At 55.8% G+C, this 115,343-nt stretch carries 109 protein-coding genes and 1 pseudogene (1 of these 110 cut by a window edge); 52 read left to right on the forward strand and 58 right to left on the reverse strand.

The annotated features are described in order from the left end of the window. Window positions 1–39: 39 nt before the first annotated feature. Window positions 40–975 (forward strand): zinc-binding alcohol dehydrogenase family protein, encoded by a 936-nt coding sequence (locus NP77_RS11960; protein ID WP_039660271.1) that lies wholly within the window; start codon window positions 40–42, stop codon window positions 973–975. Window positions 976–1,023: 48 nt separating this feature from the next. Here NP77_RS11960 and NP77_RS11965 read toward each other — a convergent pair whose 3' ends face one another. The 16 genes from NP77_RS11965 to NP77_RS12035 all read right to left on the reverse strand — a co-directional run bounded on the left by NP77_RS11965 (window position 1,024) and on the right by NP77_RS12035 (window position 14,151). Continuing rightward, on the reverse strand, window positions 1,024–1,464 hold the full coding sequence (locus NP77_RS11965) for a thiol-disulfide oxidoreductase DCC family protein (RefSeq protein ID WP_039660273.1): 441 nt from the start codon (window positions 1,462–1,464) through the stop codon (window positions 1,024–1,026). Beyond that, window positions 1,433–2,056: an AAA family ATPase gene (locus tag NP77_RS11970; protein ID WP_003853517.1), complete on the reverse strand. Its 624-nt coding sequence runs from the start codon at window positions 2,054–2,056 to the stop codon at window positions 1,433–1,435. Before NP77_RS11970 ends, NP77_RS11965 begins: the two co-directional genes overlap by 32 nt. Then, the gene (locus tag NP77_RS11975; RefSeq protein ID WP_003853514.1) at window positions 2,053–2,490 is read right to left on the reverse strand and encodes a PTS sugar transporter subunit IIA; all 438 of its coding nucleotides are present in this window, start codon (window positions 2,488–2,490) and stop codon (window positions 2,053–2,055) included. Before NP77_RS11975 ends, NP77_RS11970 begins: the two co-directional genes overlap by 4 nt. Window positions 2,491–2,499: 9 nt before the next feature. Continuing rightward, complete coding sequence (locus NP77_RS11980; RefSeq protein WP_003853512.1) at window positions 2,500–2,769, reverse strand: hypothetical protein; 270 nt, start codon at window positions 2,767–2,769, stop codon at window positions 2,500–2,502. A gap of 94 nt (window positions 2,770–2,863) precedes the next feature. Next, window positions 2,864–3,706: a class II fructose-bisphosphate aldolase gene (locus NP77_RS11985; RefSeq protein WP_003853511.1), complete on the reverse strand. Its 843-nt coding sequence runs from the start codon at window positions 3,704–3,706 to the stop codon at window positions 2,864–2,866. Further along, window positions 3,693–5,060 carry a PTS sugar transporter subunit IIC gene (locus tag NP77_RS11990; RefSeq protein ID WP_008925155.1) on the reverse strand — a complete coding sequence of 456 codons (1,368 nt, stop codon included), beginning with the start codon at window positions 5,058–5,060 and terminating at the stop codon, window positions 3,693–3,695. Before NP77_RS11990 ends, NP77_RS11985 begins: the two co-directional genes overlap by 14 nt. After that, window positions 5,053–5,367, reverse strand: a complete 315-nt coding sequence (locus tag NP77_RS11995) for a PTS sugar transporter subunit IIB (RefSeq protein WP_003853506.1) — start codon at window positions 5,365–5,367, stop codon at window positions 5,053–5,055. Before NP77_RS11995 ends, NP77_RS11990 begins: the two co-directional genes overlap by 8 nt. Before the next feature lie 9 nt (window positions 5,368–5,376). After that, a complete protein-coding gene (locus tag NP77_RS12000; RefSeq protein ID WP_039660274.1) occupies window positions 5,377–6,357 on the reverse strand; it encodes a 6-phosphofructokinase in 981 nt (326 codons plus the stop codon). A 444-nt stretch (window positions 6,358–6,801) separates the two neighbouring features. Next, window positions 6,802–7,386 (reverse strand): YceI family protein, encoded by a 585-nt coding sequence (locus NP77_RS12005; protein WP_003853502.1) that lies wholly within the window; start codon window positions 7,384–7,386, stop codon window positions 6,802–6,804. Window positions 7,387–7,501: 115 nt separating this feature from the next. Continuing rightward, window positions 7,502–9,778 (reverse strand): pyrroloquinoline quinone biosynthesis protein PqqF, encoded by a 2,277-nt coding sequence (pqqF, locus tag NP77_RS12010; RefSeq protein ID WP_039660275.1) that lies wholly within the window; start codon window positions 9,776–9,778, stop codon window positions 7,502–7,504. Further along, window positions 9,778–10,944 carry a pyrroloquinoline quinone biosynthesis protein PqqE gene (pqqE, locus tag NP77_RS12015; RefSeq protein ID WP_369700122.1) on the reverse strand — a complete coding sequence of 389 codons (1,167 nt, stop codon included), beginning with the start codon at window positions 10,942–10,944 and terminating at the stop codon, window positions 9,778–9,780. Before pqqE ends, pqqF begins: the two co-directional genes overlap by 1 nt. Then, window positions 10,907–11,185 carry a pyrroloquinoline quinone biosynthesis peptide chaperone PqqD gene (gene pqqD, locus NP77_RS12020; protein WP_003853497.1) on the reverse strand — a complete coding sequence of 93 codons (279 nt, stop codon included), beginning with the start codon at window positions 11,183–11,185 and terminating at the stop codon, window positions 10,907–10,909. The genes pqqE and pqqD overlap by 38 nt, the downstream gene beginning before the upstream one ends. 3 nt (window positions 11,186–11,188) lie before the next feature. Further along, a complete protein-coding gene (gene pqqC, locus NP77_RS12025; RefSeq protein WP_003853494.1) occupies window positions 11,189–11,944 on the reverse strand; it encodes a pyrroloquinoline-quinone synthase PqqC in 756 nt (251 codons plus the stop codon). A gap of 3 nt (window positions 11,945–11,947) precedes the next feature. Continuing rightward, complete coding sequence (gene pqqB / locus NP77_RS12030; protein ID WP_039660279.1) at window positions 11,948–12,865, reverse strand: pyrroloquinoline quinone biosynthesis protein PqqB; 918 nt, start codon at window positions 12,863–12,865, stop codon at window positions 11,948–11,950. A gap of 54 nt (window positions 12,866–12,919) precedes the next feature. Then, window positions 12,920–12,991 carry a pyrroloquinoline quinone precursor peptide PqqA gene (gene pqqA, locus NP77_RS22975; RefSeq protein ID WP_072040364.1) on the reverse strand — a complete coding sequence of 24 codons (72 nt, stop codon included), beginning with the start codon at window positions 12,989–12,991 and terminating at the stop codon, window positions 12,920–12,922. Window positions 12,992–13,134: 143 nt separating this feature from the next. Beyond that, entirely contained in the window at window positions 13,135–14,151 is a 1,017-nt protein-coding gene (locus NP77_RS12035; protein ID WP_039660494.1) for a dipeptidase, read from the reverse strand. A 166-nt stretch (window positions 14,152–14,317) separates the two neighbouring features. On the opposite strand from NP77_RS12035, the gene leuA reads away from it, so the two are divergent. Beyond that, window positions 14,318–16,033: a 2-isopropylmalate synthase gene (gene leuA / locus NP77_RS12040; protein WP_039660281.1), complete on the forward strand. Its 1,716-nt coding sequence runs from the start codon at window positions 14,318–14,320 to the stop codon at window positions 16,031–16,033. Here the strand turns inward: leuA and NP77_RS12045 are convergent. Continuing rightward, window positions 15,954–16,733, reverse strand: coding sequence for a helix-turn-helix transcriptional regulator (locus NP77_RS12045; protein WP_008925148.1), 780 nt, complete (start codon window positions 16,731–16,733; stop codon window positions 15,954–15,956). The two genes, leuA and NP77_RS12045, sit on opposite strands and share 80 nt — an antisense overlap. After that, window positions 16,730–17,590 carry an NAD(P)-dependent oxidoreductase gene (locus NP77_RS12050; protein WP_008925147.1) on the reverse strand — a complete coding sequence of 287 codons (861 nt, stop codon included), beginning with the start codon at window positions 17,588–17,590 and terminating at the stop codon, window positions 16,730–16,732. The genes NP77_RS12045 and NP77_RS12050 overlap by 4 nt, the downstream gene beginning before the upstream one ends. A 193-nt stretch (window positions 17,591–17,783) precedes the next feature. Here NP77_RS12050 and pqqU point away from each other — a divergent pair, with 193 nt between their 5' ends. Beyond that, window positions 17,784–19,904, forward strand: coding sequence for a TonB-dependent receptor PqqU (gene pqqU / locus NP77_RS12055; protein ID WP_197066367.1), 2,121 nt, complete (start codon window positions 17,784–17,786; stop codon window positions 19,902–19,904). 44 nt (window positions 19,905–19,948) lie between these two features. Here pqqU and NP77_RS12060 read toward each other — a convergent pair whose 3' ends face one another. The 3 genes from NP77_RS12060 to NP77_RS12070 all read right to left on the reverse strand — a co-directional run bounded on the left by NP77_RS12060 (window position 19,949) and on the right by NP77_RS12070 (window position 21,574). After that, window positions 19,949–20,509, reverse strand: a complete 561-nt coding sequence (locus NP77_RS12060; protein ID WP_039660283.1) for an isochorismatase family protein — start codon at window positions 20,507–20,509, stop codon at window positions 19,949–19,951. 15 nt (window positions 20,510–20,524) lie between these two features. Continuing rightward, window positions 20,525–20,950, reverse strand: a complete 426-nt coding sequence (locus NP77_RS12065; RefSeq protein ID WP_003853479.1) for a MarR family winged helix-turn-helix transcriptional regulator — start codon at window positions 20,948–20,950, stop codon at window positions 20,525–20,527. 66 nt (window positions 20,951–21,016) lie between these two features. Then, window positions 21,017–21,574: a helix-turn-helix domain-containing protein gene (locus NP77_RS12070; RefSeq protein ID WP_039660285.1), complete on the reverse strand. Its 558-nt coding sequence runs from the start codon at window positions 21,572–21,574 to the stop codon at window positions 21,017–21,019. A gap of 121 nt (window positions 21,575–21,695) precedes the next feature. On the opposite strand from NP77_RS12070, the gene NP77_RS12075 reads away from it, so the two are divergent. From NP77_RS12075 to NP77_RS12090, 4 genes are all read left to right on the forward strand, one after another. Further along, window positions 21,696–22,868 (forward strand): benzoate/H(+) symporter BenE family transporter, encoded by a 1,173-nt coding sequence (locus tag NP77_RS12075; RefSeq protein ID WP_039660287.1) that lies wholly within the window; start codon window positions 21,696–21,698, stop codon window positions 22,866–22,868. Window positions 22,869–23,039: 171 nt separating this feature from the next. Further along, window positions 23,040–24,425, forward strand: a complete 1,386-nt coding sequence (locus NP77_RS12080; RefSeq protein WP_039660288.1) for an SrfA family protein — start codon at window positions 23,040–23,042, stop codon at window positions 24,423–24,425. 2 nt (window positions 24,426–24,427) lie between these two features. Beyond that, entirely contained in the window at window positions 24,428–27,391 is a 2,964-nt protein-coding gene (locus NP77_RS12085) for a virulence factor SrfB (RefSeq protein WP_039660289.1), read from the forward strand. Further along, the gene (locus NP77_RS12090; protein ID WP_039660291.1) at window positions 27,388–29,754 is read left to right on the forward strand and encodes a virulence factor SrfC family protein; all 2,367 of its coding nucleotides are present in this window, start codon (window positions 27,388–27,390) and stop codon (window positions 29,752–29,754) included. Before NP77_RS12085 ends, NP77_RS12090 begins: the two co-directional genes overlap by 4 nt. On the opposite strand, the gene NP77_RS12095 is transcribed toward NP77_RS12090, so the two are convergent. From NP77_RS12095 to NP77_RS12105, 3 genes are all read right to left on the reverse strand, one after another. Beyond that, complete coding sequence (locus tag NP77_RS12095) at window positions 29,751–30,014, reverse strand: barstar family protein (protein ID WP_008926242.1); 264 nt, start codon at window positions 30,012–30,014, stop codon at window positions 29,751–29,753. The genes NP77_RS12090 and NP77_RS12095 overlap by 4 nt on opposite strands. A 2-nt stretch (window positions 30,015–30,016) precedes the next feature. Next, complete coding sequence (locus NP77_RS12100; protein ID WP_039660292.1) at window positions 30,017–30,451, reverse strand: ribonuclease domain-containing protein; 435 nt, start codon at window positions 30,449–30,451, stop codon at window positions 30,017–30,019. A gap of 86 nt (window positions 30,452–30,537) precedes the next feature. After that, window positions 30,538–30,879 (reverse strand): helix-turn-helix domain-containing protein, encoded by a 342-nt coding sequence (locus NP77_RS12105; RefSeq protein WP_003853463.1) that lies wholly within the window; start codon window positions 30,877–30,879, stop codon window positions 30,538–30,540. Window positions 30,880–31,181: 302 nt separating this feature from the next. On the opposite strand from NP77_RS12105, the gene NP77_RS12110 reads away from it, so the two are divergent. Then, on the forward strand, window positions 31,182–32,336 hold the full coding sequence (locus NP77_RS12110; RefSeq protein ID WP_003853461.1) for an efflux RND transporter periplasmic adaptor subunit: 1,155 nt from the start codon (window positions 31,182–31,184) through the stop codon (window positions 32,334–32,336). A 12-nt stretch (window positions 32,337–32,348) separates the two neighbouring features. Next, complete coding sequence (oqxB, locus tag NP77_RS12115; RefSeq protein ID WP_003853459.1) at window positions 32,349–35,501, forward strand: multidrug efflux RND transporter permease subunit OqxB; 3,153 nt, start codon at window positions 32,349–32,351, stop codon at window positions 35,499–35,501. A gap of 85 nt (window positions 35,502–35,586) precedes the next feature. On the opposite strand, the gene NP77_RS12120 is transcribed toward oqxB, so the two are convergent. From NP77_RS12120 to NP77_RS12130, 4 genes are all read right to left on the reverse strand, one after another. Beyond that, window positions 35,587–35,940: a type II toxin-antitoxin system HicB family antitoxin gene (locus NP77_RS12120; RefSeq protein ID WP_039660293.1), complete on the reverse strand. Its 354-nt coding sequence runs from the start codon at window positions 35,938–35,940 to the stop codon at window positions 35,587–35,589. Between the two features lie 217 nt (window positions 35,941–36,157). Further along, complete coding sequence (locus NP77_RS23695; protein ID WP_072040365.1) at window positions 36,158–36,448, reverse strand: contact-dependent growth inhibition system immunity protein; 291 nt, start codon at window positions 36,446–36,448, stop codon at window positions 36,158–36,160. Between the two features lie 290 nt (window positions 36,449–36,738). After that, window positions 36,739–37,233 carry an Rrf2 family transcriptional regulator gene (locus NP77_RS12125; protein ID WP_003853455.1) on the reverse strand — a complete coding sequence of 165 codons (495 nt, stop codon included), beginning with the start codon at window positions 37,231–37,233 and terminating at the stop codon, window positions 36,739–36,741. A 204-nt stretch (window positions 37,234–37,437) separates the two neighbouring features. After that, window positions 37,438–38,640, reverse strand: coding sequence for an MFS transporter (locus NP77_RS12130; protein ID WP_225613735.1), 1,203 nt, complete (start codon window positions 38,638–38,640; stop codon window positions 37,438–37,440). 186 nt (window positions 38,641–38,826) lie between these two features. Here NP77_RS12130 and tus point away from each other — a divergent pair, with 186 nt between their 5' ends. After that, window positions 38,827–39,756, forward strand: coding sequence for a DNA replication terminus site-binding protein (gene tus / locus NP77_RS12135; RefSeq protein WP_003853450.1), 930 nt, complete (start codon window positions 38,827–38,829; stop codon window positions 39,754–39,756). Window positions 39,757–39,800: 44 nt separating this feature from the next. Here the strand turns inward: tus and fumC are convergent, their stop codons facing one another. Then, window positions 39,801–41,198, reverse strand: a complete 1,398-nt coding sequence (gene fumC, locus NP77_RS12140) for a class II fumarate hydratase (RefSeq protein ID WP_003853448.1) — start codon at window positions 41,196–41,198, stop codon at window positions 39,801–39,803. 197 nt (window positions 41,199–41,395) lie between these two features. Between fumC and manA the strand changes: the two genes are divergently transcribed. Beyond that, window positions 41,396–42,571 (forward strand): mannose-6-phosphate isomerase, encoded by a 1,176-nt coding sequence (manA, locus tag NP77_RS12145; RefSeq protein WP_003853447.1) that lies wholly within the window; start codon window positions 41,396–41,398, stop codon window positions 42,569–42,571. 132 nt (window positions 42,572–42,703) lie between these two features. Beyond that, window positions 42,704–44,203 (forward strand): YdgA family protein, encoded by a 1,500-nt coding sequence (locus tag NP77_RS12150; RefSeq protein WP_039660294.1) that lies wholly within the window; start codon window positions 42,704–42,706, stop codon window positions 44,201–44,203. Between the two features lie 42 nt (window positions 44,204–44,245). Here NP77_RS12150 and malI read toward each other — a convergent pair whose 3' ends face one another. Then, window positions 44,246–45,271 (reverse strand): Mal regulon transcriptional regulator MalI, encoded by a 1,026-nt coding sequence (gene malI / locus NP77_RS12155; protein WP_039660295.1) that lies wholly within the window; start codon window positions 45,269–45,271, stop codon window positions 44,246–44,248. Window positions 45,272–45,445: 174 nt separating this feature from the next. Between malI and malX the strand changes: the two genes are divergently transcribed. From malX to add, 3 genes are all read left to right on the forward strand, one after another. Continuing rightward, entirely contained in the window at window positions 45,446–47,035 is a 1,590-nt protein-coding gene (malX, locus tag NP77_RS12160) for a maltose/glucose-specific PTS transporter subunit IIBC (protein WP_003853444.1), read from the forward strand. A gap of 16 nt (window positions 47,036–47,051) precedes the next feature. Further along, window positions 47,052–48,224: a MalY/PatB family protein gene (locus tag NP77_RS12165; RefSeq protein WP_039660296.1), complete on the forward strand. Its 1,173-nt coding sequence runs from the start codon at window positions 47,052–47,054 to the stop codon at window positions 48,222–48,224. Between the two features lie 143 nt (window positions 48,225–48,367). Further along, entirely contained in the window at window positions 48,368–49,363 is a 996-nt protein-coding gene (gene add, locus NP77_RS12170) for an adenosine deaminase (protein ID WP_003853442.1), read from the forward strand. A 295-nt stretch (window positions 49,364–49,658) separates the two neighbouring features. Here the strand turns inward: add and NP77_RS12175 are convergent, their stop codons facing one another. From NP77_RS12175 to NP77_RS12195, 5 genes are all read right to left on the reverse strand, one after another. Beyond that, window positions 49,659–50,705, reverse strand: a complete 1,047-nt coding sequence (locus NP77_RS12175; RefSeq protein ID WP_003853441.1) for an oxidoreductase — start codon at window positions 50,703–50,705, stop codon at window positions 49,659–49,661. 79 nt (window positions 50,706–50,784) lie between these two features. Continuing rightward, entirely contained in the window at window positions 50,785–51,702 is a 918-nt protein-coding gene (araC, locus tag NP77_RS12180; protein ID WP_003853440.1) for an arabinose operon transcriptional regulator AraC, read from the reverse strand. 76 nt (window positions 51,703–51,778) lie between these two features. Beyond that, a complete protein-coding gene (gene araH, locus NP77_RS12185; RefSeq protein ID WP_003853439.1) occupies window positions 51,779–52,762 on the reverse strand; it encodes an L-arabinose ABC transporter permease AraH in 984 nt (327 codons plus the stop codon). Between the two features lie 12 nt (window positions 52,763–52,774). Next, window positions 52,775–54,295 carry an L-arabinose ABC transporter ATP-binding protein AraG gene (araG, locus tag NP77_RS12190; protein WP_003853438.1) on the reverse strand — a complete coding sequence of 507 codons (1,521 nt, stop codon included), beginning with the start codon at window positions 54,293–54,295 and terminating at the stop codon, window positions 52,775–52,777. Between the two features lie 99 nt (window positions 54,296–54,394). Further along, window positions 54,395–55,378: an arabinose ABC transporter substrate-binding protein gene (locus NP77_RS12195; RefSeq protein WP_003853437.1), complete on the reverse strand. Its 984-nt coding sequence runs from the start codon at window positions 55,376–55,378 to the stop codon at window positions 54,395–54,397. Between the two features lie 365 nt (window positions 55,379–55,743). Here NP77_RS12195 and NP77_RS12200 point away from each other — a divergent pair, with 365 nt between their 5' ends. From NP77_RS12200 to NP77_RS12210, 3 genes are all read left to right on the forward strand, one after another. Continuing rightward, on the forward strand, window positions 55,744–57,447 hold the full coding sequence (locus NP77_RS12200; RefSeq protein WP_039660297.1) for a ribulokinase: 1,704 nt from the start codon (window positions 55,744–55,746) through the stop codon (window positions 57,445–57,447). 203 nt (window positions 57,448–57,650) lie between these two features. Then, window positions 57,651–59,150 carry an L-arabinose isomerase gene (gene araA, locus NP77_RS12205; protein WP_039660298.1) on the forward strand — a complete coding sequence of 500 codons (1,500 nt, stop codon included), beginning with the start codon at window positions 57,651–57,653 and terminating at the stop codon, window positions 59,148–59,150. A 588-nt stretch (window positions 59,151–59,738) separates the two neighbouring features. After that, a complete protein-coding gene (locus NP77_RS12210) occupies window positions 59,739–60,206 on the forward strand; it encodes a GNAT family N-acetyltransferase (protein ID WP_039660300.1) in 468 nt (155 codons plus the stop codon). Window positions 60,207–60,249: 43 nt separating this feature from the next. Here the strand turns inward: NP77_RS12210 and yjfF are convergent, their stop codons facing one another. From yjfF to ytfQ, 4 genes are all read right to left on the reverse strand, one after another. Further along, on the reverse strand, window positions 60,250–61,236 hold the full coding sequence (gene yjfF / locus NP77_RS12215) for a galactofuranose ABC transporter, permease protein YjfF (protein WP_003853433.1): 987 nt from the start codon (window positions 61,234–61,236) through the stop codon (window positions 60,250–60,252). After that, complete coding sequence (gene ytfT / locus NP77_RS12220; RefSeq protein WP_008926230.1) at window positions 61,233–62,249, reverse strand: galactofuranose ABC transporter, ATP-binding protein YtfT; 1,017 nt, start codon at window positions 62,247–62,249, stop codon at window positions 61,233–61,235. Before ytfT ends, yjfF begins: the two co-directional genes overlap by 4 nt. Then, window positions 62,242–63,762, reverse strand: coding sequence for a sugar ABC transporter ATP-binding protein (locus NP77_RS12225; protein WP_008926229.1), 1,521 nt, complete (start codon window positions 63,760–63,762; stop codon window positions 62,242–62,244). Before NP77_RS12225 ends, ytfT begins: the two co-directional genes overlap by 8 nt. Before the next feature lie 76 nt (window positions 63,763–63,838). Continuing rightward, a complete protein-coding gene (gene ytfQ, locus NP77_RS12230; protein ID WP_008926228.1) occupies window positions 63,839–64,795 on the reverse strand; it encodes a galactofuranose ABC transporter, galactofuranose-binding protein YtfQ in 957 nt (318 codons plus the stop codon). A 216-nt stretch (window positions 64,796–65,011) separates the two neighbouring features. Here ytfQ and NP77_RS12235 point away from each other — a divergent pair, with 216 nt between their 5' ends. From NP77_RS12235 to NP77_RS12295, 13 genes are all read left to right on the forward strand, one after another. Beyond that, window positions 65,012–65,191, forward strand: coding sequence for a hypothetical protein (locus NP77_RS12235; protein WP_039660303.1), 180 nt, complete (start codon window positions 65,012–65,014; stop codon window positions 65,189–65,191). 291 nt (window positions 65,192–65,482) lie between these two features. Then, window positions 65,483–65,698 carry a transcription modulator YdgT gene (gene ydgT / locus NP77_RS12240; RefSeq protein WP_003853427.1) on the forward strand — a complete coding sequence of 72 codons (216 nt, stop codon included), beginning with the start codon at window positions 65,483–65,485 and terminating at the stop codon, window positions 65,696–65,698. A gap of 110 nt (window positions 65,699–65,808) precedes the next feature. After that, window positions 65,809–66,252 carry a DUF2569 domain-containing protein gene (locus NP77_RS12245; RefSeq protein WP_003853425.1) on the forward strand — a complete coding sequence of 148 codons (444 nt, stop codon included), beginning with the start codon at window positions 65,809–65,811 and terminating at the stop codon, window positions 66,250–66,252. A 123-nt stretch (window positions 66,253–66,375) separates the two neighbouring features. Continuing rightward, on the forward strand, window positions 66,376–66,957 hold the full coding sequence (gene rsxA, locus NP77_RS12250) for an electron transport complex subunit RsxA (protein ID WP_003853423.1): 582 nt from the start codon (window positions 66,376–66,378) through the stop codon (window positions 66,955–66,957). Next, on the forward strand, window positions 66,957–67,535 hold the full coding sequence (gene rsxB, locus NP77_RS12255; protein ID WP_008926226.1) for an electron transport complex subunit RsxB: 579 nt from the start codon (window positions 66,957–66,959) through the stop codon (window positions 67,533–67,535). The genes rsxA and rsxB overlap by 1 nt, the downstream gene beginning before the upstream one ends. Next, window positions 67,528–69,957, forward strand: coding sequence for an electron transport complex subunit RsxC (gene rsxC / locus NP77_RS12260; protein ID WP_039660305.1), 2,430 nt, complete (start codon window positions 67,528–67,530; stop codon window positions 69,955–69,957). The genes rsxB and rsxC overlap by 8 nt, the downstream gene beginning before the upstream one ends. Beyond that, entirely contained in the window at window positions 69,958–71,016 is a 1,059-nt protein-coding gene (gene rsxD, locus NP77_RS12265) for an electron transport complex subunit RsxD (protein ID WP_039660307.1), read from the forward strand. It abuts the gene before it with no gap. 3 nt (window positions 71,017–71,019) lie between these two features. Continuing rightward, window positions 71,020–71,652, forward strand: coding sequence for an electron transport complex subunit RsxG (gene rsxG, locus NP77_RS12270; RefSeq protein ID WP_003849005.1), 633 nt, complete (start codon window positions 71,020–71,022; stop codon window positions 71,650–71,652). Then, window positions 71,645–72,349 (forward strand): electron transport complex subunit E, encoded by a 705-nt coding sequence (locus NP77_RS12275; protein WP_003849003.1) that lies wholly within the window; start codon window positions 71,645–71,647, stop codon window positions 72,347–72,349. Before rsxG ends, NP77_RS12275 begins: the two co-directional genes overlap by 8 nt. Beyond that, window positions 72,346–72,978, forward strand: a complete 633-nt coding sequence (nth, locus tag NP77_RS12280) for an endonuclease III (protein WP_003849001.1) — start codon at window positions 72,346–72,348, stop codon at window positions 72,976–72,978. The genes NP77_RS12275 and nth overlap by 4 nt, the downstream gene beginning before the upstream one ends. A gap of 206 nt (window positions 72,979–73,184) precedes the next feature. Continuing rightward, window positions 73,185–73,904 carry an HPP family protein gene (locus tag NP77_RS12285; protein WP_039660309.1) on the forward strand — a complete coding sequence of 240 codons (720 nt, stop codon included), beginning with the start codon at window positions 73,185–73,187 and terminating at the stop codon, window positions 73,902–73,904. Between the two features lie 234 nt (window positions 73,905–74,138). Then, on the forward strand, window positions 74,139–75,482 hold the full coding sequence (locus NP77_RS12290) for an MFS transporter (RefSeq protein ID WP_003848999.1): 1,344 nt from the start codon (window positions 74,139–74,141) through the stop codon (window positions 75,480–75,482). Further along, a complete protein-coding gene (locus NP77_RS12295) occupies window positions 75,460–76,803 on the forward strand; it encodes an enolase C-terminal domain-like protein (RefSeq protein WP_008926222.1) in 1,344 nt (447 codons plus the stop codon). Before NP77_RS12290 ends, NP77_RS12295 begins: the two co-directional genes overlap by 23 nt. A 39-nt stretch (window positions 76,804–76,842) precedes the next feature. Here NP77_RS12295 and NP77_RS12300 read toward each other — a convergent pair whose 3' ends face one another. Then, on the reverse strand, window positions 76,843–77,538 hold the full coding sequence (locus NP77_RS12300) for a CTP synthase (RefSeq protein WP_039660311.1): 696 nt from the start codon (window positions 77,536–77,538) through the stop codon (window positions 76,843–76,845). Between the two features lie 668 nt (window positions 77,539–78,206). Between NP77_RS12300 and dtpA the strand changes: the two genes are divergently transcribed. Together dtpA and gstA are read left to right on the forward strand one after the other, a co-directional pair. Continuing rightward, window positions 78,207–79,709: a dipeptide/tripeptide permease DtpA gene (dtpA, locus tag NP77_RS12305; RefSeq protein WP_008926221.1), complete on the forward strand. Its 1,503-nt coding sequence runs from the start codon at window positions 78,207–78,209 to the stop codon at window positions 79,707–79,709. A gap of 149 nt (window positions 79,710–79,858) precedes the next feature. Then, entirely contained in the window at window positions 79,859–80,464 is a 606-nt protein-coding gene (gene gstA / locus NP77_RS12310; protein WP_039660313.1) for a glutathione transferase GstA, read from the forward strand. 32 nt (window positions 80,465–80,496) lie between these two features. Here the strand turns inward: gstA and pdxY are convergent, their stop codons facing one another. From pdxY to NP77_RS12330, 4 genes are all read right to left on the reverse strand, one after another. Then, the gene (pdxY, locus tag NP77_RS12315; RefSeq protein WP_003848993.1) at window positions 80,497–81,357 is read right to left on the reverse strand and encodes a pyridoxal kinase PdxY; all 861 of its coding nucleotides are present in this window, start codon (window positions 81,355–81,357) and stop codon (window positions 80,497–80,499) included. Between the two features lie 55 nt (window positions 81,358–81,412). Beyond that, entirely contained in the window at window positions 81,413–82,687 is a 1,275-nt protein-coding gene (tyrS, locus tag NP77_RS12320) for a tyrosine--tRNA ligase (RefSeq protein WP_008926220.1), read from the reverse strand. A 140-nt stretch (window positions 82,688–82,827) separates the two neighbouring features. After that, window positions 82,828–83,484: a pyridoxamine 5'-phosphate oxidase gene (pdxH, locus tag NP77_RS12325; RefSeq protein WP_003848991.1), complete on the reverse strand. Its 657-nt coding sequence runs from the start codon at window positions 83,482–83,484 to the stop codon at window positions 82,828–82,830. A 26-nt stretch (window positions 83,485–83,510) separates the two neighbouring features. Next, window positions 83,511–83,825, reverse strand: a complete 315-nt coding sequence (locus NP77_RS12330; protein ID WP_003848990.1) for an MliC family protein — start codon at window positions 83,823–83,825, stop codon at window positions 83,511–83,513. 189 nt (window positions 83,826–84,014) lie between these two features. On the opposite strand from NP77_RS12330, the gene NP77_RS12335 reads away from it, so the two are divergent. The 5 genes from NP77_RS12335 (at window position 84,015) to ycgZ (ending at window position 86,257) form a co-directional block, all read left to right on the forward strand. Then, window positions 84,015–84,218 carry a hypothetical protein gene (locus NP77_RS12335; protein WP_003848989.1) on the forward strand — a complete coding sequence of 68 codons (204 nt, stop codon included), beginning with the start codon at window positions 84,015–84,017 and terminating at the stop codon, window positions 84,216–84,218. Window positions 84,219–84,570: 352 nt separating this feature from the next. Continuing rightward, window positions 84,571–84,804, forward strand: a complete 234-nt coding sequence (locus NP77_RS12340; RefSeq protein ID WP_003848987.1) for a YgdI/YgdR family lipoprotein — start codon at window positions 84,571–84,573, stop codon at window positions 84,802–84,804. Window positions 84,805–84,819: 15 nt separating this feature from the next. Next, a complete protein-coding gene (locus tag NP77_RS12345) occupies window positions 84,820–85,050 on the forward strand; it encodes a YgdI/YgdR family lipoprotein (RefSeq protein ID WP_003848985.1) in 231 nt (76 codons plus the stop codon). Window positions 85,051–85,515: 465 nt separating this feature from the next. Beyond that, window positions 85,516–85,788, forward strand: a complete 273-nt coding sequence (locus tag NP77_RS12350; protein WP_039660317.1) for a hypothetical protein — start codon at window positions 85,516–85,518, stop codon at window positions 85,786–85,788. A gap of 229 nt (window positions 85,789–86,017) precedes the next feature. Then, window positions 86,018–86,257: a regulatory protein YcgZ gene (gene ycgZ, locus NP77_RS12355; protein WP_003848978.1), complete on the forward strand. Its 240-nt coding sequence runs from the start codon at window positions 86,018–86,020 to the stop codon at window positions 86,255–86,257. Between the two features lie 22 nt (window positions 86,258–86,279). On the opposite strand, the gene NP77_RS12360 is transcribed toward ycgZ, so the two are convergent. The 5 genes and pseudogenes from NP77_RS12360 to NP77_RS12380 form a co-directional block, all read right to left on the reverse strand. Next, window positions 86,280–86,420 (reverse strand): hypothetical protein, encoded by a 141-nt coding sequence (locus tag NP77_RS12360; protein ID WP_223296456.1) that lies wholly within the window; start codon window positions 86,418–86,420, stop codon window positions 86,280–86,282. A gap of 154 nt (window positions 86,421–86,574) precedes the next feature. Next, complete coding sequence (locus NP77_RS12365) at window positions 86,575–87,189, reverse strand: TetR/AcrR family transcriptional regulator (RefSeq protein ID WP_008926218.1); 615 nt, start codon at window positions 87,187–87,189, stop codon at window positions 86,575–86,577. 402 nt (window positions 87,190–87,591) lie between these two features. Next, a pseudogene (locus tag NP77_RS22985) lies at window positions 87,592–87,747 on the reverse strand (DUF4113 domain-containing protein); the annotation flags it as partial. A 147-nt stretch (window positions 87,748–87,894) separates the two neighbouring features. Further along, window positions 87,895–89,145: an MFS transporter gene (locus NP77_RS12375; protein ID WP_003848969.1), complete on the reverse strand. Its 1,251-nt coding sequence runs from the start codon at window positions 89,143–89,145 to the stop codon at window positions 87,895–87,897. 257 nt (window positions 89,146–89,402) lie between these two features. Next, entirely contained in the window at window positions 89,403–89,615 is a 213-nt protein-coding gene (locus tag NP77_RS12380; protein ID WP_008926216.1) for a hypothetical protein, read from the reverse strand. 281 nt (window positions 89,616–89,896) lie between these two features. Between NP77_RS12380 and NP77_RS12385 the strand changes: the two genes are divergently transcribed. Next, window positions 89,897–90,781, forward strand: coding sequence for a LysR family transcriptional regulator (locus tag NP77_RS12385; RefSeq protein ID WP_008926215.1), 885 nt, complete (start codon window positions 89,897–89,899; stop codon window positions 90,779–90,781). Window positions 90,782–90,821: 40 nt separating this feature from the next. Here NP77_RS12385 and umuC read toward each other — a convergent pair whose 3' ends face one another. Then, window positions 90,822–92,090, reverse strand: a complete 1,269-nt coding sequence (umuC, locus tag NP77_RS12390) for a translesion error-prone DNA polymerase V subunit UmuC (protein WP_003848965.1) — start codon at window positions 92,088–92,090, stop codon at window positions 90,822–90,824. A 2-nt stretch (window positions 92,091–92,092) separates the two neighbouring features. Beyond that, window positions 92,093–92,512: a translesion error-prone DNA polymerase V autoproteolytic subunit gene (gene umuD / locus NP77_RS12395; RefSeq protein WP_003848963.1), complete on the reverse strand. Its 420-nt coding sequence runs from the start codon at window positions 92,510–92,512 to the stop codon at window positions 92,093–92,095. Window positions 92,513–92,850: 338 nt separating this feature from the next. Between umuD and NP77_RS12400 the strand changes: the two genes are divergently transcribed. Further along, complete coding sequence (locus tag NP77_RS12400; RefSeq protein WP_003848961.1) at window positions 92,851–93,102, forward strand: hypothetical protein; 252 nt, start codon at window positions 92,851–92,853, stop codon at window positions 93,100–93,102. Between the two features lie 107 nt (window positions 93,103–93,209). Here NP77_RS12400 and NP77_RS12405 read toward each other — a convergent pair whose 3' ends face one another. Then, window positions 93,210–93,434 (reverse strand): hypothetical protein, encoded by a 225-nt coding sequence (locus NP77_RS12405; protein ID WP_003848959.1) that lies wholly within the window; start codon window positions 93,432–93,434, stop codon window positions 93,210–93,212. A 607-nt stretch (window positions 93,435–94,041) separates the two neighbouring features. On the opposite strand from NP77_RS12405, the gene NP77_RS12410 reads away from it, so the two are divergent. The 3 genes from NP77_RS12410 to NP77_RS12420 all read left to right on the forward strand — a co-directional run bounded on the left by NP77_RS12410 (window position 94,042) and on the right by NP77_RS12420 (window position 96,290). Next, window positions 94,042–94,236 (forward strand): biofilm development regulator YmgB/AriR family protein, encoded by a 195-nt coding sequence (locus NP77_RS12410; RefSeq protein ID WP_223296455.1) that lies wholly within the window; start codon window positions 94,042–94,044, stop codon window positions 94,234–94,236. A gap of 279 nt (window positions 94,237–94,515) precedes the next feature. Further along, window positions 94,516–95,364 (forward strand): manganese catalase family protein, encoded by an 849-nt coding sequence (locus tag NP77_RS12415; protein ID WP_039660322.1) that lies wholly within the window; start codon window positions 94,516–94,518, stop codon window positions 95,362–95,364. 62 nt (window positions 95,365–95,426) lie between these two features. Further along, complete coding sequence (locus tag NP77_RS12420) at window positions 95,427–96,290, forward strand: glucose 1-dehydrogenase (RefSeq protein ID WP_003848953.1); 864 nt, start codon at window positions 95,427–95,429, stop codon at window positions 96,288–96,290. On the opposite strand, the gene NP77_RS12425 is transcribed toward NP77_RS12420, so the two are convergent. Continuing rightward, window positions 96,283–97,293 (reverse strand): UV damage endonuclease UvsE, encoded by a 1,011-nt coding sequence (locus tag NP77_RS12425; protein ID WP_039660325.1) that lies wholly within the window; start codon window positions 97,291–97,293, stop codon window positions 96,283–96,285. The genes NP77_RS12420 and NP77_RS12425 overlap by 8 nt on opposite strands. 102 nt (window positions 97,294–97,395) lie before the next feature. Here NP77_RS12425 and NP77_RS12430 point away from each other — a divergent pair, with 102 nt between their 5' ends. Beyond that, window positions 97,396–97,761 carry an MmcQ/YjbR family DNA-binding protein gene (locus NP77_RS12430; protein WP_039660327.1) on the forward strand — a complete coding sequence of 122 codons (366 nt, stop codon included), beginning with the start codon at window positions 97,396–97,398 and terminating at the stop codon, window positions 97,759–97,761. A gap of 66 nt (window positions 97,762–97,827) precedes the next feature. On the opposite strand, the gene zinT is transcribed toward NP77_RS12430, so the two are convergent. Beyond that, window positions 97,828–98,478, reverse strand: coding sequence for a metal-binding protein ZinT (gene zinT / locus NP77_RS12435; RefSeq protein WP_143756070.1), 651 nt, complete (start codon window positions 98,476–98,478; stop codon window positions 97,828–97,830). Between the two features lie 387 nt (window positions 98,479–98,865). Between zinT and katE the strand changes: the two genes are divergently transcribed. Continuing rightward, window positions 98,866–101,130 (forward strand): catalase HPII, encoded by a 2,265-nt coding sequence (katE, locus tag NP77_RS12440; RefSeq protein WP_039660329.1) that lies wholly within the window; start codon window positions 98,866–98,868, stop codon window positions 101,128–101,130. A gap of 97 nt (window positions 101,131–101,227) precedes the next feature. Here katE and NP77_RS12445 read toward each other — a convergent pair whose 3' ends face one another. Further along, window positions 101,228–102,886: a methyl-accepting chemotaxis protein gene (locus tag NP77_RS12445; protein WP_008926208.1), complete on the reverse strand. Its 1,659-nt coding sequence runs from the start codon at window positions 102,884–102,886 to the stop codon at window positions 101,228–101,230. Window positions 102,887–103,108: 222 nt separating this feature from the next. Here NP77_RS12445 and NP77_RS12450 point away from each other — a divergent pair, with 222 nt between their 5' ends. After that, on the forward strand, window positions 103,109–104,365 hold the full coding sequence (locus tag NP77_RS12450) for a mechanosensitive ion channel family protein (protein ID WP_003850244.1): 1,257 nt from the start codon (window positions 103,109–103,111) through the stop codon (window positions 104,363–104,365). Between the two features lie 55 nt (window positions 104,366–104,420). Here NP77_RS12450 and NP77_RS12455 read toward each other — a convergent pair whose 3' ends face one another. Beyond that, complete coding sequence (locus NP77_RS12455; protein ID WP_003850246.1) at window positions 104,421–104,714, reverse strand: hypothetical protein; 294 nt, start codon at window positions 104,712–104,714, stop codon at window positions 104,421–104,423. A gap of 426 nt (window positions 104,715–105,140) precedes the next feature. Here NP77_RS12455 and treZ point away from each other — a divergent pair, with 426 nt between their 5' ends. From treZ to NP77_RS12475, 4 genes are all read left to right on the forward strand, one after another. After that, window positions 105,141–106,925, forward strand: a complete 1,785-nt coding sequence (gene treZ, locus NP77_RS12460; protein ID WP_003850248.1) for a malto-oligosyltrehalose trehalohydrolase — start codon at window positions 105,141–105,143, stop codon at window positions 106,923–106,925. Continuing rightward, the gene (gene treY / locus NP77_RS12465) at window positions 106,922–109,450 is read left to right on the forward strand and encodes a malto-oligosyltrehalose synthase (RefSeq protein WP_039660331.1); all 2,529 of its coding nucleotides are present in this window, start codon (window positions 106,922–106,924) and stop codon (window positions 109,448–109,450) included. Before treZ ends, treY begins: the two co-directional genes overlap by 4 nt. A gap of 56 nt (window positions 109,451–109,506) precedes the next feature. Beyond that, window positions 109,507–111,582 (forward strand): glycogen debranching protein GlgX, encoded by a 2,076-nt coding sequence (gene glgX, locus NP77_RS12470; RefSeq protein ID WP_003850253.1) that lies wholly within the window; start codon window positions 109,507–109,509, stop codon window positions 111,580–111,582. 127 nt (window positions 111,583–111,709) lie between these two features. Then, window positions 111,710–112,474, forward strand: coding sequence for an SDR family NAD(P)-dependent oxidoreductase (locus NP77_RS12475; RefSeq protein WP_003850255.1), 765 nt, complete (start codon window positions 111,710–111,712; stop codon window positions 112,472–112,474). A 100-nt stretch (window positions 112,475–112,574) separates the two neighbouring features. On the opposite strand, the gene NP77_RS12480 is transcribed toward NP77_RS12475, so the two are convergent. Next, on the reverse strand, window positions 112,575–112,850 hold the full coding sequence (locus NP77_RS12480; RefSeq protein ID WP_003850257.1) for a hypothetical protein: 276 nt from the start codon (window positions 112,848–112,850) through the stop codon (window positions 112,575–112,577). A 541-nt stretch (window positions 112,851–113,391) separates the two neighbouring features. Between NP77_RS12480 and NP77_RS12485 the strand changes: the two genes are divergently transcribed. After that, on the forward strand, window positions 113,392–113,934 hold the full coding sequence (locus tag NP77_RS12485; protein ID WP_003850258.1) for a TetR/AcrR family transcriptional regulator: 543 nt from the start codon (window positions 113,392–113,394) through the stop codon (window positions 113,932–113,934). Continuing rightward, window positions 113,931–115,079: a sugar MFS transporter gene (locus NP77_RS12490; RefSeq protein WP_039660334.1), complete on the forward strand. Its 1,149-nt coding sequence runs from the start codon at window positions 113,931–113,933 to the stop codon at window positions 115,077–115,079. Before NP77_RS12485 ends, NP77_RS12490 begins: the two co-directional genes overlap by 4 nt. 154 nt (window positions 115,080–115,233) lie before the next feature. Here NP77_RS12490 and NP77_RS12495 read toward each other — a convergent pair whose 3' ends face one another. Then, window positions 115,234–115,343: the final stretch of a hypothetical protein gene (locus tag NP77_RS12495; RefSeq protein WP_003850261.1), read on the reverse strand. Its footprint extends 124 nt past the window's final position; 110 of the gene's 234 nt are visible here — the last part of the coding sequence; its start codon lies beyond the right edge, outside the window; the stop codon is at window positions 115,234–115,236.

Genomic DNA, 115,343 nt, shown 5'->3' on the forward strand with positions numbered 1-115,343 from the left:
TTTACACTTAATTGCTTATTATTAGAAGGACAGCAACCTATGAAAGCAGCCATCATTAGTCAGGCCGGTCAGAAACCACACTATGGAGATTTCCCCACTCCTCAGCCCGCTGAAAACCAACTGCTGGTTCGCGTGAAAGCCGCCGCCATGAGCCAGCTGGTCAAAGCACGGGCGGCAGGCACGCATTACAGCGCCACTGCGCCCTATCCTCTGGTGCCAGGCATTGACGGCACCGGTTACCTCGAAAACGGCGATGCCGTTTACTTTCTGACCTTTGGTACCGCGTCGGGCAGCATGGCGGAAAGTGTGGTGGTCAATGCCCGCTGCGTCATTCCGCTTCCTCCAGCGCTGGACCCCGTGGTCGCCGCCGCGCTTGCCAATCCAGGCATGTCTTCATGGGCCGCACTCACCCGCCGGGCTGAACTGCGCAAAGGCGAAACCGTGTTGATTAACGGCGCAACCGGCACATCCGGCCGCCTGGCGATTCGCATCGCCCGCAGTCTTGGCGCGGGCAAAATTATTGCGACCGGCCGGAACCCGGAGATACTGCAGCAACTGCTTAATGAGGGCGCAGACAGCGTCATGACACTGGATGCTCTGGCCGCTGAACTTCCTGCCCTGATGGCAGACGGCATTGATGTGGTGCTGGATTATCTCTGGGGTGAGAGCGCGCTGGCGATCATGGAAGCGGCGGTGCGAGGCGGTGATCATATCGTTCGCTTCGTTCAGATTGGCTCACTCAGCGCACAGGAGATCCCTTTGCACAGTCATTTGCTGCGTGCATCCGGGCTGACACTGATGGGGAGTGGTCTGGGCAGCGTATCCAACGCAGACCTGATTGACTCACTGGCAGAACTACTACAGGCTGCCGGGCAGCACGGCTTTTCGGTGCCTTTTAAACCACGGCCTCTTTCTGAGGTGGATACAGCATGGGATGAAGATGACAGCCGCTGTCGAACAGTGTTTACGCTGTAGTCTCCCGCGGCATCAACAGCGCGGGCCTGCCTGTCGGACAAGCCGCCACTAACCTTCGGACGGCATCGGATGCAGAAAACGTTCAGGATAATCGGGCGTGAGAACGTGCTGCTCACTGTAACGGCCAAACAGCTTATAGCGGTTTAACGCGATGCGGTCGTAAGCCGCGTTACTGATCACGTCCGGAAAGTGACGCAGCACCGCCAGCCCGCGCCAGGGTGCTGGCAGGTGCTGCATAACACGGAAAACCGCCTGCGCCCGCAGCCAGTGCTGATTACCGTCAATGTAGACAAGGGTGGTGATATTCTCCTCCGGCAGTCCGGCCCAGCGCAGCAACGCTTTGCCCTGCTCGCTCTGCACCGAGGCAAAACGGACCTGCCGCGCCAGATGGTGGCGCAGCAGAAACTGAACCCAACCGTTACACAGCTTACAGACGCCATCATAAAGCACGGCGCTTTCACCGGTTTGCAGATACGGGGGCGACGACATCCTGCAACTCCTCACTCCTCTGATGATGAGCTGAAGTGTAGCGGGTTCTGGTCAGTTGCTGTTGCAGCCAGTGGATAACGGCAGCGTGATCCTGGGCGCAGGCATCCACCTCAAACAACGGCCCCAGCGTCATTGGCCTGGCCTGTTGTGCCAGCTGATGAAGTTCAGGCAGGTACTCAGCGCCTGGATGCCCCGGCAGTCGCTGGGTCAGTCGCGCCTGATAGCGCGCCACCGCCACCTCCGGTTCAATCTTCAGCCACAGCTCAAGCACCTCTTCGACGCCCGCCTGTTGCAGTCCCTGCTCCAGCAGCGCGCGCGGCTGAAAACCAAACCAGGCATCGATCAGCCAGACCTGACTGGCGGGTGCCTGTTCGACGATGTTCCAGATCGCCTGATAGGCCGCGCAGCCCAGTTGCCGGTTACGCTGCCGATCGACCGGCGCAAAAGCGTGCATAAAAGGCTCTTTCAGGCTGTCCAGCGTCAGCACAGGCCAGCCAAAGTGTTGTGATAGCGCGTGCGTCAGGGTGCTCTTACCCGATGCCGGAATGCCGTTAACCAGCACCACGCGTTTAGGGGGGATGTTTTGTGTCATAGGATATCAATAACCTCCGCGACACTGCTGGCCCGACGTAAACGGACCAGCGTCTCCTCATCCTCCAGCAGCGACACAATCGCGCGGATCCCCTCTTCAATGTGGGCGTTGCTGTCGCGCGCGCCAAACATAATCACAATGTCCGCTTTATCACTGCCCTCAAACGAGATCGGTTCATTCAGCAGGATCATACTGAAACAGTCGCGGATCACCCCCGCTTCCGGCCGTGCATGAGGAATGGCAATTCCCTCCTCAAACACATAATACGCCCCATGGGCCAGGGTGTTCGCGATCACCGCATCCGGATAGGTGGCATTGAGATAGCCGCCGCTAACCAGCGGTTCGGCGGCCAGCGCGATAACCTGACGCCAGTCCGTGGCGTCGATGCCAATCTGAATGGCGTTGGCCTCTTGCAATAACTGCTTAATCGTCATCAGCTCTCCTTAAATCGACTGGCGAACCACATTGCGTAATTCATCGATTTTGACAAACAGCGCATCAATTTCATTACGATAGCGACGGCTTTTCGCAAATAAACTTAATGCCCGGTTATATTCCAGCATTAATTGTTTTTGCGTTTCACCATCACGCGGATTAATTGCGAGCTGCTGCTCCAGTTGCGTTATTTTCTCGCGACTGACTTCCGCCAGATGATCCTGCTGCTGCTCGCTGGGTTGTTCCGCAGCCGGAGACTTTTTTAAGAATCCAAACATAGGCTCTCCTGCCCCCTATATGCCGGGGTGTCTCAGATTAATAGTGATGATAAAAACGTTTAACGCAATAATTCGGTGATGGCGACGCGGGTAATTAACGGAATAACTGCATCTTCTCTACCAGCACATTGGTCACTGCATCATTGGCGGGCACCAGGAAATTACGCACGCTGTCATTGACCTTGCCTTTCTCAAAGGTCGATTTGCACTGCGCCACCCACTGCACATTCATTTCGGTGCCGACATTGACCTTCTCAATCCCGCTGCTTACCGCCAGTCGCATATCTTCATCGCTGACGCCGGTGCCACCGTGCAGCACCAGTGGCGTGTGGGTTGCCGCCGTAATATCCGCCAGGCGCTGATGCTGAATATGCGCCTTCCCGGTGTAAAGGCCATGTACGGTGCCGATTGAGATTGCCAGCATATCAACGCCGGTCTCTTCAACGAAACGGCGTGCATCTTCCACCGGCGTAAACGCGATCGCCTCCATCTCCACACATTTACCATCTTCCGAACCGCCAATCGCACCCAGTTCCGCTTCAACTGAAACATTATGCGGACGCGCCATATCAATCACCCGGCGGGTATTGGCAATATTCTCTTCAATCGGCAGATGTGACCCGTCATACATCACGGAACTGAATCCGGCATCTATCGCCGTCTGAATCGCCGCTAAATCGGAACAGTGATCGAGATGCAAACAGGTCGGCACATTCATACTCTCCGACAGCGATTTAATGGCATCGACCAGCAACTTATGACCGAGATATTTCGCCGTGCCGGTGGAGATCTGAATCATTAAGGGACTGTTGGTCTTCTCTGCCGCTTTAAAATAAGCGGGCAACATTTCCAGGCAGTGAAGATTAAAAGAACCCACCGCTTTAAAGTCACGCTGTTTAGCCAGCTTTAACAGGTCGGCGAAATTATAAAGTTTCATGGATTTTTTCCTCTTGAGGTTTGGTGGATTTGCCGTTAACAAACCAGGCAAGCGCGGTAACAAAAGCAATAAACAGGGCGACGAACAGCCAGTTATTCTGGAAGGCGTGGCCGAGCACCAGGCCGGTACTGATGACGTCCGAGTCACTGAAGGTCACGCCGGTGAAGCCGTAGCTCTCCAGCATTGGCACCAGGATGGCGGGCAGAATGGTGATAAAGAGTCCGTGGACGAAGCCGCCGATCATCGCGCCGCGTCGTCCGCCCATGGCATTACCAAAGACCCCGGCGGTGCCCCCGGCAAAGAAGTTGGTCAGCAGTCCCGGCAGGATCATCGCCAGTCCAAACATCGGGAAGACGAGCATGCCAACGATGGAGCCGAGCGTGGTGGCGAGGAAGCCGACAATCACCGCGTTCGGGGCGTAAGGAAACATCACCGGGCAGTCCAGCGCCGGTTTGGCATCGGGTACCACGCGCATGGCGATGCCCCGGAAGGCAGGCACCAGCTCGTTGAGCAGCAGGCGGACACCGCTGTAGAGCACAAAGACCCCGGCCACGAACTGAATCGACTGCATAAAGGCGTACATCAGGTAGTTCATGCCGTTGCTGTACTGGGCAATGAATGCCGGACCGGCCGCCACGGCGGGGATCAGGTACATCGGCACCATCACCAGCGCCATCGACAGATAGGTATCCTGCAGAAACTTAAAGTTATCGGGCAGCTTCAGGTCTTCGGTGGAGCGCGATCCTTTGCCCACCACTTTGGCGACCGCCGCCGTGACCAGATAGCCAATGGTGCAGAAGTGACCCAGCGCCACATCGTCGGAGTCGGTGATACGCCGCACCACCGGCTGTGCCAGCGCGGGCATCACGACCGCCATGATCCCGCCGAAGATGCCGCCGGTCAGGATCAGCGGCAGGCCAGTCAGCCCCGCTTTGTAGCCGATGACAGCGCCAATCGTCGCCATCCACAGCAGGGCCTGGCCCGTCAGGAAGATGTACTTAAACGGTGTCAGCCGCGCGATGATGATATTGACGATAAAGATCACCAGCAGCGTCAGCGCCACTTCAGATCCCAGCTCACGGTTAGCCAGTCCGGCGATAGCGGCTACATCGGTGATATAGCCGCGCATACCAAAGCCGTGGGTAAAAATGGTATTGAGGAACGTCAGCGTCCCCACAATAATATTGATACCCGCCATCATAATTAAAAAGCCGAGCAGGGTTTTAAAGGTGCCTTCCACCACCTTGCCTGCTGATTTCTTCTGCAGCAGCAGACCAATCAGCGCAATAAACGCGATCAGAATTGAGGCCTGCCCCAGCAGATCTTTTACCAGGAAGTCGATCACACTATTCATGGGCAGCGACCTTCTCGTTACGTTCTTTTAAAAAGGCCAGGATCTTCTGCTCTATTTCCACTTTATCGGTGAGCCGGTTAAGAATAATGACCCGTTTAATCTGCTCCGGACTGGCGTCGGCATTTAATACATCGGCAAAGGCTTTTTGCGTCAGGATCATATCTGACTTAAATGCATTCGCTTCTGAAATGGTGGTGTGATCGATATCGGCCTCAATTTCCAGTTTTTTTAATACTGCTTTTGCGCTCATCTCAATCGCAAAACTGGATCCTAATCCACAACCACAGACACATAATATTTTCAGCATGGTTTTTCCTCACACTATATTGAGTTGTTTAGCGAGTTTGTAATGGTGCCCGTCAATATCGACCAGGCGTTTTTGCATGCTTATTAAATCAATCGGGATCGGTTTATTGCTGCCATTAATAATGACCGCTTTATTCCGCATGCCTGACTGAATACAACGCACCACTTCACTGGCCATAATGGTGCCCTGATAAATTTCTTCGCAGGTGGGATCACCATTGCGCAGTCCGTAACCGAGAATAGTTTTACGGATGCGTACGCCAATAAGCGGCTCAAGCTGTTTGATTAAGGTGTCGATCGCCCCCTGAAAACCGGGCGAATATTCACGGGTGTAGCCTTCTGAACAGAGGATGACCACGCTGTTCTGTTCGGCCAGCCGTCCGGTAATACGCTGCGCCAGTTGTGGCAAAGGAATCTGGCACTCCGGAATCAGGGCGATATCCGCATTGGATTTAATCGCCGATTGCAGCGTTAATTCGCCGCAATAGCCGCCGAGTAACTCCAGCATAAAAACCCGGCCCGGTAAGGCGCGCCCGGTATTACGCAGTTTTGCGACCTCTTTTAATACCTGCTCGCAGGCGGTAGAAAATCCCAGCGTGTAATCACTGCCGAAGACATCATTGTCGATGGTCATACCGACGCCGAAACAATTAACGCCAGACTCCGACAGGATGTGGAGAAACTGCAGCGATCCGTCACCGCCTGCCATGATTAATACGTCAATACGTGCGCTTTTAAGCTGGCGCGCAATTAAATCATATTCGCTGCGCACCAGTTTCTTTTGCGTCCTTCCGGACTGCATCACCGGAATCGGGGCGATGGCAAAGTCGAGCAGATCGCGCTGGCTGATATCACGATGGTTATTTGCCAGAAGGCCGGGAATGCCGCCGTCAAATATCACCATCTCAGCCTGCGCGAGACGCCCTATCTGGAAGACAAAGTTATTTATTCCGGTGACATCCCCGCCACTGATCACCATTCCAATGCGCATTTCCCTCACCCCGCTGGCTTACTCTGCTGAGGGCCATTCTTCCGGTTCACGGGGTTGCTATTTGCAGAGGAGATCACAGTTACGCGCGGTATTTTTCGGGCAGGCGTGTTGACAGCAGTAGCTTAAGGCCTTTATTTGTGAGCTGAGTCACTCTATTCCAACTTATTACTTCACGGACGAATCAATACAAATCATCAGCTTAGGTTGCCGAACAGGTTTTTGATTTGGCCAACAGAATAACGAATGATCGGGCATAAAAATGGCATTGCGAATTTGTGACTTTCACCTCATTTTTCCCGGTTCTGGCCCGGTTCAGGCGATTAAAATAGTTTTTATCGGGAGGGCTGGATTATTCAGTGCACGTAAAAAAGGGAATATTTCAGGAGAGGCAGGAAAGGAAGAAAAATGAATCAGGGGCGCAGCGAGCTGCTGCGCCCCACACACTTATTTCGCGTAAGCTTCGGTAGACAGCGTCAGGGTGACGTCGTCGCTTACCGCCGGGACATATTTGTCCAGCCTGAAGTCAGAACGCTTGATGGTGCCGGTGGCATCAAAACCAATCGCCTGCTTCTTCACCATCGGATGCTCGCCCTGCTTGTTCAGCGTGGCGTGCAGCGTAACAGGCTTAGTGATCCCTTTCAGGGTCAGGTTACCTTCAACGTCAAATTTGTTGTCGCCCTTTGCAACCACTTTGGTGCTGTGGAAGGTCGCAGTTGGGTATTTGGCCGTGTCGAAATACTCAGCGCCTTTGAACTCTTTGGTCAGCGCCGCAACATGGCTGTCGATTTTGCTGACTGGCAGGGTTACGTCAACGCGTGATGCTTCCGGATGATCTTTATCAAACACCAGCGTACCGGTTGCATCCGGAATATCCGCGGTAGGATTTGAGAAGCCAAAATGGTTCCAGGCCACAATGACAGACGTATGCTCAGGATTCAGCTGGTAGTGCATCGCCTCAGCCTGAGATAACGGGGCGTAAAGGGTAGCAGCGGCTAACAGGGGCAGTGCGATACGTTTGAAGTTCTTCACAGTCAATTCCTTATCCGGACAAAAGTGAACTGAGTGTGGTTCAGTTAGCCCGGAATAGACAGTGAAGAGATTTGTCCGTAATTTTCAAATAAATTCAGCAACTTTATATCGGGCGCTATACATTTTCTCCCCCGGTAAACAGCACGCGCCAGCGGCGGCGATCCTGAATCAGTGTGCGGTGCAGCTGTTGCAGATCGGTAAGGGTCAGCGCCTCTATCTGCGCCGCATCCGGTTCTGCCAGACCATTTTCACGGCGTAACTGCGCCAGTGGCTGCGCCACTTCCCGGCTCAGCAGACGCGTTTTCAGTGCCACCAGGTCACACTCTGCCAGCGTCTCGTTAAGGGAACGCAGGAAGTTGCGGCAGTAGCGCAACAGTGACAGCGCGCTGTAATCGGGCGACTGCAGCGCAAACACTACGCCGTCTTCATCGGCACAGCGCATATAGCGGCTGTTAACGACATACCCTATAGGTTGTTCAACCCGATAGCGCTGGAAGAAACGCGGCTCGTAGATCAGCGCCAGCGCACGTAATGCCGCAAGCTGTTCAGGACGGTGCAGTGGAATAAACAGCAACAGCGCGTTATCCGTACTGGCGTGCAGCAGACGCGTCATGCCCGTTTGTGTGGTCATACGTTTTGGTGGCGTGTCAGGGTTAACCGGCAGCGACAGCGCGCTCAGCCGCCGGGCAATCAGCGAATGCAGCGCCGCGTTGCCGCCTTTAAGCGCCGCCCGCCAGCAATCCGGCGCAAAGGTCGCTGCCAGCTGATAAGGCAGCTGCTGCTGCAGCGCGCGGATTGCGATGCTTTCGACAGGTGACGGCAGGTTTGCCTCAACCGGCAGCGACAGTGCACAGACAATCTGGCTCAGCGCCTGATCAGTGACCGCCTCATCTGTCGTCAGCTGAAGCGTGAGCTGCCATACGCCCTCTACTTCCTGCCAGCAGCCGTTACCGCCCTGGTGACGCAGCGCAGCAAACAGCGGACGCAACCGCCGCCCCAGCGCTTCGCCCACCTCGGCGGTAAACGTTGAGTAAAACTCGGGTCGCAGAATCAGCACGGGGTTCGGGTTATCTGACTGATAATGCGGTAACGCCACCGACTCTTCGGGCAGGGGATCAGGCGTAATGGCGGCATCAAGCGGATAGAATGTGAAATTCACCGCGGGCAGCGCGTCAGGTGGTGCTGGCTGCCAGTGGGTCAGTGCCAGACTGTAACCCTGTGTGATGAGGTTTTCTGATGGCGGTTGCGGCGTACAGCAGAGCAGCGTGCCCGGCGCGCTGTTAAGCCTCTCCAGCAACAGTAGCAGTACAGGCAGCGTTTCATCAGGCGCAAAGCCAACGGCGCGCTGACGGAGTTGCTCCATAAGTGACAACGTCACAAATCGTTGCTGACTAAGCTCATGATAGTGCTGATGCTGTGCCTCACCGATCTGGCTCAGTGCCTGCAGGTAGCTATCAATTAGCGCATTCACGGTTTCTGGCATCTCAGTTTCGACACCCAGCGCCAGCCAGAGCGCACCGCCTGCCTGATAGATCCACTTCAGCTCCAGCGTCTCCGCCAGCCCCTGCTCGCGCAGCGTTGCCAGCAGCGATCCGGGTGCCTCATCCAGCAAAAATTCACGCCACAAAGTGACACCGTCACTACTTTCAATCAGCCAGGTGCGCCATAACGCTGGCGAGGCGCTATCCGCCAGTCGCCAGCAGGTCTGGCTGTTCAGCTGCGGCGGTGGCAGATCCTGTTGCCACTGACCAGCAGGCAGCGCGGCGGCAAACTGACGTGCCAGCTGCTCCAGTTCATCCAGTGACTGCGGTCCCTGTAGCCAGAGCCGCATATTACTGGCGAAATAGTAACGCTGATGGAACTGACGCAGCGCCCGTTGCAGCGCAGACATCTCGTCGCCAAAGCTCGCCCGGCTGCCGATATGGAAGCGCTGAAATTCCGCAGGTGATTGCGCGGCATGCAGCAGTGCCGCTTCGATGCGGGATGGCTCATGGCGCTGCAACAGCTGATACTCGGCGTCAATCACCGCCACTTCCTGCGCGATGGCCTGATTATCCAGCAGCGGAGAGACGAGCATATCCTGAAGTCGGGCCAGCCCGTCAGCCAGCAACGACGGCGTCACCTCAAAGAAAAACGCGCTGCGCCGGGCCAGCGTGGTGGCGTTGACCTTCCCGCCCTGGGTCTGAATCCAGCTCATCAGCCGGCCCTCATCAGGCCAGCCGCTGCTGCCGGTGAACAGCAGATGCTCCAGCAGATGCGCCAGTCCGGGCCAGCGTTCTGGCTCATCGTGGCTCCCTGCACCCACCTGAATCAGGGCAGCGGCCTGGCTGGCATCTGCCTGATGCACCAGTTCAATCATCAGACCGTTTATCACCAGGCCGCGCGTTTTCATCAGAGGTTCCGTGTTTTGTAGATCAGTTGCGAGTTGCTGCGGTTACGGAACTGCAGCTGACCAATTTTAATGTCGCTGCAATCCGCCTCACGCCGGGCTTCAAGGATTTTGCCGTGATGCGGCGATTTGCTGCAGACCGGATCGGTGTTGTCGGCATTGCCGGTCAGCATGAAAGCCTGACAGCGACAGCCGCCAAAATCTTTCTCTTTCTCATCACAGGAGCGGCACGGCTCCGGCATCCAGTCGAAACCGCGATAACGGTTAAAGCCAAACGAGTTATACCAGATATCGTCCAGGCTTTGCGTCAGTACAGAGGGAAATTCCACCGGCAGCTGGCGCGCACTGTGACACGGCAGCGCCGTGCCCTCTGGCGTCACGCTGAGGAAGATAGCGCCCCAGCCACCCATGCAGGGCTTGGGTCGCTCTTCGTAGTAGTCTGGCGTCACAAACAGCAGGTTGGTCAGATTGCCGGTGGTGCTCATCCGCTCACGGTAGGTTTTCACCACGGCTTCCGCATGGGCGATCTGCTCACGTGTCGGCAGCAGACCTTCACGGTTAAGCTGCGCCCAGCCGTAGAACTGACAGGTCGCCAGTTCAACGTCATCTGCCTCCAGCTCAATACAGAGGTCAATGATTTTATCGATCTGATCGATGTTATGACGATGCAGCACGAAGTTCAGCACCATCGGATAGCCGTGGGCTTTCACCGCTTTCGCCATCTCCAGCTTCTGCTGAAACGCTTTTTTCGATCCCGCCAGCGCCGCATTCAGGGTTTCGTCACTCGCCTGGAAGCTGATCTGGATATGATCCAGACCCGCTTCGCTGAACGCATCCAGCTTCTTCTCGGTCAGGCCAATGCCGGAGGTGATCAGGTTGGTATAGAAGCCAAGGTCGCGCGCCGCCTTGATCAGCTCAGGCAGATCTTTTCGCACCAGCGGCTCGCCGCCGGAAAATCCGAGCTGAACGCTGCCCATCGCGCGCGCCTGACGAAAGACTTCGATCCACTGCTCAGTCGTCAGCTCCTTCTCCTGCTGGGCGAAATCCAGCGGGTTAGAGCAGTAGGGACACTGCAGCGGACAGCGATAGGTCAGCTCTGCCAGCAGCCAGAGCGGCGGATTCACACCAGGTTTATGCGGGGTCACGGAACTGTATCCACTTCTGTTCATAGGCTGACTGCAGGAATTCTAAGACGTCCGGACCCACGCCGCCCGCTTCCGGAAAACGGTTATCCAGGGTCGCGATAATCGCGGCGATATTCTGTTTGCCATCCACCAGCTCAAGAATGGCGGCGGCGGTTTCGTTCAGCTTTGCCATGCCTTCAGGATAAAGCACCACGTGCGTATCCTGAGCAGCTTCCCACTGCATACGGTAGCCGCGACGAAACGCGGCAATCGAGTTTTCATTCATCTGTTATACCAGTCGGGTGGTGTGCCACGCCGCCTTGTCTGTGACGGTGTGATAAGGCGGACGTTTCAGCTCGTAAGCCATGGTCATGGCGTCCAGCATGCTCCATAAAATATCGAGCTTAAACTGCAAAATTTCCAGCATCCGGTTCTGCGTTTCAGCGGTAGTGAAGTACTCCAGCGCCAGCGCCAGACCATGTTCCACATCGCGGTTCGCCTGACCCAGGCGGCTGCGGAAGTAGAAATAGCCCTCTTCTTTGATCCACGGATAGTGCTGCGGCCAGCTCTCAAGCCGTGACTGGTGGATCTGCGGAGCGAACAGTTCGGTGAGCGAGCTGCAGGCCGCCTCCTGCCAGTTGGCGCGGCGGGCGAAGTTAATGTAAGCATCCACCGCAAAACGCACGCCCGGCAGCACATGCTGCTCTGACAAGAGTTCTTCGCGCGTCAGACCGACCGCCTCGCCCAGCCGCAGCCAGGCCTCAATGCCGCCCTCTTCGCCATTGCTGCCGTCGTGGTCAAGGATGCGCTGAACCCATTTGCGGCGGGTCGCCGGATCGGGACAGTTAGCCATGATCGCCGCATCTTTTAGCGGAATGGTGGTCTGGTAATAGAAGCGGTTTGCCACCCAGCCCTGAATCTGCTCGCGCGTGGCCTGACCGTTATGCATCGCAATGTGATACGGGTGATGGATATGGTAGTAAGCGCCTTTGTCGCGCAGGGCCTGTTCAAAAGCCTGTGGTGACAGCGTGTCAGTGATCTGCATGATTTAGCCCTGAAGATGGATCGCCATCCCGTCCCAGCTCACCTCTATTCCCTGCCCCGTCAGAAACTGACGCTGCGGTGACTGCTCGTTAAGGATCGGATTGGTGTTGTTAATGTGGATCAGAATTTTGCGTCTGGCCGGCAGAGACGCCAGCAACGCCATCAGTCCCTGCTCTTCCGCCAGCGCCAGATGGCCCATCGCCTTGCCGGTGTTGTGACCCACGCCGGTAGCCAGCAGCTCATCATCCTGCCAGACGGTGCCATCAATCAGCAGGCAATCCGCTTTTTGCAGCCACGGCAATATCACCGCATCGGGCTCGCCCAGACCGGGTGCGTAGAGCAGCGTCTGGCCATTCGCCCGGTTTTCAATAAACAGCGCCACGTTGTGGCCGGCAAGCGGCCTGTCGCGGAAGGGCGAGTAAGGCGGTGCATTGCTGATAATGGGAATCGCCGTGAACTTCAGATCTGTGCAGACATCGACGCTGAACGGCGTCAGTGGCGCAATCGGCCGGTGCTGTAAGCCGCCATTCCAGTGGGTGAGCATCGGAAAGATCGGGAAGCCGGTGCTGAGGTCAGCATGCACTTCCGGCGTACACCACACCTGATGCGGGCAGCCTTCACGCAGGCTCAGTAGCCCGGTGGTGTGATCGATCTGGCTGTCGGTGAGGATAATCCCCCCAATCGCCGTGCCGCGCAGCACGCCCTGGCGGGTCAGTTCTGGCGTATGCAGGATCTGCTGGCTGATATCGGGTGAAGCGTTGCATAGCACCCAGTCTTCGCCGTTATCGCTCAGGATAATTGACGATTGCGTGCGTGCCTGGGCCTGAATCGTGCCATTACGCACGCCGTGGCAGTTGGCGCAGTTACAGTTCCACTGCGGAAATCCGCCACCCGCGGCTGAACCGAGGATTTTGATAAACATAGAGGAAAACCAGAAGTTGAAAAAAAATGCCCGCTCAGAGGGCGGGCAGAACGATTAACGGTTGGAGATGTACAGAGTGACTTCCAGACCGAGACGCATATCAACGAAAGATGGTTTTTTCCACATGAGTTACTTCCTCTTGGTTAACAGTAAAAAAGCTGTCTGAAATCAGCGTGACAGGCAATGAATGAGACGGCCGTCACAATTTCCAGGCAGATGTTGCGCCAATGGCGCGTCGGGATCAAGTCCGGAACGTAAGGAAATTGTTATCACAGCCCGGTCAGTTGTAAAACCCGCTGCCAGTTTCCCCATGCCAGTTTCTCAGTCAGTGTCTGATCATAGTCTGCTTCCTGAAAAGCAGCGAGCAATCGCGGCATTCCGCTGACATCGCCCAGCGCTGCTGGCGGGGTAATTCCGTCGAAATCGGAGCCAAACGCCACATGGTCGCTGCCCATTATCTTCAGGAGGTGATCACAATGCTTAACAATTTCTGTTAATGGCGTGTCAGCGTCGCGTTTACCGTCGGCGCGCAAAAACGCATTGCCAAAATTAATGCCGACCAGACCGCCGCTGTCGCGGATCGCCAGCAGCTGGTCATCGGTCAGATTGCGCGGCTGCGGACAGAGGGCGTGCGCGTTGGAGTGGCTGGCGACCAGCGGCGCAGTGGAAAGCCGGGCGGTTTCCTGGAACGTCTTCATGTTCATGTGCGACACGTCGATCATCATCTTCAGTTCACCCGCCTGCTGAATCAACCTTTCGCCGGCAGCGGTCAGGCCCGGTCCGGTGTCGGGCGAGCCGGGAAAACTGCCGCTGACGCCTTCACCAAAGCGACTGCGCAGATTCCAGAATGGCCCGATGCTGCGCACCCCCGCCTGCCAGAAGGCGTGCAGCTGTTCGCCCTCCTCGTCCAGCGCATCAGCACCTTCAATGTGAGCCACCATCGCCAGTACACCGTCGGCGCGACAGGCAATAATATCTACACTGCTGCGGCAGAGTCGCGCCCGCCCGCCTGACGCATCGGCCAGCTGCTGCAGGATCTCAAGCTGTTGCCACATGATCTCCAGCGGGCGATACGGCTCATCGGCCCGAACCGGAACGGTGCGGGCGATATATTCCTGCGGCGGCACAAAGATCGCAAACAGCCCGCCACCCATTCCGCCCTGCTGAATGCGCGGAAAGTCGAGATGCCCCCGCTCAATACCCTGATAAAACGCCTGCGCGGGCGCATCACGATGATGCAGCCAGAGGTTAAGCAACAGATCGTTGTGACCGTCAAAAATCAGCATAAGCGTCCACCCAGTTAAACAGGCGACCATGCTAACCCCACCAGGCGGATTCATCAAACCAGAGCGCACGGAGGGTGTTGTCACTTTTGCACATCAGGTTGTCAGCGTTGCGCGCGCGGTTTGCAGGGCTTGTCGTCAGACTGGTAAAAAACACAAGGAGAATACTATGCTGACCCAACCTGCTGATAAATATCGTGCCTCTCCGGTCGTGTCTCTGCCCGATCGCCAGTGGCCTTCACGCCAGCTCACCCAGGCCCCGCGCTGGCTCTCCACCGATTTGCGTGACGGCAATCAGGCGCTGGCAGAACCGATGGATCGGGAGCGGAAGATGGCATTCTGGGATCTGCTGCTGCGCTGCGGGTTCCGCGAAATTGAGGTCGCCTTTCCCTCGGCGTCACAAACGGATTTCGATTTTGTGCGCGACCTGATTGAGCAGCAACGCATCCCGGCGGATGTGACGTTACAGGTGCTGACTCAGGCACGCGAGGATCTGATTACCCGCACGTTTGCGTCATTACAGGGTGTTCCGCGTGCCATCGTACATCTCTACAATGCTACCGCGCCGCTGTTTCGTGAGCGGGTATTTAAACAGAGCAAAGCGGAAATCGTAGAGCTGGCCACCGCGGGCGCACGCCAGATCCGCGCGGAATGCGAGGCGCAACCCGGGACTGACTGGACCTTTGAATATTCGCCTGAGACCTTCTGCTTTACCGAGCCGGAGTTTGTGCTGGAGATTTGCGAGGCGGTAGCCGATGTCTGGCAGCCTGACGCGCAGCGGCCGATGATTATTAATCTGCCCGCCACGGTGGAGGTGCACACACCCAATGTCTATGCCGATCAGATTGAATTTTTCTGCCGTCACTTCAGCCGTCGTGACGCCGTCTGTATCAGCGTGCATCCGCACAACGATCGCGGCACCGGCATAGCCTGTGCCGAACTGGCCCTGCTGGCGGGCGCTGACCGGGTCGAGGGCTGTCTGTTTGGTAACGGTGAGCGTACTGGCAATGTGGACCTGGTGACGCTGGCGCTGAATCTCTATACCCAGGGCATTTCGCCGCAGCTCAATTTCAGCCAGATGCATGAGGTGATTGAGGTGGTGACACGCTGCAACCAGTTGCCGGTTCATCCCCGTCATCCCTATGCGGGTGAACTGGTCTATACTGCCTTCTCGGGTTCTCATCAGGATGCAATAAAAAAAGGCTTCGCCATCCGCGCCGAACGGCAGGAGAAAGTGTGGCAGATGCCCTACCTGCCGCTGGATCCAGCCGACATTGGCTGCAGCTATGAGGCGGTGATCCGTGTGAACAGCCAGTCGGGAAAAAGCGGTGCTGCCTGGCTGCTGGAGCAGAATCATGGATTACAAATGCCACGTTCGCTGCAGCAGGATTTCAGCCGCTGTGTTCAGCATGAGACAGACCGGCACGGTGGCGAGATGACGCACTACGCGCTGTGGCAGCTCTTCTGCCATCAGTATGGTGTCACACGGCCCATGGTGGCGTTACAGCGGGCGGACAGCCAGAGTGACAGCGGCGGGCAGACGCAGATCAGCGCCAGCGTAGTGGTTCAGGACCGCTCACTGACACTGACCGGCAGCGGCAATGGCTGGCTTTCTGCGGCGGTGAATGCCCTGCGCAGCGCGTTTGATTTGCATCTGACCATTGAGGACTATCACGAGCACACGCTGGGACGGCGCAGTGACAGCCGCTCGGTGGCCTATATCAGCTGCGTGGATGTCCGTGGTGTGCGGGCCTGGGGAGTGAGTATTGATAACGACACGGCCCGTGCCGCATTGCAGGCGCTGCTCAGCGCGGCAGGCCAGTTTCTAGAGGGGGAAAATAGTCCGTGGGCGCAACGCCCAGCAGACGACGAAACATCGCACTAAACGCACTGGGGCTTTCATAGCCCAGCTCCAGTGCCACCCGCAGCACGGAGTCGCCCTGCGCCAGTCGCGTCAGGGCGATGGCCAGACGGGCGCGCCGCACCCAGTCACTGAACTGCAGGCCAGTTTCGCGCATGAAATGACGGGCCAGGGTGCGGCCCGAAACGTTAAGGTGGGCGCTGGCGCGCAGCAGCGTCCAGTTTTCACCGGGTGTCTGCTTGATCTGCTCGCACAGCGCCTGTAAACGGGGGCTGTTGGGTGTCGGCAGTGCAAAAGGCAGCACATCCATGCCGCGAATCTCATCCAGAATTAACTCCATCACCCGCTCAGCCCGGCTCCCGGCGCTGTAGTGCTCCGGCAGGCTGAGGGCCGTGACGATTAACTCACGCAGCAGCGACGAGATCTGTACCACCTGACAACTGGCGGGCAGATCGGCGCGCGCCAGTGGGTCGATAAACAGGGTACGTGCCGCCACGCTGCCGGTAATCTGCAGCGCATGGCGGGTAAAAGCCGGGAGCCAGACGCCGCGACTCGGCGGCACAACCCAGCTGCCAAACTCTGTCTCGACCCGCACCACGCCGCTCAGAGTATGGATCAGCTGGGCGCAGGCGTGATGATGCCAGGGTTCGCTGGCCCCGTGCAGGTAGTCGTGCGCCAGCGGCACCAGCGGGCGCGTACTGAAGTCAAAATGCTGCTGACTCATTGCGCCTTCAGGTAGCGGTAGATGACCGCCAGATCCTCTTCGCCGTGTCCGGCATCTACCGCCTGCTGCCAGAACTGCGCGATGTTCTCCAGCGCCGGTAATGGCGTCTCTGCCGCATCCAGCGCCAGGCGGGCATCTTTGAGCGCCCAGATCAGATGCATCTGCGGTGTATAGTCGTCGCTGGCGATCATCCCAAGCTTCATTTTCGCATAAGGCGCAGCCAGTGGACCGCCCTCCAGCACCTGCCAGAGATCGTCGGTGGAAAAGCCGAACTGCCCGGCCAGTTGGGTACTCTCCGCCAGGCTCTGCATCATGCCGATCAGCCAGCTGTTGATGACCAGTTTCATGCGGCTGCTCTTGCCCGCCTCACCCAGCCACTTTGTCCCTTTACTGATGGCGGCAAACACCGCTTCTGCCGCCTGCGCCCGGCTCTGATCGCCGCTGGCCAGCACCAGAATCTGTGCGTTCTCTGCGGGCGCTTTGGTGCCGGAGACCGGTGCGTCGATCAGTAAAAGATCGGGCCGTTTTTCTGCGAAAAAGGCGATCAGCGCGTCGGTTTTCTCGATGCCAATGGTACCCATCTGGCACAGCGTCGCGCCCTGCTTAAACGCCTCTTTCGCCTGATGCAGCACCTGCTCGGTGGTGTCGCCATCGGAGAGCATGGCAATCACCACATCCGCCTGGCGCACCGCCTCTTCCGGCGAGTCAGCCAGCTGTAAACCGGCCTCCAGCAGATCCTCACCGCGTGCGCGGGTACGGTTCCAGCCGTGTACGCGAAAGCCTTTTTTCAGCAGGTTGGCGGCAAATGCGTGCCCCATTGCGCCTAATCCCAGAACCGCCACTTCAGGTTGTTGCATGTTGACTCCCCTGGTTTATCTGTCTGTATCCGACCCTGTCGGATGATTTATCACGGAAAAGCTGAATTCCAGCCTGGCGGTAAACCGAAAAAAAATCCAGCCCGAAACGGTGTACCCCATCGCATCAAACCCTTACCATACGCGGCGATTGTTCCACCTGATTCATTTACGCTTCTTTTTTAGGCCTCTGATAATGAAAATAATCTCTCTGCGTCAGGCGACGCTGCTGATGTTGCCTGCCATTTTGCCGCTGCCGCTGCTGGCGGCAGATAATCAAAATACGCTGGTCGTAACGGCCGCGCCGCCGGAAACGGGCCTTAACGAACTCGACACGCCTGCCGCCCTGAGTGTGGTCAGCGGCGACGATATGCGTCAGGCAGCACCGCGCGTTAATCTGTCGGAAAACCTCAGCAGCGTGCCGGGTCTGCAGATCCAGAACAGGCAGAATTACGCACAGGACCTGCAGCTGTCGATGCGTGGCTTCGGCTCCCGTTCAACCTACGGCGTGCGAGGTCTGCGCATCTACGTGGATGGCATTCCGGCCACCATGCCAGATGGGCAGGCACAAACCTCCAATATTGATATCGGCTCAATTGATCATGTCGAAGTGCTGCGCGGCCCCTTTTCTGCGCTGTATGGCAACGCCTCGGGCGGCGTGATCAACGTGACGACCCAGCAGGGACAGCAGCCAACCACGCTTGAAGCCAGCAGCTGGTACGGCAGTTATGGCAGCTGGCGCAACAGTGTCAAAGCCAATGGTGCGACCGGTGACGGCAGCCACGCCGGGGATGTGAACTACACGGTCTCCGCCTCCCGCTTCACCACTCACGGCTATCGCGATCACAGTGCTGCCCAAAAGAACCTCGGCAATGCCCGGCTGGGCGTGCGAATCGATGATGTCAGTACCCTGACGCTGCTGTTTAACAGCGTTCACATTGATGCACAGGATCCTGGCGGTTTAACCGAAGCGCAATGGCGTGACAATCCGCGTCAGGTGGTGAGTAACGTTTCGCTCTATAACACCCGTAAAACGGTGGATCAGACTCAGGGTGGCCTGCGTTATCAGCGCCAGATGAGTGAAAACGACGACCTCAGCGTGATGCTCTATGCCGGGATGCGCGAAACCACGCAGTTCCAGTCAATTCCTGCCGCTATTCAGCGCACTCCGTCTCATCCGGGTGGCGTCATCGCCCTGACCCGCCACTATCAGGGCGTCGATACCCGCTGGACCCATAGCGACACGCTGCTGTCGATTCCGGTGGCGGTGACCGGCGGCCTCGACTACGAAACCATGACCGAGCGCCGCAAGGGCTATGAGAACTTCACGGTCAGCAACGGCGTGACGCAGTTGGGTGAACAGGGCAATCTGCGCCGCAATGAACGCAATCTGATGTGGACGCTTGATCCTTATCTGCAGACCGCCTGGCAGCTGACCGATAAGCTGTCGCTGGATGCCGGCGTGCGCTTCAGCACCGTGAACTTTGACTCCAATGACTTCTATATCCGGCCTGGTAACGGTGACGACAGCGGTGAGGCGCGCTATCACAAATGGCTGCCCGCTGCGGCGCTGAAATATGCCTTTGACCCGGGCTGGAATGCCTATGTTTCTGCCGGTCGCGGCTTTGAAACTCCGACCATTAATGAGCTGTCTTACCGTTCAGATGACGCGACGGGCCTGAATCTGGGCCTGAAACCGGCCACCAGCGACACGCTGGAGATCGGCAGCAAAAAACGCATCGGCAATGGCCTGGTCAGCGCGGCGCTGTTCCAGACCGACACCCGTGATGAGATTGTGGCGGATGCCAGCAGCGGCGGCCGCACGACCTATAAAAATGCCGGTCAGACCCGTCGTCGCGGTCTGGAGTTAAGCCTGGATCAACAGTTCGCCTGGGACTGGCGGCTGAAGATGGCCTATACGCTGCTGGATGCTCGCTACCGCAGTAACGCCTGTGGCAGCGACAGCTGTGACGGCAATCGCATCCCTGGCATCGCCCGCAACATGGCCTATGCCGGACTCGGCTATCTGCCGGAACAGGGATTTTACGCAGGCAGTGAGGTTCGCTATCTGAGCCAGATCGCCGCTGAAGATCAGAACAACGTGAATACCCCGTCTTACACCGTGGCGGCGGTGAACAGTGGCTATAAGTGGCTGGTTGAGAACTGGACGCTGGATCTGTTTGGCCGGGTCGATAACCTGTTTGACCGGCACTATGTGGGTTCAGTGATTGTGAATGAGAGTAATGGTCGCTACTTCGAGTCAGCACCTGGCCGTAACTACAGTGTCGGTTTAACGCTGGGTTACGCCTTCCGCTAAAAGCATCCGGGCCACCCTGGCGGTGGCCCCGATCTACTCGCTAATCAGCCGCGTGTTTTCAACTGCGCCTTAATATCCTCACAGCTGCCGGTTTCACCCAGACGCGGGAAGATCAATTTTACGCTGTTGTTGTGGGTATCCATGTTCAGATCGGTCATCGCATCCGTTGCTAACGTGACGTTGTAACCCAGCTCATACGCCTGACGCGCGGTCGATTCCACGCCGATGCTGGTCGCAATACCGCAAATCACCACCTGAGTGATGCCGCGCTGTTGCAGCTCATCGTGCAGTGACGTGGCATGAAACGCGCCCCAGGTTTTTTTGGTGACGGTGAGGTCATTCTGCTGCGGGGTCATCGCCGGAACCAGCGTCGCCCAGTCGGCAGGGAATTCGCCGCTGTGACGCCCCTGCTCGTTGCGGCCTGGCGCTCCACCGGCCACGTTAACCAGCACGACCGGCAGATCGTGTGCGCGAAACGCTTCGGCCAGATCGGCACAACGTTCGATCACTGGCTGCGATTCGTGAACCAGCGGCAGCGCCACAATGCCATGTTGCAGGTCGATAACAATCAGCGCAGTTTTTGCATCAAGTGTGGTGACAGCCATGTTGAATCCTCGGGGTTAATCGTCAGTAAGTCGTTGCAATAGAGGGAGAATGTCGGTCAGCTGCTGCTGTTCTGCCGGGCTAAGCCGCGCATCCAGCGTCCGGACCAGCCAGTCATCGCGCATCGCGCGACTTGAGCTAATCACCGCGAGGCTTGATTCGGTGGGCCGATAGCGGGTTTTACGACCATCGTGGGGATCCGGCTCGCCGGTCACCAGTTCTGCCGCCACCAGCCCAGCGACAGTTGTGCCCATTGACTGAGTACGTACGCCCTCGGCAGCCGCCAGTTGCGTTACCGTCATTGCCCCGTCGCGCACCAGATGGCCCAACACCGCCACCTGCGACCAGGTGAGTTCGCCAGGCGGTGCCGACTCGCGTAACCGGCGGCCCAGTTTGCCCACCAGCATCCGCAGCATGGCAGCAGATTCAGTCAGATCGCTCATTACTCGTCTCCATCGATAAGCGAAAGTATAAAGATAGGAAGGTAAACTGTGTAGTTTGCTGCGGTATCAATTTGTAACGTCCGGGCGTTGCAGGTAGTGAATCAGGCTGTGGAAGCGCAGCGGTGTGCTGAGCGGGTTCCGGTAGCTGTGCGGCACGTCGGCCCTGAACTGAAAGGCTTCACCGGTAAGCAGACGCCGCCAGACATCCCCGACACCCAGCAGCAGTTCACCTTCAATCACCACTACCTGCTCCACGCAGCCTGCTTCATGGGGCGAAGAATGACTCTGCGCGCCCGCTGCCAGCTCCACTGCCAGCAGATCAAATCGGAGGTGTGGATCGTAAGGCAGCAGCGAGCGCACGGACATTTCGGCATTAGTCTGACTGAATCCTGTCGCTGTGCCGGGAGGTAGTGCGCTGCCGTCGATAAAAAAGGAAAAAGGCACGTTAAAACCGGTGGCGATCTTCCATAGTGTCGCCACAGTGGGACTCGATTCACCTCGCTCAATCTGCCCCAGCATCGCTTTACTGACGCCGGTTCGCTCCGCCGTGAGTGTCAGGCTCCAGCCATTGGCCTGGCGCAACTGTCTGAGCGCGCCGCTCAGGTGTTGCTGAAAATCTGCCATTTTCTCTCCTGAATTCCGGTCACGGGTCTATGACACCAGGGTAATAGTGTAACACTTGTGCGTTATAGCGCATCATGCGACTATGTGCGCTATAACGCACAACCTTACTGAGAGTCTGATCATGACGAGAGCGGAATCGTCCCGTTTTACCCTGCCGATGCTGGTCTCGGGTTTTGTTGCTGTGCTGGTGGGCTACAGCAGCAGCGGCGCAATCATCTATCAGATGTTTCAGGCGGCAGGTGCCTCGCCCGCACAGATTGGGGGCTGGCTGTCAGTGCTGGGCCTCGCGCAGGGAATTGTCTCAATAGGGCTGTCATTGCGTTATCGCATGCCGGTGCTGGCCGCCTGGTCCACGCCGGGCGCCGCACTGCTGGCGACCAGTTTCCACGGCATTTCGCTGAATGAGGCGGTTGGCGTCTTTGTTTTCGCCAACCTGCTGATTGTCGTGTCGGGTGTGACGGGTCTGTTTGCCCGGCTGATGAACCACATTCCCGCTTCACTGGCAGCGGCGATGCTGGCGGGTATTCTGCTGCGCTTCGGACTTCAGACCTTTGCCGATTTACAGAGCAATTTTGTGCTGTGCGGCAGCATGTGCCTGGCCTGGCTGCTGGCGCGTCGCTGGCTTACCCGCTATGCCATTCTGGTGACGCTGCTGGTGGGCGTTGTGATTGCGCTGGCGCAGCACGCTATCCACTTTCCGCAGCAGTCGATTATGCTGGCTCTGCCGGAGCCGGTGATGCCGCACTTTACCCTGGCCACGCTGCTGGGGATGGGCGTGCCCTACTTCCTGGTGACGATGGCCTCGCAGAATGCCCCCGGCATCGCCACATTACAGGCGCACGGCTACCGACCGCCGGTCTCGTCACTGATGAGCTGGACCGGATTGGCTGGCCTGCTGCTGTCGCCGTTTGGAGGCTTTTCGGTCTGCGTGGCGGCGATTACGGCGGCGATCTGCATGAGCGATGAGGTCGACGAAAATCCTCAGCAGCGCTGGCGGGCGGCGGTGCTGGCCGGCATATTTTATTTGCTGGCGGGCGTGTCCGGTGCGCTCATTGCCGTGCTGTTCAGTGCGCTGCCTGCGGTGCTGATCGAGGCGCTGGCGGGTCTGGCACTCCTGGCAACGCTGGGCGGCAGCCTGCATCGCGCACTCGATGTGCCTGCCGAACGAGACAGCGCGTTAGTGACTTTTTTGATCACGGCGTCGGGTGTTTCGCTGCTGGGTATTGGTCCGGCATTTTGGGGACTGGCAGGCGGCATCATCGCTCACCTGGTGCTGGTGCGCAGAACCGTCTGATGACGTGATACCCGCTGAAATATCGGTTATTTTTCCACCCGCCGATGAAAAAAACACTGGATTTACCTCCTTTTCTGCCGTTTGATTTGTCATTGCCCCGCGTAAAATCAACCTAATCGTCGATAACACGCGATTTTCTGCCTCAGACAACGACCGATAAGGGCCCAACAGGTGGCAAAAACTATTCTGCGCAGCGGTAATCTGGATGCGGTTCTGGCGTTAGGTGAAAATGGCCAGCCGGTCTTCGCCTCCGCACTGCAAATTCGTGAAACCCTGCGTCTGCGCCGTCAGGGCGCACTGGCAGATTGCCTGGCGATACCCCAGGCTAATGATCGGGGCGATCGCCTCGACTGGTATTCCCCTATTAACGGCCGGGTGAAATCCTGGCTGGGCGCCAGCGATCATGAACGTCGCGCCGCACTGCAGCAGCTTACCGCCTGTCAGCAGGATATGCAGGCACTCAGTACGCGCGCGCGCGCGGCAGAGAACCCGTCGATGCGCCTGTTTGGTGCCCTGCTGAGCAAAACCCTGCAATTCCCCGACCAGCAGTATGTCTATCTGGTTGATGGTAAACCGGTTATCACCTTCTGGGGCTTTGTCGATGCCCAGGCACGCAGTCGTGATGATGCACTGGCCTGCCTGCGTGAGACGCTGGATGAAAACCTGCCGGCTACACTGGTTGAACCGCTGCCTGAGCTGCCTGCCACGCCCGTGGTCGCTGAGCCGATCATTATCGCTGAGCCCGAACCTGAACCCGAAGCGGCGGCTGAACCGCTGCCGGTTGTGGTGCCTGCAGAACCTCAGCCAGCCGCGCCTGTAGCGGCTCGCCGCCCTTTCCGCATCTGGTATCTGTTACCGCCCGTGGCGATTGCCGCTGCCGTGACGGTGGCCGTGCTGCTGCATAAGCCTGAGCCTGTGGTTACACCGGTTGCGACAACGAAGCCCGCCACAGCGACGATTACAACGCCAGCACCGGTATCTACTCCAACACCGGTTGCGAGTCAGGCACCAGTTGCGGCAACACCGTCAGCTGCGACGCCTCCTGCGGAGACAGTAACGGCCGAGAAACCACCCGAGTCGCTGCCTCAGGTCCCGGCAAACGCGGGCACCACCGACGCCGCGCCTGCTGCCTCATCTGCTACCCTTGCCAGTATGGTAACGCCGCCGGTGCCAGCTAAAGCTGATGATCTGATTGTAACGCCGGACGCCGTGCGTGAAGGCCAGGTACAGGTGATTGATGGCCGCTGGCGGGTCACTATCGACCAGATGCAAACGCCAACCGGTAAGCCGCCTGTGATGCGCTTCCAGTTTAAAAATGGCAAAGGCAGCGTGCAGGTCGCTCAGGGTAATACCACCTGTAAAGCCGATGTCAGCGCCGCCATGACCAGCGCGGGTAACCTGGTTATTGAGAGCCGCTATACGGCGAAGTGCCAGAACAATTCGCGCTACCGTATGCCGCTGCTGGTCTGCCATGCGAGTATAGGCGCCGCTGTGTGTGAAGCGCAGTATGCTGAAGACCGGGTTTTCCCGATGACGATTAAGCGTGAGAGTAAATAACGATGCTGGCTCCCCTGATCGATGACAAACAAAAAATTACGCTGATTGAAAACAGCGGTGTGCAGTTTCTGGATTTTGGCCTGCAACTCTCCGATACCCCGGCGCGCCGCCAGTTTGTGCGCCAGACCGCCAATGGCCCGCTGCTGCGCCTGAAGGTCGATGGCAACAGCGGTAAGTTTCTGCTCTATCCGGAAGATGGGGGTGCCGCTGAAGTGGTGCGCCCGGAGTCCGATATCGCCCTGGCAGACTCCCTGACCCTGCTGTCAGCCTGCTGGCTGCCCTTGCCGATGCTGCGCTGTGCCAGCGGACGTCGCTTTATTGGTGGCCCTGAAAACTGGGCGCGGATGCGCCTGGTTGCCCTGCCCACTCCTGATGCGGCGGGCAATACCCATCGCGTCAGCCTGGCTTTCGACACCCGCTGCGTGGCGGAACAGGACGGTGGCGAGCAGCTCGGCCTGAGCCCTGCTGATGCACAAAATGGCGTGACCTTTGCGCTCGCCTGGCACAACTACGAGCTGGGCGAATTTCTTGATCTGACCTGGGTTGACGGCTGGCTGCGCGAATCCTTTACCGACCGCGTGTCCGATCGCCGCGAACAGGCGATTAATCAGGCACTGCGCGAGTTTGAGTATCAGGCGCACTACCTCAATCTGCTGGAGCTGCTGGGCGAACAGCTCGACCTCAGCGAAATTCACATTCAGGCCGCTACATTGCAGACCCCCGCGGTCAATGTCGATATCATTCTGGATGTCGGCAACTCCCATACCTGCGGCGTTCTGGTGGAAGATCACCCGGAAGAGAGCAACGGCCTGAAGCAGACCTATGAGCTGCAGCTGCGCGATCTCTCCGAGCCGCATCAGGTTTATAACGAGCTGTTTGACAGCCGTCTGGAGTTTGCCGAAACCCGTTTTGGTAAAGCGAATTTCTCGCTGGAAAGCGGTCGTGAACAGGCCTTTATGTGGCCGTCTCTGACGCGCGTTGGACGTGAAGCAAGCCGTCTGGCCCTGCAGCGTGTGGGACTGGAAGGCAGCACCGGCCTCTCCAGCCCGCGCCGCTATCTGTGGGATGAAGCGCGCTATCAGCCAGGCTGGCGCTTTAACACCCCTGGCGATCAGGCTGAACCGCTGGCCTACGCCGCACCCTTTACCACATTGCTGAACGACGAAGGCCAGCCGCTCTCTACGCTGGCACCGGACGATCGTCTGCCGGTCTTTTCGCCGCACTACAGCCGCAGTTCGCTAATGACCTTTATGCTGTGTGAGCTGCTGGCTCAGGCGCTGATGCAGATGAACAGCGCGGCACAGCGTCAGCGCATGCCACAGAGCCACGCGCCGCGTCAGCTGCGCCATGTGATCCTGACGCTGCCATCGGCGATGCCAAAGCCGGAGCGTGAAATTTTCCGCCGCCGGATGCAGGAAGCGCTGGCGCTGGTCTGGAAAGCGGAAGGCTGGCTGGCGGACGAAGATGAATTTACCCCCTCGCTGTCGCGTCAGACCCCGAAACCGCTGCCGGATGTGCAGATGGAGTGGGATGAAGCGACCTGTGGTCAGATGGTCTGGCTGTTCAATGAAACCCAGGTCAACTTTGCCGGTCGTGCCGAAGACTTCTTCAGCAGCATGGCGCGTCCGGACCGTCCGCGTGAGGCCGACGAACTGCCAGGAAAAAGCCTGCGTATCGCCTCGATTGATATCGGCGGCGGCACCACTGACCTCGCCATCACCCAGTATCGTCTGGACGATGGTCAGGGCAACAATGTCAAAATCACCCCGCGCCTGCTGTTCCGCGAAGGCTTTAAAGTGGCAGGCGACGATATCCTGCTGGATGTGATTCAGCTGTGGATTTTACCGGCGCTGCAGCAGCATCTTCAGAAAGCAGGTCTGACGCTGGCAGAACCGCTGATGAACAAGCTGTTTGGTCACGACAGCCGCATGGACGGTCAGGCGACACTGCGTCAGCAGGTCACCTTACAGCTGTTTATTCCGCTGGCGCAGGCAGTGCTGGAGCGTTACGAAAACTGGGATCCGCTGGAAAGTCACGCCGAGATCAACGCGCTGTTTGGCGAGCTGGTCGATCAGCCTCCGGGCGACGCGGTGCTGGCGTTTGTTAACGGTGAGATCCAACGTGAACTGGGTGGCAATAGCCGTTTTGACCTGCTGCAGGTGCCGCTGGTGGTCAGTCTGGCCCAGTTGCATGGCGAATTTATGCAGCACCGGATGGCAATTATTCCGGCGCTGCGCTCAATGTGTGAAGTGGTGTCGCTCTATCAGTGCGACGTGCTGCTGCTGACCGGTCGCCCGTCGCGCTTCCCGGGTATTCAGGCGCTGGTCCGTCATCTGCAGCCGCTGCCGGGCAGCCGTATTCTGTCGCTGGAAGGCTATCACACCAGCGACTGGTATCCGTTTAACAAACATGGCCGCATCGACAACCCGAAATCTACAGCGGCAGTCGGCGCGATGCTCTGTCTGCTGGCGCTGGATCTCCGCCTCAGCAGCTTCTGGTTCCGCGCAGGCGATTTTGAACCCTATTCGACCATTCGCTATCTTGGCATGCTTGACGAAAACCAGGCGCTAACGGATGAGAACCTGTGCTACAGCGAAATTGACCTCGACAATCCTGGCTATGCGCTGGATAAAAAAAGCAGTTTTCGTATTCGTGGTAACGTCTGTCTCGGCTTCCGTCAGCTTGATAACGAGCGCTGGCCCGCCTCGCCGCTCTATAGCCTGACGCTGAACGACACCACGCTGGCGCGTAAAGTGGCCGGTGAGAGCGTGCTGCGCATCAAACTGGCCGTAAAAGCCGGCCCCGATGCCTCCGGCCCGGAAACCCTGGTGCTGAGCGATGCGCGCCTGGATGATGGCACCCGCGTGCCGCTGGAGCAGTTAAGTCTGAAGTTGAATACCCTGTCGGCGACCGGCAATGCCAATGCGCAATACTGGATTGACAGCGGGAGCGTGTGTAAACGATGAAAGCTTTGAAACCTCGTCAGCCGCAAACGCTGGCAAAACGCCTTAGCCTGCTGCAGGACGCCCTGAATAACAGCCTGACGTGGATTGAAACTACCCGCGAGCAGTCACCACGTCTGGCGCTGGAAGCCGAAACCCTGACGCTGCAGCTGCGTCAGGCGCGCGTGCAGGCGCAGGCACTGGCGCAGCAGGTCGCACGTCCGGTGACGCTGGCACTGTTTGGTCAGTCACAGGCGGGCAAAGCCTGGCTGCTGAACGAAATGGTGGCCGATGCGCAGGGCCAGCTCGTGACCCGCATGGGCGATAAACAGCTGAGCTGGTTTCAGCACATCAATCCCGGCAATCTCGACTTTGCTACCGCGACCCGTTTCAGCCATCAGCGCGAGCCGCTCTCAAATGAGTGGCCGGTTGAACTGACGCTGCTGAGCGAAGCGGAGATTGTGCGGCTGATGGTCGCGTGTGCCGGAGAGACGTCGCCTGACACCGCGCAGATTGACAGCGCACTGCAGCGCCTGCAGCGTCATCGCCTCGCTACGCCGCTGGCCGGTCTTGACGGTGATGCACTGGTCACGCTCTGGTCCTGGTGCCGTCGTCGTTCACACCACGATGTGCGGCTGGACCGTCACTTCTGGCCGCAGGCGGTTGAGCTGGCGCCGTGGCTCAGCGTTGACGACCGGGTGCAGCTCTTTTCACTGCTGTGGCCTGCTCAGCCGGAACTGAACGAAATGCTGCGCAGCCTGCTGCATCTTCGTCATCAGCTGCGTAACAGCACCCGCGTAATCGCGCCACTGAGCCTGCTGACCGACGCCTCGCTGCTGCCGGCTGAACAGCTGATTGTGCCAGCCAGCGAGCAGGATCAGCAGCAGCTGGTCGAAGTCTGCCCGCTGAACGGTAACCGCATCGGCAAGGCGCAAAACGTGCCGCTGGGATTACTGGCGCTGCTGACGCTGGAAGTGCTGGTGCCGCTGAGCTCCACACCGCGCACTGCGCTCTATGATGATGCCGACATGCTGGAGCTGCCCGCGCCGGGTCAGTCCGGTGATGCGGCCACCCAGGAAGATCGTCAGCGTCTGCAACAGCAGGATCCCCTGCGTGCGGAGCTGCTGGCGCAGAAACGCGCCCTGCTGCCTGGTCTTTATGCCGCGCGTCAGGCGATTGACCTGCTGCTGGTTTGTACCGCAGCCAGTCACCGTCAGGATGTGGATCTCGCCAGCGAAACGCTGCGCGAATGGCAGCGTCAGCAGCCCGCTCAGGAATCGGCAGAGAAACCGCGCCTGATCTGGGCGATTACCCCGTTCGATGCCCGTCATCAGCTGGTCAATGTGGATGAAGCGGTGCAGCGTCAGATGGGACAACCGGGTCAGCACTGGGGATCGATGCTGGCACTGGATCGTGCGGGCGTCGACCGCATGGCAAGCTGGTTACAGGATGAGATGCAGCCGGAAGCCCGCCGCGACCTGCTGCTGGCTCAGCTGGCGCAGATTCAGCACACCGTGGTTGAGCGGCGTTTACTGCCCTGGACCGAAGCGGGTGCCAGTCCGGAACAGGCGGCACGCAAACAGAACATCGCCGACACGCTGCTGAAGTGTTTGCAGCATCGTACTGGCCTGCATGGCGAACTGCTGGAACGCCTGCAGCCGCCGCGTGAGGCGCTGCGCCAGCTCTGGCTTAATCAGTCAGCATTACAGGGCAGCAAACCCGCGAACAGCCAGGCACCGGAAAATCAGTTCGGCATCGGGTTCGAATTTGACCTGTTCAGTGAAAGCCCGGCCGAAGCACCGGTTCAGCCGCGTCAGAGCCTGCAAAGCGCTCAGCAGTTCCCGCGTCAGGTGCTGCTGCTGTGGCTGGATCATCTGCGTCAGCTGCCGGAAAACCGCAGCCTGCTGGCGTTGCTCAACGTGGACAAGGCGACGATGGAGTGGCTGGTTGAAGAGTTAATTACGGCCGGTTTCCGTACCGATATCGCGCAGAAACTGCAGCAGGCGCTGCATGAACCCGATTCGCAGAGCGTCAGCCATGAATCACGCGCCGATCGTCAGGTGACGCGGGCGATGACGGTGCTGGGGGATTTTGTTGCCTGGCTCGGCTTTTTACAGCGCCCTGAAAGCGAACGCCCCGACAGCCGCGTTAACCGGGGTCAGGTGATATTCTCACGTCCTCCGGCGCCCAGCGTCAGCTTCAGTGCCGGTCAGCGTCTGACCAAACTCTCAGCGGCCCCGGCTAACCATACTGCCTATTATATCTACGACTGGCTGGTGGGGCTGAATCAGGTCATCATTGAGAACAATGGTTATACCGGCGGCGGCGATCTGCCACTGGCAGCCCGTGAAGCGCTGGTTGCCCTGCTCAGGCCACTGCGCGCTTAATCAATGATCAGGCGCAGTTCGCCCTCCAGCGACTGCGCCGCCTCTTCCAGCAGCGCCAGCACTGGCGCTAAATCGGCCTGATGCGCAGCATAGTGCTGCAGCCAGACCGTGGCTGGCAGCGCCATCCCACCCGTCAGCCAGTCCCATAACGCATCAAGATTATGTCCGAACGTCTGCGGACAGCCGCTCTGATCAGCAAGCGCCTGATAAAAGGCCGCGCGCGTGGTGAGTTGACGCAGGTCAAAGGTCAGATTAAGCATGATCAGGGTACCTGTCTGAAGCTGCGGTAGTGATCGGTGGAGAGAAACACCAGCCCGTCAGTGGAGTAGACCAGACGATCGGCGTCGCGATGACCACAGCGATAATTCACATCCGCTTCATACCACTGACGACCTGCACGCGATGGCAGACGTTTTTCACGGTTGGTAAATCGATCGCCGCCGATAGCTTTTCCTGGCAGAACTTCGCAAAGATTGCCTTTGGCTGGATTCCAGCCACGCTTACGCGCATCGCTTTTAGTGAGGTAGTAGTCCGGCAATTGCTGATGCTGCAGCACCCAGCGGGCCACGGTATGGGCATCGGTCAGGGTGGCGATATCCGCCTGGGCAGGTGTAGAACCCGTGTTCAGATAAGGTTTCAGGCCGTAGAAACAGGCCGCGAGGACAAGGAAAAGTCCAATCCAGAGTTTTTTTGACATGATGGCATCCGAGACAACAGGACGCAGATGATACCAGTTTTATGCACAGAGAAAAGCGCGGGCCAGACAAGCTGGCCCTGGCGAGGTTAAGCTGCGTGCGATTCCCCGCTGTGACGACGCCATGCACCCGGCGCGACACCATACTGACGTTTGAAACTGCGGTTAAAGGATTGCTGCGAGTCGAAACCTAACGAGATCGCCACATTGAGAATCGGCTCATCGGTGGTGGTCAGGCGATCGGCTGATTTTTTCAGCTTCTTAACGCGGATATATTCACCCAATGGATAACCGGTGTGCTCTTTGAACATACGCTGCAGGTGCCATTTGGAGTAACCCGCACGCTCTGAAACGGTATCCAGATCCAGACGTGCTTCGATGTTGTTATCAATCCAGTCGATTAAATCGTGAATAAAGGCATCACTCATCATTCCAGTCTCTCCTGTCGCCGTGGCGAAAAGTATTAGTATCAGTTGCAGTTACACTTAAGGGTGGCTGACTATGCCATTTAATGCAAGTTTTATTAGTACATTAAATGCCGCACTCTTTGTAGGGTTTATGCTGATCTGTTCAGGTCTTCATCGCCCTGCCCTAAACCGCACATAAAGTGTATCTGTTATTCTTGCAGTTGCCAGCCCCGCAAGCCTACACTCACCGCGATTAATTGCAATCTTAAAAGTTGCAAATATTGGCCTGCAGGCCGCCTGTTTATATCTATCGCGGAATAACAACAATGATTACGAACCGGGTTCGTCAGGGTTTAACCCTCTTAGGGATGGTACTGCTCATCACTCAACTGAGCGGCTGCGACAAGGGTGTGGCGCAAAACGCCCCGCCGCCACCGCCTGAAGTGAGCGCCGCACCCGTGCTGATCAAGCCAGTCAGTCAGTGGGACAACTTCAATGGACGGGTTGAAGCAGTGCAAAGCGTGCAGTTGCGTCCGCGCGTCTCGGGCTACATCGACTCGGTTAACTATCGGGAAGGCGATGAAGTCAAAAAAGGTCAGGTGTTGTTTACCATTGATGACCGGAGTTACCGCGCGGCGCTGGAGCAGGCCAAAGCGGAACTGGCTCGTGCACGCAGCCAGGCGAGTCTGGCCCGCAGTGAGTCCGGCCGCAGCGAGAAGCTGATCGGCACACAGGCGATTTCCCGCGAGGCGTGGGAACAGCGTCGTTCTGCTGCCAGTCAGGCGCAGGCCGATGTGCTGGCCGCAGAAGCCGCGGTCGATATGGCGCAGCTTAACCTGGACTTTACCCGCGTCACCGCACCGATTGATGGTCGCGCCAGCCGCGCGCAGATCACCGCTGGTAACCTGGTCACCGCTGGCGACAGCGCCAGCGTGCTGACCACGCTGGTGTCGCAGCAGCAGATGTATGTCTACTTCGATGTCGATGAGAACACGTTCCTCAACTATCAGGCGATGGCGCGTCAGGGCCAGCAGCGTCATGCGTTGCCGGTCGAGATTGCGCTGGTTGGCGAACAGGGTTTTCCGCATCAGGGCAAAATCGATTTCACGGATAACCAGCTGACCGCCAGCACGGGCACTATTCGGATGCGCGCCCTGCTCGACAATCAACAGCGTCAGTTTACGCCGGGTCTGTTTGCCCGCGTGCGTCTGCCAGGCAGCGCGCAGTTCGAGGCGGTGCTGATCGATGATAAAGCGGTGTTAACCGACCAGGATCGGAAATATGTCTACGTGGTGGATGGAGAAGGCAAAGCGCAGCGGCGCGATATCCAGCCCGGCGCGATGATAGATGGCCTGCGTATTGTTAAGTCGGGTCTGCACGCCGGTGACAAGGTAATCATCGCCGGTCTGCAAAAAGTGTTTATGCCCGGCATGCCGGTCACTGCTCAGCAGGTCGCCATGCGTGCGGCAGCCGCTCAATAATTCGAGGCCGCTATGGACTTTTCCCGCTTTTTTATCGACCGGCCAATTTTTGCTGCGGTGCTGTCGATCCTGATTTTTGTCACCGGCGTCATTTCCATCCCGTTACTGCCGATCAGTGAATATCCCGACGTCGTGCCACCCAGTGTGCAGGTGCGTGCTGAGTATCCTGGCGCTAACCCGAAGGTGATTGCAGACTCCGTGGCGACGCCACTGGAAGAGGCGATTAACGGCGTCGAGAACATGATGTACATGAAGTCTGTGGCCGGTTCGGACGGCGTGCTGGTGACTACCGTCACCTTCCGTCCAGGCACCGATCCCGATCAGGCACAGGTGCAGGTGCAGAACCGCGTGGCACAGGCGGAAGCCCGTCTGCCGGAAGATGTGCGTCGTCTGGGGGTAACAACCCAGAAGATGTCGCCGACCCTGACGCTGGTCGTTCACATGTTCTCACCCAACAATACCTATGATTCGCTCTACCTGCGTAACTACGCCACGCTGAAGGTGAAAGATGAGCTTGCGCGTCTGCCGGGCGTCGGTCAGATCCAGATTTTCGGCGCAGGCGAATATGCGATGCGCGTCTGGCTTGATCCCAATAAAGTCGCGGCGCGTGGTCTGACCGCCTCTGATGTGGTGACGGCGATGCAGGAGCAGAACGTGCAGGTTTCTGCCGGTCAGCTGGGTGCCGAGCCACTGAAAAAGCAGAGCGATTTCCTGCTGTCGATCAACACGCAGGGACGACTGGAGAGCGAGCAGGAATTCGGCGACATCATCCTGAAAACCTCAGAAGATGGCTCGCTGGTGCGCCTGCGTGATGTGGCGCGGATTGAGATGGGTTCAGGCAGTTATGCCCTGCGCTCGCAGCTGAATAACAAAGACGCCGTTGGTATTGGTATCTTCCAGGCGCCTGGTGCTAACGCCATTGACCTCTCCAATGCGGTTCGCGCCAAAATGGATGAGCTGGCGACCCGCTTCCCCAACGATGTGAAATGGGCCGCGCCTTATGACCCGACGGTGTTTGTCCGGGACTCTATTAAAGCGGTGGTTCAGACTCTGCTTGAAGCGGTGATCCTGGTCGTGCTGGTGGTGATTCTGTTCCTGCAGACCTGGCGCGCCTCGATCATTCCGTTGCTGGCGGTGCCGGTTTCTATCGTCGGTACGTTTAGCGTGCTCTATCTGCTCGGCTTCTCGCTGAACACCCTGAGCCTGTTCGGACTGGTGCTGGCGATTGGTATCGTGGTGGATGACGCCATTGTGGTGGTGGAGAACGTCGAACGTAATATTGAGATGGGACTTTCGCCACGCGCAGCGGCGCATCAGGCAATGCGAGAGGTCTCCGGGCCGATCATTGCGATTGCGCTGGTGCTTTGCGCGGTGTTTGTGCCGATGGCGTTTCTGTCGGGCGTTACCGGGCAGTTCTACAAGCAGTTTGCCACCACCATTGCGATCTCCACGGTCATCTCGGCTATAAACTCACTGACGCTCTCGCCTGCGCTGGCAGCGATGCTGCTGAAAGGTCATGATGCGCCGAAAGATCGGTTAACGCGGATCATTGACGCGCTGTTTGGCTGGCTGTTCCGTCCGTTTAACCGCTTCTTCCAGCGCAGTGCGCATGGCTATGAATCACTGGTTGGTCGCACGCTGCGTCGCCGTGGTGCGGTGTTTGGTGTGTATGTGCTGCTGCTGGCCGGTGCTGGTTTTATGTTCCACACCGTGCCAGGTGGATTTATCCCAACACAGGATAAGCTCTACCTGATTGGCGGCGTGAAGATGCCGGAAGGCTCGTCACTGGCGCGCACCGATGAAGTGATTCGTAAGATGAGTGAAATCGGTATGCAGACCGAAGGCGTCGCCTATGCGGTGGCGTTCCCCGGCCTGAATGCGTTGCAGTTCACTAATACGCCAAACAGCGGAACGGTCTTCTTCGGCCTGAAACCGTTTAATGAGCGCAAACATACGGCAGCGGAGATCAACGCGGAGATCAATGCGAAGATCTCGCAAATCCAGCAGGGGTTTGGCTTCTCAATTATGCCACCGCCGATTCTGGGGCTAGGTCAGGGTTCCGGTTATTCGCTCTATGTGCAGGACCGTGCCGGTCTGGGCTATGGCGCATTGCAGACGGCAATCAATACGCTGTCGGGCAGCATCATGCAGACTCCAGGGATGCACTTCCCTATCTCCTCCTATCAGGCCAACGTTCCGCAGCTTGATGTGAAGGTTGATCGGGATAAAGCCAAGGCACAGGGCGTGTCGCTGACTGCCCTGTTCAGCACGTTGCAGACCTATCTTGGCTCATCGTATGTGAATGACTTCAACCGCTTTGGCCGCACCTGGCGTGTAATGGCGCAGGCGGATGGCGATTTCCGCGACAGCGTGGAAGATATTGCTAACCTGCGCACCCGAAACGACCGCGGTGAGATGGTGCCGATTGGCAGCATGGTTAACATCACCACCACCTATGGCCCCGACCCGGTGATCCGCTATAACGGCTATCCGGCGGCGGATTTGATTGGTGATGCCGACCCGCGCGTGCTCTCTTCAGCGCAGGCAATGAGCCAGCTTGAGGCGATGTCCGGTCAGCTGTTGCCGAACGGCATGAACATCGAGTGGACTGACCTGAGTTATCAGCAGTCAACTCAGGGCAATACCGCGCTGATTGTCTTCCCGATGGCTGTCCTGCTGGCGTTCCTGGTGCTGGCGGCGCTTTATGAGAGCTGGACGCTGCCGCTGGCAGTGATCCTGATTGTCCCTATGACGATGCTCTCTGCGCTGTTTGGCGTCTGGCTGACCGGCGGTGACAACAACGTCTTCGTGCAGGTCGGACTGGTGGTGCTGATGGGGCTGGCCTGTAAGAACGCGATTCTTATCGTGGAGTTCGCACGGGAGCTGGAGATTCAGGGCAAAGGCATTGTGGAAGCGGCGCTGGAAGCGTGTCGCCTGCGTCTGCGTCCGATTGTGATGACCTCCATCGCCTTTATCGCTGGCACCATACCGCTGATTCTGGGTGAAGGCGCAGGTGCAGAAGTGCGCGGCGTGACCGGCATCACCGTTTTCTCCGGTATGCTCGGCGTGACGTTGTTCGGCCTGTTCCTGACGCCGGTGTTCTATGTCGCCCTGCGCAAACTGGTGACGCGCCGGTCTGGCAATGCAGAGTCAGTGACGGTGTAAACCACAGAAGTTAATCAGGGCGATCAACTGATCGCCCTTTTTTTATTTGTGATTCATTGATTGCCTGTCAATCCGGCTTCGCGGGTTAACGCTGACCTAATTTTTCATTCAGCGTTTCAATGATAAACGCATTGAGTGAGGTTTCATTTTCAGCTGCCGCCTGAGTCAGGCGCTCTCCCAGCGATTCAGGGTATCGCAGCGTGAAGGTTTTGATTTTTTCCTGCTCAGCGTAAGGATTGATGCCGGAGGCTGCACAATCTTCCAGGTATTCGCGCAGCGAAATGTCGCCCTCTTTGTAGAGGCCCTGTACGCTGTCAGAGACAAAATCACAGTAACCTGACAGGCCAGTAAAGCGTCCACGGAACATATTGAGTTCGGGGACATAGGTGATCACCGCGGGTTGCCCGGCGACGTTAGCCAGATCTGAATGATTATCCATCTTTGGCCTCCTGCATTCTAATTACCTGAATATCAGCAATGGATTTTCTAAATAATAAATTGATTAATAATATAAAACTTACCATACATATATCGGTACACTTCAGTGGAAGCGAACGTGATCTGACTCATCTTACGCTCCCTCATTTCATTCGCTATTCACTAGGGCAAAAACTCTACTCACAGTCATTAACCACATGACCCGTTAATCATGAGAGTTAAAGTCTGGCACTTAAATGACTTTTTATCTTTTCCAGAAAAGTTCGCACCGTTTCCCCCCAGGGTTCAGGATAGAACTCTCCCTGGCTGATGGATTCAAACGTCTCTGTAAGTACCTGATCATTCGACGATAGTAAATACTCTGCTTCCTGACAGACTTTTGCTGCTGTTTTTGGATTCTCAGTTTCTAAATAACTGTCCAGTATTTCTTCTACCGTTTCCCCAAAAAGATCATAATCCTGACCAAAAAAAAACCCGAATAAGCGTTCCAGTATTTTTATAGCTTTTATTCATTGATAGCCTCAGAAAGAAGGATATGAAGTCAGAAAATAATAGGGTTTTCCGTTAATTTTCTCTTCCCCTCAAATTTTACTTCCATCAAAAGCCAGAAAACAGATTTTCGTGAACGTGTTCTCTTGTCATTTCAGAAAACGAAAACAACATTTATATTTTGATGGATGCTGAACTTTCAAATGTTCCCTCAGGTTCAGCGTGATAACCGCCCCAGGAAGTGAGTTATTGGCTTATGGTGGTTTTGAGGCAGGCTGTTACGGCTCAGCAGGCATAAAAAAAGCCGCTATCAGCGGCTCTTTTTGCAGAGGTCATCAATCTCTTCGGGTTCAGGCTCTGGCACGGCAGTGCAGTTGCTGGTATCGCGTACCTTCAGCTCATTCAGCGCGTCTGCCACGGTGCGTTTTGCCAGCACATCCAGCGACGCCTGCTCGGCTTCATCAGCTATCGACTTAAAGTACCAGCAGAGGTTGGCACTGACCAGACAACGCGGTGCGACATCAGGACGCGCGGCCCAGATTTTTTTGTCTTCAATGACGGAGACATAGATATCCCGCAGGGTAATTTCCGCAGCAGGACGGCCCAGGTGAATGGAGCCTGTACGGCCCAGCGTCGAGACGATAATGCCGTCACGGGTCAGCGGAACCATTAATTTTCGTATGAAACTGGGATTCGCTTCAAGCCCGTAGGCCAGAATCGCGCTGGTAGAGCGTTTACCCATTTGCTCCGCCATCGCTACGCTCAGAACCATTTGCAAAGCTGTCGGGAAGCGATAATCAAGCATTTCTTTATCCTGAGTTGCGGTGGATCTTATTGTTTTATTGCCGCATAAGTGAACAATCAATGAGCAATAAATATAACAAACACTGTTGCTTTTTTGAAGCAAGCCAGCGGTGACAAGGCACGTATTCACCAAAGGCGGAGGCCCGATAGCACAAGGTGCTTAGCCTGCTAACGGCCCGCTTCTCTCAAAACTTAATGGCCCCTGCTATCGGGCGGTGGTGACCGATACCGCCGGTAATCGCTGCTTCAGCGCCATAACCAGTACCACGTTAAAGATTGCTAAGGTGCAAAGCAACCACAGCGTCGCCGGCGCGCCCATTCTTTCAAACACATATCCACCAATCAGCGGTGTCAGCGCCTGTCCCATTAATGCCGGGCGGGCCATTTTGCCCACCACGATTGCGTAAGACTCTGGTTTGACCATCACCAGCGGCAAAGTTCCGCGCACGATGGCACGTAAGCCATTTCCTGCGCCATACAACACCATGCTCAGTATCGCCATCTGTGGAAAGATCGCCAGCAACAGCAAGCCTGCGGCGACCAGTCCGACGGAGAAAAAGGTGGTTCGAATGGGATGACTGCGCTTAAAGGCGATGTCGACGAGTCGGGATCCCACCTGACACGGACCCATCACAGCACTGATCGCCAGCGCCGAGGTCAGCGTATGGCCCGTCGCCTGCAACAAAGCGATGAGCTGGACCGAAATCGCTGTCATGATCACGGACGCCAGCGTAAAAATGGCGCACAGTAGCCAGAACAGCGCAGGTTCGATCTCCGCTGAGGCAGGCTCCCTGCTCCGTCTTTTCACAGGCTGCTTCGCGTGGTTTGCCGGTATGGCAAACAGATAAGCAGGCAAAACGCAGACCACCATCATGGCTGCAATAATCAACGTGGCATCCCGCCAGCCAAAGCCGTGAATTAACAACGCCGTGCCTGGCCAGACCAGCGTGGTGCAGAAGCCCGAAATCAGTGTAATGCTGGTAATCGCGGAACGCGCCTTACCGCCATAGCAGGTGCCGAGGGTGGCAAACAGCGCATCATAGAGGCCCATCGCCATTCCGATGCCAATAATTACCCATGCGAACAGAAACAGCGGCAGCGTGACGCTGTAAGCCATTATCACCAGCCCCACCGCCATCACGACGCCACTCAGTGCCAGCAGCAGGCGGCCACCGGTTCGGGCGATAATTCTGCCCGCCAGCGGTGACAGCAGGCCCGACACCAGAATGCCGGTTGATAGCGCGCCGTAAATCCACTGCTGTGACCAGCCGGTCTCTGCGGCAATCGGATTCGCCATTACCGCCATCAGGTAGAACGACCCGCCCCAGGAAAGTATCTGTACCCAGCCAAGGGTAAAAATGGCGGCGATGCCGGGTTTGATGTTCTGATTCACAAGGGGTCTCTTCATTAGCAGGCGAACCGTTTTATAACATGTTCTGCGATAAGCCAAAATGCGTGATCTCCTTTTCGCTGGCAGGCCAGACAGACCGCACGGTTTTTTGATTAAACCTTATAGTATGTTGTAACTATATAGCGCTTGCATCCTTCCGAAGCTTCTGCCACATTGTGGACGTTGTAACTATGGAGGCACAACATGACGCGCTATGACTTAGTGGCTGATATGCATCAGTGTGTTAACGATCTGGAACTGGCACTGGGTGAATTGCGTCAGCAGATTGAAGCGACACCCTTGCTGATCGCCCGTGTCTTCAGCCTGCCGCCCGTGGTTAAAGGCCGCGAACATGAGGCGATTACCCGGATTGCCGTTGAGCAGCATCTCGGTGAGCGCGCGTTAAAGATGGCGCTTGACCACTACTGCCGCCTTTTTATGCAGCACCAGTCTGAACAGCTGAGCACGAAAGCAGCCGTACGCTTACCCGGCGCACTCTGTATTGAATGTGATGCGCAACAGGAAGCGGAAATCGTCTCGCTGGTCGAACTTATCAACCAGCTGAAAGCAAGGCTGGAGCAGCTGATTACCGTGGATTCAGGGCTGCCGAGTGAAGCGCGTTTTGAGTTTGTCCACCAGCACCTGCGCGGGCTGATTACCCTGAATGCCTATCGCACCATTACCCTGCTGAGCGCGCCAGACAGCCTGCGTTTCGGCTGGGCCAACAAGCACATTATCAAGAATCTCAGGCGCGAAGAGGTGATCGCCCAGCTGGAAAAAAGCCTGAAGTCGGGACGGGCGAAGGCACCGTGGTCACGGGAACAGTGGGCGGAAAAAGTGCAGGAAGAGCTGGCAAGCGTACGCGCCCTGCCCGCTTCGGCACGGCTGAAAATCAAGCGTCCCGTAAAAGTTCAGCCGGTGGCTCGTGTCTGGCGCGCGGATGAACAGAAGCAAACGCAACTCGCCTGCCCGTCGCCAATACTGGTGATCTGTCGCGATCGCACTCAGGTTCCGGCGCTGGGCGAGTTACTCAATTACGACGCCGATAACATAACGCATCGTCATAAACCGGCCGCTGAGCCACTGAATCTGCTGATACCCCGCCTGCATCTGTGGGTTGATTGCCCCCTCTGAATAAAAAAGGCCAGCATCTGCTGGCCTCTGACTCATCCTGAATATCAGGACTTCATGCTGCCGACCATCTCTTCCGGCCGGACCCAGGCATCAAACTCTTCTTCGGTAAGATAACCCAGCTTCAGCGCGGAGCCTTTTAACGTCAGCCCCTCTTTGTGCGCCTTCTTGGCAATTTCTGCCGCTTTGTCATAGCCAATATGAGTATTGAGCGCCGTCACCAGCATCAGTGACTCGTTCAGCAGCTGGTCGATACGCTCGCGCACCGGCTCAATGCCGACAGCGCAATGATGATTAAAGCTGTCCATGCCATCTGCCAGCAGACGAATCGATTGCAGGAAGTTATGGATCACCATCGGACGGAACACATTGAGCTCAAAGTTACCGGACGCGCCGCCCATATTAATGGCGACATCGTTGCCCATCACCTGGCAGCAGAGCATGGTCATCGCTTCACACTGCGTTGGATTCACTTTGCCTGGCATGATGGAGCTACCCGGTTCATTTTCAGGAATAGCAATTTCGCCGATGCCGCAGCGCGGACCGGATGAGAGCCAGCGCACATCGTTGGCGATCTTCATCAGTGAAGCAGCCAGCCCTTTCAACGCGCCATGCGCATGCACCAGCGCATCACAGGTGGCCAGCGCTTCAAACTTGTTAGGCGCAGTGACAAACGGTTGCTGCGTGAGGTCGGCCAGCGCCTTCGCCACGCGCACTGCATATTCCGGGTGGGTATTCAGGCCGGTGCCAACTGCGGTTCCGCCCAGCGCCAGTTCCGCCACGTGCGGAATGCTCTGTTCGATATGCTTCAGATTATGCTCCAGCATCGCCACCCAGCCGGAAATCTCCTGGCCCAGCGTCAGCGGCGTCGCATCCTGCAGGTGAGTACGGCCAATTTTGACGATATCTTTAAAGGCGTCAGACTTCTGGCTCAACGTCTTTTTCAGTACCTGAATTTGTGGGATCAGCTGTTCGCGCAGGGCAATCACGGCGGCGACATGCATCGCCGTCGGGAAGACATCGTTGGAGCTCTGGCTCTTGTTCACATCGTCGTTGGGATGGACCAGGCGCGACATACCGCGCTCGCCGCCGAGGATTTCACTTGCGCGATTCGCCAGCACTTCGTTCATGTTCATATTGGTCTGCGTGCCGGAACCGGTTTGCCAGATTGCCAGCGGGAATTCATCCGCATGCTTGTCCGCCAGCACTTCATCCGCCGCGCTGATAATCGCATCGGCGCGATCTGCGGGCAGCAGGCCCAGATCGCGGTTCACGCTGGCGGCGGCGCGCTTGGTCAGTGCCAGTGCATGCACCAGCGCGGTCGGCATTTTTTCAGTTGAGATGCGGAAGTGTTCCAGTGAGCGCTGCGTCTGCGCGCCCCACAGTTTGTCTACCGGTACGTCGATGGGGCCCATTGAATCTTTCTCAATGCGGTTGGCTGCCATGAATACGTCTCCTTCACCTTGTTTTAAAGAATGACCGCCTGGTCCGTGATCACGATCGGCTGCCAGGCAGTCAGAATAGTAATATACAATAATTTAACATTATCAGAGCTTAGCGTCCTTTTGCGCTGGATATGTATTTTTACCGGTAGTTTCTGCTTTAATAGCCGCAATAATTTCCCGTGATAAAGGATTATGCGATGCAAAAAATGAACAATTCGCTGCAAAACTACGCGTGGGGCAGCAAAACTGCGTTGACTGAACTTTATGGGGTTGAGAACCCAAAAGGGCTGCCGATGGCGGAACTCTGGATGGGCGCACATCCGAAAAGCCCTTCAACCGTTATTGATCAGGGCAGCGAGCGTTCTTTGCGTGACGTGATTGATGCTTCGCCTGCGGCGATGCTGGGCGATGCGGTGGCGCAGCGTTTTGGTGAATTGCCTTTCCTGTTCAAAGTGTTATGTGCCGATCAACCGCTGTCGATTCAGGTTCATCCCAGCAAGCATGCCGCCGAAGTGGGTTTTGCGCGTGAGAATGCAGCGGGTATTCCACTGGCTGCGGCTGAGCGCAATTATAAAGATGCCAACCACAAGCCAGAGCTGGTCTACGCGCTGACTGCGTTTCAGGCGATGAATGGCTTTCGCACACTGACGCAGATGGTTTCACTGCTGGAACCGGTGGCGGGCGCACATCCACAGATTGCGCATTTTTTGCAGCACCCTGAAAAGGATACGCTGGCCGCGCTGTTCTCTACCCTGCTGTCACTGGAGGGCGAGGCGAAATCGCTGGCGCTGGGCGTGCTGAAATCTGCGCTTGACGTGCAACAGGGCGAGCCATGGGAAACCATCCGTATGATTGCGGCAGAGTATCCTGACGACAGTGGCCTGTTTTCACCGCTGCTGCTGAATGTCATTACCCTGCAACCTGGCGAGGCGATGTTCCTCTACGCGGAAACCCCGCACGCCTATCTGAAAGGCGTGGCACTGGAGGTGATGGCAAACTCCGATAACGTCCTGCGGGCCGGTTTAACCCCGAAATATATCGATATTGCCGAGTTGATGGCTAATCTGAAATTCGATGAGAAGCCCGCTAATGCGTTGCTGACAGCGCCGGAGCACCAGGGCAACACACTGCGCTTCCCGATTCCGGTCGACGATTTTGCCTTTGCTATTCACAGTCTCAATGCACAACCCCAGTCGCTGGCGCAGCAGAGCGCCGCGATAATGTTCTGCATCGAAGGCCAGGCCGTGATCGCCAAAGGCGAGCAGCAGGTGACGCTGAAGCCTGGCGAGTCCTGCTTCATTGCCGCCAGCGAATCACCGGTTACGGCGGCTGGCACGGGCCGACTGGCGCGGGTGTTTAACGACTTAGGGTGAAGCGGCTGACGGCATGCCTGTTAACTGCTATTATTTCAACCTATTAGCTTTTAAACGCCTGCGGGCGTTTTTCTTCGGTCGCCAGGCTAAACCTGCGGCATAAGCGGACTCAAGGATAAGGACGAATCAGCAATGAAAAAGACCAATGTTGCCGTAGGTGTGATCATCGCACTGGGCGTAGTCTGGACTGGCGCGGCATGGTTCACCGGCAAGCAGATTGAAAGCCACAGGGACCAGCTGGTGCAAAACGCCAACGCTCAGCTGAATGCTTATGCCCCGAACAGCCGACTGAAGATCAGCTATCAGGACTATCAGCGCGGCGTGTTCAGCAGCAAAGTAAATCTGGTGGTTCAGGCCAGCTCACAGACGGAAGATAATCCGCTGCTGAAACCGGGTCAGAGCATCATCCTGAATGAGACTATCGATCATGGTCCTTTCCCGTTCGCGCAGCTGAAGCATTTCAATCTGATCCCAAGCATGGCGTCCGTTCATACCGAACTGGCTAACACCGATGCGGTGAAAAAACTGTTTGAACTGACCGGGAACAAGTCTCTGATTAACGCAGACACCCGCATTGGTTACAGCGGCGCCACGGATACCGCGCTGCGCGTCTTGCCGGTTGACTATCAGAATGCCCAAACCGGCGAACGCCTGGCCACCAATGGCGGCACCTTCAACGTCAGTGCAGATAACAAAGGCGATAAAGTGTCGCTGGACGGTGACGTTGATAGCCTCGCGCTGACCAGCAAAAATGAGATGGGCCAGCCTGTCCTCTTCACCATTAATGGTCTGAAGCTAAGCGGTAACACACATCTCAGCCCGGAAGGCGTGCGTATCGGCGACCAGTCGGTAGACATTGAGAAGGTGAATGCCAGCATCAATGGTCAGGATGCCCTGACGCTGAATAAAATGAAAGGCACCTCCTCGTTCGATAATAGTGCCGGTAAGATTGGCGGCAATATCGATTACAAGGTTGAAGGCGTTCAGCTGCAGAAACAGGATTTTGGTCAGGCAGCCCTGAAAATGAAGCTGTCCCAGTTTGATGCCCAGGCAGTCAAAGCCTTCTCCGATCGTTACAACGCGCAGATGCAGGAACTGCTGAGCCAGCCTGGCGTTGCGGAAGACCCTATTCGCTATCAGGCGGGCGTTCATCAGATTCTGATGAACAACCTGTCGATGCTGCTGAAAGGCTCGCCATCCATCAGCATCGCTCCGCTGAGCTGGAAAAACGATAAAGGTGAAAGTACCTTCAATCTGACCGCCAGCTTCAACGATCCGTCCACCGTCACCGGCGAAGCGCAGACCCTCAGCGCCATGGTTGATCGGGTGCTGAAAAGCCTGGATAGCAAACTGGTCATCAACATGCCGATGGCCACCGAAACCATGCGTAAGGTAGGTCTGGCTGAAGGTTATCAGGCCGACGACGCGCAAAAGCTGGCGGATCAGCAGGTGAAGGGTCTGGCGGCGATGGGTCAGATGTTCCGCCTGACTCAGCAGCAGGATAACAACATCGTGACCAGCCTGCAGTATGCCAACGGTCAGGTGAACATGAACGGCGACAAGATGACGCTGGAGCAGTTCATGTCCCGCTATATGCTGGGCATGCCCACCAGCGAAGGCATGCCACAGTAATTGCGCTGTCTTCCATCAAAGGCGACCTCCGGGTCGCCTTTTTTATGCCGACCCGCGAATAACCAGCTGTGGCGGCATAATCACGTTTTGCCGGGCGGCGTCAGGATGCGCCATCCGCTGCAGGATACGATCTGCGGCCACGCGGCCAATCTCCCGTGCGGAACTGGTGACAAACGTCAGAGGGGGATCGGTGAGTTCCGCCTGCGGTTCATCGCCAAACCCCATTAAAGCCAGTTGTTGATCGTAATAGCTGTCGACTGCACCACGGGAAAATGTGCGCCCGGTGCGCATCAGCCCAAAATAACACCCCAGCGCGGTAGTGGCATTGTAAGCCAGCACGGCGGTCAATCGGGGATGGTGCTGAAACAACTGGACCGCCGCTTCGGCAGCCTCTTTCTGGGTACTGCCGCATTCAATAATCCATTCAGGCCTGAACGGCAGACCATATTGCAGCAGTGTGGCGCAATAGCCGCCAAGCCGTTCCGCCCGCGTCAGTGAAGCGCTATGGCCGCCCAGCCAGGCAATCCGCTGATGTCCCTGACGAATCAGGTATTCAGTGGCAAGACGCGCAGCCTGAGCATTATCGGGACGGATAGCGTCCACCTCTTCCAGGCTACTGGCGCGCGCGGCGCAGACTAACGCCATATTCAGTTCGCTGGCTCTCGTCACAATCTGGCTGGCCTTGTCGGCACCGCCTCCCAGCACTATACCATCCACCCCATGAGCGATCAGTGACTCAAAGCAGCGATGCAGATGCTGCCCCTGAGCACCGCTTTGCGTCAGGAACAGCAATTTGCCCTGCTTCTCCAGCGCTTCGCTCAGACCTGCCGTCATCTCGGCATAAAACGGCTGACTGAGATCGCGGACAATCAATCCAATCACACCACTCTCACCGCCACGCAGCATGGTCGCTGAACGGTTACGGACGAAGCCGAGTTGCTCAATGGCCTCATTCACGCGTGCCATGGTGGCCACAGAGATCCGTCCTTTACCGGATAACACCAGCGATACCGTGGTCACCGAGACGCCCGCCGCCGCCGCAACATCATTGATGGTGATTTTACTCATCAGATTACTCAACTGAACTACAGCATTAGAAAACAAGGTAAAACGTTACACCTTATGACGTCAGAATAATATCACCCATGACCTGAGGATTGTGATTCAGCGCGCATAAGATCCAGGTAAAACGTTTTATCATCCCGCCACTTTACTCAATGGTCCTTTTATCCAGGAGCGTTCATGTCACCCTCTCACCAAAAAATGTCCGTCTGGGAATTTTTCCAGAGTCTGGGGAAAACCTTTATGCTGCCGGTTGCCCTGCTCTCATTCTGCGGCATCATGCTCGGGATTGGCAGTTCACTGAGCAGCCATGACGTTCTGACTCTGTTACCTGTGCTTGATCACTCCTGGCTCCAATATCTCTTTCTGTGGATGGCCAAGCTGGGATCGTTTGCCTTCAGCTATCTGCCGCTGATGTTCGCTATTGCGATTCCGCTGGGTATGGCGCGCGAGAACAAAGGTGTTGCAGCGTTTGCCGGTTTCGTGGGTTATGCTGTATTAAACCTCAGCATCAACTTCTGGCTAAATATCAATGGCATTCTGCCGACCACTGATGCCGCCCTGCTTAAAGCGAATAACGTTCAGCCGATCATGGGGATTCCGTCGATCGATACAGGCATACTGGGTGCGGTGATTGTGGGTATCGTCGTGTTCTGGCTACACGAGCGCTTCCATAACATCCGACTACCCGATGCGCTGGCCTTTTTTGGCGGCACCCGGTTTGTCCCGATTATCACCACGCTGGTGATTGGGTTAATGGGGCTGGTCGTGCCGCTGATCTGGCCATTTTTCGCACGGGGCATTACCGGATTAGGCTGGATGATTAATAGCGCGGGTGACTTTGGCCCGATGATTTTTGGTACCGGCGAACGCCTGCTACTGCCGTTTGGCCTGCAGCATATTCTGGTGGCGATCATGCGCTTTACCGATGCAGGCGGCACACTGGATGTGTGTGGCAGGAGCGTCAGCGGTGCGTTAACCATTTTCCAGGCGCAGCTCGCCTGCCCGGAAACCCACGGTTTTGCTGAAAGCGCGACCCGCTTCCTGTCTCAGGGCAAAATGCCGGCCTTCCTCGGTGGTCTGCCTGGTGCCGCCCTGGCCATCTATCACTGCGCCCGGCCGGAGAATCGCCATAAGATTAAAGGTCTGTTAATCTCTGGCGTAGTGGCCTGCGTGGTCGGCGGCACCACTGAACCGATCGAATTTCTGTTTCTGTTTGTCGCCCCCTTCCTCTATCTTATCCACGCTCTGCTGACCGGTGTTGGCTTCACCATCATGGCGATACTCGGGGTTACTATCGGCAATACAGATGGCAATATCATCGACTTTGTCGTGTTTGGTGTACTACACGGCCTGTCGACAAAGTGGTACTGGGTACCGGTTGTTGCAGCGATATGGTTTGCCGGTTACTACCTGATTTTCCGTTTCGCCATTCTGCACTTCAACATCAAAACGCCGGGCCGGGAAGTAGAAAATACCAGTGCGGTTGCGCAGCAGGTCAGCAATGCCGGTAAAGGTAAATCGGGCTATAACTCACCGGCTATCCTGGCGGCGCTGGGCGGCGTTGAGAATATTACCTCGCTGGACAACTGCCTGACACGTCTGCGTTTAACCATGGCGGATATGAGTAAGGTGGACGATGCGGCGCTGAAAGCCAACGGCGCGATTGGGGTTGTGCATCTCAATCAGACCAGCCTGCAGGTGGTCATTGGCCCGCAGGTGCAGTCGGTGAAAGATGAACTGTCACACCTGATGAATGTGACTGCATGATGCGCTGGAGCCGATAATGTTTAACTTTGACGAAGTCATCGATCGCCGTGGCAGCTGGTCTACGCAGTGGGATTTTGTGGCTGACCGCTTTGGCGTATCCGATCTGTTGCCATTTACCATTTCCGATATGGACTTCAGAACAGCACCAGCGGTTCAGCAGGCGCTGGCGCAGCGCGTGGCACACGGCGTGTTGGGTTATAGTCGCTGGCAGCATGACGATTTTCTTTCCGCCTGCTGTCACTGGATGTCCAGTCGTTTCGGCTACCAGCCCGATGCTGACACGCTGGTTTATGGCCCGTCAGTGATCTATATGGTGGCGCAGATGCTGCGTCGCTGGAGTCACCTGGATGATGAAGTGGTACTTCATACTCCCGCCTACGATGCCTTTTATAAAACTGTACGCGGCAATCAGCGACAGGTGCTGGAGATGCCGTTGCAGCGGGATCGCGGGCGCTGGCGATGTGATATGGCCGCGCTGGAGACGCGACTGGCGCGCCCGCGCTGCAAAATCCTGTTGCTCTGCAGCCCCCACAATCCCACCGGCAAAGTCTGGACGACAACGGAGCTGCAACAGATGGCGGCGCTCTGCGATCGTCACGGCGTGCGGGTGATCAGCGATGAAATCCATATGGATATGATCATGGGTAATCAACCCCATACTCCGTGGGCCAGCGTGGCACGCAGTGACTGGGCGCTGTTTACCTCGGCGTCTAAAAGCTTCAACGTGCCGGGCCTGACGGGTGCGTGGGGCATCATCCCGGATGCGGCGGACAGAGCAGCCTGGTTTCAGGCGCTGAAAAATGCTGACGGCCTTTCGTCTCCGGCGGTGCTGGCCGTCACGGCACACGTTGCCGCCTACCGACATGGCGAGCCGTGGCTGGATGCGCTACGCAGCTATCTTTACGGCAATTTCACGCGGGTTGCCGATCGCCTCAACACTGAGTTTCCCGGACTTGACTGGCACATCCCTGAAGCGACCTATCTCGCCTGGATCGATATGAATGCGCTGGGTATTCCTGAAGAGGCACTGCAACAGGCGCTGATCCAGCAACTGGTGGCGATTATGCCCGGCTCAACCTACGGCGACGCAGGCAGCGGGTTTCTGCGTCTTAACGTTGGCTGTCCGCGTAGTAAGATTGAAGATGGCATTTCGCGCCTTATTGCGGCGATACATCAGTTGCAGGGCTGACATCCATCGGCGAAGTGGCTCTCACTCGCTGGTTATGGGTAATTAAGCAGCATCCGGCGAGGCTGTTGCGCAAATAGCTGGCGCTGTTGCGCAAGATATTTTTATAATGCTCTGCACTTCACCGACAACTGAGCGAGTGCGCCATGATCGATTCAAAAATCCCACTGACTGATATTCACCGCCACCTTGATGGCAACATTCGTGCACAAACCATTCTCGATTTAGGTCGCCAGTTTAACCTTACCCTGCCCGCCACCACGCTTGAGACTCTGCTTCCGCACGTGCAGGTCGGCGAGAATGAACCTGACCTGGTGAGCTTCCTGCAGAAGCTCGACTGGGGCGTGAAAGTGTTGGGCGATCTGGATGCCTGCCGCCGGATCGCGCAGGAGAATGTCGAAGATGCCGCGCGCGCCGGCATTCACTACACTGAACTGCGTTTTTCCCCTGGTTATATGGCGATGACCCACAACCTGCCGATTGCCGGTGTGGTCGAAGCGGTGATCGAGGGCGTACGCGCAGGTCGGCAGCAACACGATATCGACGTGCGTCTGATTGGTATTATGAGCCGTACCTTTGGCGAAGATGCCTGCCTCGGCGAGCTGGAAGGTTTGCTTGCCCATCGCGATCACATCACTGGGGTCGATCTGGCGGGAGATGAGCTGGGCTTCCCGGGCAGCGAGTTCCTGAGCCACTTTACCCAGGCGCGCGATGCCGGCTTCCGCGTTACCGTACATGCGGGCGAAGCGGCTGGACCAGAGAGCATCTGGCAGGCGATTCGGGAGCTGGGCGCTGAACGTATTGGTCACGGTGTGAAAGCGATCGAAGATCGCGCGCTGATGGATTTCCTGGCGGAGCACCGGATTGGTATTGAATCCTGCCTGACCTCCAATATTCAGACCAGCACTGTGCCCTCACTGGCGCAGCATCCGCTGAAAACCTTCCTGGAGCATGGCATTCTGGCGACCATCAACACGGATGATCCGGCGGTTCAGGGCATTGAACTGGCGCATGAGTATCAGCACGCCGCACCGGCTGCCGGTCTGAGCGCAGCGCAGATGCGTCAGGCGCAGGAGAATGGTCTGACGATTGCCTTCCTCAGCGAGGCTGAGAAAGCGGCTATCCGCGCACGCGTGCAGTAATCCTGAAGCGTAGCGACAAAAAACGGGCCGGATAACCGGCCCGTCACTCTGCTGCCCCAACACACTCCGGGCAATTCTGACAGCCACGCATATGCTTGACGCGCAGGGAACACGGTCAGAAGTGGAAAGCGTCCCGCGCCAGGACGGCGAGGGCCGAGCATGCCATGGATGGCGGCTTTTGCGTCTTTCCGATCTGGCCGTGCTCCCTTCGCTGGCTCGGTCTTGCAGTTGGCGCTGCTAATAAAACGGGCCGGATAACCGGCCCGTTCTGCTTTCTGCATTAAGCACCTACAGATCAGACGCGCTTCAGCGACATCGTCTGGCGTTTCTCAGCGGATTGCAGACCCAGTTCAATCAGCTCCATCACCTGAATCGCCTCTTCCGCCGTCACCGGATTGTTACCGCGTCCGGCAATCGCATCGCGGATGCCCGCATAGTAAGCGGGATAGTTGCCCGGCTGAGTCAGTTGAGTAGTTTCCGTCAGTGAATCACCGTCAACTAACGTCAGCGTGCCGTCGCGCATGTCATAACCCCAGTCCTCCTGCGGCGGGAAATCCCCCGACTTCAGGCGATCTTCCTGTGGGTCCAGACCATATTTGACGTAACTGCCGCGCGTGCCGTGGACGGTATAACGGGCAGATTCTGCTGCCACCAGCATGCTGGCGTGCAGCACCACGCGGCGCTGCGGGTAGGTCAGCGTGGCATGGAAGTAGTCGGTGGTCTGCGCGCCCGGACGCATCTCGGCCAGGTCGACATTAATAGCGACCGGCGGGCCAAACAGCTGCAGCGCCTGGTCCAGCAGATGTGGCCCCAGGTCATACCAGATTCCGCTGCCTGCGCCCTTCATTTCGCGCCAGCGATTACGCACTTCCAGACGGAAGCGGTCAAAGTGCGATTCGAAATAGCGCACTTCACCCAGTGAGCCTGTCTCAAGGAGGGATTTCAGTGTCAGAAAGTCACTGTCCCAGCGGCGGTTATGGAACACCGATAGCAGCAAACCTTTGGCTTTCGCCAGCGCATCCAGTTCGCGCGCCTGTGACAACGTCACGGTAAACGGCTTGTCGACCACCACATGTTTACCGGCGTTCAGCGCCGCTTTTGCCAGCGGGAAGTGGGTGTCGTTGGGGGTAGGAATAACAATCAGTTGCAGCGTAGGGTCGTCCAGCAGCGCCTGAGGATCGGCCACCACTTTAACAGCAGGCCAGTCGGCGTGGACTTTGCTGGCGTCGCTACTGGAAATGGCTGCCAGCTCGACGTCCGGTGTCCCTGCAATCAGCGGGGCGTGAAACGTTTTACTGGCAAAACCGTAGCCGATCAGACCAACACGTAATTTATCGCTCATTTTGATTCCTCTTTGTCGCTAACCTGAATGATTTAAGACTATTAACCAGGTGAGGACAAGGCGGAATCTCCCGAAAAAACTAAGAGATAGCACTCCGCGCCAGGGGCCAGGCCGTCTGCGCCGCCAGGCTGTCGTGTGCGTCCTGATTGCGGCGGCGGAAATCGCTGGGACTGACACCAACACGCTTGCGAAACACGCGCGAGAAGTAGAGCTGGTCGTCGTAACCCACTTCACGCCCTACCGAGGCGATCGGTTCCTGGGTGGTCTGCAGCAACAGTTTGGCGCGAATAACGCGCTGATCTTCACGCCAGCGCAGCAGATTGACCCCCATCTGCTCGCGGAACAGGTGTGCCAGCCGCGACGGTGACAGGCAGACGTGACGCGCCACCTCTTCAATCTTCACTTCGCTGGCAAGATGGTTGGTCACATACTGGCAGGCTTCAATTACGCGTGGATCGCGGATGAGCTGATGACTACGCGGATCTTCTTCAACGGCACGTAGCAGTAGTCGCTCCAGCAGGTTCATCGCCAGCTCTTCCGCAAAGCGCCGACCCGAATTATGGGTCTGTTCGATACTGGCAAACAGTCGGTCAAATTCGCCACGCAGTGACTCAGGCAGCAGCAGTCGTCCCACACCCTCCTGCTCATCCTGCCAGCGCAGCCAGTCGTGCCAGTAGGCGCGCGGACGGAAATAGACCCAGCGGTGGAACCACTGCGGACTGTCCGGCGCGCGACCATAGTAGTGGGCGGTTTTTGGCTGAAACAGCAGCATTTCGCCAGGCTCGCAGTCAAATGCCCGCTCGCCGTCGAATACCCGCCCTTTGCCTTTAATGGTGAGATTCAGAATGTAACCTTTCATGCCGTGCGGGCGGTCGATAAAAAAATCGAGCGGACCATCGGCAGTGATGGGCGTCAGCCCTGCCACCAGCCAGGCATTGAATGAATAGCCCGGCAACAAGGGGTTTTGCTGCTCAGCCGGTAATTCGCGGTGATACATAGCGTCCTCACTCAGTCTGTTATTGTTCGGATAGCCTGCAGACACCTCTGCGTCCGCAGGCCAACGGCTCGCTCAATCAGGCTTTTTTCTGTTTGTAACGGTCAAAAATCACCGCAGCTAACAGTATCAGACCGCGCACCACATACTGTGAGAATGGCGAGATATTCAATAAATTCATCGCATTCTCTACCGTGCCGAGGATCAATACCCCCGCCACCACGTAAGAGATCTTGCCGATGCCGCCCTTCAGTGAAACACCACCCAGTACGCAGGCAGAAATCACCACCAGTTCATAGCCGATGGAGGTCATCGGCTGGCCGCTGGTCATACGTGACGCCAGAATAATGCCCGCCGCCGCTGAGACCAGGCCGGAGAGGATAAAGATGATGATACGGGTGCGCACTACCGGTACACCCGCCAGGCGCGCCGCCTCTTCATTGCCACCAATCGCGAGCGTATTACGACCAAAGGTGGTTTTGTTGAGCAGGAAGCCGAAGATCACCATGGTGGCCAGAGTCAGCCAGATCGGCGCGGGCACACCCAGCCAGTTGGCAAAGCCCAGTTCAAAGAAGCGCTCATCTTCAATACCAACCGCTTTACCGTCAGAGAAGATATAAGCCAGGCCGCGTACGATCTGCATCGTCGCCAGCGTGGTGATCAGCGCATTGATCTTCAGTCGCGCAATCACAAAGCCGTTGATAAAGCCGGTGATCATGCCGAGCACCAGTCCGGCACCCACACCAATCCACAGGCTTTCCGTCATATTGATGACCACGGCGGTGACGACACCCGCACAGGCGATGACGGAAGCGACCGACAGGTCAAAATCACCGGAGGCCAGACAGAACAGCATGCCGCAGGCGACCATGCCGGACATCGACATCGCCAGCCCTAAGCCTTTCATATTGATAAACGAGCCGAAGTTCGGCACAAAAATCGCACAGACAATAAACAGCAGTGCAAATACCACCAGCATGCCGAAGTTGTCCCAGATGCGACCTAACTGCAGGCCGCCGCGTGAAGCGGGCTGCGGTGTATTTGAGGTCGTAGATGAAGCCATGATGATCTCCTGTCAGGCCACGGCGGCCGCTTGAGTGGTTTTGGGCATCGCCAGGCTCAGCGTCTGCTGCTCCGTGGCGTCGTCGTGCAGCAGTTCACCGGCAATGGCACCTTCACGCATCACAACGATGCGATCGGCCAGGCCCATCACTTCCGGTAAATCGCTCGAGGCGAACAGCACCGCAATGCCCCGGTTCGCCAGCTGATAAATCAGGTTATAAATTTCATGTTTGGCACCGACATCGATGCCGCGCGTTGGCTCATCCAGCAGGATCACTTTCATATCCTCAGAGAGCCAGCGTCCCAGGATCGCTTTCTGCTGATTACCGCCAGAAAGGTTCATGATCAGCTGATCGGCGCTGGGTGTTTTAATATTCAGCGAGCGGATATGGCTGTCGGCGTTCTTGTTTTCCCAGCCGTTTTTTATCAGGCAACCGGCAGTCAGGTTGTGACGGCGGGCGCTGATGTTGATGTTGTCGCGCACCGAGTGCACCGGAATAATGCCCTCAGCTTTACGATCTTCCGGGCAGAGCATGATGCCGGCACGAATGGCGTCAATCGGCTCACGCAGCGGCAGTGGCTTGCCGTCCAGGATGACCTGACCGCCACGCAAACGCGTGCCGCCGAACAGGCCCTTCAGCAGTTCACTGCGTCCGGCACCGACCAGTCCAAACAGTCCAACGATTTCACCGGCATGGACTTTCAGTGAAATTGGCGTACGCACGCCCTTCGCTTCAACCTTGTCCAGCTCCAGCCGCACTTCCCCTTTGGGACGCGGTGAGTAGCCATAGATATCGCCCAGGTTGCGCCCAACCATCGCCTGCACCAGATCGTCGTGATGGGTGTTCGCCATGTCAGTAAACGTCCGCACGTAGCGGCCATCTTTAAACACGGTGATGGCATCGCTAAGGGCGAAAATCTCTTCCATACGGTGTGAAACGTAGAGCACCACCCGGCCCTCCTCGCGGAGCTGGCGAATGACGCGGAACAGGTTGTCGATTTCACGCGCCGACAGGGAGCTGGTTGGCTCATCAAAGGCGATAATACGTGCGTTGCGCGCCAGCGCTTTGGCAATCTCCACCATCTGCCACTGGCCCAGCGACAGGTATTTCAGCGGCATATCGGGATCGATATCCATGCCGAGATTTTTCAGCTGTACGCCCGCCTCAAAACGCATCAGCTTACGGTTGACCAGTCCATGTTTGTGCGGAATCTGACCGAGATAGATGTTCTCCGCCACGCTCATTTCCGGCACCAGATGCAGTTCCTGGTAAATAATGGCGACGCCCGCGTCCAGTGCATCCGTCGTGCGCTGAAAACTCATCGGCTTGCCTTTAATACGAATCTCACCGCCGCTCGGCTGATAACTGCCGCTGAGTATTTTTAACAGCGTCGATTTGCCTGCGCCGTTCTCGCCCATCAGAGCGTGAACTTCACCGCCACGGCAGTCGAAGGAGATATCCTGCAACGCTTTCACGCCAGGGAAAGTTTTACTGATGCCATGAAACGACAGAAATGCTGAATCAGTGTTCATGTTAATCCTCACTCTTTCGCGCCACCGGCCGGTTATGGCGGGCGACGCGAAATGGGCTATTAAGGATGCCGGGCGACGAACAGCCCGGCAGGCTCACAGTTACATCAGTCCTTTTTTCGCCAGTTCAGTTTTGAAGTTGTCACGGGTGATCAGCACCACATCAGTAACTTCGGTGAATTTAGGTGGCTCTTCACCTTTGCTGACCCAGTTGTAGAGCATCTGGCTGCTTTTGTAGCCGTGGATATCCGGGCTTGGCAGCAGCGAACCGTAGAAGCCGGTCGCCTTGTCTTTCGACAGTTCGCTGATGGCATCGACGCCGTTGATGCCGATACCGATGACGTCAGCCGCTTTAAAGCCCTGACCTTCAGTCGCACGTACGCCGCCCAGCACGGTGTTGTCGTTCATGCCGACAATCAGCCAGTGTTTGACTTCAGGATGCTGCACCAGCAGGGAGTTACCGGCATCAAACGCGCCAGGGATGTCGTTAGATTTGGTTGGGACCTGGTAGATCTGGGCTGCCGGGAAGCCAGCGGCTTTGATCGCGTCCATTGAGCCGCCAGTACGACGACGAGCGGTGTCGAGTTCGTTGGCGGTAATGGCCATCACGCCGGTGGTTTTCACATCCCAGCCGCGTTTCTGCATCTCTTTATAAAGCTCCTGACCCTGACGCTCACCAATTTTAGTGGCCGCCATCATCACCAGTGGCACGGTATCCATTGGCTTGCCTTTGGCGGTGACGAACTGATCATCCACTGCGATGACTTTCAGGCCGTAGCCGCGCGCTTTTGCCATGATGGCGGAACCGAGTTTTGGATCGGGCGTACAGATGACAAAACCTTTTGCGCCGTTCGCCGCCAGGCTGTCGATGGCATTCAGGGTTTTTTCACCATCCGGCACGGCAATTTTAATGACATCAAAGCCAAGATCTTTGCCCGCTTTATCGGCGAATTTCCATTCAGTCTGGAACCAGGGTTCTTCTGGTTGCTTGACTAAAAAACCCAGCTTCATGGTCTCGGCGATAGCGGATTGTGACATAACCGCTGCCAGGCCGATGGCCGCGAATGCTTTAGTGAATTTATGCATGATGCTCTCCGGTACCAGGTTATTTTTCGCTGCTAATAACGAATCGGTGTAAACGCTACCAGTAAGTTTTGTTTTGTGGGTACAGCCATAAATCAGTGCGTTAGGCTGGCATGTGCTGACAGAGTGTCCAGACGCTGGGCTAGTTTTAGCGGTATTAGCGAAGAAAAATGTAGAGCGGTATCACATCTTAAAATCACGGCAAAATCATCCATATATTCAGCAAATTTAACCGGTCCTTAACTTATGCAATGGATCACAAAATCACTGCCGATGACAGAAAAGTGCATATTGTCAGCCAGCCATGACTAACTGATTTGGCGCACCGAACCCAGGATAAAGGCGTTAACTAACTACAGGAGATTCCGATGCGTGCTGGAGCCATCACCCTTGGGCTGGACTTTGGTAGTGATTCGGTGCGTGCGCTGGCCGTGGATTGTCATAGCGGCAAAGAGCTGCAGAGTGCGGTGTTCAGCTATCCGCGCTGGCAACAGGGCTTATACAGCGATCCGCACACCAACCGTTTTCGCCACCATCCACAGGATTATATTGACGCTATGGAGCAGGCGCTGCTCGGCGTTCTGAATGCACTGAGTGAAGATCAGCGCAACGCCGTGGTCGGCATTGGCGTTGACAGCACCGGTTCTACCCCGGCGCCTATTGACCGCGACGGCAACGTGCTGGCGCTGCGTCCGGAGTTCGCTGAGAACCCCAACGCGATGTTCGTGTTGTGGAAAGATCACACGGCTATAGAAGAAGCGGAAGAGATTAATCAGCTTTGCCACAGTGGCCGCTTCCAGGATTACAGCCGCTATATCGGCGGCATTTATTCTTCGGAGTGGTTCTGGGCGAAGATTCTGCACGTGTCGCGTGAAGATTCGGCTGTGCGCGAAGCCGCCGTCTCCTGGGTGGAGCTGTGCGACTGGGTGCCCGCCCTGTTAAGCGGCACCACCGCACCAGATAAGCTGCGTCGCGGCCGTTGTGCCGCCGGACATAAAGCGTTGTGGCACGGCGACTGGAACGGCCTGCCCGATGTCGATTTCCTGAATGCGCTCGACCCGCTGTTAACGCAGCAGCTCGACTCCCCGCTGTTTACTGACACCTGGACCGCTGATATGCCGGTGGGCACCCTCAGCCCGGAATGGGCGCAGCGTCTTGGTCTGACGCAGACCGTGACACTTTCCGGTGGCGCGTTTGACTGTCACATGGGCGCGGTAGGCGGCGGAGCTAAACCTTATACGCTGGTAAAAGTCATCGGCACCTCAACCTGCGACATTCTGATTGCTGACGCAGAAAAGGTCGGCGATCGCGATATCAAAGGCATCTGCGGTCAGGTTGATGGCAGCGTGGTACCTGGCGCTATCGGACTGGAGGCGGGTCAGTCTGCCTTTGGTGATATCTACGCCTGGTTCAGCCGTTTGCTGGGCTGGCCATTACAGCTGGCGGCGCAGCAGCATCCGGAACTGAAGCCTCAGCTGGCTGAGATGCAAAAAACGCTGATTAAGGATTTAACCGAGGCCTGGGCTGCCAATCCGCAGCTCGATCACCTGCCGGTGGTACTGGACTGGTTTAACGGGCGCCGCACACCGAATGCAAATCAGCGTCTGAAAGGGGTGATTACCGACCTGAATCTGGGCACTGATGCCCCTGCATTGTTTGGTGGTCTGGTCGCAGCAACCGCGTTTGGCGCGCGCGCCATTATGGAGTGCTTTGAGCAGCAGCAGATCCCGGTCGGGAGCATTCTGACTCTCGGCGGCATCGCGCGAAAATCTCCGGCGATTATGCAGGCCTGCTGCGATGTGATGAACCGGCCACTGGATATCGTCGCCTCTGACGAGTGCTGTGCATTGGGTGCGGCCATTTTCGCCGCCGTTGCCGCCGGTGTTCACGCCAGCGTCCCGGATGCTCAGCAGGTCATGGCCAGTCCGATTGCCGTGACGCTGCAGCCCGATCCGGCGCGCGTTGCCCGCTATCAACAACTGTATCAACGCTATCAACAATGGTGCGTGACGGCTGAACCGCAATACGCCGCCCGCCCCGCTTCCGCGACGAGCCTCTCCCATCAGGCGTAATTGTTGCAGGCAGTCTGGACACGGACAGTGCGGAGCAACCGGAGCGTAGAGGGCGTACGTGAGGATTACTCGCTGCGCTCGCCCCTTCAGGGCCGCCCTGACGGGCGTTCAGGTTGCTAAAGCAGCCTGTGTGAGCGCTGCCCAGGTTCGGAATGACAAATAAAATAGCCTATCAGGTAGGCGCTAAGTGAAGGAGTGGTTTTATGGAACAGTCAAACAATTACAGCGTGTGGTTTGTTATCGGCACGCAGCATCTCTATGGGGCGGAAACGTTACGCCAGGTTGAACAGAATGCACGTCAGGTCGTCGAGGGTTTAAATCAGGCCGGTTTACCACTGCGTCTGGAGCTGAAACCGCTGGTGAAGTCACCGGATGAAGCGCTGGCCCTGTGTCGCGATGCTAATTATGACAAGCAGTGCGTTGGGATCATTACCTGGCTGCACACTTTCTCCCCGGCCAAAATGTGGATCGGCGGCCTGAGCGTACTGAATAAGCCGCTGCTGCAATTCCATACCCAGTTCAATGCCGAGATCCCGTGGGACAGCATGGACATGGACTTTATGAACCTGAACCAGACCGCACATGGCGGCCGTGAGTTCGGTTTCATCGGCGCGCGCATGGGTCTGCAGCACAGCGTGGTGACAGGTCACTGGAAAGACAGCGCCAGCCAGCAGCGCCTGGGCAACTGGATGCGTGCAGCACTGGCTAAACAGGCCAGCCAGCAGCTGAAAGTCGCTCGCTTTGGCGACAACATGCGTGAAGTGGCCGTAACCGAAGGCGATAAAGTCGCCGCGCAGATTCAGTTCGGCTATTCAGTGAATGGCTGGGGCGTTGGCGATCTGGTTGAGGTGATCAATGGCGTCAGCGATGGCGACGTGAATGCGCTGATCGACGAATATGAAAGTCTTTATCGCTTTACCGATGTCGCCGCATCTGGCGGTGAGAAACGTCAGAACGTGCTGGATGCTGCACGCATCGAACTCGGTCTGAAGCGTTTTCTGGAAGCAGAAGGCTGCCACGCCTTTACTACTAACTTCCAGACGCTGCACGGCATGACGCAGTTGCCCGGTCTGGCGGTTCAGCGTCTGATGGGTCAGGGTTATGGCTTCGCCGGCGAAGGCGACTGGAAAACCGCTGCCCTGCTGCGCATCTTCAAAGTGCTGGCCGGTGACCGCAAAGGTGGCACCTCCTTTATGGAGGATTACACCTATCACTTCTCACCAGGCAACGATTTAGTGCTTGGCTCGCACATGCTGGAAGTCTGCCCGTCAATTGCCATTGAAGAGAAACCATTGATCGATGTGCAGTTCCTGGGCATTGGTGATAAAGCCGATCCGGCGCGTATGATTTTCTCCACCCCAGCGGGCCGTGCGGTTAACGCCAGCGTGATCGATATGGGCGACCGTTTCCGTCTGCTGGTTAACGTGGTGGATGCTATCGAACAGCCGAAACCGCTGCCGAAGTTGCCGGTTGCGCGCGCACTGTGGAAAGCGCAGCCATCACTGGCGACCGCCTCTGAAGCATGGATTCTGGGCGGCGGTGCACACCATACGGTGTTCAGCCAGGCGCTGACGCTGGAGGATATGTATCTGTACGGTGAGATGAACGATATTGAAGTGCTGGTGATTGATGAGCACACCACCTTGCCTGCGTTTAAAGACGCGCTGCGCTGGAACGAAGCGTACTACCGTCTGAAACGTTAATAAGTGATTAAACGGCGCTTTAGGGGTTCTGAAAAGAAATCAATTCAGGATCGATAAAGCGCCGTTTGTTTGCAGGTTCGTGCTATTCAGTCGGGAATGGCGGGCGTTCCGTAAAGTCGCCGTAAATACATCCCTGTAGGCTCGGCCGCCGCGTCCCTGCGGCGGACGCTTTACTCCACTGCCCGCCATCCCCTCCTTAATTTTGCATTTTTGCGAATATTCAAAAGCTCAGCATGTAATAAAAGCCCTTACTGCGAAAGTCCCATTTCGCTGCAACTGTGCACTCCATTCTTTCAATCTCGCACTGTCCATTACAGCAATGATCAAGCCCAACCGGGAAGGAATGGTATGCCTGAAGAGCAAAGCGTCCGCGCCAGGGATGGCGCGGCCGATCCGCAGGGATGCGGGAATCCTTTGCGATCAGGCAGTCATTTCCTGACCTTGCATCAACATTCAATAGCGATTGTTTTCCCGGTAATACATGAGAGCACCGGTCTCTTTGCTAAAACTCAACTCTTTCATCATCTTGCACTTTCCCCCACCAGCCTGTATTGCTTGTAGACTGACAAAACGAAGGTAGCCAGCGCCATGCAAGTTGTCGATCTGAACCAACATCCCGACTACGCCAGACAAACAGCACAACTGCTGCACACTGAATGGTCACATCATCCAGCCTGGTCACATCAACCCACCATCCTTGCGCATTTACACCAAAGGAACCAGACAGGCTCGGCGGAATTTACCCTTGTTGCCACGCCGGATGGCGAAACGGTCATCGCGACCTGTAGCGTCATCCGCTATGAACTGGACGACATCCCGGCAAGAGAATACTGGATGGGTGAAGTGGTGACGGACAAAAAATTTCGCGGTCAGGGCGTAGCAAACGCGTTGATCCAGCAGGTAATTGCGCGGGCCAGACAAAAGCGAATTAGTGAACTCTGGCTCTATACTCCCGATCAGCAGGCGTACTATCAGCGTTCAGGATGGCAGGCGGTGGAACAGCGGCACATAGCGGGAGAAGAAGTCACGGTGATGGTCCTGCATCTGGCGCAGTAAAAGGCGGCTCCTGAGAGCCGCCATTAACCGGGATACGCAATACTCAGGTTGGGATGCGTTTAACCGGTGCGTTCTGCTGACGATCCCAGATCACCGTCAGTAACCGCTGCAGCGCGATAAACGCAAACAGCAGAATCCCGATGGCGATCTTGGTCCACCACGAACTCAGCGTGCCGTCAAAATTAATCCACGTCTGAATCAGCCCCTGAATCAACACACCAAACAGCGTACCCAGCACCGTACCGACACCACCCGACAACAACGTGCCGCCAATCACCACCGATGCAATCGCATCCAGCTCCACACCCAACCCGGCCAGCGCATAACCTGCCGAGGTATAGATCGAGAACACGATGCCAGCCAGCGTCGCCAGCGTGGTGGAAAGCATATAAATCTTAATGGTGGTCGCACGGGTTGAAACACCCATCAGCTGAGCGGAGGTCAGATTCCCGCCAATAGCATAAACCCGATTACCAAAGCGCGTGCGGTGCGCCAGAATAATCCCGCCAATCACCACCACCAGCATAATCACGGCCAGCAGGCTCAGACGCCCACCACCCGGCACTTTCCACGCCAGACTGGAAAGCATGGTATAAAGCGGATGATCAATAGGAATCGAGTTCTCAGACACCAGATAAGAACAGCCACGCAGGAAAAACATTCCTGCCAGCGTAATAATAAACGCCGGGATCTTAAGCGCATCGATCAACCAGCCCATCATGGCACCAAACAGCGCGCCCATTGACAGAATCAACGCAAAGGCCAGCAGCGGATCGACATGGAAATCACCAATTGCCCGCGCCAGAAACACACCGGTAAAAGCAATCACTGCGCCGACCGACAGATCGATACCGCCAGATAAAATCACAAAAGTCATGCCGACGGCGATAATGCCAAGGAACGCGTTATCGGTCAGGATATTGCAAATTACCCGGGTAGAAGCAAAACCCGGAAACTGACTCAGACAAAACAGATAACCCGCCACAAACACCAGCAAGGTAATCATCAGCGGAAGATGACGTTTAATCATGTCGGACGCCTCCGTTTTAACATCGCAATAAATCGCGGTGACTGCAGTAACAACACGCACATCACCACCACCGCTTTCACCACCTGATTCAGCTCAGGCGGGAAGCCGGAGAGCAGAATCCCGGTATTCATCGACTGAATAATCAGCGCACCAATCAGCGACAGCACCAGATTAAAACGGCCACCCATCAGGGATGCACCGCCTATCACCACGGCGAGAATCGCGTCCAGCTCCAGCCACAAACCGGCGTTATTGGCATCTGCACCGCGAATATCCGCCGCGACGATGAGCCCGGCCACTGCCGCACAGACGCCACTGATCGCGTAGGTGGACATCACCACCAGCCAGCCCGTCACACCCGCATTGCGGGCAGCGCGCAGGTTAATCCCCACCGCTTCGATAAACAGACCCAGCGCGGTTTTGCGCGTCAGCAGCCAGACGGCCAGCGCGACCACCAGCGTGATCCAGACCGGCACCGGCAACATCCACAGCGAGCCGTTACCAAACCAGCCAAGACTGTCACTGTCGAACGTCACAATCTGACCCTGGGTAATCAGCTGAGCAATACCGCGCCCGGCAACCATCAGAATCAGCGTCGCAACAAATGGCTGAATACGCAGCAGCGCCACCAGCACCCCGTTCCACAAACCACAGGCTAAACCGGTTGCCAGCGTGCAGAGAATAATAAACGGCACACCGTGCCCGGCGACGGTCAGTGTGGCGGCCGTTGCGCCCGCTATCGCCATCACCGCCCCTACGGAAAGATCGATGCCGCCAGTCGCGATCACCAGCGTCATCCCTATCGCCAGCAGGGCAACCGGTGCCGCACGGTTAAGAATATCGATCGGACTGCCGAACAGACGGCCATCCTGCAGATGCACTGCAAAAAAGTTATTGGCCACCAGACTGTCGATTAACAGCACCAACAGCAGCGCGGCGATTTGCGGCATCCCCGGCGGGAGTTTCAGCTTACGACGTGGCGTTTTTTCAGATGTCATAGGTGACTCAAGCATGTTTTGCCCCTCCGTCCGCGATAGCATTCACGATCGACGCCACCGAAAGCTGCTCCAGCGGAATTTCTGCCACCTGCTTCAGATCGCGCATGATCAGCACCCGATCGGCATAACCGACCAGCTCTTCGAGTTCAGAGGAGATCACCAGCAGCGCCAGACCATCGGCGCAAAGGGATTCGATTAAACGGATAATCTCGGCGTGCGCACCCACATCAATACCGCGCGTCGGCTCGTCGAGGATCAAAAACTGCGGTTTGGTCACCAGCCAGCGCGACAGCAACACCTTCTGCTGATTGCCACCCGATAACAGCTCTACCGGCTGCTCAGCGTGCGGCGTGCGAATGCCCAGACTTTTGATGAAACGATCGGCAATCGCCTGCTGCTCGCGTTTTTTAATGGGCCGTAACCAGCCGCGCTGCGCCTGCAATGCCAGAATAATATTTTCGCGCACGGAGGCCGCGCCAATAATCCCGTCTGTCTTACGATCTTCCGGGCAAAACCCCATGCCAAGCTGTGAGGCTTTCGCCGGGTTGGTAATACGCTGCACTTTACCTTTGATCTTCGCGGTTCCGCGATCGGCGCGACGAATACCAAACAACACTTCTGCGGTTTCGGTGCGGCCTGAGCCCAGCAGCCCCGCCAGTCCCACCACCTCACCGGGACGCACAGCCAGGTTAAAAGGCTCAATGGTGCCCTTTCTGCCGTAATCTTCAAATGACACCACCGGCTGATTGCTGCGCAGCGTGCTGCCCTGACGCTGTAACGCCGTCTCAAGCAGTTCACGTCCTAACATCAGCTTAATCAGTTCAATCTGTGGCAGCGTGGCGGTCTCACGAGTCGCGATAAATTGCCCGTTACGCAGCACGGTAATCCGGTCAGTAATTCGGTACACCTGGTCAAGAAAATGGGTCACAAAAATCAGGCTCATCCCTTTGGCTTTTAACTGCGCCATCAGGGTAAACAGCATCTCGACTTCACTGGCATCCAGACTGGCTGTTGGCTCGTCGAGGATCAACACCTGAGCAGAAAGGTCGACCGCGCGACAGATGGCAATAATCTGCTGCATTGCCACCGAGTAGTGGCCCAGCGGACGCGTGACATCAAGGGAAAAACCGTAATTCCGCATCAGCGCATCGGCATCACGCACCATCTTCCGACGGTCAATCATGCCAAAACGACGCGGCTCACGCCCTATATAGAGGTTATCTGCCACCGACATGTTCGGCAGCATATTCACTTCCTGATAAACGGTGCCGATACCCATCTCCTGCGCCTGCGCCGTATTGTGCGGTGTAATCGGCTCGCCGTTCAGTGTAATGGTGCCGGCGTCGCGGCTGTAAACACCGGTCAGCACTTTAATCAGCGTGGATTTACCGGCACCGTTCTCGCCCAGCAGCGCCATGATCTCCCCTTTGCGTATATCAAAGGAAACATTATTCAGCGCTTTGACGCCGGGAAAACCTTTGCTAATGCCGCTGATGGATAGCAGCGGTGTTTCATTTTGCGTGGTCATTCTGCTCACTCCGCCTTACGTCATGAAAAACCGCCCCGGAGGGCGGTCTGCGGCTGGTCTTTGACGGGTCGGTGAATCAGTAACCCATACCGTTTTTCTTATCCAGCTCCGCCTGTGCATCAGCAGGCAGGAACAGCTTCGATTCGGTCTTGATCACTTTTGGCGGCAGCGTGCCATCTTTTTTGAATTTTTCCAGCGCATCAAACGCCGGACCCGCCATATTTGGCGTCAGTTCCACGTTGGCGTTAGCCTCACCCGCCAGCATCGCTTTGTAGATATCCGGTACGCCATCAATTGAGCCAGTCAGAATATCTTTGCCCGGTTTCAGGCCGGCTTCCTTAATGGCCTGAATGGCACCGATCGCCATGTCATCGTTATGCGCGTAAACCATGCAGATGTTTTTGCCGTTGTTTTCCGCCTTGATAAAGCTCTCCATCACCTCTTTACCTTTACTGCGGGTAAAGTCACCGGACTGAGAACGGATCACTTTAATGTTAGGGTGGTTGCTGATTGCCTCGGCAAAGCCTTTCTTGCGGTCGATTGCCACGCTGGCACCGACCGTGCCCTGCAGTTCGACCACGTTACATTTTTTGTCGCCTACGGTTTTTACCAGCCAGTCGCCAATCAGCTTGCCTTCCAGCACGTTGTCAGCTGTCACCACCGCCTGATAGAGCGATTTGTCTTTCACCACGATGGCGCGATCCAGCAGGTAAACCGGTATTTTGGCATCTTTGGCTTCTTCCAGTACCGGCTCCCAGCCGGTCTGTACCACAGGCGCGATAAAGATGGCATCAACGCCCTGAGCAATGAACGAACGCACGGCTTTGATCTGATTCTCTTGTTTCTGCTGTCCGTCGGCGATTTTCAGGGTGATTCCGCGTTTTTTGGCTTCGCTTTTCGCTACGTTAGTTTCCGCTGAGCGCCAGCCAGATTCTGAACCGACCTGCGAGAAGCCGACCGTCATATCAGCAGCGAGTACCGGGCCGGTTAACGCGGCGCTGACCAGCGTGGTCAGAAGTAAACGTTTCCACATAGTTTTTAATCCTCTGAAAGGCGTTTGCTGTTTAGGGTAGAGAGCCTGCTTAGACTGGACTAAAAAAGCGTGCATAATGGCGACACACTTCACAAAACAGAGCAATTTAAAGGAGTTACGTGCAGAGCGAGCAGTTTTCCAACAGGGGTGTTATGGATAAAATCGCTGAGTAAAATTACAATGCCGGTTAAATAAATGTAATAAACAGAATCGCTTATGTTTAATGCCACTGGAAACGATTACAGGCAGGCGTACAAAACGGGTTATCCGGTTTGCGGTGAACAAAAAATGGGATTTGTGATTGTCCGCACAATCGATGATGAAGACGAATCAGGCGCGAAACGTTTCTATGGCATTCGTTATTTAACGGTTAAATTTCCTGCGGTTAAAGTGTAATAAATAAGGTATTCATGTGCTGTCAGGGTCAAATGGAATAAAAAATAATATTGTGCTGCTTATTTTTAACGTTTAATTGCCGCAGTAACCCGAACCAGTCAGGCTGACGTAGTAAACTAAGGCGCTGAGTTACCAACATCGTGCATAATCAGAACGAGGAATATGGACTTTTAGTGACTAATAAGGTGATTTTGTCTGATTTTCGGCTTTTTTCACCTGCATGATCTGGACAGACCAAGCCCGCCCCCTATACTGAGCACTCCTTTGTTACTTCTATCTATTATGGCAATGATGACTGCGCACGATTACCTGCTTAAATTCCGCAAAGTAAATAATTCAGACAGTCTGGAAAAGCTTTTCGATCATCTTAATTACTCCCTGACCAATGATCTGGAAATTATCAATATGTACCGGGCTGCCGACCATCGACGCGCTGAACTGGTCTCTGGCGGACGGTTATATGATCTGGGCTGCGTACCAAAAACGGTGTGGCGCTACGTGGTCTGATTTCTCACTGATTTATCGCTTCGTTTACTGCTGACGTTGTCCGGATGGGCGTGCCTCTCTGGACATGTTATTCTGCTGCGCTTTGACTCTCCGAGACAGGAATAACTACGATGAATGAACAGGTTGCTGCGCCGCGCATTGGTGGCTGGCTTTTGCTGCCTCTGGCCTGGCTGATAATGACCCTGTTAACCACCGTTCTGGTGCTGGCGATGTATCTGACTCCCCTGTTTAATCCGGCGTGGCGTGTGGCGCTGTTTTCTCACGGCAGCACCCTCTTCTCATACTGGGCCATTTCCCTGCTTACCGCCGTGGCGGTCTGGGCCTATAGTCTTTGGATCAGCTGGCTGTTCCTGAAGCGCTCCCGACGCCTGCCGCGCCATTATCTGCTCTGGCTGCTGATTACCGTGCTACTGGCGCTGAAAACCTTTGCTTTCACACCCGTCGCTGATAGCCGAGCCCTTCAGACATTACTGCTGTCGCTGCTGGCCGCGGCGGTGTTTGTGCCCTATTTCAAACGCTCAGAACGGGTAAAAAAGACCTTTATCGCGCCGTAACGCGGTGAGTTGTGTCAGGAATTTAATTCTGAGTGCGGTCTGCCGCCTTGCGGGTGGCGCGGGTGTTGAGATACGTCGCGCTATCAATGATAATAAGCCGCTTTCTGGCTCCCAGGCGAAAAAATGACCGATTATCTGCTTCTCTTTGTTGGCACTGTGCTGGTGAATAACTTCGTATTAGTGAAGTTTCTCGGCCTTTGTCCTTTTATGGGCGTTTCCAAAAAACTGGAAACGGCAATTGGCATGGGCCTCGCCACGACATTCGTCATCACGCTGGCGTCGATCTGCGCCTGGCTGGTCAATCATCTGATCCTGCTGCCGCTGGATCTGGTCTATCTGCGCACCATGGCGTATATCCTGGTGATCGCGGTTGTCGTGCAGTTCACCGAGATGGTAGTACGTAAGACCAGCCCGTCGCTCTATCGCCTGCTGGGTATTTTTCTGCCGCTAATTACCACCAACTGTGCGGTGCTGGGCGTGCCGCTGCTGAGTGTTAACCTCAACCACACCTTTATGCAGGCTGCGCTGTATGGTTTCAGTGCTTCCATCGGTTTTTCGCTGGTGATGGTCCTGTTCGCCGGTATGCGTGAGCGCCTGGTGCTGGCGAATGTTCCGGCCCCGTTCAAAGGCAACTCCATCGCTCTGATCACTGCGGGCCTGATGGCGCTGGCATTTATGGGCTTCAGCGGTCTGGTGAAATTCTGATGACCGCGATCTGGATTGCTGTTGCCGTATTAAGTGCGCTGAGCCTGGTGTTCGGCGCGCTGCTGGGTTACGCCTCGCGCCGCTTTGAAGTCGAAGAAGATCCTATCGTTGAGCAGATTGATGCCATTCTGCCGCAGAGCCAGTGTGGTCAGTGTGGCTATCCAGGCTGCCGTCCCTATGCGGATGCGGTCGGCAACAACGGCGAAGCGATCAATAAATGCGCGCCAGGCGGCGAGCAGACCATGCTCAAACTGGCTGCGCTGCTTAACGTTGATCCGCAGCCGATTGATGGCGATGAATCGGCGAAAGAGCCGGTGCGCACGGTGGCGTTCATTGACGAAGCCAACTGTATTGGCTGCACCAAATGTATTCAGGCCTGTCCGGTGGATGCGATTGTCGGGGCAACCCGCGCCATGCACACCGTGCTGAGCGATGTCTGTACCGGCTGCGATCTCTGCGTCGCACCCTGCCCGACAGACTGTATTGAAATGCGTCCGGTTGCCACCACACCAGCTAACTGGAAGTGGGATTTGAATACCATTCCTGTACGGGTGATTCCGGTAGATACTCATGCTTAATCTGTTTAACTTCCTGAAAAAAGAGAAGGTCTGGGATTTTCAGGGCGGTATTCATCCGCCGGAAATGAAAACCCAGTCTAACGGTACGCCGCTCAGCGAACTGCCGTTGCCACACCGTTTTATTATCCCGCTGAAACAGCATATCGGACATGAAGGTGAGATCTGCGTTGCGCCTGGCGACAAGGTGTTGCGCGGTCAGCCCCTGACGTTTGGCACGGGCCGTATGCTGCCGGTCCATGCACCCACTTCTGGTGTCATTGATGATATTGGTCAGCATATGACCGCGCATCCTTCGGGTTTGTCAGAACTGTGTATTTTTCTGACGCCCGACGGCGACGACCGCTGGATACCGCTTGATCCTCTGCCTGACTACCGTCAGCATCCGCGCGCCGACATTGTGCAACGTATTCACGACGCCGGCGTTGCGGGCCTGGGTGGCGCGGGCTTCCCTACCGCCACCAAACTCAAAGGCGGCCTGCGCGGGGTGAAAACCCTGATTATTAATGCGGCCGAGTGCGAGCCCTACATCACCGCGGACGATCGTCTGATGCAGGATTACGCCGCCGAAGTGCTGGAAGGCAGTCGCATTCTCGCATGGGTGTTGCAGGCTGAGCGGGTTTTGATTGGTATTGAAGATAATAAACCAGAGGCGATTGCCGCGCTGAAACAGGCATTGGGTAACGAACGCGATCTGCACATTCGCGTCATCCCGACTAAATACCCTTCTGGCGGCGCAAAGCAGCTGACCCGTATTCTGACCGGCATGGAAGTGCCACACGGCGGACGTTCCACCGATATCGGTGTGCTGATGCAAAACGTTGGCACCGCCTGGGCGGTTAAACGCGCCATAATTAATGGTGAGCCGATTACCGAACGTGTCGTGACGCTGACTGGCGAGTCAATTGCCCAGCCGCGTAACGTCTGGAGTCGTCTCGGCACCCCAATCAGCCATCTCTTGCACCATGTCGGTTTTACACCAGCACCGCGTCAGATGGTGATCATGGGCGGCCCGCTGATGGGCTTTACCCTGCCGTCGCTGGATGTGCCGGTGGTGAAGATCACCAACTGTATTCTCGCCCCCTCTCCCAGTGAGATGGGTAACAACGATGAAGAGCAGTCCTGCATTCGCTGTTCCGCCTGCGCCGATGCCTGTCCGGCTAAGCTGCTGCCTCAGCAGCTTTACTGGTTCAGCCAGGGCGGCGATCACGATAAAGCGCGCTCACACCACATTGATGACTGTATTGAATGTGGCGCCTGCGCCTATGTCTGCCCGAGCAATATTCCGCTGGTGCAATATTATCGCCAGGAAAAAGCGGAGCTGCGCGCCATCGATCTGGAAGCGAAACGCACGCTGGAAGCCAAAGCTCGCTTCGAAGCCCGTCAGGCAAGGCTGGAGCGCGAGAAACAGGCCCGTGAAGCGCGTCATGAGGAGGCAAAACAGCGTGTAGCCCGTACCGATACCAGTGAGCTGGCGGCTGCGAAAGCGCGGGTGAAAGCCCGCCAGGCCGCTGAACCGGATGAAGCGACGCTTGAAGCGCAACGTGAAGCCCGTCATGCGCAGGCGCGTCTGCGTCAGGCCGAGGCTCAGGCGGAAACCCAACCGGTAACGCGTCAGACTGTCGATCCGCGCAAAGCAGCGGTTGAAGCGGCCATTGCCCGAGCTAAGGTGAAGAAAGTGTCACCGGTTGATGCGGTGGAGACCGTGGCTGAAGCCAGCGTCGATCCGCGCAAAGCCGCTGTCGAAGCGGCGGTAGCCCGCGCTAAGGCGAAGAAAGCTGCACAGGCTGAAGCCGCGGCTCCGGCTGACACGGCGAACGTTAGTGAAGTCGCGCCAGACGCCGCTGCTGAAACTGACCCGCGCAAAGCTGCGGTGCAGGCCGCCATTGCCCGCGCCAAAGCGAAGAAAGCCGCGCAGGCTGAAGCCGCGACTCCGGCTGACACGGCGAGCTTTTCTGAAGCCGCGCCAGACGCCGCTGCCGAAACTGACCCGCGCAAAGCTGCGGTGCAGGCCGCGATTGCCCGCGCCAAAGCGAAGAAAGCCGCACAGGCTGAAGGCGCGGATGCGACGACTCTGGCTGACACGGTGAGCGTTACTGAAGCCGCGCCAGACGCTCCTGCCGAAACCGACCCGCGCAAAGCTGCCATTCAGGCGGCGATTGCCCGTGCCAAAGCGAAGAAAGCCGCGCAGGCTGAAAATGACGCGGAGACAGCTTCACGCGATGCCGCAGCAGTCGCTACTGCCGCGCATTTTGCGGTGGAGAAAGCTGAAGAGGCGCAGGAGCAGGCAAACAATGCGAATGCTGAACCTGAACAGGCACCTGAACTGAATCAACCCGATGATGCGCGCAAGGCCGCTATTGCTGCCGCCATCGCCCGTGCCAAAGCGCGTAAAGCGCAGTCGTCTAAGACGCTTGAGGATTAAATGGCTTTTCGTATCGCAAGTTCTCCTTACACCCATAACCGCCGCAGCACAGGCAACATCATGCTGCTGGTGGTGCTGGCTGCAGTGCCGGGTTTTGCTGCACAATGTTATTTCTTTGGTTACGGCACCTTTTTGCAGGTCCTGCTTGCGACGCTCACCGCCTGGCTGACCGAGGCGGCCATTCTGCGGCTGCGTAAAGCGCCCGTTGGCAGCACCCTGGCGGATAACTCTGCGTTACTGACTGCTGTGCTGATTGGTATCAGCCTGCCCCCGCTGGCGCCCTGGTGGCTGGTGGTGATCGGTACGCTGTTTGCTGTGGTCATTGCTAAACAGCTTTATGGCGGTCTGGGACAGAACCCGTTTAACCCGGCGATGGTCGGCTATGTGGTGCTGCTGATCTCCTTCCCGGTGCAAATGACCAGCTGGCTGCCGCCTGACACCCTTCAGGCGATCAAACCGGGGCTGATGGACAGTCTTAGCATGGTGTTCAGTGGCCATACGCTGGCGGGCGAAACCATGCAGCAGTTGCAGATGGGAGTGGATGGCATCAGCCAGGCGACGCCGCTTGATACCTTTAAAACCGGTTTACGCGCCGGTCACAGCGCAGAGCATTTGCTGGCCCAGCCGATCTACAGCGGCGTGCTGGCGGGCCTGGGCTGGCAGTGGGTCAATGTCGGATATCTGGTGGGCGGCCTGTTCCTGCTGTGGAAAAGTGCGATTCGCTGGCATATCCCTGCAGCCATGCTGCTGTCACTGGCGTTCTGCGCCACGCTGGGCTGGTTCTTCTCACCGGAATCACTCAACAGTCCGCTGATTCACCTGTTCTCCGGTGCCACCATGCTGGGGGCGTTCTTTATTGCCACCGATCCGGTGACCGCCTCCACCACCAATCGGGGTCGCCTGATCTATGGTGCGCTGATTGGATTGCTGGTCTGGCTGATTCGCAGCTTTGGCGGCTATCCTGATGGCGTGGCATTTGCTGTGCTGTTGGCAAACATCTGCGTGCCGCTCATCGATTACTACACCCAGCCGCGCGTTTACGGCCATCAGAAGGATTAAGCGATGCTGGAGACGATTCGCAAAAATGGTGTGACGCTGGCGATTTTCGCCGCAATTACCACGGCTGCTACTGCAGTAGTTAATACGGTCACTAAACCGACCGTAGAGCATCAGACCCTGCTTCAGCAGAAAAATTTGCTGGATCAGGTGGTGCCTGAAGACCTTTATGACAACAATATTCAGCAGGATTGTTACGTTGTCACAGATGCTGCACTGGGGAATAGCGCCCCGCACCATCTCTTCCTGGCGCGTAAAGGCGGCCAGCCGGTCGCTGCCGCACTGGAGACAACTGCGCCTGACGGCTACTCTGGTGCGATACAGATGCTGGTCGGTGCTGATTTCCAGGGTAAAGTACTGGGCGTGCGGGTGATCGAACACCATGAGACGCCTGGTCTGGGCGATAAGATTGAATTACGCATTTCTGACTGGATCAACAGCTTTAATGGCAAAGTGGTTCATGGTCCGGCGGATAAAGCGTTTGCGGTTAAGAAAGATGGCGGCGACTTCGATCAGTTCACCGGCGCCACCATTACCCCACGCGCGGTGGTCAATGCGACCAAACGCACCGCGCTGTTGATGAAAACGCTTCCGGAGAAACTCTCTTCGTTACCGGCATGTGGAGACGCAAATGAGTGAAGCTAAAAGTCTGCTGGTGGGTGGACTGTGGAAAAACAACTCGGCACTGGTGCAGCTGCTGGGCCTGTGCCCACTGCTGGCGGTTACGGCGACGGCAACGAATGCGCTGGGTTTAGGGCTGGCCACCACGCTGGTGCTGACCCTGACCAACAGTTTTATTTCGGCCTCGCGCCGTTGGGTGCCGTCTGAAATTCGTATCCCGATTTATGTGATGATCATCGCCTCCGTGGTGAGCTGCGTGCAGATGCTGATCAACGCCTACGCCTATGGTCTCTATCAGTCGCTGGGGATTTTTATCCCGCTCATTGTCACCAACTGTATTGTGGTCGGTCGTGCTGAAGCGGTCGCCTCTAAAAGCAGCATCCCGCTTGCCGCGCTGGACGGCTTTGCCATCGGCATGGGCGCGACCTGCGCCATGGTGGTGCTGGGTTCGCTGCGTGAAATTATCGGCAGTGGCACACTGTTTAACGGTGCCGATCAGCTGCTCGGCCCATGGGCGAAATCGCTGCGTATCGAAGTGGTCCATTTCGATTCACCGATGCTGCTGGCAATGCTGCCGCCAGGCGCCTTTATCGGCCTCGGCATGATGCTGGCGGGTAAATACCTGATCGATCAGAAGATGAAACAGCGGGCAGCTCTGCGTGCTCAGGCAGCTGAAAACGCGGCACCTCAGAACGCCGTCGGGAAGCCGGTGTGAACCAGACTAAACGCACCGAGATTCTTCATCGCCTGCAGCAGAACAATCCGCATCCCACCACCGAGCTGAACTTCAGCTCGCCGTTTGAGCTGCTGATTGCGGTACTGCTGTCGGCGCAGGCGACCGATGTCAGCGTCAACAAAGCCACCGCAAAGCTCTATCCGGTGGCGAATACGCCTGCCGCGATGCTGGCGCTGGGTGTGGATGGCGTAAAGGAATACATCAAGACTATCGGCCTGTTTAACAGCAAAGCGGAAAATGTGATTAAGACCTGCCGCATTCTGCTTGAGCAGCACAACGGAGAAGTGCCGGAAGATCGTGCGGCGCTGGAAGCCCTGCCTGGTGTTGGCCGTAAAACGGCCAATGTGGTGCTGAATACCGCCTTTGGCTGGCCGACAATTGCCGTTGATACTCACATCTTCCGCGTCAGCAACCGGACAAAATTTGCGCCGGGTAAGAATGTGGAAGAGGTGGAGCAGAAGCTGCTGAAGGTGGTTCCGGCTGCCTATAAAGTTGACTGCCACCACTGGCTGATTCTGCATGGCCGTTACACCTGCGTGGCGCGCAAGCCCCGTTGCGGCTCATGCCTGATTGAAGACCTCTGCGAGTATCCCGACAAAGTCGAGTGATTCGCCTGACTAACCCGCTGCGGCGGGTTTTTTATTGTCTGGTTGAACCCTCTGTAACCTTCTTTCCAGTCCGGTTCCCCCTTTTCGCCGCACGCTCTGGCTCGTCTGAATACCTCCACTGTTTGTCGGGTTGTTACATTGAGGTTGATGATGGAAAATCGCCGCCCCTGACGATAAGAAAATGTTATGACACGGTGAGTAAAGTAATGATCAAAGGTTCTTCTGCGGAGAGACATCCGCTGCGCCTGTTTCTGGCACGATTCTGGCCACATCCGTTGACAGTAAGTAAAAAGCATGTGGTGATTGCCGGACTGGGTGCGGGCATTGGCCTGGTACTCACCAGTCTGCTGAGTCACTGGATGCTGGGGGAGCTGAATCTGTGGTTTGTTGCCCCGGTGGGTGCTTCGGCCGTTTTACTCTTTGGTCTGCCCGCCAGTCCGCTGGCGCAGCCGTGGGCCATCGTCGGCGGCAACACCCTGTCCGCGCTGGCGGGCGTCACCGTCAGCCAGCTCATCCCCGATCCGGCGATTGCCTGCGGCGTCGCGGCCTGCGTGGCGATCCTGTTGATGTTTCAACTGCGCTGTCTGCATCCACCCGGCGGCGCAGTCGCGCTAACCGCTATTCTGGGCGGACCTTCCGTGGAGCAACTGGGTTATCAGTTTGTCCTTACGCCGATCATGCTTAACTCACTGACACTGGCGCTGCTTGCATTGCTGTTTAATAATCTGGCCGGTCGCCGCTATCCCCACCCACTGGCGCCGCAGGAGGTTAAACCGGAGCCGATCGCGATGCCGGTCTCGCTGACGCGCGCCGATCTGCATCAGGCTTTACAGGACGGTGAACTGCTGGATATTGATGAAGACGATCTGCAGGAATTGCTGCTGCGAGCCGAAGAGATTGCCGGATGCCGTCAGGTTAACGGCTGAAACCTGCCTGTTGTGGCTGTCGGTCCTCCGCTTTTCTCCTTGCGGAGGCGGGGATGCCGACATTGATCGCTGCCACACTTTTGCTTAGCCGCTGCGCCAGCCATATCCAATAACATATTGATAACACAGCCACCCAGGCCGGACGCCCATCGGGTCCTGGGCGAATGCCCATAGAGCTGCCCTTTTGCGCGCCCTACACTTTGCTCTTCTTTACGTTTCTTACGAGGAAGACCGATGGATAGCGCCTTGTCCCCCCAGCAAGATGAGCTGATCGCCTCCGCCATCAAAAAATTCTTCACCCATATCATCCCCATGCTGGTGGTGATGCTGATCATTAACCAGATCGATCGCGCCAATATTGGCTTTATCAAGGCGGAACTGCGTACCGATGCCGGGATCAGCGCGGCGGCTTTTGGTCTGGGTGCGGGCCTGTTTTTTATCGGCTATGCGCTGTTTGAAGTTCCCAGTAATCTGATGATGAAGCGCTTTGGCGCCCGCGTCTGGCTGACACGCATTATGATTACCTGGGGACTGGTGGTGGTCATGACGGGTTTCGTCACCTCACCCATCCAGTTTTACCTGCTGCGTTTTTTACTCGGCGTGGCTGAAGCAGGTTTCTTTCCCGGCGTACTGTTCTATTTCCGTCAGTGGGTCCCGAATGCCTGGCGCGGCCGGGCCACTGCGATGGTGCTGAGTGCAACTGCGGGCGCCTTCCTCTTCTCCGGGCCAATCACTGGCGCCATTCTGATGATGCACGATTTTTCAGGCATTGCCGGCTGGAAATGGGTGATGTTTCTTGAAGGCGGTGCTTCCGTGCTGGTCGGTATTCTCGCCGCATGGGTACTGGTGTCACGCCCCGGCGACGCACGCTGGCTGAGCGATGCGGAGAAACAGGCCCTGATACAGCAGCTGAATAGTGAAGAGGCACAGCGTGACGAGCTTAACCGCGCGCCCGGTAAAATGTCGCTGTTACGTAATCGCAGCCTGCTGTTCTTCTGCGCGATCTTCTTCACCATGACCATGACAGGCTATACCCTGGTGTTCTGGCTACCGCAGATTATTCAGCGTATTCAGGGCTTCAGCAGTTTTGGCATCGGCATTCTCACCGCCGTACCCTGGCTTTGCGCCATTATTGCCATCAACCTGCTGAGTCGCTTTTCAGACCGCCACCGCGACAAACTCGATAAAGCGCTGGGCGTCGCCATGCTGGTCGCGGCCTGCGGCACCTTTATGGCTACGCTGGGTTCTCCATGGTTTGGCTTCCTGGCGATGATCGTGGCCTGTATCGGCTCGAAAGTCAGCGCCACCTTTTTCTGGCCGATGCCGCAGGGAGAACTGCCTGCCTCAATTGTTGCGCCTGGGATTGCGCTGGTGAACTCTGTTGGCAACCTTGGCGGCTTCTTCGCACCGACGGTGTTTGGCTATCTGGAGATGAAGACAGGCTCCACCACCGGCGGTCTCTATGCCCTGACCAGCGTCTCGCTGCTGACCGGGCTGTGGCTGCTGCTGCGCCGCAAGCCCTCCCCGCCTTCCCTTGATCCTATGGAGAATCACAATGTCAGACAGTCCAGTCATTAAAACAATGCGGGTGGTGCCTGTCGCCGGATATGACAGCATGCTGCTGAACATTGGCGGCGCGCACAACTGCTATTTTACCCGCATTCTGGTGATCCTGACCGATTCCGCTGGCCGTACCGGCGTCGGCGAAAGTCCCTGCCACGCCTCAACACTGGCGCTGCTGGCGCGCTTTCGTCCGCAGATTGAGGGCAGCGATCTGCTGCGGCTGAATGCCACCGTCGCGACGCTGTTTGCCAGCGACGCACGACACCAGCAGACCGCGCACACCGACGACATTCATATTCCGCAGATGAATCCCGAGAAGTTTTACAACGCCACCGCAGCCATTGAAGCTGCGCTACTTGACCTGCTGGGCCAGCACCTGAATCTGCCGGTTGCCGAGTTACTTGCCAGCGGCAAGCAGCGCGATCGCGTGCCGGTACTTGGCTATCTGTTCTATATCGCCGACCGTAACCTGACCAGCATGGACTATCAGGCGGGCCACGCTGGTGGTGATGCCTGGCTGCAACTGCGTCATGAGAAAGCGATGGATGCGGATAGCGTGGTGCGGCTGGCGGAGGCGGCAGCCGATCGCTATGGCTTCCGGGATTTTAAACTGAAGGGCGGCGTTCATCATGCCGAAGTGGAAGTGGAGACGGTTAACGCCCTGCTGACACGTTTTCCTCAGGCACGGGTAACGGTTGATCCCAATGCCAGCTGGTCGCTGGATGAGGCCATTTATTATGGTAAACAGCTGGCGGGCCGGATTCCCTATCTGGAAGATCCCTGCGGCGCGGAGCAGGGCTATTCCGGCAGGGAAACGCTGGCGGAGTTTAAGCGAGCCACGGGTATTCCGGTCGCCACCAATATGATCGCCAATGACTGGCGACAGTTGCAGCATGCCTTACAGCTTAATGCCATCGACATCCCCCTGGCCGACCCGCATTTCTGGACGATGCGTAATGCACATACCGTGGCGCAGTTGTGCCATGAATGGGGCCTGACAACCGGCTGCCACTCAAACAACCATTTTGATGTATCACTGGCAATGGTGGCGCATCTGGGAGCCGCGGCACCGGGCGACAGACTGACTGCGTTTGATACCCACTGGATCTGGCAGGATGGTCAGCAGCTGACGCAGCATGCGCCGCAGATTCGGGATGGCTTTCTGGAACTGCCTGAGGGGCCAGGATTGGGTATTACCCTGGACATGGCGCGGGTCGAAGCTGCCCATGAACTCTACCATTCGCTACCTGATAAAAACCGAAACGACGCGTTGGGCATGCAGTTTCTGATTGATAACTGGACGTTCAACGCGAAACGACCGGCCCTGTTGCGCTGATGACCGCCATCCTGTGACAGTGTCACAGGATGGCTTTGTTTAGCGTTGCGCCAGTGCCGCCTGCATCCATGCAATCACCAGCGGAGAGTCTTTTTCCTGCAGTGCCGCGCGCTCAGACTGGAACAGCGTAGCCACATAGAAAGGATGATCCGGTAACTCCACGCCGCGAACGTCACCGGCATCATCCCTGGCGGTAATGCGCAGCGTATTATCGCCCAGCGCGTCACTGAATTCCGGGTTAACGCCAAAGTTACAGTGGTAGCCCTCGTCGCTCTCCAGCGTCCCGTAAGCCAGAGCAATACGGGAACCCGCTTCAAACCTCACCTTGCCACGCTGCTCCACCAAAGAGCAACTCAGCGGGGCAATGACCATCCGTCCGCCGGTATCCGTTTCAGCATGACGGGCATCGTGCCAGCCCAGGACGTTGCGCGCATACTCGATCACCGCATACTGGAATCCCCCACAGGAACCCAGGAAAGGTTTACCGCTCTCCCGCGCCCAGCGTAGGGTTTCAAATACGCCATTATCGTTGCGGTAAGGACTGCCAGGAACAACCCAGACCGCATCACTGCGCGTCAGGTCTGTCTGTTCGAGGTGGTCAGTAGCGATCCAGTTCGTTTCAACGATAAGATTTAGCCGACGTGAAGCACGTTCAATAGCAAGGGGGATAGCCTGATGGGCAACCGCATCGGCGCGGTAGTCACCGACGAGAGATAAATGCAGTGGAGACGACATGAACAGATCCTTCCTGGAGAAATTGAGAGGTTACAGTAATGTTAATTTTCTGTCGAGGGTGACATTGCGCTTCCGCGTATTGATAAGATTTTAATATGACTGCGCGGTTTTTCACCGGCGGTCTGAGGTCATTTTAACTTCCTGCTGGCCGCCCCATGACCTCCACTTCCCCTCCCGATCTCACGACGCAATCGGTTTCTTTTTTTGCTTTCTGAAATAAATCATCTGATTGTGCGCCGGATCGCCTTTTGACTCTTTTTTCGCCAGTGCCGGGCAGGTAATGTCTGATAATTCGTCAGATTGACTGTGATTCAGCCAGTAACCTGTCATTAGCACTGTCTGATTATTATTCAACAACCGATTTATCTGGTTAGCTTCGATTTAGCAGTTAATATCATTACTCGCTAGTGCAAGGTGCTCATTCAGAGTATCTGTACTAATATTTTTTGCTGCTTCAACATTTAAAACCAATTAACGATTTGTTATAAGTTTTTTAACCCAACATCCCTGGATTCAACGGGTTGCCAGAAAATTCTTGCCCTGACGCCCGTAATCAGCCAAATTAGTCGCCGCTTTTCCCTTCTAATAACAATCTTGCGCATGGAAAACTCACATGACGCGGACTTAATTCCTGTCCCGAAACAGGGTATGAAAAAACTGAGGTACATGTGTCAACTGCAAACAAACACACTGATGAGGCTGTCAGTCTCAATGCGTTTAAACAGCCGAAGGCGTTCTATTTAATCTTCTCGATCGAATTATGGGAACGTTTTGGATTCTATGGCCTGCAGGCCATTATGGCGGTTTACCTGGTGAAGCAACTGGGATTGTCTGAATCAGACTCCATTACCCTGTTCTCTTCATTCAGTGCGCTGGTTTATGGGCTGGTCGCGATTGGCGGCTGGCTCGGTGATAAAGTGCTGGGCACCAAACGCGTCATCGTGTTGGGCGTGCTGGTGCTGGCATTGGGTTATGCGCTGGTCGCGTTCTCCGGTCATAACGTCAGCATTGTCTATATTGGCATGGCGACCATCGCGGTTGGTAGCGGCCTGTTCAAGGCAAACCCCTCTTCGCTGCTCTCGACCTGTTACGACAAAGATGATCCGCGTCTCGACGGTGCGTTCACCATGTTCTATATGTCGATCAACATCGGTTCCCTGTTTTCGATGATGCTGACACCGTGGTTAGCCGCGAAATATGGCTACAGCGTCGCCTTCTCACTGTGCGTCATTGGCCTGGTTATTACCCTGTTTAACTTCCTGTTCTGTAAACATATGGTCAAGGATTACGGCTCTAAGCCAGACTTTGCGCCGTTGCAGATCGGTAAACTGCTGATGACTCTTATGGGCGTCGTTGTGCTGATCGCGCTGGCCAACTGGATGCTGCATCATCAGGTTATTGCACGACTGGTGCTGGCGGTGATTGCGCTGGGTATTTTGCTGGTGTTTGCCAAAGAAGCCTTTGCGCTGCACGGCGCGGCGCGTCGTAAGATGATTGTGGCCTTCCTGCTGATGGTCGAAGCGATTCTGTTCTTCGTCCTCTATATGCAGATGCCAACATCGCTCAACTTCTTCGCTATCCGTAACGTTGAACACACCATTCTTGGTATTACGTTTGCGCCAGAGCAGTTCCAGGCACTGAACCCGTTCTGGATCATGCTGGCCAGTCCGCTGCTGGCGGCGCTCTATAACAAGCTGGGCGATAAACTGCCCATGCCGCACAAGTTTGCCTTTGGTATGGTGCTCTGCTCCGCTGCGTTCCTGGTGCTGCCGGTGGGTGCAAAGTTCGCCAGTGATGCAGGCATCGTTTCTGTAAACTGGCTGATCCTGAGCTATGCGCTGCAGAGTATTGGTGAGCTGATGATCTCCGGCCTCGGCCTGGCGATGGTCGCGCAGCTCGTGCCACAGCGCCTGATGGGCTTCATTATGGGTTCCTGGTTCCTGACCACGGCAGGTGCAGCTGTGATTGCAGGTAAAGTAGCAAACCTGATGGCCGTGCCTGAAAACGTAACCGATCCGCTGATTTCGCTGGCAACCTACAGTCGCGTATTCCAGCAGATTGGTATCGTGACGGCGGTGATTGCTCTGCTGATGCTGATTACGGCGCCGTTGCTGAACCGCATGACACAGGCGCAGGATAGCGACGCCAGATCAAACGATGTGAAAGCGTAATCGCTGCCACGTGACAAATCAGCCGGGCTCTGCCCGGCTTTTTTATGCCTCACACTTCCCCCTTAACAGATCCCTGATCCTTATCACTGGTAATTCCATCCTGAGTCTTTACTATGCTGTGATCCCACTGCAACAAGGAGTACATGGTCATGAAACTGTTTTGCAAAGCAGGAGCCTGCTCTCTCTCTCCCCACATTGTTATGCGCGAATGCGGGCTGGACTTCACGCAGGTGAATGTTGATCTGGCAACCAAACTCACCGAACGGGGCGACGATTTTCGCCAAATCAACCCTAAAGGTCAGGTGCCCGCGCTGCAGCTCAGCGATGGTACCGTGCTGACGGAAGGCGCCGCGATTGTACAGTATCTGGCAGACCTCAAACCCGATCGCCATCTTCTGGCGCCGGTTGGCAGCCTGACGCGTTATCACACTCTGGAGTGGCTGAGCTACATCGGCAGCGAGCTGCACAAAAGCTTTGGGCCGCTGTTTCGCCCCGGATACTCCGATGAGGTGAAAGCGCAGACCCGCAACCAGCTGGAAGCGAAATTCCGCTATGTCGATGAGTCATTACGTGACAGGCAGTGGCTGATCGGGATGCATTTCAGCGTCGCGGATGCTTATCTGTTTGTGGTGACGCGCTGGGCAAAAGCGCTGGGGCTGGATTTGTCCGGCTTTACGGCACTTGGGGCATGGTTTGATCGTGTCGCGGAACGTCCTGCGGTGCAGGCGGCGCTGAAAGCGGAAGGCTTAGCCTGAGAGAACAGGGCCGGTTAACCGGCCCTGATGCGTTACAGCTTTTCTGCCGTGAAGTGCTGCGTCGGACGGGCAATGGCATCCTGTGCCGCCACCAGCTGCAGCTCATACTCGCCCATCTCATGAGTTTTCAGCATCACCTCATACACCGCTGCAGTGACGTGCTCCAGCGCATCCTGCAGTGATTTGCCGTGCAGCAGATTAACCAGCAGCAAACCACTGGTAAGATCGCCCACGCCGACGGGCTGACGGACACCGAAATCGACCAGCGGACGGCTGATGTGCCACGCGTCTTCTGCTGTTACCAGCAGCATCTCAAAACGGTCGCTGCGACGCCCTGCGCGTGCCAGATGCTTCACCAGCACCACACGTGGTCCCTGGGCAATCAGTGCCCGCGCAGCGTCTACCGCCGCGTCGACGTCAGTGATTGTACGTTCACTTAGCATCTCCAGCTCAAGCAGGTTCGGGGCGATAATGTCGCTGGCTGGCATCGCCATCTTGCAGTGGAACTCCGCCACACCCGGTGCCACGATGCAGCCTTTTTCCGGATGACCCATCACCGGGTCGCAGAAATACCAGGCCTGTGGGTTAGCCGCTTTGACCTGACGAACAATCTGCAGAATCTGCTCGCCCTGCTCCGCCGAGCCCAGATAACCGCTCAGCACCGCGTCACAGGTCTTCAGGCGGTCGATATCCGCAATGCCTTTAACGATGTCGGTTAAATGCGTTGCAGGCATGACCGTGCCGGTCCAGTGGCCATACTGCGTATGGTTGGAAAACTGCACGGTGTTCAGCGGCCAGACGTTTGCACCCAGGCGACGCATCGGAAATTCAGCTGCCGCGTTACCTGCATGACCAAATACAACGTGCGACTGAATCGCTAAGATATTTTTCACTAGTTTGCCCTGTCCTGCCTTGCCATAAAAAAGGGCCGGAAACCGGCCCTAAATCTTACTGCCAGTTAATCAGGCAGTAATGTTTCTTACCGCGACGCAGCAGCGTGTAGCGGTTAAACAGTTTGTCGCTGTCGCTGAAGCGGTATTCCGCATCGGACTGTTTTTCACCGTTCAGCGAGACGGCATTCGAACCGATCATGGTGCGAGCCTGGCCGCGAGACGGCACGAGCTCCGCTTTCACCAGCGCCTGCTGCAGGTCATCGTCTGCGCCCAGCGCGATAGTTGGCATACCATCCTGCGCCAGTTGCTCAAAGTCAGCTTCCGTCATTTCGCTTACAGAACCGGAGAAGAGGCTGGCGGTGATGCGTTTCGCCGCCGTCAGGCCCGCTTCGCCATGCACCAGACGCGTGACCTGCTCAGCCAGCACATACTGCGCGCGTGGCGCGGTACCGCTGTTTTTGTCCTCTTCTTCCAGCGCGTTGATCTCTTCTATGCTCAGGAAGGTGAAGAACTTCAGGAAACGATAGACGTCAGCATCCGCGGTGTTGATCCAGAACTGATAGAACTTGTACGGACTGGTTTTCTTCGCATCCAGCCAGACTGCGCCGCCTTCCGTTTTACCGAATTTGGTGCCGTCAGACTTGGTGATCAGCGGAACGGTCAGGCCAAAGACCTGGTTCTGATGCAGACGACGGGTCAGATCGATACCAGAGGTGATGTTACCCCACTGATCGGAGCCGCCGATCTGCAGCGATACGCCGTGCAGTTCATTCAGGCAGGCAAAGTCATAACCCTGCAGCAGATTGTAGGAGAACTCGGTAAAGGAGATGCCCTGATCGTCACGGTTCAAACGCTGCTTCACTGCTTCTTTGTTAATCATCTGGTTAACAGAGAAGTGCTTGCCGATATCACGCAGGAAGGTCAGCACGTTCATGCTGCCGAACCAGTCGTAGTTGTTGGCGGCGATGGCGCTGTTGCTGCCGCAATCGAAGTCGAGGAATGGCGCCACCTGCTGGCGGATCTTTTCAACCCATTCGTTGACGGTGTCACTGGTATTAAGTTTACGCTCTGCGGCTTTAAAGCTTGGATCGCCAATCAGGCCGGTTGCACCCCCGACCAGGGCTACCGGCTTGTGGCCGGCATCCTGAAAACGCTTCAGGCAGAGCAGCGGTACCAGATGACCCAAATGCAAGCTGTCAGCAGTGGGGTCGAAGCCGCAATAGAGCGAAATTGGCCCCTGTGCCAGTTTCTCTGTTAACGCGGCTTCATCCGTCACCTGGGCGATAAGGCCCCTCTCCTGCAATTGTTGTATCAGGTTACTGCTGGTCATTACTGACTCCAAATTGATCAGACTGCACCTATGCTGGTACACAGCTTTCCGCTGACTTGCGGAATCGAAAAAAATCAGGGCTATAGCATAAAGCGCTGGCGCTTTCTGTGCCAGCGCTGATAGGGAGAAATCGTGCAGATTCAGGGAGCCAGACGGTCGATTTTCCAGCCGTCATTGTCGCGCTGGTAGATGAAACGATCGTGCAGACGATGTTCGCCCCCCTGCCAGAACTCCATTGTGTGAAATTTCACCCGGTAACCGCCCCAGAAGCTGGGCAGCGGCACCTCGCCCTGCTGAAACTTCTGTTTAAGCTCAAGGAACTTCCCTTCCAGAATCCCGCGCGCCGAAATCCGGCTCGACTGCTTCGATACCCAGGCACCAATCTGACTGTCACGCGGGCGGCTGTGGAAATATTTCAGCACCTCCAGCGGCGACAGTTTTTCCACTTCGCCCAGCACCATCACCTGACGTTCCAGAAAGTGCCACGGGAAGTGCAGGCAAATGCGCGGATTGTGCGCCAGCTGTAACGCCTTACGGCTGCCGAGGTTGGTGTAAAACACCATGCCCTGCGCATCAAAGTGTTTCAGCAGCACAATACGCTGCCACGGCTGACCCTGCTCATCCACGGTGGCCACGGTCATGGCAGTAGGATCGGGCAGTTTTGCCTCACAGGCCTGGCTCAGCCACTGTTCAAACAGCGCGATCGGATTGTCCGGCAGATCCTTGCGACGCAATCCGCCGCGGGTATATTCACGCCGCAGATGGGCAATGGTGTGTAGCGTTTCGCTGTCGCTCATTAATGCTCGCCTATTCAGAGATAAAGTCAGCTGGCAGGTTGCAGCTCACAATCATTCACGACAATTTTATCGTTACGTTCGATAAATGCGCCGTTTCCTTTGGACCAGAAAACATAGGTGTCATCGCTGTAGCGCGCGCCGGAGGCGGAGACGGTCTGCTTCAACGTTAAAGGCTTGCCATCCATAATGAAACTTACCTGCTCCTGCGCCTCGTCCAGCGTCACGGTCAGGGGCATTGTTCCGCAGCGATAATGCAGGGTCTGTGGCGATGCCGGCTGTTTATGCATCAGGCTACAGCCTGACAATAGCAGCACCGCGACAACGGTTAATCCTTTCAACATAAGCGGGTCTCCTTCACGAGTGAAGCTGGCATTATAAGAAGGATTTGTCGCGAAGTAAGTGGGAATCCGCGCCAATCTGGAGGATGCTGTCAGCCAGGCTGAATTATTGCGCCTTTTCAGACGGTTGTCTGAATGCACAGGCCGTGTTATCAGGCTACGCTCTATAGATCTTAAGCGAGGAAGACAAACATGAAATTTGATAACGAAGATGCATTTAAGCTGGCCGTGGCGTTTATGAACCATAAAGAGAATGCCACCATCGCCAGCAGCTACTTTAAAACCTTTATCGACACCTACCAGAAGTTTGACCGCTGGCTGAGCGCATCTGACCCGGTCAGCGCCATGAAAGCGGAAAAAGCGGCCGCCAAAGCGGGCGAAGACTCTATTCTCTGATCCTTTTTCACGGGTCCGATAGCCCTTCAGGCGTCGGACCCGCGAATAGCGCCAGGTGCCGCCATCGATGTGGCATCCTGCATGCGATTCTTCCGCGTTAACGGAATTATCTGCGCTCTCTATTTCCCGCTTTTGCTCCGTTTTTTATTTCGATGCGGTCAGGGCTCAGCTGAAACGCATAAACAGCCGCATGCATTTGCAATAAATGCTATTCGCCGGCGCCATGCCTGCTAATTAACGCAATACACTCTGTTTTTGTATAAAAAACAGGCATCGACGCGCGACAGAGCCAGCAAAATTTATAAAGCCGTCTATGCTGTAAACGTCTGGATATACTTCATGGAGCAGAAAAATGAAAATGAAAACCCTGTCAGCCATCGCGCTGCTGGCACTCTCTTTAGGTACACTTGCAGGTTGCGCCTCGAATCAGTCTATTAAGACGACCGATGGCCGCACGATTGTGACTGACGGCAAACCGCAGATTGATTCAGATACCGGTCTTGTTTCTTACCGTGATGCTCAGACAGGAAAAACTGAGCAGATCAATCGTAATGAAATCAGTAATATGAGCGAACTCGACAACTAATATAAGGTGAAGACGATGAAAAAAGCGCTGATTTTACCTCTCGCCGCATTGATTGGTATGACCGTATTAACTGGCTGCACCCGTACCAGTTATGCGATTCAGACTAACGATGGACGCACCATTATTAGTGATGGCAAGCCTTCTGAATCGGACGCTGGCCTGCTGGCCTATACCGATGCCAATGGTGTGAAGCAGCAGATTAATAAAGCAGACGTTAAAGCCGTCTCTGAAGTTCCGCACAAATAATCGCAATGCTGTTCTCGCGTTAATAAAGTCGCTTAAGAGCGGCTTTATTTTTGCCTTTTTTTCGCCTTTTACCTGATATAGCCCCACTCTCAGAGCGGGCTTTTTTAAAGCAGAAATATCCGATGCGATATGGCAATAATATTGCAAAGCATTATAAGGAACTGTGCAATTTATCGTTTATACAGGCGTAAAAAACCGACTGGAAAATGCTGTTGCGCACAGGCCACATCACTTATCTGAATTTCAGGCAAACGTCTGCTTCTTTAACCAGAACAATAGTTCAACCTGTTCACTTCAAAAATAATCTATTGTTTTTTATTATTTACTATCATGAAGTTATATCATGACACAAAGGTTCCCTTTATTTTTAACAAAATTATCTGATGCCGTCTGTAAATTGTAACCTTTTACTCCACTGCCTCTTTAACTAGACTATTTATATCGCTATCAATCAGGAGGCTATAAATGATTTATCACGATACAACGACTGGTCATATGATTCTTGGTGAAGCAGCAATTAATCTGGCATTTGAAGAACAGGATATTACACTGGTATCGCTGATTCGTCAGTTGGGCGAAATGGCCGAAAAGGAGTGCAGCGATGAACGTGTAGAGCAGATTGCTGATGCACGACACTGGCTCAAAGGTTTCATTGAAGATTCGCCTCGTGACCGCGCCGAATTATACTGGCTGGTCGAGACCGGGCAGGCACCGGTTTCCCTGAAAGATTATCGGTAGTCATAAGGCTTCGACGTTCATTTCTCATGAGAGCCGGACGCCCTTCTGGCTCTCATGCGCTTCATACTGCTGTCCCTTTGCTTCTCTTTACGGCCGCTCTCTCGCTGCCCGGCATCCTGACCAAAAAACGTCATTCATCATTACGCTGAAATAACTGTACAGATTCACTTTTTGCGTATAACTTCGCGGCTATTCGATCGTTTTTACATCAACAGCCAGGAAACGCACCATGTACCCGAACCCGAGACTGCCGCGGACGGCAGACGATATCGCCCGTTATTTCAATGCGGCAAGCCTGCCCTCACAGCAGGAGACACTGGGACAGGTAGTCGTGGAAATTTTGCATGCCGGCGGGAATGTGAACCGTAAGTCGATCTGTACCAAACTCCTGCGTCGCCTCGAAACAGCGTCCACTGAGGAAGAAGAGCGCCACTATCGCGCGCTCATCAGCCTGCTGTTTGGTCGTTAATCATCGCCACGCTTCGCCCCGGTCAGCGCGTCAGTGGCTCCCCACTCTCCGTCACCCGCTGTGCCTGAGGATGTTTCGCTGTCTGGGTTTCAAACCCACCACGGGCGGCAAAAACAGAACAGCCAATGGCTGCCACGAGTGTCAGTAAGATTGAAGTTTTCACGAAACGGGCCTTAATTTTCCACGCAATAGAATAAAGCGTAAAAGCCTGGCACATAATCAGACCCGGGGAAAGGAAGCGGAAGAATTTCTCTGTCCGGAAAGCGTATATCAGAGAAGCGCCTGTTTACGGATGCTGCTGTCCCCACTCAGAACACTTATCCCAGTATTTTCAGTGCCAGCGCCAGCGTCTGCTCTTCATGGATCACATCACTGACTTTGCCCGACACGCGCATACCGTATGCGATGCAGAGAATTAAACCGGCTGCCGCTTCACTGTCCAGCGTGCGATTGATAGAGCCATCCTGTTGTCCCAACTCCAGCAATGAAACCAGGAAGCGCTGACTACGCTTGATGACATCATCAATGCGCTGCGCAAGATCTTCATCCATCGTCTGCAGCGCAATGGCGCTGGACACCACCAGACAGCCGCATCGCCCCTCAATGGCACGCGCCGAATCCAGGTAGAACTGTAACAACTCCGTGATTTTATCCCGTCCGCTGACACAGGGTGCCAGACGGCGGCGCAGTTCGGTATTTCTCAGCAACAGATAACGTTCGAACACCAGCAGAAAGAGGGAGCGTTTGTCTTTAAACGCTTTATAGATGCTGCCTGCGGAGAGGTTCATCGCCTCCCCCAGATCGCCTATTGATGCCGCGTGATAGCCTTTTTGCCGGAAAACGATCATGGCACGATCCAGAGCCTGTTCAATGTCGAACTCCCTGGGCCGTCCCCGCTCTTTGTTTTTATGCGCTGTCGCTGTCGTGCTCATTAATTACCGGCCTGAAGAAGTGCGTTCCTGTCAGAATCAACAGGGATTCTATCCCAGGCTCGGGTAACAAGTATAGCTGGCGGCGATCAGCCCGCAGCATACATTCGGACAGATCTCTGTTCCTGTCGCTGAATGGCAGAGGGGGTTTAACCGGTTGTGACCTGCAATCCGGCTCAGGTTACAGGACAAACCGCTCATGATTCACTCAGGTAGTAACGCGTTTTTTTTGCGGCAATCAGCCCGTTGCTGTGTGTTTATTATGGTCAGCCATAATCTGAGCGGCTTAATTAACAGCCTGGCGTGGTTCTCATTGTCAGCAACATATAAAAAGAGTCGGTTTTTTATATCGCTGTTATCGTCGACCGCGTAAAGCTCATATTCATGATGATGGCGGACCAGCATCTACTTCAGCACAACCACCGGCAAATCCGTTACCCGCGTGGTATAGGCAGGTGACAGCATCTCGCGCTTCATCGCCCAGGCCTTGTTGATCCCCTGCCCGGCAAACCAGAGTTTTCTGCTGCCAGGTTTGTTAATTTTATTAATCAGCGGCATCAGACGACGAGTGGTGTATTCCTCAATAGCAAAATGATGCGAAGCACGGCTTTGCTGACCGAGACAGTCAGTCAGTTGATGTGATTTTAAGCGTCCATTCGCTGGTCCTCAGACCGGCCTGGGAGGAATCAGGCACGGTCTGATTCTGAATTAGTCGCGTTTTTCCATCTTTATCCAAAATACCGCGATGCTCAGCAGTAGACAGATAACAGCACCGACGCTGAACAGCAAATCAACAGCCAGATTCAGGCTGGCATGATCCACCACCGCACCTAACAGCACGGGCACCCAGTTAGCGATATAGGCAATGACGTAGAACAATGAAATCAGTTTTGCGTGACTGGCTGCAGGAGAGATCATATTTAGCAGGGTCGCACTTCCCACAAAGATGGCGCCATAGGAATATCCAGCCACAAGCAGTCCTGTGCATGCCCATACTAAAGAGTGGGTGCTAATAGCCCAGGTAAAAAACACAATCGAAATGGCCTGAGTAAGACAGCCGGCAGCAAGAGATGTGCGAGCGCTAATCCGGCGGCTCAAAATCTGACTGATACCGGCCACCATTAAGTATACCGCAATCACATAGCCATAAACGCCCTGACTATGAATGCCGAGCAGATGCTCCGATACTGCCGGTCCAATCGACAAAATACTGGCGGCAAACGCCCAGCTCATAAACAGAGCGCCAGCGCACAGGAAAAAACGTATGCCAGTCGCTTTCAGTCCGGCTTTAAGTGTCGTACCCGCTGAAATGGCAGACGAGGATGGCGCAGCCTTGGGTTGGTCGTGATGACGCGCTGGCCAGCTAAAACGTAATCCGATCAGGGCAATCGCAGCCGTGATCATAATCAGCAGAAACGGCAACGTCTGGCTGTGGAAATTTGTCTGAATCGCCACGCCGCTAAAAACTGGCCCCAGTGCCAGACCGGTGGTGAAAGAAAGCGTTGCGAGCAGAGCTGCAGCTTTACCGCCATCTTTAGGGCCAAAACGCAAAAGGGCAATATTAGCTGCGCCGGTTAATGCCCCGGTTCCTACGCCCGCCAGCAGGCGTGCCATAAACAGACAGGCAAACGAATCGGCGAGTGAAAACAGCAATGCACCTGCGAAGACGGCCAGTAGTGCAGGCATCATCAGGCTGCGCAGGTCAGCAACTTTCCCTGCAAGATTTCCTACACTGAACAACGCAATCAAAACACCTGCCGCATACGCGCCATAAATGATTGTCAGGCTGACGGCGGTTAAGCCCAACTGCTGTTGATAGAGGGGATAAAGCGGCGTTGGTGCACTGCTGTTCAATAAGGCAGCGACTAGCGCCAGTGCAAGAAAGAATAAAACGCTCTTTTTGGAAGCAGAATTCTTTTTGTCTGTCGGACGACTATCAATAGTTAACACTTCTGACATTTTTATTTCCTGAGCTGTAGATAAATCAACTCTGTGCAGCGAATGCGAATACCACAGAGCAGCAAACAAAGTGATGATAAAACCTGCTTATTCCCTATGGTAGAGACAAGATTGCATCACAAGCATTCATTTATGCAGCTTGATAATCCGCACTGAATGTGTCGTGTTACGCTGGATACGGGTTATAGCAATGCAAATCGCTAATAAGGCCTGCCCATGAAAAATGATTAATTAGCGCTGCTATTAATCATTTATAACTACCGCTTTTCGATCCCCATAAGCTCAAACATATGGAAGGATAGATAACCACTCGTATAAATGTGACTGATTTGCTTATTCTGTAATTGAGCAATAAGGGCCTCGGCATAATTCAAAGCAACATCTGCTTTGATAGTTTCTCTTCCAACAACTTTATCTGAGGTAAACGCCGGGCAGGTAGTGTTAAAAAAATCATCTTCAAAAAATTTCATTTTCTAAATCCATTAGAATAAAAATAAAGATAATCAGAAGTAATGAGGAAAAAATGTGCGTTATATGAAAGGCTTCACATAACAAAGCACATCGCGCCTATATCCAAAAAACGGCCCATCATAGTCACAATTCGAAATTTTTAAAGTTGCATTAATGCTTCACAACAATGCAGAAATACTTATAATTTTATGGTGCTGTTTATGATATGGCTTATGAGTTTTGATAATTTTTTAGCCACGTTGAAGATATCCGTTTAGTTAAAAATAACATGGAGCAGTGGATGAACTGGGATGATGTTCGCTTTTTCCTCGCATTAGCGAGACAAAAAACGTTGCGGGGTGCCTCAAAATCGTTGAACGTCGATCAGGCGACAGTCGGGCGCCGTATCGCCGCGTTCGAAAGCGCGCTCAGTTCCCGGTTATTTATACGTACGCCCCGCGCTTTTATGCTGAGCGAGTTTGGCGAACAGGTGATGGCAGAAGCCAGTGCTATGGAAAGCGCTATGCAGGCGATGAGTCGTAAAGCCGCCTGCGGCGATAGCATCCCTGCAGGTAACGTTCGCATCGCCAGCACAGACACACTCGCCACTGTGTTTGTCATACCTGCCATTCAGCGCCTGCGCGAACAATACCCGGATATCACCGTAACCTTATTGACCGGAATAGGCTTCTCCGATATCTCTTACCGTAGTGTGGATATAGCCATTCGTGGTGCCCGACCCGATTCTGAAGAGTTAATAGTTAAACGACTAGCGACCATTGATATGGGGCTTTACGCCAGCCAGCGTTATTTTGATCGGCTCGGAGAACCGCAGCAAGAAAGCGGATTGACTGATCATCAACTGGTCATGTTTCCGGCAGACATGGTGCCTCGTCATCGACAAAACCTGTGTGGCTTTGCAGTAAACAGCCAGCAAGTCGTGCTGGAATGTAATACACAACTGCTGATGCAATCCGCTATTAAACGCGGGATTGGCATCGGCCTGCTTTCGACATTTTTAGCTAACTGCGATCCGCAATTAATCCCGGTATTTCCTGAAAAGCGCGACCCGGTTGATATCTGGCTGGTGCTCCATCCGGATCTGCAAAAAGTCGCACGTATCAGGGCAGTGATTACGGCGCTGGAGCAGTGCTTTGCGGAAGAAACCAGGTTAAAAGAAATTTAGCAGACCTTGCGGTTTCAGTAGCTGAGGAAAACCACCCAACCTACTTAACCGCCGCCACCGGCAAATCCGTTACCCGCGTAGTATAGGCAGGTGACAGCATCTCGCGCTTCATCGCCCAGGCCTTGTTGATCCCCTGCCCGGCAAACCAGAGTTTGCCGCTGCCGCTTTTGTTAATCTTATCGATCAGCGTCATCAGCTCTTCGCTATTGCGGCGTGGCTGATGTTCGTCAAACAGATCAAGCTGGGCCACGCCATGGCTGAAAAAATCTCCCAGTACGATGCCCGCTTTCATGTAGCGATGCCCCTCAATCCAGATGTTATCCAGACACGCCATCGCAACGCCGACAATGTCGCGCGTGTCCTGCGTCGGGATCAGCAACTGACCGGTAGACTGATTACCATAAAAGGGTTCATCCGTAGCATGGGGGCTGGTACGCACAAAGACCCCTACCTGACGGCAATATTGATTGTCACGACGTAGTTTCTCTGCCGCACGTTCAGCATAGGCGCAGACGGCTTCGCGCATCTGGTCGTAGCTGGAAATACGGCTGCCGAACGAACGCGAACACATGATCTGCTGTTTATCCGGTATCACCGACTCCAGCTCCAGGCAGGATTCACCACGCAGCTCTCTGACGGTACGTTCCAGCACTACGCTGAACTGTTTGCGAATAGACTCGGTGCTTTGGCAGGCCAGATCTTTCGCCGTCGTAATGCCCATGGCGTTGAGCCGCTTGCCGATACGGTGACCGACACCCCAGACCTCAGCCACATCGACGAGGGCCAGTAGCTTTTTCTGCCGTTCGGGATCCGACAGATCGACAATGCCGCCGGTTTTGCTCCACTTTTTGGCCGCAAAATTCGCCAGTTTGGCCAGCGTTTTGGTCTGTGCAATGCCAACGCCCACCGTCAGATGGGTCTCTTTGCGTATCCGCTCTCTGACCTGGTGACCAAAGCTCTCCAGCGCCATACAGTTCTGCACGCCGGTGAGATCCATAAAGGCCTCATCGATCGAGTAGATCTCCACCGACGGCGCCATCTCTTCCAGAATCGTCATCACCCGAAGGCTCATGTCGGCGTAAAGCGCGTAATTTGAGCTGAAAACCTGTACATTGTGATGGGTCAGCGCTTCGCGCATTTTGAAATAGGGCGCGCCCATTTTGATGCCGGCTTTCTTCGCCTCGGCGCTGCGCGCAATCACACAGCCGTCGTTGTTCGATAGCACGACGACGGGCTTGCCTTTAAGGTCAGGCCGGAAAACGGTTTCGCACGACGCATAAAAGCAGTTCACATCCACCAGCGCGAACATGCTCAATGTGTCGCTTTAATCACAAACGTCACTACGCCAAACACCTCCAGCGCATCTTCGGTCTGGATAGCGATCGGTTTAAATTTGGTGTTCATCGGCATCAGTTGCAGGCAGGGATGAAGCTGAAGACGTTTAACGGTGAATTCACCGTCGACGGCAGCGACCACGATATCGCCGTGTGAGGCGGTGAGCGAGCTGTCGACGACCAGCATGTCACCATCATTGATGCCCGCCTCAATCATTGATTCACCGCTGACCCGCACAAAATAGGTGGCGCTGGGATGCTGAACCATGAGCGCATTGAGATCGATACGTTGTTCGACATAATCCTGCGCCGGTGAGGGAAATCCACACGGCACACGTTCGATATAAAGCGGTAAAGACATGACGGCGCGGACGTCCGCAGGTTTAATGAATTCCACAATTTCACTCCTTTTTCAGATTACTGTATATAAATACAGTAATAGCTAATCCCCCTTTTAATCAAGTGACGTGGACCCCTTTTACGCGAAGAGATTGATGGTAATGCACTTTTTTTTTAACCGTTTTTCTCTTACTGGTGTGAGAATAAACGGAAACAGGTTACTTTCGCCGCACTGCGGTAATAGTCTCGCTTTTTACTTACAGTCACGCCTCTTATAAATTAATCCGCCGATTATTTTGACTTAAGGAAAATCCGACAACGACTCTCTGGCATGGGGTGAGGTTTGAATATTTAGCGCGGGCTGGTTATTCTGCCTTTTTAAAGCATGGAGGGGTTATGGCAGACGACGATCGCATCAAACATCTGGAAGAGGCAGTCGCACAGTTAACCGTTGAGACGACGGTATTAAAAGCGATACTCGGTCAGCAAATTGCACTGAATAATCTCAATTACAAAGGGAAGTTTGACGATGTACTGGCGGCGCTGGCGAAAGAATATGCCGAACGCGGTCTGGAGGAAGGTAATAATCAGGCCATCCATGATGCCCTGCGTGAATATATTAAATATGAACCGCCCGCAATGGAATAAGCAAACGTTGGGCAACGTTCGCTTGCCGACGACGTTATCGGCTCCTGAACGCTGCCCTTCCCTGATCGGCCTGCTTCAGCAGCCGTTTCAGGCGAAGCGGTCAGAGATTAAGGCTGGCTGTCACTCTCCAGCGCATCCTGAATCGCATCGGCCAGATTACCAATTTCATTCGCCACAGCCTGCAGGTCCCAGGAGGTTTTTGAGCCGGTTGCCGACGTAGAAGCGCTGACGGACTCCTTTGCCACTGACAGCGCGGCCGCCACAGCAACTGAACGTTTATGTTGTTCCTGAGTCACGCCCGCAGGCGGAATCGCGAAATAGTCGTGAACCATGATCATTTCCTTGTGATGAATAAGAGGCCACCTTAGCTTTCTGCATCAGGCGTGGGAAGTGAATTATGCAGCCTGTGCCGTCAGAAGCACAAGATTGCAGCAGCCTGCCACCGCACTCTGACACTGCTCTCCATTTGTGGTGTAAAAAGCTGTACAGCTTTTGCTAAAATTCTCCTGAAAAACCGTTTTCACCCCGTCAGACAATCCGGGTAAAAAACGCAGAAACGGCCGCCTCAAAAAAACCCGCCTGACAAAAAAACTCATAACTTATTGTATTAGTTTAATTAAATAAAAAAATCGCATTCAGCGCACTTTACCACGGCTTATACCAGGCTAAAAAAATGAAATATTCTGTCAAAGTTTCTTGTACAACTTTTAAATTCCTGTATAACTTTATCTCGTGATGTTAAATCACTTGTAACGAGGTGCTTTGCACCGCATCTGAAGGTGTTGTGGATTTCCACCTTCAGATGCAATTTTTTTGCGTCAGCCGGCAACCGGCTATCAACCGACGCACACTCCCCAATTCTTTATGAGGCCTGACATGCAAACAACAATGAATACAGAGTCTCAGATTTCTGATTACTTTATGAACTCTGGCGCCGCGATGACGACAGAAAAACAGGTTATCGCTGCGGTTCACGCTGAACTCGCCCATTCAAAAGCCCATGTCTCAGATAAAGACATTGTGCTGGGCCTGATTCATCGCCTGGAGAGCGAGCGTGACGTAGTTAAGCAGGATATTTACCGTCAGGCTCTGGAACACGTTTTGCAACGTGCAACGGCCACCAGTGAAAGCTGAATTGTTAAACAGCTATAGCGGAAGTGAGGATGCTTTCCCGTACTGAATCAGCCCCTTTTAATGGGGGCTTTTTTATCTCTTCTGCACTGAGTCATATGTCACTTTCTCATCGTTGATATTGCCTGTCCTGTCGTACCAGATATAGCTCCGAAAATGACCTATTTCCCCGCTTTTTTTACCGTAAATTCCGATTAATTGCTCTCGTTTCGCTTTATTTATCCGATATCTGTGTCCAGGCTTTTCCTGCATCTACTGCAAACACAGGCGAGGAAAATAGCTATGTTTCATCATTCATCAAAACTTCAATTCCCGGTTCGTGTAGAGAAGCCCGACCCAGAGTTTGCCATGCTGTTACAGCAAGCCATCGGCGGCGTCGAAGGTGAGATTCGTGTAGCGATGCAATACTTTTTCCAGGCGATGGGCGCGCGAGGTGATGCGCGGATTCGGGATCTGCTGATCTCCACCGCCACCGAAGAGCTGAGTCATATCGAAATGCTGGGCTACGCTGTGGCGCTGAACCTTGAAGGCGCACCGCTCTCTTACCAGGAAGCATCAGCCAAAGACCCTGTGGTTAATGCCATTCTGGGCGGCATGAACCCACGCCATATTCTCTCTTCCGGTCTGGCCGCGATGCCGGTAAACGCCAACGGCATGCCGTTCGACATGAGCCACATCTACGCGTCCGGCAACGTGGCCGCCGATATGCTGGCTAATGTCACCGCAGAAGCCACCGGTCGTGTTCTGGCGACCCGCCTCTACAACATGACCGAAGACAAAGGCATGAAGGATTTCCTCTCCTTCCTGATTGCCCGTGACACCATGCACCAGCAGCAGTGGCTGGCGGTGATCGAAGAGATGGGCGGACTGAACGCGTCGCTGCCGATCCCCAACAGCTTCCCGCAGGAACATGAAGCGCAGGAGCACGCTTACTACTGCCTGAATACCTCGCTGGATAAACCGCTGCCGGAAGGTCGCTGGAGCAGTGGTCCAGCTTACGATGGTCATGGTCAGTTCAGCGCGAAACAGCAGCCCGATATTCTGGGTGATGAGCCGGTGCTGGGCAATGCCCGTCCCGGTTCCGGTGCACAGTCAGAACAGATCGATGGCGTCACACCACCAAAACCTTAATCCCTCGCCTGTCAGGGTCCAATGCCCTGACAGGGTTGATCCCTTTTTACGGAGGAAAAGTCATGTCATCCACTCAGCGTCCACTCCCCCCTTTTGCCGCGCAGCAGCAGACGTGGCCAGGCAGTACTGCCGCGATGCAGCCACAGCCCGATCACGGCGAAGAGAGCTATCAGGGTTCCGGCCGTCTGGCGGGTAAAAAAGCGATTATTACCGGCGGGGATTCTGGCATTGGCCGGGCCGTGGCCATTGCCTTTGCCCGGGAAGGTGCCGATGTGCTGATCTCTTATCTTGATGAGCATGAGGATGCGCAGGACACCGCCCGGCTTGTCGAGGCCGCCGGTCAGAAAGCGCTGCTGGTGCCAGGCGACATCACCGATGCCTCACACTGTAATGCGCTGGTTGATAAAGCCGTTGAAGCCTTTGGTGAGATTAACATTGTGGTCAATAATGCGGCATATCAGATGACACGCGAGTCGCTGGAGGAGATCAGCGACGACGAGTTTGATCGCACCATGAAAACGAATCTTTACGCGATGTTCTACATCACTAAAGCGGCCACAAAGCACATGCCAGCGGGCGGATCGATCATCAACACCGCCTCGATCAATGCCGACCAGCCGAAACCGAAGCTGCTCGCCTACTCCGCGACTAAAGCCGCCATTATTAACTTCTCCGGAGGCCTGGCTGCCCTGCTGGCAGAGAAAGGTATCCGAGCTAATGTGGTCGCGCCCGGTCCTATCTGGACACCGCTAATCCCCTCGACCATGCCGGTTGAACAGGTGAAAAACTTTGGCAGTGAAGTGCCGCTGCAGCGTGCCGGTCAACCTGCTGAGCTGGCACCCACCTACGTGATGCTGGCCAGTGACGAAGCCAGCTACATTTCCGGCGCGACTATCGCCGTTACGGGCGGCGTGGCTATTATTTAACGTTCGCCGCTTCCCTGGTCTCTTCGGCCAGGGAATTTCCTATCAGTTTCTGCGCGATCCCCCACTGATAAAGCGGTTCCCGCGCCAGATTCTTCATTTTCACTTCGCACATGATATCGAAATCCTGGAACGACAGTGCCCACGCATTCAGCGTCGGATTAAAGAAGTAGTCGGAGTGCGCCCGCAGTTTGCTTTTGCTCACACCCAGCTGCTGCTGATCGGGCCAGCCCTCCTCCGGAATAATTCCCTCCTGAGAAATCGAATAGTGCAGCACCGGCCGCACACCCCGCCATGAGTCAATGACGCTGGCAACACGCGCGTCATCCGGCTGAATAAACTCACTCTCTTTTACCCAGTGATGGTGAATATCCAGCACCACCGGACAGAGGGGTGCCGCCTGCAGCACATCATCCAGCGAGCAGGAAATCTCATCATTTTCAACCGTCAGCATCCGCCGCGCTTCCGGGCTGAGCTGAGTAAACGCGCGTTTAAAACCGTCGAATCCCGCCCTGCCATTCATATGAATGTTGATTTTAAAATCCTGGAAGGTCTTACCGTAGCCCATGAGACAGGCGCAAAGCGCGTGATACTCCACATCTTCCAGTGCGCGCGTCACCACATCCGGATTATCGGAAGCCAGCACCGTATATTGTCCCGGATGGAATGAGAGCCGGATTTGATGCGTCCGCGCCAGCTCGCCACAGCGGGCAAAGAGTGGATAAAGCTCAGGCAGAAACTCCGCAAAGAGCGGCGTGGCTTCGGGAACCGTATAGAGCGGCAGCAGGTCGCTGCCGATACGCATCATTCTGAGTGGCGCCGGTAACGTAGCCAGATGCTCCAGTGTCAGGTAGAGATTATTAAGGTTAGTAACGGTAATCTCATGAATCAGCTGATGACGTTCAGCCTGAGGTAAACTCAGAAATCGTTTACGGGTGGTGGCGCGAAACGGGAAAAACTGTTTACCGTCGCTATTGAGATACTTACATGCAAAACCTAATTTCATGTCTGCTCCTGATTTATGCTTATCAGAAGTGTAACAGGCCTCTGGCGACCAGCCAGTCGCGGGCCACAGAGATCGGGGTTAACCATGACAGGGAGAATCACTATGCAGGGTCACGAGATCCAGCGCACCGCTATCGACGCGGCTGAACGGCTGCCCGCCGCCGAATCAGGCTATCCCTTCGGGCCGGAACATCAGGTTTATAAAGTGTGTGAAAAAGTGTTTTTACTGCTGACGGAACTGCGGGGCGTGCCGATTATCACCCTGAAGTGTGAACCGCAGCAGGCAGAGCTGCACCGGGTGATCTATCCCTCGATCACCGCCGGTTATCATATGAATAAACGTCACTGGATCACGGTGTATCCGGGTGACGGCCTCTCACCCGGCCTGATTCAGCAACTGGTTGAAGAGTCGTATCAGCGAGTAGTGCGCGGCATCCCCGCCTCACGCCGTCCGGCCTGGGTGGGATGACGGCGGTGGCAGCGCGTCACAGAAACCCCGCTGTCATCAGCGGGCCATCCGATCCCGGCCCTTCACTTAATGGTGCAGCATCTCTTCCACGACCTGTGGATTTGTCATCTGGTAAGGGTAATAAGTTGGCCAGTTGTCCATTTCAGCCAGCAACGTCTGCTGAGACTGATTACCCATAAAGATGTGGAAGTGAGCAGACTTGCGTGGGCCGATGGTATGATCGCTGAACTGCACATATTTCGGGGCGTTGCTGCTGGCGTCCTGACACTCAAACAGGTAACGCACCCCTTTTTTACCCGAGGTATAGGTCAGGATTTTGTGGCCTGCATAGCGATAGTGGCAGGCGCTGACCCGATCACCGACATGGAACTCCATTACCCCGTTTTCAATACCGATAGTATCGACGTCGGTGGCGTAGCCTTTGCGATAATAAGCTTTAATCTCCTCTGCCGTTTTGCTCTTGTCCTGCTGCGCTTTCTTCTGCCAGACCGGATCCAGCTCGCCGCTTTGCAGCAGCGGATAAACTGACTGCCACAGCCCGTCCCAGTCAGAGAGTGGGCGATCTTTCACGTCGCTGTCAGCAAAAACCCCTTCGGCTGCTTTCTGCTCCATTACTGATAGCGGTTTGCCATGTGTATGCGTGCTATGTGCCAGCGCCTGCTGGCTGATGAGCAGCGCGCCCATGATTCCCATCCATTTACCTGCATGATTCGTCAAAGCCTGATCCTCAGTCAAAATTACAAAATGAAATGTTATGATATAACATTTCTAAACTCAATCAGGAATGACACCTCTCCCTATTAATTTTATTTATAGATTTTCACCCTCTCGCGGAATATCACGCAGTCCGGCGAGAGGCGAATCTGACAGGGTTACAAAGCAGGTAGCCAGCATAGCGGGTGCGGGCTGACACGCCGCTAAGCCAGACGGCACAAGGCGTGGATAAGCGAAGCGATAACAGACATTCAGACGTAAGCGTGGTTTTTCTGCCGGACAAAAAAGGGACAGTGACAGCGGTTAAATGGCCGGTTTACCCTCAGTATTGTTCAGGTTGTTCTATATTTAGTGTCGTCGAAAGTAAAATAACAGCTGGAGCATAGATTCATGTCGAAAGAAACAGAGAAGAAACCCCTGAGCGAACACGCCCCCACCACCGGTCCGGAATCATCAGAACCGGGTCTGGGATCGCTGGCACCGAAAGATGGTTCGCATCAGCCCCCAGCCGAACCGACCCCGCCAGGCAAACAGCCCACCGCCCCGGGCAGTCTGAAAGCGCCGCAGACACACAGCGCCAAACTTGACCAGCTTGAAGCCAGCCGTAAAAACGGCACCCATCAGGCTCTCACCACGAATCAGGGCACGCGCATCGCCAATGACCAAAGCTCACTGCTCGCGGGTTCGCGAGGTCCGACGCTGCTGGAAGACTTTATACTGCGTGAGAAAATCACGCATTTTGACCATGAACGTATCCCGGAGCGTATCGTTCACGCCCGTGGTTCTGCCGCACACGGCTATTTTCAGCCTTACCGCTCACTGAAAGATCTGACCAAAGCGCAGTTCCTGAGCGACCCCGAGCAGACCACGCCGGTGTTCGTGCGTTTCTCCACGGTTCAGGGTGGCGCTGGCTCTGCGGATACCGTACGTGATATCCGCGGTTTCGCCGCCAAGTTCTACACCGAAGAAGGTGTCTTTGACCTGGTCGGTAACAACACGCCGGTATTCTTTATTCAGGATGCCCATAAATTCCCTGACTTTGTGCACGCCGTTAAGCCGGAGCCGCACAATGAAATCCCGCAGGGTCAGAGTGCCCATGACACCTTCTGGGATTACGTCTCTCTTCAGCCGGAAACCATGCACAACGTCATCTGGGCGATGTCTGACCGGGGTATTCCGCGCAGCTATCGCACCATGGAAGGTTTTGGCATTCACACCTTCCGCCTGATCAACGCCGAAGGCAAAGCGACCTTTGTCCGCTTCCACTGGAAGCCGGTGGCCGGTAAAGCTTCGCTGCTGTGGGATGAGTCGCAGAAACTGACCGGTCGCGATCCCGACTTCCATCGCCGCGATCTGTGGGAAGCGATTGAAGCCGGTGATTTCCCGGAATATGAACTGGGTCTGCAGCTAATCCCGGAAGAGGATGAATTCAAATTCGACTTCGATATTCTGGATGCCACCAAGCTGATCCCGGAAGCGCTGGTGCCGGTTGAGATTGTCGGCAAGATGGTGCTGAACCGTAACCCGGATAACTTCTTTGCGGAAACCGAGCAGGTGGCGTTCCACCCGGGCCATATCGTGCCGGGCCTGGATTTCTCCAACGATCCACTGCTGCAGGGCCGTCTGTTCTCCTATACCGACACGCAGATCAGTCGTCTGGGCGGACCGAACTTCCATGAGATCCCGATTAACCGTCCAACCTGCCCGTACCATAACTTCCAGCGTCAGGGCATGCATCGCCAGGACATCGACACCAACCCGGCGAACTACGAGCCAAACTCGATCAACGACAACTGGCCGCGCGAAACGCCACCGGCTGCGAAAGGCGGCGGTTTCGAGAGCTATCAGGAGCGGGTTGAGGGCCACAAAGTGCGCGAGCGCAGCCCGTCATTTGGTGAATATTATTCCCAGCCGCGCCTGTTCTGGAACAGCCAGACAGAAGTCGAACAGCAGCACATCATTGGTGCCTACTCGTTTGAACTGAGTAAAGTGGGCCGTGCCTACATCCGTGAGCGCGTGGTGGATCTTCTGGCGCGTATCGATACTAAACTGGCACAGGGCGTAGCGGATAATCTGGGACTCGCCCTGACCGATGAGCAGCGCAATATCCAGCCTCCTGCGGCGGTGAATGGCCTGACGAAAGATGACAGCCTGAGCCTCTACGCTATCCCGGATGGTGAGATTAAAGGCCGTCAGGTGGCGCTGCTGTTGAGCGATGGTGTGAAGGCGGCGGATGTGCTGGCGATTCTGCAGGCGCTGAAAGCGGAAGGTGTGCACACAAAACTGCTGGCGCCGCATATGGGCCAGGTGCGCGCGGATGACGGTTCTGTGCTGCCGATCGATGCCACCTTCGCCGGCCTGCCGTCTCTGACTTTTGATGCGGTGATGGTGCCGAATGGTAATATTGATGCCCTGCTGTTAAGCGGCGATGCCCGCTACTTCCTGCTGGAAGCCTACAAACACCTCAAGGTGATTGGTCTGGTGGGCGACGCGCGTCGCTTTAAAGCGCAGTTCGGTCTGGAAGATGCCGATCAGGAAGAAGGCATTGTGCAGGGCGACGCGGTGGAGGACGCACTGATGTCTGATTTTACGCAGGCGATGAAAGCGCACCGCGTCTGGTCACGCAGCCAGAAGGCACAGTCCGTTCCTGCCTGATGCGTTAAGTGAATAAAAAACCGCCCCTGGGGGCGGTTTTTTTATGCTGAAACTGTAGCACGGCCGCGTGCGCAGTGATCCGTCAGATATTCCGTTATCAGAAAGTCTGCCAGTTCTCATTGTCTGTCACGGCGACAGGCTGACGTTTGGGCACGGCAATCGCCTTCGCAACCGGTGCGGCGGAGAACGCGGCGTGCATGCTGCCGGTTTTAAAGACCGATACCGTTTTACGCAGGTAGCTCGCCTGCTCTTCCAGTGAGGCAGCAGCAGTCGCAGACTCCTCCACCAGCGCGGCGTTCTGCTGCGTTACACCATCCATCTCAGAAACCGCAATGCAGACCTGCTCAATGCCGCGGGTCTGTTCAGTGGAGGAGGCAGCGATCTCTTCGATCAGCTGCGTCACCCGGCTCACCGACTTCACGATGCTCTCCATGGCGATGCCCGCCTGGGAAGCGTGACCGGCACCGGTTTTAATGCGCTCGGCTGAGCGGTCAATCAATCCACGAATCTCCTGCGCGGCACTGGCGCTGCGTCCGGCCAGCGAGCGTACTTCACCTGCGACAACGGCGAATCCACGCCCCTGCTCACCGGCACGCGCGGCTTCAACCGCAGCGTTCAGCGCCAGAATATTGGTCTGGAAGGCGATGCTGTCGATAATGGCGATAATACCGGCGATCTGATTCGAGCTTTCGCTGATCTGATCCATGTTGGCGATAACGCGGGCAACGGTTTCGCCGCCCTGCAGGGCGGTGGCTGACGCCTCTTTCGACACCGTTGTCGCCTGCTGCGCATTGTCTGCGTTGAGCTTCACCGTTGAGGTGAGCTGCTCCATGCTGGCGGCGGTCTGTTCCAGTGCGGCAGCCTGCTGTTCAGTACGGGAAGAGAGATCGGTGCTGCCAGCGGAAATTTCCGCTGCACCGGTAAAAATAGAGCGGGTCGCGTCATCGACCGAGGTAATGGTCACCACCAGCGCATCGCGCATCTGTTGCAGCTCCTGAATCAGCAGGCCCATCTCATTGCGGCCTTCGTGCTGAATATCAGAGGTTAAATCACCTGCCGAAATGGTGCGCATATGCCCTGTCAGCCTGGCCAGCGGACTAATCAGCAATTTTTGCAGTCCCAACCAGACCGCCACGCCAATCACGCCAGTGATCAGGCTAATCGTCAGCAGCGCCCAGAGCGCATCTGTCAGACTACGCTGGTTATGTTCTGAAGTATCTTTCATCAGCTGGATGTTCACCGCACGCCAGGCCTCATAGGCACTGTCGAGCTGGTCCTGCGCCGCCTGTGCTTCGAGGTTGCCATAGGCCGCGTAATTACCCTGCTTTAAAAAGGTAATTGAGGCCAGCATGGTCTCATGCATCTGCTGATAGGCGGTCTGAACCTGCGCCGACTGCGCTTCGCTCTGCCCCTCTTTGCGTGGCATCGCCTGCCAGGCTTTAAAGTCGGCATCGGCTCTGTCCGCAGACTGGCCCGCCTGCTCCAGCAGCGTGGCGATGGCGGCCAGTGATTTAGGATCCTGCTGGTTTTTCAGGAAACGGATAGCGACGCGGTTGATGGTAACGCGGGTTTTAATCAGGGTTTTCACCGCATCGCTCAGGTGCTGCTGCTGCAGGGTCAGCTGTTCTGCTGCCACGAAGTTTTTGTCGGCGTTTGAGACGCCGTTGTAAAACAGAAATCCGGTCAGGGTCAGTAACGTAATAAAGACGGCAAGCACCGCCAGAATACCGTGGGTTATTTTAAGATTTTTAAGCATGTCTGCAGGCTCATATCAGAGAAGTTAGAGTGGTTATCGGCTGGCTTGAGATTTATCTGAGTCTGCGAACAAAGAAGTTAACAAGACGCCACCTGCCGGGCGCAGCCAGCGCGCCGCTCAGGACAGAATAAAGTTGCGGCTCTGCCTGAACGCATTTGACGCTTAACAACCGACCCTGTGCTGTGGTTGAATTCGCCCCTTACTTTTTCGCACGTGGTTAACATGCATTACATTCAGAGTCTGATGAGTTTTATAGAGGGAAACAGAGTGCTGTCGATCAGCTTTAGCCTGTTGCTGCTGATCGTGGCCGGGCTGGTCACTCACCTGATCTGCAAATTCTTCATCGTCAAAGTGATCAGGAAGGTCTTTTTCAGCAGCCATAAAAAGGGTGTGCCACTGGATAAGGACATTCGCCTCTCTCAGAAGCTGTCAAATTTTGTGCCGGTAATTGTGGTCTACAACTTTCTGCAATTTATGCCAGGCCTGCCTGAAAACCTGAAAGTGGCGATTCAGACCATCTGCGGCATCCTGTTTTTTGTCTATCTGTCGATCTTCTTCAACGAAGTGCTGGAGATTGTTAACAACTCCTATACGCGCAAATCCAAGCGCAAGAATCACTCGATCAAGGGCTATATCCAGATTGGCAAAATCCTGGTGCATATCATCGCCGCAATCATGATTCTGGCGATTATGTCCAATAAGTCACCTGCCATTATTATCTCCTCGCTGGGTGCGGTTGCCGCGGTGCTGATGCTGATCTTCCAGCATACGCTCCTGTCGCTGGTGGCGAACATTCAGCTCTCCTCCAACGATGTCCTGCAACTGGGCGACTGGATTGAGATGCCGGACAGAAACATCAGCGGTGAGGTGATCGACATTGCGCTGCATACCATCACCATCCGCAACTGGGATAACACTATTTCACGTATTCCGACCAAGAACTTCCTGACCGAAACCTACACCAACTGGCAGGCGATGTTCTCGTCGGGTGCGCGCCGCATCATGCGCAGCTTTCATCTGGATCAGAAGTCGATCACCTTTGTGAATCAGGAGATGCTGCAATCGATGAGCCAGATCCGCCTTGCAGGTGAAACGATCACTGAACTGCTGGATGGACGCGATATCAATGCCGTCGGCGAACGCTGGTTTATGGAGAACGGCATCACCAATCTGATGGTGTTCCGCAAATACCTGTCTGCCTGGCTGGCCCAACGCGATGACATTATGAAAGAGATGTATATCGTGGTACGGCCGCTGAAGCCGTCGCCGGATGGGCTGCCGGTGGAGATCTACTGCTTCACCTCATCGATTTTCTGGGCGGATTATGAAAATACCCAGGCGGCGATTTTTGAGTATATCTATGCAATAGCCCGCGTGTTTGAACTGCAAATCTACCAGCATCCGGCAGGTTCCGATTTCGCCCGACTGGCTCAGCCACGGCCCGAGAGCCGGGATGCGCAGCAGAGCGGCATACAGTAACCGATGATGCGCGGTGGCAATCTCCTGCCACCGCCGTAGTAAACTTAGCTAAGCCTTAGCTCTTGCTGAGCGCATAGTTCAGCACTTTGTCATTTTTCATCTGCACGGTCAGCGTCTGCCCCTCGGTGGTGTTCAGGGTGCGCGCCTCGCTGTAGGTCCATTTCAGCAGCCGCTGCCCGTCCGGGTAAGGCGTTTCACTGTCAGGCTGACCAAACAGCGCAATCAACTGAGCTTTGGTGGTCTGACCGGCATGAATCTGCTGCAGATTACTGTTGTCCAGCCGATGTCCGACCCGATTAGAACAGGCGGCGAGCAGTAAAAGCGTGGCTAACAGAACGCGTTTCCTCACGTAACATCCTTTTGAAGTGTTCAGCGCCGCAGGTCATCCAGTACGACCTGCGCGATCGCGCTTAAGCTTATAGCGAATCCTCGCTATCCGGCAGGGTTTTCTGCGCCTGCACCGTCTCCTTTCCCCAGGCAGAGGCCGATTCAGGGTAATTAACGCAAATTAATGCCACCAGACACCTCGCCGCCCTGCGATTGCAACATCTTAGTCTATGATTACTTTCTGTATGCCGCGTGGAAGCGGTCTCACTCCCCCCTTCCCGCCGCATAACGCTGAACATCAGTCCTGCGTTCTGGCTGAAGAGACGCGCCAGCCCACCTGGCATCCTGGTCTCGCTGCACGGTTTATGATTTCTGACGCTTACGTCATCGACATCCTTTTCACGCGGTGGCCGCCATCGCGTATTTCCAGGCTAAATGAGGCAACTGAATGGAATCCAAATCTTTTTTTAAAAGTTGGGGCGCTGAACGGGTTGCCAGTGATGAGGTGCGTTTCCGCCTCTGGGCAACCGGTCAGCAACGCGTGACGCTGCGGCTCTCCGGTAAAGACATTGAAATGACACCGCAGGCGGATGGCTGGTTTGAAACCCAGGTCGCGGGTGTGGCAGCAAATGCCGAATATGATTTTGTGCTGGCGGATGGCACGGCCGTGCCCGATCCCGCCGCCCGCGCTCAGAAAGCGGAGGTTAACGGCCCGTCGCTGGTGATCGATCCTGATGCGTATCAGTGGCAAAACACAGGCTGGAAGGGCCGTCCGTGGCAGGAGTCGGTAGTGTATGAACTGCACATCGGCACCTTTACGCCTGAAGGCACCTTCCGGGCGGCAATTGAAAAACTGCCGATGCTGGCTGAAACCGGCATCACCATGATTGAAGTGCTGCCGGTGTCGCAGTTTGGCGGTAATCGCGGCTGGGGCTACGATGGCGTGCTGCTCTATGCACCCCATGCTGCCTACGGTTCGCCCGATGATTTCAAAGCCTTTATCGATGCGGCGCACGGCCATGGTCTGTCTGTTGTGCTGGATATCGTGCTGAACCACTTCGGCCCGGAGGGCAACTATCTGCCGCTGCTGGCGCCAGACTTCTTCCACAAAGAGCGCCAGACGCCGTGGGGCGCGGGTATCGCCTATGACGTGGATGCGGTACGCCGCTATATCGTGGAAGCGCCGCTCTACTGGCTGCAGGAGTTTAATCTGGATGGCCTGCGCTTTGACGCCATCGATCAGATTGATGACCCGAGCGAAAAACATGTGCTGATTGAGATTGCTGAGCGCATCCGCGCCACCATTACCGACCGCCCTGTTCATCTCACTACCGAAGACTGCCGTAACGTCACCTTCCTGCATCCGCGTGATGAAAACGGAGAAGCGCCGCTGTTCACCGGCGAATGGAACGATGACTTCCATAACGCCGTGCATGTGCTGGCAACCGGTGAAACGCACGCTTATTACCAGGATTTCGCCGACCAGCCGGAACAGCGGGTCGCGCGGGCGCTGGCCGAAGGCTTTGTCTATCAGGGCGAGGTTTCACCGCAGTCGGGTGAGCCACGCGGCGTGAAAAGCAGCCGTCAGCCGCCTGTCGCCTTTGTCGACTTTATCCAGAACCATGATCAGACGGGTAACCGTGCACAGGGCGAAAGGCTGGTCTCGCTGGCAGGTGCAGAGCGGACGCAGGTGCTGCTGGCCATGTTACTGGCCTCGCCGCACATCCCGCTGCTGTTTATGGGGGAAGAGTATGGTGAAACCCGGCCGTTCCTGTTCTTTACCGATTTCCACGGCGATCTGGCGAAAGCTGTGCGTGAAGGTCGCGCCCGCGAGTTTGAAGGCCATGCCGGTCACGGTGAAACGGTGCCGGATCCCAATGATGTCACCACCTTTGAACAGTCGAAGCTTAACTGGCCGCGCACAGAAACGCCGGAAGGTCAGCAGTGGCTGGCGCTGACGCGTCATCTGCTGGCGCTGCGTCAGGAACATATTGTGCCGCTGCTGCAGACGGCCGGGGGTGATGCCGGTCAGATAGTGAAAACGTCAGAAGGTTTCCTGGCCGTTCGCTGGGACTTCCCGCTGGGTACACTGTCACTGGCGCTGAACGTCGGCGACAGCACGCAGCCGATCCCGGATTTACCGGGCGAAACCCTGTTTGCCTGGCCGCAGACCGCCACCGAACTGATTCCCAACGCGATTGTCGTGCGTCTGGAAAAGAGAGAAGCAGAATGAATATTCCAACCGCAACGTACCGCATTCAGTTCCGCAACGGCATGACCTTTGACCGTGCGGCGGCGCTGGTGCCCTACCTGAAACAGCTGGGTATCAGCCACCTCTATGCGTCGCCGATCTTCAGCGCGACCGCAGAGTCGACTCACGGCTATGACGTGACCGACGTTAACCAGATCGAGCCGTCGATTGGCGGCCGTGAAGGCTTTGATCGCATGGCTGCCGCGCTGAAAACCGCCGGTCTGGGGCTGATTCTCGATATCGTCCCTAACCATATGGCCGCCTCGCTGGAGAACACCTGGTGGCGTGACGTTATTGAGCATGGCGAACAGAGTCGCTATGCCCGTTATTTCGATATCGACTGGTCGCGCCGCCTGACGCTGCCGTTCCTCGGTGACACTTTTGAGGCGGTGCTGGAAAAAGGTGAAATCAGCGTGCAGCGCGATCCGCAAACCGGCAAACCGGCGCTGGCCTACTTCGATAATTACTATCCGCTGAAGCCGGAGACCTGGCAGGATCAGGAAGAGGCCGTACTGGCCCTGCGTGATGCCGCACAGATTGCTGAACTGCATGACCAGCAGCCGTGGCAACTGATCTCCTGGCGTGATGCGCCCAACAATCTCTCCTACCGTCGCTTCTTCGAAGTGACCGGTCTGGTGGGCGTGCGTGTGGAAGATAAAACGGTCTTTGATGCCGCACATCAGCTGATCCTCGAACTGGTCCACAGCGGCGCGGTGCAGGGATTGCGCGTTGACCACGTGGATGGTCTGGCCGACCCGCGCGGCTATCTGGAGCAGTTACGTCAGGCTGCCGGTCCCGACTGCTATCTTACCGTGGAGAAAATCCTCGGCGACAATGAACAGCTGCCTGACGAGTGGCCGGTTTCCGGCACTACCGGGTATGAGTTTATGGCTGCCCTCGCCAATCTGCTGGTCGACAGCGATCGCCTGAGCGGACTGCGCAAGGCGTATCAGGCCGTCATCGGCAAAACCGTTGACATGAAAGCAGAGCTGCGTGCCGCCAAACTGCTGATGGCGAACCGCAATTTCGCCGGTGAATTTAACCGGTTACAGCAACTGGCACTGAAGATTGCCGATGCAGACGGCAAACCACAGCCGGAGGCGGAACTGAAAAATGCGCTGCGGGAACTGCTGGTTGCCTTTCCGGTTTATCGCACCTATGGCACGCCAGAAGGCCTGACACCCGCCGACACCGCGCTGCTGCAACAGGTGGTCAGCGAGGTCAAAGCCAGCGACCACGCGCCAGACACCCAGACGCTCGACTTCCTGACGCGTATTCTGCGCGCTGACGTTGCCGACGCTGCTCGCGACGATGCCACGCAGTTCCGCACCCGCTTCCAGCAGCTGACCGGGCCGTTGATGGCGAAATCAGTCGAGGACACCCTCTTCTTCCGTCAGCATATGGCGCTGGCGCTGAATGAAGTCGGCGCTGAACCGCTGGCACGTCACTTCTCGCTGGATCAGTTTCATGCCGAGATGCAGGCGCGGCGCGAACATCAGCCCGATGCGCTGTCAGGCACCTCAACGCACGATACCAAGCGCGGTGAAGATGCCCGTGCGCGTCTCTATACGCTGACCGAAGCGCCGCAGCGCTGGGCCGAGTGCGTCAGCCGCTGGCGGGAGATCAATCAGGACCATGTCGTTCGGCTGAAAGATGGTCCGGCACCGGAGCCGGCCGTCGAGTGGATGCTGTATGAAGCACTGGCCGGGGTCTGGCCCACGACGCTTCAGCCGCAGGATGCCGACGGCCTGGCGGCGCTGGAAGCCCGCTTTGTGGTCTATGTGGAGAAAGCGCTGCGTGAAGCCAAACTCCGCACCGACTGGGCCGATAACAACGACGCCTATGAAGAGGCGGTGCTGGGTTATGCCCGTCACCTGCTCGCGCCCGCTAACAGCGCATTCCTCAATGACTTCTGCCAGTCGCTGCAACCCTTTATGCGTGCCGGACTGGTTAACAGTCTGACCCAGACCGTGGTGAAACTTACCGCACCTGGCGTACCCGATATTTACCAGGGCAGCGAGGCGCTGGACTTCAGCCTGGTCGATCCCGATAACCGCCGCGAGCCTGATTTCGATGCCCTGGCGGCGATGCTTACGGCGCCACAGCACGACGGCAGCGAAGCGCACTGGCTGCATGGTCAGGTCAATCAGCAGGCAATTGTGAAGCTGCTGGCGTTGCGTCAGCAGCAGCCTGAGCTGTTCCGTCGCGGCGACTATCTGGCGCTGTCGGCGGAGGGCGAGCAGCAGGATAAGGTGCTGGCTTTTGCCCGCACGCTTCAGGATCAGGCGGTGATTGTAATTGTGTCACGCCGGGTGTTTAACGCGCTGCCAGAGAATCTCGATCAGCCACCTGCCGCGCGCTGGGCTGATACGGTCATCGCCCTGCCTGCGGCACTGAGCCAGCGTAAGTATCAGGATGTCCTGAGCGGTAAAACGCTTGATGCAGGCGACCAGTTGCCGCTTACAGCGCTGGCGGCACAGTGGTGCGCTGTGCTGGTCGCAAAATGACAACCGGCATTAATGTTTTATACGCGTCAATCTGTTCATTGAATAACGAGGCATAAATGTCAAACAGTCAGCGTTTTGAAATTACGGCGGGTTACAGCCATTTACTGGGGGCCAACTTTGATGGTCAGGGCGTGAACTTCGCCCTGTTCAGCGCCCACGCCGAGCGGGTTGAACTCTGTCTGTACGATCCCAGCGGCAAAACGGAAATTGCCCGGCTGGAACTGCCGGAATATACCCACGAAGTATGGCACGGCTACATTCCGGGGCTGAAACCCGGCGCGCTCTATGGCTATCGCGTCTATGGCCCTTATGATCCGGAAAATGGTCATCGCTTTAACCCGAACAAGTTACTGCTCGACCCGTACGCGCGTGAACTGGCGGGTGATATCGCCTGGAACGAGGCACACTTCGCGTACGATCTCTACCACGACGATAAAGATCTGACGTTCGACACCCGCGACAGCGCACCGTTTACACCAAAGTGCCGGGTTATCGATCCTAATGAATTCGACTGGCACGATCAAAACCGCCCGAACGTGCCGTGGCCGAAAACCGTCATCTATGAAACCCACGTCAAAGGCTTCACGCAGCTCAACACGGCACTGCCACCGGAGATGCGCGGCACCTTTGACGGCATGAGCCATAAATCGACCGTCAACTACATTAAAAGCCTGGGCATTACCTCGGTTGAACTGCTGCCAGTGCACTGGTTCCCGGATGATCAGCATCTGCTGGATAAAGGGCTGAAAAACTTCTGGGGTTACAACACGCTGGGCTTCTTTGCGCCCGCGACACGCTATTTCGGGCCGCGCGGCATTCAGGGCTTCCGTGACATGGTGCGTGCCTTCCATGATGCCGGTATCGAAGTGATCCTCGACGTGGTCTACAACCACACCGCCGAAGGCAATGAGCTGGGCCCGACGCTGTCGTTTAAGGGCATCGATAACTTCTCCTATTACCGTACGATGCCAGACCAGCATCGTTACTACATCAACGACACCGGCACCGGCAATACCGTCAACACCTCACATCCGCGCGTGCTGCAGATGGTGCTCGACTCCCTGCGTTACTGGTCAGAGTCGATGCATATCGACGGTTTCCGTTTTGACCTCGGCACCATTCTCGGTCGTGAGCCCGATGGATTCGACCCGCGCGGCGGCTTCTTCGATGCCATCATGCAGGACCCAATCCTGTCGCAGAAAAAGCTGATTGGCGAACCCTGGGATATCGGTCCGGGCGGCTACCAGGTGGGCAGCTTCCCGCCTGGCTGGGCAGAATGGAACGATCAGTACCGCGATACCGTGCGTGATTACTGGAAAGGCAACAACGTCTCTACCGACTTTGCCGCCCGCCTGCTGGGGTCTGGCGACCTTTACGATCAGCACGGCCGTCGTCCGTGGGCCAGCGTCAATTTCATTACCGCACACGATGGTTTCACCCTCAACGATCTGGTGTCGTACAACGACAAACATAACGATGAGAATGGCGAAGATAATAACGACGGTCACAACGACAACCGCTCATACAACTACGGCGTTGAAGGCCCGACCGATGACGAAGGCATTAACGCGGTGCGTGAGCGTCAGAAACGTAACTTCCTTGCAACGCTGATCTTCTCTCACGGCACGCCGATGCTGCTGGCAGGCGACGAATTTGGCCGCAGCCAGATGGGCAACAACAACGGCTACTGTCAGGACAGCGAAATCTCCTGGGTACACTGGGATAACCTGCCCGAGTCTGCTGAGGCACTGCGCGAGTTCACTCGTCAGATCCTGACGCTGCGTGCTCAACAGCCGTTGCTGCGCCGCGAAAACTGGCGCGACGGTATGGATATCAAATGGTTTAACGCCGGTGGCGGCTTCCAGCAGTCTGAGCAGTGGGATGAAGGCTCAACGCTGGGGGTTTATATCGGCCGGCCGGATCTGCAGACCGAGGAAGGCATCTGGCATGACGTACTGATGCTGCTTAACCCGTTTGAAGGCAATGTGCCGTTCCGCATTCCGCAGTTCGGTGAAGGTGGCTGGGTGCTGGAGCTGACCACCAGCGACACCGCGAAGCGCGGTCTGGTGATCACCAAAGAGAAGGATTTCGAACTGGAAGGACGCAGTTTCGCCCTTTTCAGACGTCCCTAGCCGTTAACTCCGGTTAAAAAGCCGTCATCTGGCGCAGCGCATTTCGCGCTGCGCTTGTGTTTCTGCCAATGGGTGCCAGGCTTAACCGGTTGTTAATAGTAAGAATTGATGCTGATAAGGAGGCATGATGTCCAGATTTACGCAGAAAGTTGTGGTTGTGACAGGTGCCGGGTCCGGCATTGGCGAAGCCAGCGCGAAGCGCTTCGCTGAAGAAGGGGCATCAGTGGTGCTGGTGGGACGTACCGCACAGAAACTGGAAGAGACGCTGGCTGGGATGACACCGGGCGACCACCTGGTGGCAGCATGCGACGTCTCAGAAGCCGAACAGGTTAAGCAGTTGTCAGAAACCGTGCTGAAGAAATATGGCCGTGTTGACGTGCTGGTGAATAATGCAGGTGTTATCGTGCAGGGCCGCGTTCATGAAGTCGGACTCGACGCATGGAAAACCCTGATGAAAACCGACCTTGATGGCGTTTTCCATGGTGTGCACTATTTCATGCCTGCCCTGCTAAAAAGCAAAGGCAACGTGGTCAACATCTCTTCCGTTTCCGGCTTAGGCGGCGACTGGGGCATGAGCATTTATAATGCAGCCAAAGGGGCGATTACCAACTTCACCCGTGCGCTGGCTATGGACTACGGCGCAGATGGCGTAAGGGTCAATGCAATCTGTCCTGGCTTTACCTTAACCGATCTGACTGAAGATGCCAGTCAGGACCAGGAGTTGATGGAGCGCTTTTACGATCGTATTCCGCTGCAGCGCGCCGGGAAAGCCGATGATATCGCCCATGCCATTCTGTTTATTGCCAGCGAAGAAGCCAGTTATATTACAGGTGTTAATTTGCCGGTCGATGGCGGAATTACCGCATCAAATGGTCAGCCTAAGCAGGCATAAATATCAGGGCAGCGTTATTACGCTGCCTGTATATTCTGAGCACCTGTCCTGATTAATTCGCTTTATTCTCTTTTTTATACAGCAAATTAATGTGAATACATTAATGTCTTGGCGTATGACGGGTTGGCGTTGCCGCACGCGCCGTTTTAATTGCCGTACTGCTACTGGTCGGGCAAATAAACGTGCTCAGGCAGGCATTACAGAGCATAGCATTTGCGTGATGAACTTTTGCCACGGCCAGCGCCTGCTGGCGGGTATAAAGTGAACCAATAAAAATGCGTTTGTCGTTCTTTGACAGATTAACGCAACCTTCTTTGTGTAAAATCCATCCACCCATGGGGCGCGGGCACAGATAATAATAGCTGGCTTTAAGCATGGTAGTCATCCTGATAGTTGCTGTATGTATCTTAAAAACGAACCAAAATTCGTAAGAGGTTTTTGTTGTAATCTGAAGTGTTATTAAACTAACTGAGAATTATCCCTAAAACCACTTTATTGCGTAACTCAAACTGACTTTGAGAATATACCCTTTTTTGCCGTTTACATCGCTTCAGGCATTCGACGCACTGAAACATTCCTACCCGTTTTACACCCCCGATTGTATTTGTAATGCTAATGCATCAATAAATCAGCAAAACTTAAAATAATGCATTAAAAACAACAGTCTAATGATTAAACCGGCAAGCATTCCCTGTAAGTACCCTCCGTTATGATTAGAGTCACAACTAACAAAATTAACCCCCGCCGGGGTAAGTATGAGTATTGATAAACAGAGACTGAAAAAGAAAAAAAGCAGCCTCCAGCGCCCCTTTAAGCGAAGCGCCAGTGTGCCCGCCGTCGGGGATTTATCAATACCGCCGTGTGCAAAGAATAGGAATGGGCTTGAAAAAGTAAAACGATCGGTTTACTTTTGAGTCATGAAAAAGAGAAACGATATCATTCAGGCTGCCGAGCGGCTCTTCTACACACATGGCTTTCACGCCACCAGCACCGATCAACTCTGTCGGGAAGCCGGCGTCTCTACGCGTACGTTTTATCATCATTTCGCTTCACGCGAAGCACTGACCTCTGCCGTGCTGAGTGCGCGCGAGCAGCGTTTTATGGCTGAACTGCTGCCACCGCAACAGCCAGAGGCGATAGAGCAGCTGTTTGTGGTGCTGGGCGACTGGACCAGGGCGAACGGTGCCCACGGCTGCTTCTTCCTGAAAGCCTGGGGGGAATACGCTGAGCGTGACAGTGAGCTGGCCGCTCAGGCACTGGCCTTCCGTGCCACAATGCGCCACTACATAACACAGTGTGTGACGCATCTGTACGGTGCTGAAGATCGGCAACTGAGTGATGCCATCTGGATACTCTTCGAAGGCGCGATTACTACGGCGCTGCTCACCGGTCCCGCCGCAGCCCGACAGGCGGCTCAGGTCGCCCGTCAGCTACTGCGTCAAAACGGCGTGACCGGATGAGATCGTCTACCGCCCTGGCACTCACCGGCTTCAGTCTGATCGCCGCGACTTATGGCATGGCCCGCTTCTCATGGGGATTGATGCTGCCCGCTATCTCGTCAGATATCCCGTTTACCCCACAGCAGGCGGGGTTGCTGTCGGCATGCAGCTTTGCGGCTTACTGCTTCACTATTCTCACTTCAGCCGCGCTGACAGATCGCTATGGCACACGCGTGACCGCGCTGCTGGCCTCACTCAGTGCAACGGCAGGTCTGCTTCTGCTCGCCAGTGCCTCGTCAGTACTGATGCTGGCGGCCGGACTGTTTATCGCCGGATTGAGTTCTGGTCTGGCTTCACCCGCACTGGCCGCGGCAGTCAGTCACAGAATTCCTGCAGCACGTCAGCCGCGCATAAATACGCTGATTAATGCAGGTACCAGCGCGGGCATTATCCTGACGGTAGTGATCCTGAGCATGCTGCCAGGCGGCTGGCGCGCGGCCTGCCTGCTGTTTGCCCTGCTATCACTGTTCTGTGTGCTGCCGGTAATACGCGTGTTAAAGGATCAAGCGGCGGAACGTACCTCCAGAGTGCGTCACTGGCAGCAGCGATTGTATCGCCGCGCTATGCGTCAGCTGATGGGTATCGCGCTGACGTCGGGCCTGGTCAGTGCAGCCTGGTGGAGCTTTGGGTCGGCGCTTCTGCGTCAGCATGTCGGTGTTGATGCAGATACCGCCCGCTTACTCTGGCTGATTGCGGGAAGTGCAGGCATTGTGGGTGCGGCAACCGGCCTGGTCGCTGCCCGTATAGGGCTAAATGGCGTTTACCGGCTGTCATTGTGTGGTATGGCACTGCCGCTGCTTGTGCTGGCGTTGAGTCAGGGTGAATCTATCGGCTTAGGTATCGCGGTTGCCTGTTGCGGCGCAGGTTACGTTACCCTGTCGGGCGTGCTGTTGGTCTGGGGCGCTCGCGCCACCGCCGAAGACCCGGCGACTGGCGTCGGCATCCTGTTTTTTATGCTGGCGGTAGGTCAGGTTGTGGGATCGCTGCTGTTTGGCCAGCTCTACGCCTGCTGGGGTGCCACTACGGCCTTAACGCTCTTTGTGATCGTTGCTCTGCTGTTGCTGTTTGTTTTACCGGCAGAGAACAGCGGTGAGGCGGTTAAATAAACAGGCGGAGATGAAAGAAATAAAAGCGCCGGCAAACGTAATTAATAGTCGCTAACGTGCCATGCCAGACAGCCCGAAAATAGGTATCCGGAGAATGAGGCGTAATAATTTTACGCGGCGGACTCTATCGCGTGATAACAATCACCCGCGCGAATCAGATAGCGCGGATATTTTTAATGCGAGGATTAATTTGCTGCTGGAGTAAATCGTCTTCAGGACCCAGGTAATAAGGCACAGCGCACTGCTTACCGTCTTTAGTGAAAA

The sequence above is a fragment of the Pantoea sp. MBLJ3 genome (assembly GCF_000816655.1).
In the GTDB taxonomy this organism is placed as follows: domain Bacteria; phylum Pseudomonadota; class Gammaproteobacteria; order Enterobacterales; family Enterobacteriaceae; genus Pantoea; species Pantoea eucalypti.

Bases quoted from the DNA above. Each gene is read 5' to 3' on its own strand.
- NP77_RS12070 (WP_039660285.1), bottom strand. From the start codon at position 21,574: ATGGCAGATTTTCAGCAACACCTGAGCGGCGCGCTCAGACAGTTGCGC.
- NP77_RS12385 (WP_008926215.1), top strand. From the start codon at position 89,897: ATGAACTGGGATGATGTTCGCTTTTTCCTCGCATTAGCGAGACAAAAA.
- NP77_RS12365 (WP_008926218.1), bottom strand. From the start codon at position 87,189: ATGAGCACGACAGCGACAGCGCATAAAAACAAAGAGCGGGGACGGCCC.
- pqqB (WP_039660279.1), bottom strand. From the start codon at position 12,865: ATGTTTATCAAAATCCTCGGTTCAGCCGCGGGTGGCGGATTTCCGCAG.
- araH (WP_003853439.1), bottom strand. From the start codon at position 52,762: ATGGCTTCATCTACGACCTCAAATACACCGCAGCCCGCTTCACGCGGC.
- NP77_RS12400 (WP_003848961.1), top strand. From the start codon at position 92,851: ATGGCAGACGACGATCGCATCAAACATCTGGAAGAGGCAGTCGCACAG.
- NP77_RS12105 (WP_003853463.1), bottom strand. From the start codon at position 30,879: ATGATGAGTGATGCCTTTATTCACGATTTAATCGACTGGATTGATAAC.
- NP77_RS12450 (WP_003850244.1), top strand. From the start codon at position 103,109: ATGCATTACATTCAGAGTCTGATGAGTTTTATAGAGGGAAACAGAGTG.
- rsxD (WP_039660307.1), top strand. From the start codon at position 69,958: ATGGCTTTTCGTATCGCAAGTTCTCCTTACACCCATAACCGCCGCAGC.
- NP77_RS12175 (WP_003853441.1), bottom strand. From the start codon at position 50,705: ATGAGCGATAAATTACGTGTTGGTCTGATCGGCTACGGTTTTGCCAGT.
- NP77_RS12475 (WP_003850255.1), top strand. From the start codon at position 111,710: ATGTCCAGATTTACGCAGAAAGTTGTGGTTGTGACAGGTGCCGGGTCC.
- rsxA (WP_003853423.1), top strand. From the start codon at position 66,376: ATGACCGATTATCTGCTTCTCTTTGTTGGCACTGTGCTGGTGAATAAC.
- pqqD (WP_003853497.1), bottom strand. From the start codon at position 11,185: ATGAATGAAAACTCGATTGCCGCGTTTCGTCGCGGCTACCGTATGCAG.
- NP77_RS12485 (WP_003850258.1), top strand. From the start codon at position 113,392: ATGAAAAAGAGAAACGATATCATTCAGGCTGCCGAGCGGCTCTTCTAC.
- ycgZ (WP_003848978.1), top strand. From the start codon at position 86,018: ATGTACCCGAACCCGAGACTGCCGCGGACGGCAGACGATATCGCCCGT.
- NP77_RS12090 (WP_039660291.1), top strand. From the start codon at position 27,388: ATGAAAGCTTTGAAACCTCGTCAGCCGCAAACGCTGGCAAAACGCCTT.
- pqqE (WP_369700122.1), bottom strand. From the start codon at position 10,944: ATGAACAGAAGTGGATACAGTTCCGTGACCCCGCATAAACCTGGTGTG.
- umuC (WP_003848965.1), bottom strand. From the start codon at position 92,090: ATGTTCGCGCTGGTGGATGTGAACTGCTTTTATGCGTCGTGCGAAACC.
- NP77_RS12405 (WP_003848959.1), bottom strand. From the start codon at position 93,434: ATGGTTCACGACTATTTCGCGATTCCGCCTGCGGGCGTGACTCAGGAA.
- NP77_RS12490 (WP_039660334.1), top strand. From the start codon at position 113,931: ATGAGATCGTCTACCGCCCTGGCACTCACCGGCTTCAGTCTGATCGCC.
- NP77_RS12225 (WP_008926229.1), bottom strand. From the start codon at position 63,762: ATGACCACGCAAAATGAAACACCGCTGCTATCCATCAGCGGCATTAGC.
- NP77_RS12210 (WP_039660300.1), top strand. From the start codon at position 59,739: ATGCAAGTTGTCGATCTGAACCAACATCCCGACTACGCCAGACAAACA.
- fumC (WP_003853448.1), bottom strand. From the start codon at position 41,198: ATGGCAGCCAACCGCATTGAGAAAGATTCAATGGGCCCCATCGACGTA.
- NP77_RS12410 (WP_223296455.1), top strand. From the start codon at position 94,042: ATGACGACAGAAAAACAGGTTATCGCTGCGGTTCACGCTGAACTCGCC.
- NP77_RS12425 (WP_039660325.1), bottom strand. From the start codon at position 97,293: ATGAAATTAGGTTTTGCATGTAAGTATCTCAATAGCGACGGTAAACAG.
- katE (WP_039660329.1), top strand. From the start codon at position 98,866: ATGTCGAAAGAAACAGAGAAGAAACCCCTGAGCGAACACGCCCCCACC.
- NP77_RS12480 (WP_003850257.1), bottom strand. From the start codon at position 112,850: ATGCTTAAAGCCAGCTATTATTATCTGTGCCCGCGCCCCATGGGTGGA.
- NP77_RS12430 (WP_039660327.1), top strand. From the start codon at position 97,396: ATGCAGGGTCACGAGATCCAGCGCACCGCTATCGACGCGGCTGAACGG.
- NP77_RS12200 (WP_039660297.1), top strand. From the start codon at position 55,744: ATGCGTGCTGGAGCCATCACCCTTGGGCTGGACTTTGGTAGTGATTCG.
- NP77_RS12110 (WP_003853461.1), top strand. From the start codon at position 31,182: ATGATTACGAACCGGGTTCGTCAGGGTTTAACCCTCTTAGGGATGGTA.
- NP77_RS12330 (WP_003848990.1), bottom strand. From the start codon at position 83,825: ATGTTGAAAGGATTAACCGTTGTCGCGGTGCTGCTATTGTCAGGCTGT.
- araA (WP_039660298.1), top strand. From the start codon at position 57,651: ATGGAACAGTCAAACAATTACAGCGTGTGGTTTGTTATCGGCACGCAG.
- NP77_RS11995 (WP_003853506.1), bottom strand. From the start codon at position 5,367: ATGCTGAAAATATTATGTGTCTGTGGTTGTGGATTAGGATCCAGTTTT.
- NP77_RS12075 (WP_039660287.1), top strand. From the start codon at position 21,696: ATGACGAGAGCGGAATCGTCCCGTTTTACCCTGCCGATGCTGGTCTCG.
- add (WP_003853442.1), top strand. From the start codon at position 48,368: ATGATCGATTCAAAAATCCCACTGACTGATATTCACCGCCACCTTGAT.
- pqqU (WP_197066367.1), top strand. From the start codon at position 17,784: ATGAAAATAATCTCTCTGCGTCAGGCGACGCTGCTGATGTTGCCTGCC.
- rsxB (WP_008926226.1), top strand. From the start codon at position 66,957: ATGACCGCGATCTGGATTGCTGTTGCCGTATTAAGTGCGCTGAGCCTG.
- NP77_RS11970 (WP_003853517.1), bottom strand. From the start codon at position 2,056: ATGACACAAAACATCCCCCCTAAACGCGTGGTGCTGGTTAACGGCATT.
- NP77_RS12120 (WP_039660293.1), bottom strand. From the start codon at position 35,940: ATGGATAATCATTCAGATCTGGCTAACGTCGCCGGGCAACCCGCGGTG.
- NP77_RS12035 (WP_039660494.1), bottom strand. From the start codon at position 14,151: ATGCTGATTTTTGACGGTCACAACGATCTGTTGCTTAACCTCTGGCTG.
- tyrS (WP_008926220.1), bottom strand. From the start codon at position 82,687: ATGACCAGCAGTAACCTGATACAACAATTGCAGGAGAGGGGCCTTATC.
- NP77_RS12150 (WP_039660294.1), top strand. From the start codon at position 42,704: ATGAAAAAGACCAATGTTGCCGTAGGTGTGATCATCGCACTGGGCGTA.
- NP77_RS12165 (WP_039660296.1), top strand. From the start codon at position 47,052: ATGTTTAACTTTGACGAAGTCATCGATCGCCGTGGCAGCTGGTCTACG.
- malX (WP_003853444.1), top strand. From the start codon at position 45,446: ATGTCACCCTCTCACCAAAAAATGTCCGTCTGGGAATTTTTCCAGAGT.
- ytfT (WP_008926230.1), bottom strand. From the start codon at position 62,249: ATGCTTGAGTCACCTATGACATCTGAAAAAACGCCACGTCGTAAGCTG.
- NP77_RS11960 (WP_039660271.1), top strand. From the start codon at position 40: ATGAAAGCAGCCATCATTAGTCAGGCCGGTCAGAAACCACACTATGGA.
- NP77_RS12045 (WP_008925148.1), bottom strand. From the start codon at position 16,733: ATGAGTCAGCAGCATTTTGACTTCAGTACGCGCCCGCTGGTGCCGCTG.
- treZ (WP_003850248.1), top strand. From the start codon at position 105,141: ATGGAATCCAAATCTTTTTTTAAAAGTTGGGGCGCTGAACGGGTTGCC.
- NP77_RS12420 (WP_003848953.1), top strand. From the start codon at position 95,427: ATGTCATCCACTCAGCGTCCACTCCCCCCTTTTGCCGCGCAGCAGCAG.
- NP77_RS11985 (WP_003853511.1), bottom strand. From the start codon at position 3,706: ATGAAACTTTATAATTTCGCCGACCTGTTAAAGCTGGCTAAACAGCGT.
- NP77_RS12275 (WP_003849003.1), top strand. From the start codon at position 71,645: ATGAGTGAAGCTAAAAGTCTGCTGGTGGGTGGACTGTGGAAAAACAAC.
- NP77_RS12100 (WP_039660292.1), bottom strand. From the start codon at position 30,451: ATGTCAAAAAAACTCTGGATTGGACTTTTCCTTGTCCTCGCGGCCTGT.
- rsxC (WP_039660305.1), top strand. From the start codon at position 67,528: ATGCTTAATCTGTTTAACTTCCTGAAAAAAGAGAAGGTCTGGGATTTT.
- pqqF (WP_039660275.1), bottom strand. From the start codon at position 9,778: ATGAAAACGCGCGGCCTGGTGATAAACGGTCTGATGATTGAACTGGTG.
- NP77_RS12345 (WP_003848985.1), top strand. From the start codon at position 84,820: ATGAAAAAAGCGCTGATTTTACCTCTCGCCGCATTGATTGGTATGACC.
- glgX (WP_003850253.1), top strand. From the start codon at position 109,507: ATGTCAAACAGTCAGCGTTTTGAAATTACGGCGGGTTACAGCCATTTA.
- ydgT (WP_003853427.1), top strand. From the start codon at position 65,483: ATGACTGCGCACGATTACCTGCTTAAATTCCGCAAAGTAAATAATTCA.
- NP77_RS12375 (WP_003848969.1), bottom strand. From the start codon at position 89,145: ATGTCAGAAGTGTTAACTATTGATAGTCGTCCGACAGACAAAAAGAAT.
- NP77_RS12350 (WP_039660317.1), top strand. From the start codon at position 85,516: ATGATTTATCACGATACAACGACTGGTCATATGATTCTTGGTGAAGCA.
- leuA (WP_039660281.1), top strand. From the start codon at position 14,318: ATGCTGACCCAACCTGCTGATAAATATCGTGCCTCTCCGGTCGTGTCT.
- NP77_RS12335 (WP_003848989.1), top strand. From the start codon at position 84,015: ATGAAATTTGATAACGAAGATGCATTTAAGCTGGCCGTGGCGTTTATG.
- NP77_RS12065 (WP_003853479.1), bottom strand. From the start codon at position 20,950: ATGAGCGATCTGACTGAATCTGCTGCCATGCTGCGGATGCTGGTGGGC.
- NP77_RS12290 (WP_003848999.1), top strand. From the start codon at position 74,139: ATGGATAGCGCCTTGTCCCCCCAGCAAGATGAGCTGATCGCCTCCGCC.
- NP77_RS12300 (WP_039660311.1), bottom strand. From the start codon at position 77,538: ATGTCGTCTCCACTGCATTTATCTCTCGTCGGTGACTACCGCGCCGAT.
- NP77_RS12415 (WP_039660322.1), top strand. From the start codon at position 94,516: ATGTTTCATCATTCATCAAAACTTCAATTCCCGGTTCGTGTAGAGAAG.
- tus (WP_003853450.1), top strand. From the start codon at position 38,827: ATGACGCGCTATGACTTAGTGGCTGATATGCATCAGTGTGTTAACGAT.
- NP77_RS12000 (WP_039660274.1), bottom strand. From the start codon at position 6,357: ATGCGCATTGGAATGGTGATCAGTGGCGGGGATGTCACCGGAATAAAT.
- NP77_RS11980 (WP_003853512.1), bottom strand. From the start codon at position 2,769: ATGTTTGGATTCTTAAAAAAGTCTCCGGCTGCGGAACAACCCAGCGAG.
- NP77_RS12095 (WP_008926242.1), bottom strand. From the start codon at position 30,014: ATGCTTAATCTGACCTTTGACCTGCGTCAACTCACCACGCGCGCGGCC.
- NP77_RS11990 (WP_008925155.1), bottom strand. From the start codon at position 5,060: ATGAATAGTGTGATCGACTTCCTGGTAAAAGATCTGCTGGGGCAGGCC.
- NP77_RS12340 (WP_003848987.1), top strand. From the start codon at position 84,571: ATGAAAATGAAAACCCTGTCAGCCATCGCGCTGCTGGCACTCTCTTTA.
- araG (WP_003853438.1), bottom strand. From the start codon at position 54,295: ATGAACACTGATTCAGCATTTCTGTCGTTTCATGGCATCAGTAAAACT.
- NP77_RS12085 (WP_039660289.1), top strand. From the start codon at position 24,428: ATGCTGGCTCCCCTGATCGATGACAAACAAAAAATTACGCTGATTGAA.
- NP77_RS12130 (WP_225613735.1), bottom strand. From the start codon at position 38,640: ATGAAGAGACCCCTTGTGAATCAGAACATCAAACCCGGCATCGCCGCC.
- NP77_RS12195 (WP_003853437.1), bottom strand. From the start codon at position 55,378: ATGCATAAATTCACTAAAGCATTCGCGGCCATCGGCCTGGCAGCGGTT.
- NP77_RS12295 (WP_008926222.1), top strand. From the start codon at position 75,460: ATGTCAGACAGTCCAGTCATTAAAACAATGCGGGTGGTGCCTGTCGCC.
- NP77_RS11965 (WP_039660273.1), bottom strand. From the start codon at position 1,464: ATGTCGTCGCCCCCGTATCTGCAAACCGGTGAAAGCGCCGTGCTTTAT.
- rsxG (WP_003849005.1), top strand. From the start codon at position 71,020: ATGCTGGAGACGATTCGCAAAAATGGTGTGACGCTGGCGATTTTCGCC.
- pqqC (WP_003853494.1), bottom strand. From the start codon at position 11,944: ATGCAGATCACTGACACGCTGTCACCACAGGCTTTTGAACAGGCCCTG.
- malI (WP_039660295.1), bottom strand. From the start codon at position 45,271: ATGAGTAAAATCACCATCAATGATGTTGCGGCGGCGGCGGGCGTCTCG.
- NP77_RS12445 (WP_008926208.1), bottom strand. From the start codon at position 102,886: ATGCTTAAAAATCTTAAAATAACCCACGGTATTCTGGCGGTGCTTGCC.
- gstA (WP_039660313.1), top strand. From the start codon at position 79,859: ATGAAACTGTTTTGCAAAGCAGGAGCCTGCTCTCTCTCTCCCCACATT.
- treY (WP_039660331.1), top strand. From the start codon at position 106,922: ATGAATATTCCAACCGCAACGTACCGCATTCAGTTCCGCAACGGCATG.
- NP77_RS12235 (WP_039660303.1), top strand. From the start codon at position 65,012: ATGTTTAATGCCACTGGAAACGATTACAGGCAGGCGTACAAAACGGGT.
- NP77_RS12380 (WP_008926216.1), bottom strand. From the start codon at position 89,615: ATGAAATTTTTTGAAGATGATTTTTTTAACACTACCTGCCCGGCGTTT.
- yjfF (WP_003853433.1), bottom strand. From the start codon at position 61,236: ATGATTAAACGTCATCTTCCGCTGATGATTACCTTGCTGGTGTTTGTG.
- NP77_RS12125 (WP_003853455.1), bottom strand. From the start codon at position 37,233: ATGCTTGATTATCGCTTCCCGACAGCTTTGCAAATGGTTCTGAGCGTA.
- pdxH (WP_003848991.1), bottom strand. From the start codon at position 83,484: ATGAGCGACAGCGAAACGCTACACACCATTGCCCATCTGCGGCGTGAA.
- oqxB (WP_003853459.1), top strand. From the start codon at position 32,349: ATGGACTTTTCCCGCTTTTTTATCGACCGGCCAATTTTTGCTGCGGTG.
- ytfQ (WP_008926228.1), bottom strand. From the start codon at position 64,795: ATGTGGAAACGTTTACTTCTGACCACGCTGGTCAGCGCCGCGTTAACC.
- NP77_RS12285 (WP_039660309.1), top strand. From the start codon at position 73,185: ATGATCAAAGGTTCTTCTGCGGAGAGACATCCGCTGCGCCTGTTTCTG.
- NP77_RS12060 (WP_039660283.1), bottom strand. From the start codon at position 20,509: ATGGCTGTCACCACACTTGATGCAAAAACTGCGCTGATTGTTATCGAC.
- NP77_RS11975 (WP_003853514.1), bottom strand. From the start codon at position 2,490: ATGACGATTAAGCAGTTATTGCAAGAGGCCAACGCCATTCAGATTGGC.
- manA (WP_003853447.1), top strand. From the start codon at position 41,396: ATGCAAAAAATGAACAATTCGCTGCAAAACTACGCGTGGGGCAGCAAA.
- araC (WP_003853440.1), bottom strand. From the start codon at position 51,702: ATGTATCACCGCGAATTACCGGCTGAGCAGCAAAACCCCTTGTTGCCG.
- NP77_RS12050 (WP_008925147.1), bottom strand. From the start codon at position 17,590: ATGCAACAACCTGAAGTGGCGGTTCTGGGATTAGGCGCAATGGGGCAC.
- NP77_RS12245 (WP_003853425.1), top strand. From the start codon at position 65,809: ATGAATGAACAGGTTGCTGCGCCGCGCATTGGTGGCTGGCTTTTGCTG.